Raw genomic sequence first — 115343 nt, 5'->3', positions numbered from 1 at the left:
GTTATCACAAGTAATGATAGTGTCAATGCCATCTTCGTAAGCCTCATCAATAAGTCTCTCATTAATTCCGTAACCATCATGAATTCTATGAGGCACTACGTAATCCACAATCGCCCCCGCTCTTTTAAGACCCTTATAAAGAATAGTTATAGAGCAGATGCCGTCGATATCGTAGTCGCCAATGATTCGAATAGATTTTTTATTATCAATTTTATCTAAAAGGATGTCGCAAGCTTTAGTTATATCCTTCATGGAAAATGGATCGTGTAATCTAGATAAATCAGGACGTAGATACATGTTAAAATCCTCGTCACTAATCATGTTTCGATTCCTGATAATTCTAGCAGTAACCTGATCTATGCTATATTTATTAGCTATTTCATTAAAGTTGGCTTTCTTTCCAAAAACCCTCCAAATGCTCATATTTTAACCTCGATTTCTGAAGTTTGTTCATCTTAATACAACATAACTTAATTCGACATAATTTAATTCAACATAACTTAATTTAGTTAGTGTGTATTCTTATTTACAAACTCAGTTTTATACTTTGAATACATAATCTTCTGTGTGCTATAAAGACTGTAATAGCCTGAAAGCAAGTAGCTAAGTGCAATACAAAGAATACAATACTTCATAGAACCAGCACCAAACATCTCGATTGCAAGAATAAGAGATGTAATAGGGCAGTTAGTTACACCACAGAATACTGAAACCATGCCGCAAGCTGCGCAAAGTGCCACTGGAAGCCCAAAGATTGGAGCTAGGAAACTACCAAGAGTAGCACCAACAAATAAAGTAGGCACGATTTCGCCACCCTTAAAGCCACCGCCAAGAGTTACGGCTGTGAAAAGGATTTTCAAAAGGAAAACGTACCAAGCGGCCGAATCTACAAAGCTGTTAGCAATAACGTCTGCGCCAGCGCCAAGAAAGCTAGTTGTATTGAAAATGTATCTAAGGGCGATTACAAGTAAACCTGCCACAAAGACACGAATATACTGGTTTGGAATGTATTTGCTATAAAGCTTATTAGCTCCGTGTAAGCACAGGCATAAAAGAATACTTGCTAGAGCAAAGCATATAGCTAAAATAACGAATTTAGTGCCGTTTAAGGCATTAAAAGAAACAAACTCATCTACTGTAAAGGCAGTACCTGCAATCTTAAATAGTGAGGCAATTTTTTGAGCAATAAGTGCTGCAACTACGCATGGCACAAGGGCTGCGTAGTACATAATACCTACACTAATAACTTCCATGGAAAATATTGCAGCGGCAATAGGCGTACCAAAAAGAGCCGAGAAACATGCGCTCATGCCACACATAATCATGATACGTCTATCTTTATCATCAAATTTAAAAGCCTTTCCAAGGAAATTTCCAAGAGAAGCGCCGACCTGAAGGGCAGCACCCTCTCTACCTGCAGAACCACCAAATAGGTGAGTGATTAAAGTTGAAATAATAATTAGGGGAGCAACCTTTGCAGGCACCTCCTCACTTGACTGAATGGCAGTAATAACAAGGTTTGTACCCTTATTTCCGCCCTCGCCAACGATTCTATATAAGAAAATGATAACTAAACCACCAATTGGTAGCAAAAATAAAAGATTAGGATTTGCTATTCTAATATTAGTGACCTTTCCTAAAAGAAGGTTGAAAACCGATCCAATAAAACCTATGGTTATACCGCTAAAGCTGGCACAAAGTAGCCATTTAATAAGCGTAAGTGTTGCATTTTTAAACCTTTGCATGGTCTCTTGAATTGATTCTCGTGATAAGTCCATTTTACTCTCCCTTATAAACTAACATTAATTAATTCCTTAATATCTTCTTCTGTCATAACACTCATGCGGCTGTTATGATAGTTCTTATCATTAGTGACGTCTTTAATAAACCAATCCGGAGCAGTATAGGAGTTGCATTCCTCTAAATTAGGGAATTCCACTTCTGCTAAAACTACGCCGTCAAATTTACCCTCAAATATATCAAGCTCAACAGTATAACCCTTTCCATCAGGAATTTCATAGCGCTTCTTAGTAATAATATTACCGTCAGCCTTCTTAATTAGATTCTTATAAGCTTCTTCATTTAAGGGAAGGTTATATTCTTCTCTATTCATCTTACCCTTGCCCTTGTAGGTTAGGTAAAATTCATCATTATCCTGTCGTACACGAACAACGGGGTTAGTATTTAAATAGCCCTGTTCAATCTGTCGACACTTGTATTTAGTTAGATCCTCAGGAATTCCTGATACTAAAAATTTACGTTCAATTTCTACACCCATATTACACCTCGAATTTTTGTATACAATACATCTTAATTTAACATATATACAGGGATTTTTCAAATTTAGGGCAAAAAAAGAAGAACCCGTCGGGGTTCTACTTTTTACATTTATAAAAAAATTTAATGAGGGAGGGGATCACACATTAGGGAAATGTAATCCGCTAGACTAACCTCGTAGGGGGAGGAAGGTTAGTCGTTAATTTATGAAAAAGATTTTGAGTTAAGTTATGTATAAGAAGTTAATATATTAGGGAGAGTTATTAACTTCTCCCTTAACTCTGAAAATATAATATCGTGATTTTGTGAACGTGATTTGACAAAGAGCTGAAGAAAGTATGAAAGAGTATAAACTAAATATAAATTCTAGAAAGAAAACGGAAACTAAAAAGTAGGATAAAATTAAAAAAAAGACTACATTCGCAATGAATGTAGTCTTTTCCTTACATTGTTCGTAAACAATTAGTGTCTGCAAAAGGTGAATTACTTCTTCTTCTTGCCAGCGTTAACTGTTTCCTTTAAGCCCTTACCAGCCTTGAACTTAGGTGCCTTAGAAGCAGGAATCTTAATAGACTTACCTGTCTGAGGATTCTTACCTGTTCTAGCAGCTCTTTCAACAACTTCGAAAGTACCGAAACCAACTAACTGGATCTTCTCACCCTTCTTAAGTTCTTCAGATACTGTTTCTACAAAAGCCTTAAGAGCCTTCTCTGAATCCTTCTTTGAAAGTTCAGCCTTTTCTGCGATAGCAGCAACTAATTCTGTCTTGTTCATAAAAACTATTTCCTCCTTAAGATTATTAAGTTTTAATAATTATAAATCATTTATACTACGATTTTTTTATCTTGTCAACATTTTTAACTTGAAAAATGCCGATTTTATGGGATTTATCGAGAATTATATACTCTCAGAAAGAGTTTCCCATTTTTCATAGAGGTCGTTCAAATCCGCTTCAACACTGGATTTCTCCTTATGTATCTCCATCAATCTACCAGTGTTACTTGCAATGCTAGGATCTGCGTACTCTTCGTCTAATTTTTTTATTTTTTCCTCTAATTCTTCGATTTTTGCCTCCACTTTTTTGAGTTCATTCTTAGCCTTTTTAAGACGATTTTGCTCTTCTCTTGAAAGTTTCCATTCTTCCTTAGAATTAGTGTTTGAATTACTAGTGGATGCAGTAGCTGTCGCTTGTTTAGGGCTATCTAGAAGACTAGGGTCATTTTTTAAGGCCTCATCCACTGCGGCAGCTGTTAAAATGTCCTTCTTTTCTAGGTAATAATCGTAATTACCAATGTAATTAACGGTAGTTTTATTAGTAAGTTCCACGATTCTTGTAGCAGTAGTATTAATAAAATATCTATCATGAGAAACGTAGAGAACTGTTCCAGTGTAGCTATTTAGGGCATTTTCAAGAATCTCCTTAGATACAATGTCCAAATGGTTAGTAGGTTCATCAAGAATAAGTAGGTTAGCATTTGAAAGCATAAGCTTTGCAAGGGAAACTCGTCCTCTCTCTCCACCAGATAAGTCACGAATATACTTAAATACGTCGTCTCCTGTAAAGAGGAAAGCAGCAAGGGTGTTACGAATCTTAGTGTTATTAAGGTCCGGATAAGCATCACTAATTTCCTCAAATAAAGTCTTATCAGGGTCAAGGACGTGGTGTTCCTGATCGTAATAACCAATTTCCACTTTTGAGCCAAGCATGATTGTGCCTGAATCTGCCGGTATAAGGCCATTTATAAGACGAAGAATAGTAGTCTTACCAGTACCGTTGTTACCAATAAGTGCCACGCGCTCGCCTCTCTTAATTTCTAAATCTAAATTCTTAAATAAAGTCACGTTATCAAAAGACTTAGTTAGACCTTCAATTGTAAGTACGTCATTACCGCTTATAACCTGAGGCTCTAGCTTAATCTTCATCTTGTCATCGATTTCTGTGGGTTTTTCTATAACCTCGATTTTATCAAGCATTTTCTCACGAGATTCCGCTCTCTTAATGGATTTCTCACGGTTAAACTGCTTAAGTTTAGTAATAACCGCCTCCTGATGCTTGATGTCACGCTGCTGATTTAGGTATTCCTTTAACTTCATGTTACGAAGGACCGCCTTCTTTGCTGCGTAATCTGTATAGTTTCCTGAAAATGTAGTCACAACTCCTTGGTCTATCTCAATAACCTTAGATACAATCTTATCAAGGAAATATCTATCATGAGAAACTAAAACTACAGCGCCGTTGTAGTTAAGTAAGTAGTTTTCAAGCCATGCAATAGACTCCATATCCAAGTGGTTAGTAGGCTCATCAAGTAAGATAATATCTGGACTTGAAAGAAGAATTTTACCAAGGGCAACTCTAGTTTTTTGACCACCGGATAGAGTATTTACATTAAGACTAAAGTCTTCTTCACTAAAACCTAAACCCTTTAAAACACCCACGATTTCTGACTTGTAGGCATAACCGTTGGCCATTTCAAACTTCTGATTTAAGCTGTTATATTTATTAAGTAGGGCGTCAAGTTCCTCGCCCTTAGTGCTTCCCATCCTTGATTCAATGTCACGAAGCTCAGTTTCCATATCAATGACATACTGCTTAACCTCAAGCAATTCATCATAAATACTTTTACCCGAATTAAGTTCCTGCTGCTGAGCAAGGTAAGCAAGTGTCTTGCCCTTTGATAGTGTAACTAAACCACTATCAAGAGGCTCCTCGCCAACGATCATCTTAAGTAAAGTAGACTTACCAGCACCATTAATGCCAATGATGGCAGCCTTCTCATGATCCTCTATATTAAAAGTACAGTCCTTTATAATCACATCTGTAGCAAAAGACTTGCTTAGATTGTTCACTGAAAGTATCATCAAAACCTCCAAAATATCCTAATAAAAAATTCTTATAATCGTTTATATTTACTTGACGATTATAAATAGAAAAAAGTAAAATTGCAATGTGTGCGCAATCTATGATTGCGTGCTAAGTATCGCCGAAGGCGATACAGAATAGATTTCGAATGAGTAAATCATTTGAAATGCAGCCGCGCGCTGATTCGCGAAGCGAATTCTAATGCGCGACGGTTCCCCTAATTGGTGTTGTAATTGCGTAGCGATTGCAATGCAGCCGCGCGCTGATTCGCGAAGCGAATTCTAATGCGCGACGGTTCCCCCTAAACACGCAATCGGAGATTGCGTTTCAACTTTAAACATATTCGCGAAGCGAATACTACTTACAATTTCGTAAAGAAATTATCTAAACAAATTATGAGGATAAACTATGAAAAACATAATCTTAGATAAAATCGACAAATCCGAAGCCCTCCGCTACCTTGGTTATCGTAATACCAAGATAGACGACAACCTTCTTTCATTAATTGATGAAAGCGAGGAAGAGGTTAGAAAGCTAGCAAGTCCTAGATATATCTACAAAGTCTTTGACTTTAGTGAAACTAGCGAGGGCATTACATTTTCAAATACAAACCTTACCCTAAAGGGTAATTCTATAAAAAATCACCTTGCAAACTGCGAAAAAGCTGTAGCTATGGCGGTTACCATAGGTGAGGGCATTGATAGAAACATAAGAATTCTATCCCACACAAATCTGGCTAAATCAGTGGTTTTTGATGCATTTTCAAGCGCCGCCATTGAGCAGGTTTGTAATAAAGTTGAGGATATTATTAGGGAAGAATTTAAGGAATACAAGATGACCTTTAGATTTGGCATAGGTTATGGCGACTTGCCTCTAAGTCATCAAAAAGATTTCGTGAAGGTTCTTGATGCCACAAAAAAGATAGGAATAACCGTTGGGAATTCCCACATGATGATTCCTACAAAGTCAGTAACCGCAATTATTGGCCTTAGCAAAGAGGAAATTAAAAAGGCCAATAGAAACTGCGCAGATTGCAATTTGATGGGAAATTGTAACATTTTAAAATCAGGAAATCACTGCTATTAAGCGGTATTCTTAAAACAAGTAATAAAGTAAATGTGTATTGTAATAAATGAGGAGTAAAAAATGACTAAGAAGGAAAAATTTAATGAACTATTAAAAAAGGACTATGTAATACTTGATGGCGGCATGGGCACAATGCTTCAGGCAGCAGGCATGAAGGTGGGGGAAACACCGGAAATGCTTAATATCACTAATCCTGAATTAATAGAGTCAATTCATGAAAAATATTTTTTGGCCGGTTCAGATATTGTCTATGCCAATACATTTGGTGGAAATGAATATAAGCTCGAGGAGTGCGGCCATTCCGTGGAAGAGCTTGTAACTGCAGGTATTAAGCTTGCAATTAAGGCAAGAGATAAGGTAAAGCCAGAGGGTTTAGTAGCCCTTGATTTAGGCCCAATTGGAATCCTACTTGAGCCCACAGGGGTGCTTTCCTTTGAGGCAGCTTACGACATGTATGCTAGATGCGTAAAGGCTGGTGCTGCAGCAGGGGCAGATTTGGTGGTGTTTGAGACTATGACAGATTTGCTTGACCTTAAGGCAGCGGTGCTTGCAGCAAGGGAAAATTCAGATTTGCCAATTCTTACAACCATGACTTTTGAACAAAATTTACGTACCTTTACAGGTTGTAGCATTTCCGCTTTTGGCCTTACAATTTCAGGCCTTGATGTTGATGCCCTTGGAATTAACTGCTCTCTTGGTCCAAAGGAATTAGAGCCAGTTATTAAGGAACTTAGAAAATGGACTAACACTCCGCTAGTTTTAAAGCCTAATGCAGGTCTTCCAGACCCAAAGACAAACCTTTATAATGTCACAGCCAAGGATTTTGCCCTTCTTATGAAGGATTTAAGAAAGTATGGCATTAAGATTTATGGAGGTTGTTGCGGAACTAATCCTGAATTTATAGAAGAACTTAGTAAGATGCTTAAGGAAAATGGCAATATTAAGGCAGAGCCTGTTGAGGTTCCTGCAGCTATTTGTTCAGCCACTAAGACTTGCGTGGTAAATGAGCCAAGAGCCGTAGGTGAGCGAATTAACCCTACAGGTAAGAAGAAGTTCCAGCAGGCTCTTAAAGATAGAGATATGGATTACATTTTAGGTCAGGCTCTAGAGCAAACTAGCGCCGGTGCTGACATTTTAGATGTAAATGTTGGCGTGCCAGGTATTGATGAAGTGGAGATGATGGTGGACACAATTAAAGCCCTACAGTCAGTGGTTGATGTGCCTCTCCAGATTGATTCCACAGATCCTTTAGTTTTAGAGGCTGCCCTTCGAGTTTACAATGGTAGAGCCCTAGTAAACTCTGTTAATGGTGAAGAGGAGTCCTTAAAAAATATATTGCCAATCTGTAAGAAATACGGTGCAGCAGTAATTGGTCTAGCCCTTGATGAAGATGGAATTCCAAAGAAGGGCGAGGATAGAGTAAAGATTGCAAAAAAGATTTTAGATAGAGCCACAAGCATTGGAATTGATAAGAAAGATATTTACATTGATTGCCTTACCTTAACAGTTTCAGCTGAACAGGAAGGGGCAAGAGAAACTCTTAAAGCCCTACAAACAGTTAAGAATGAGTTAGGACTTAAGACAATTCTTGGCGTTTCTAATATTTCCTTTGGTTTGCCAAATCGTGTATTAGTTAATCACATTTTCTTAACCATGGCTCTTCAGGCAGGTCTAGATTTATGTATTATTAATCCAAACCTTCCTGAGATGATGGGAGCAATTAGAGCCTTTAAGGTACTTGCTTGCTTTGATGAGAACTCAGTAGATTATGTGGCAGCCTATGCAAATATGCCTCAAACTAAGATAGTTCCTGTATCAGAAGCAAAGACAGCAGGAAATAATCCAAGCGCAAACACTAATATTAACCTTCAGGAAAAGAAGGGAAATTACGAGCTTTCAGATTTAGCTTATGCTGTAAAGAAGGGCCTTAAAAGTGAAGGTGCCGCAGTAACAAGAGAGTTACTAACTAAGATGGATTCCATGGACATTGTAAATAAGTCCTTAATTCCAGCCCTTGATGAGATTGGTGTGGAATTTGAAAAAGGAACTCTTTTCCTACCTCAGCTAATTATGGCAGCTTCAGTAGCATCAGAGGCCTTTGATGTAATTAAGGAAACCCTTAATAAAGATAGTGATGAGACAGTTTCAAAGGGAAAGATTGTCATTGCTACAGTTAAGGGCGATGTTCATGATATTGGAAAAAATATTGTTAAGGTCTTACTTGAAAACTATGGCTATGAGGTTATTGATTTAGGTAAGGATGTGCCATACGAGGATGTTGTTAACGCCATTAGAGATAATGATGTTCACCTTTGCGGTCTATCAGCGCTTATGACTACAACTCTTGTTTCTATGAAGGAAACAATTCAGCTTATTCGTGAAAATAATCTTGATTGTAAGGTCATGGTTGGTGGTGCTGTATTGACCCCAGAATATGCAAAAGAAATTGATGCAGATTTTTATGCAGCCGATGCTAAGGAGTCTGTGGATATTGCTAAAAGAGTGCTCGGTTAAATTGTGATAAATGTATTTTGACATTTTTTTAACATTAGTATATAATGCAAGAAGCACAAATACATCGCAAGTTTAGCACTTGATGATTTATATAGAAGTAAGAATGGAGTAAGGATATGGAAGAGAAAGAAGAAAAGAAGATATCGGCGGTTGTTATTAGAAGACTGCCAAGGTATTATAGATATCTTGGTGAGCTAGTTGAGAATGATGTACAGCGCATTTCTTCTAAAGAATTAAGTGAGAAGATGAAGGTAACAGCTTCTCAGATTCGACAAGATCTTAATAATTTTGGTGGCTTTGGCCAGCAGGGATACGGTTATAATGTTAAGTATCTTTATGACAAGATTGGTAAGATTTTAGGCGTAGACGAACCACATAACATGATTGTAGTTGGTGCTGGTAATATTGGTCGCGCTATTTGTAATTATTCAGACTTTTCTAAGCGTGGATTTGTAATCAAGGGCTTATTTGATAATAACCCTGAAGTTGCTGGAAAAGAAGTTGCAGGAGTTAAGGTTTATAACTCTGAGGGAATTGCCCAGTTTATTAAGGACAACAATATTGAAATCGTAGCTCTTACACTACCTAAGGTAGCTGCTAAGGAAGTTGCTAATATCGTTGTTGAGGCGGGAATTAAGGCAATTTGGAACTTTGCACCAGTAGATTTAAATCTTCCAAAGGACGTTATTGTTGAGAACGTTCATTTATCAGAAAGTTTAATGAGACTTTCTTATGCAATAGCTAATCAAGAGAAACACTAAGAGCTATTAATTAAAGAGAAATTATTAAGAACCTAGAGCTAGGATAGGCTTTTAAAAGCCAAACCTATAATCTAGGTTCTTTTTATTTTATATTAATTTTCTTGTTTTCTTTTTTAGAATGTAAGATAATTAAAATATAAATAATCTTAGTTATTTTTGGGGGATATGAATGACAAATTTTTCGTATGAGAAGATCAAGGATTTAGAGGGAATTGCAGGAGTTCCCATCCTTACTTTAGATGAGAGATGGTACAAATTAATACCTGCAAAATATAAAACAGACGAGATTAATTACTGGGAAAAACAAGTCAATGAATTATTAAAGCAACAAGGACAAGCTCACAATGATATAAAAGAGGTCAAAAAGATTAAAAATCAGCTAATCCAAGAAGTGGTTGAGGCTATGGAGGATGATGATAATAGTGAGGCCAAGAAAAAGAAGATGGAGCAAAATCAGCGTCTAATTCAAGAGGCAAAGGATAAGATTGCTAAACTTGAAGATGAGACTCTAGATTTTCCAAAGGAGCTTGCCAATGCTAACAAGCACTTAATTGCGGAAACGCTAAAGGTGGTCTATGAAAGGCTTAATAACAACGCAGAGGATATTGAGCTTTTGTCTAAACTAATAGATCAAACAAGAATCAAGTTAAAGAAGAACATCGTTATAAGACAGGATAAGGAAGAGGCTAATGAGAAAATGTATACCTATATGCACGATATCTTTGGTCCGGACTTTAGTAACGAACTAGATAAGTTAAATGGCGACTTTAAAATAATGGGAGACAGGAAAAAATGAAGATTGAACTAATTGATAGTAATCAGGCAGCAGCTATCGATAAATATACGATAGATATTTTAAAGGTCCCTTCTCTTTTGCTTATGGAAGAGGCAGCAAAAACAGCCTTTAATGAAATAATAAAGGACTTTAAGGAAAAGGATGAATTCTTTATTACTGCCGCTGCAGGAAATAACGGGGCAGATGCCCTAGCAGTAGCTAGAATGCTTTATTTGGCAGGTTACACGAATTTAGATATCCTTTTGCTTGGCAGTAATTTTACTAAGCAAAATGAGACACAGCAGGAAATGTTAAAGGCCCTAGGCCTTACAATCTATAAAGATTTAGAGGAAATCAAGAACTTAAATAAGGATTATGACTGCATTATTGATGGCCTCTTTGGAGTGGGCTTAAAAAGAGATATTGAGGGCAAATATAAGGAATTAATTGACTATATCAATTCATTATCTGAGCCTAAGCCATATGTCATAGCTCTTGACCTTCCATCTGGCCTTGATGCCTCAACTTCCAAAATTTATGGAACTTGCATAAAAGCAGATAAGACCATTTGCTTTGGCTATGAGAAAATCGGCCTTTATTGTGGCAAGGGTCCAAGTTATGCAGGAGAGATAGTCTCTACACCTATTGGCCTTAATGATAGCCAGAAACTAAAGAGAATTGCTGGGGCAAAAGAAGGTCAAAGTCCGAAAGATGCCAAAACTCCGGCAGTAGATGCCAAAAGTCTGGAAGATGTTAAAACTCCGGCAGTAGATGCCCACACACTGGCAATCAACGAATTTAGCTGCCTTCAGACAATCGGCAATATCAAAGCGGTTTTTGGAAATATCCTTAAAGATAGGGATTCTGAATCAGAGGAAATTAGAAAGACACTAGATAGCAGAGTGAAAGCTGGCAATAAGGGCAGTTATGGCAAGGCTACAATTATTGCAGGCTCTAGTGGAATTGGCGGGGCGGTTATTCTTTCTGCTAAGACAGCGGCTAGAATGGGCCTTGGTATGGTAAAGGCTTTGACACATTTTTCTAATCGCGAAGCCCTACTTACAAGCCTTCCAGAGTGCCTAATTGATGTTTATGAAAATGAATGCCCTATAGATACTTTAAAAGCTGCCCTAGACTTTGCAGATATAGTGGTTTTAGGACCAGGTTTATCTATGAATGAGACAGCAACAAAGCTTTGCAAGGACACCCTAGAACTAATTAATAAGCCAATAATAATTGATGCAGATGCCCTAAATATTATTGCTAGGGATAATTTATTTGATTGCTTAAGGGCAGCAGCTGACAGGCTAGAGGGCAGAATAGTTCTAACTCCACATTTAAAGGAGATGGAGAGACTAACAGAAATAGCTGTTAAAGACATTAAGGCTGACCCTGTTGGAGTGGCTATGGAATTTAGTAGCAAATATCATGTGATTTGTTGCCTAAAGGATGCAAAAACTGTAGTAACTGATGCTAAAAGAGCCTATATTAATCAGGCAGGTAATGATGGCATGGCAACAGCAGGTTCAGGAGATGTGTTAACAGGCGTTCTTGCTGGCATTTTCTCTTATAAATTTAGTGACCCCCTACTTGCTGCAATTACAGGGGTAAATATTCACGCTGTGGCAGGAGATATGGCAGCTAAAAATTTATCTGAAGAAATGATGCTATCTGGTGATATAATTAAATATGTAGACGAGGCCTTAAAGGAAAGATAGCTAGAGTTTGCTTTACATTGGATTGGAATGTATGGTATATTTTAATTTATATATATAATATATAAAATTTTAGCTATATGCTAAGCACAATGAAAGGAATATGAGAATATGAACGATGTACACCCCTCGGATGTAAACGAAGGTTTTTTGATGGGTTTATTAAGAAAAATTACTAGAAAAGACAGACAAGAAGATATTTCAGAAGAAATTATGGATATGGTTAATGAAAGCCATGAACAAGGTGTAATTAAGGAAAGCGAAGCTGAGATGATTGGTAACATCTTCGAATTTGGGGAAAAAGAAGCGGAAGATGTAATGATCCACAGAAAGAATATAGTTGCAATTGATGGCAGCTTTACAGTGGAGCAAGCTTTCAACTTTGTTATGGAGGAAAATTTTTCAAGATATCCAGTTTATGATGAAGATATAGATAATGTAATTGGTATTCTGCATATTAGAGATTTATTAAAAGCGTATGTCTTAGAAAAAAATAAGGGGAAGACATTACATGAACTTGGAGATGACTTAATGTTTGAAGCTTATTGTATCCCTGAGACTCGTAATATTAGCGCACTTTTTAAAGAGATGAAAGCTAAGAAGTCACACATGGCTATAGTCGTTGATGAGTATGGCCAGACAACAGGTATTATCACAATGGAGGATATACTAGAGGAAATCGTTGGTAATATTTTTGATGAATATGACGACGAAGAAGAACAGATAGTCCTTAAGGAAGATGGCTCCTTTATAATGGATGGTCAGACAACCTTAGAGGATGTAGAAGACAAACTTGAAATTGAGTTTTTATGTGAAGATGTAGATACACTAAACGGCTTTTTAATTCTTGAACTTGGTAAGATTCCAACTAAGGAAGATGAAGGCTTTAGTGCAAAATGCGGGAATTACAATTTCACAATACACAATGTCAATAATAAAATGGTTGACAAGGTGCTAGTAACTCAAGTAAAAGACGAGGAAGATTAAACAAGAAACTAGAAAAAGAAGCTAAATTTAAGTTTAATTGCCGCAATATAAACTCGAGTTAGTTCTTCGGGGAAATTAGGGATTTTTGGTTGGGAGTTTTATTATGAGACCAGAGGAAGAGAATATTGTAGAGAAAAGTGATTACGATGTGGTCGCAGAGGCAGATTTTACTCTAGATGGATTGAATTATATCATTACTGGAGATGAAAGATTTTATCGAATGATAGGAGAATTTTCATTCTTTAGCTTTGATAAGATAGTTCATGACGATGATAGGGCAAATTTTCTAGAATTTGTTAAGCATGATAATGAAGAGAAAGACATTTTTATAAGATGTAAGATAAGAGATAGGGGTTTTCGTTTACTCCATCTAATCAAGTTGGAAACTAGAAGAGTTGGCGATGACACCCTTAGCTGCTTTAGATTACAAGACGTTGTATTAGTATGTCAGAAATATAGAAAGTACTTCGATATTGTAAAGAAATATAGAACCTTTATGGATATACTACCTAATAAGTTCTTTGATTTAAATCTAAAGACAGGAATTTTTACACTTTATTATTATAATAACCATAAGGCTTGGCCCATTGTTAGAACACATTTTGATGAATGGAAGAAGTATGTTGTGGAGAAGAAACAGATAGATGAGAAGAGTATGAAGAATTTCAATATGCTTTGTGAGTGTATTGAAAATGAAATGGAGAATTTCAGTATTACTCTTAACTGCTCTATTTTGACTAATGGAGTTAGAATGGAGCATTTATCTATTAAGGGCCAGACTTTAAAGGAATCTGTAGAAGATCCTTTAGTGCTTGGAGTTATAACACAGGAAAGAGCTAATAATAACAATAGCTTTATTATTAGTCAGACGGATAATCCAGAGGCAGGAAGAGATTCAGGCACAGGCTTGCTTAATAAGAAAACTGTTACAGATAAGATTATAGAAAAATTAAACCAGCTAAAGGAAGAGAAGATAAGACAGGGAAGAAATGTTTACTTGCTTGTTTTAGATATTGATAACTTTAAGCAAGTCAATGATAATTACGGTCACTATTTTGGAGACGAGGTTATTAAGTATTTTGCAAAGCGCCTTAGTTATATGGCAGAGGGCAAGGGCTTAGTAGGTCGTATTGGTGGCGATGAATTTATAGTATATCTTGATAATGTTAAGGATGAAGAAGAACTTCGAATCATGTTAAAGAGCATGAGACTTAGATTAAAACTAGAGTTAAAGGAAAAGAATCCTGATTACCTTTTTTCAACATCTATTGGTATTTCAAGATATGGCGTAGATGGCACAGATTTTGAGACATTATTTAAGATAAGTGATGCCTGTCTTTATATTGCTAAGGATAAGGGTAAGGATAGATTTATTATTTATGATCTTGCAAAACATGGCAATTTACTTAAAAATGACACAATAAAGGTGGCAAGAGGCAATGACTTCTTAAAGCCAATTGATAAATACGAATTAGCTACAAAGCTTATTATGAAGGCCTGCAAAGAAGGCCCAAGTTGCATGGTGGATATTATAAAGGAGTTAGGAGATAAGCTTAATTTACACGGAATTAGAGTCTTTGTAGGAGATGACTTAAAGAGGGCTTATTCGTCAGGTCACTATATTAAAGATTTAGATGAAGCAAGCTATATTAACAGCCCTGAGTATAGTGTACATTTTGATGAGCACGATATGTATGTGGTTAATAATGTAGCAGCTATTTATATGATTCATCCAGAATTAGCAAGCAAGTTTAAAGATGATAACATTTGCTCCTTTATTCAAGCTAGGGTAAGAGATGATAAGGGAAAATTTGTTGCCATGATGCAGTTTGATATCTTTGGCGAGAATAGAAGAAAATGGAGTAATGCAGATATTTGCACATTACGAATGTTAGTCCTTGGACTAACTAATATTGCAGGGGAATATGACTGCAAGAAATAAGCATGTAATTGACAACAATTATTGTGATTGTTACAATTATTTATAAAATTTAATAATAGGAGATGTTCGTTATGAGGAAAGCGGTAATTTCTATTTTAGTAGGTAACTCTGCAGGTGTACTTAGTCGTGTGGCTGGATTATTTAGCCGTAGAGGATACAATATTGATAGCTTAACAGTAGGAGAAACTCTCAATCCTGAGATTTCAAGAATGACTATTGTTGCAACTGGTGATGACGATGTGCTTGAGCAGATTGAAAAGCAGTTGACTAAGATAGTAGATGTAAAGAAGATCACAGTTTTACCACTAGATGATTCAGTATGTAGAGAACTTGTTTTAATTAAGGTTTTAGTATCCCCTGAAAAAAGACAGGAAATTGCAACAATAGCTGATATCTATAGAGCTAATATTGTTGATGTATCTAAGGAATCTGTAATTGTTTCACTTACAGGTAGCCAAAGTAAGATTAATGCATTCATAGAATTGTTAGATGGCTTTACAATTGTTGAAATTGCAAGAACTGGTATAACAGGTTTAGAGAGAGGACCAAAAGGCTTATAATTAGTATGTTTAAGGAGAAGGAGAAATCCTTCTCTTTTTTTATTCTATATTGATATTTTATAAGAAATAATATATAATTATCCATATACGAAACGTGAAAACTAAATAAGAACATGAAAGTGAGGAAATATCTTATGGCTAATGTTAGTGAGAGAAAGGATTCAAAAATTCCTTTTCTAAAGACGGTTACTGGTATGAGTTTGATTAGTTATGTAATACTCTTATGTGTATTTGTATTTACTATTACGTCTGTAGTTAGTAAAACTCAGCAAATTTCGAATGCAGCAGAATCAGTAACTGAGGATTTAGAGTCTATGTTAACAAATTTAAGAGTATTTGAGGTTGATATGAGAATCCTTGATAATGATGGATTTGCACTTGCAGCAATGTATGATACTCTTTTATATTTAAAGGATGATAGTGGACAAAGTCAGGTAGAATTTAAAATAGATGAAATGAATACTTGCATTACAGAAATGTCTGATGCAGTTTCAAGTTTGGAAACTTTATTTAATAATTATAAAGGTACTGCTGAAACAGTTGCAACGGCTAAAGAAACAACGAAAGTATTAAAGGATGCTTATACAGATTATAAAAAAGAATATGAAAGCGTAATATCTGCTGCTAAGACAGGAGATACATTAACTATTGCAGGTGTTGTATATGGAGATGCTGCTACATTACTTGCAACTATGAAAGAACAGCTTGATATTTTAAATGTAGAAAGCGGTAAGCTTGCAGATCAGATGAAAAGTTATATTGATATAACTTCTGATTCTGCCTTTGTTATTATAAATACTATGATGGTTGTTTATCTTATTGTAATTATTCTTTGCTTAATTGTTAATAATAATATGATTGGTAAGAAAGTTAAAGAAATAAGTAATGAGATTAGTAGTATTATTCAGGATATTAAGAATAATAAAGGTGATCTTACTGCAAGAGTTCAGACTAAGACAAGCTCTGAATTAGTATATATTAAAGATGGCTTTAATGAATTTATTGTTACACTTCAGGATATTCTTGGAGAAGTTAAGAATGGCACAGAATCTTTAAAGACATCTTCAGGGAATATGACTAGCCAGATTGCCCTTGCTAGAGATAACATTACTAATACTAGTGCTGCTCTTGAAGAGTTATCAGCTAGTATGGAAACAGTATCATCTACAGCTTCAATAATTGATAGTAGTCTTTCTGATGTAAATATTGCTACAGAAAGTATTAATACAAAGGTTGAAGATGGTGCAACTAAGACTAAAGAAATTCAGACAGAAGCTAATAAAATTAAGAATGATGCTCAGCAAAAGAAGAATAATACTGGTAATAAGATGAAGACCTTATCAGGTGTTCTTGAACAGTCAGTTAAGGATAGTGAAAAGGTTAAACAGATTAACGAGTTAACAAATGTAATTTTAGATATTGCTAGTCAGACTAACTTACTTGCCCTTAATGCGTCTATTGAAGCTGCTAGAGCAGGTGAAGCAGGACGAGGTTTTGCTGTAGTTGCTGAAGAAATCAGTACTCTTGCTGATAATTCTAGAGAGACAGCAGGTAATATCCAAAATATCAGTAATGAAGTTACAACAGCAGTTAATTCACTTGCAGATAATGCTATGCAGGTATTAGATTTTATTAACAAGACAGTACTTGCTGATTACGATGAATATGTAGGCATTGGTGAGAAGTACGAAGAGACAGCTATTTACATTAATGAGATGCTAGAGGGAATTGATGGACAGGTACAGAGTTTAAATAGCGCTATGAATGAAATGTCAAGTTCGGTTGAAAATATTACAAGATCTGTGCAGGAATCTTCAGAGGCAATTTCTCAATCTGCTGAAAATTCACAGGATATTGTATATGAAATCAACGATATTAGTGTAGCAATGGATACTAATAATGATGTAACTAGGAAACTGGATGAAGCAACTCATAAGTTTGAGAAGTATTAAAATGTGCTACTAAGGTAAAATTTAAATATAAATACCGAAGAATTGAAAATACCAAGGAAAAGAGGGCAGGATGAAAATCCTGCCCTTAGTTTTATTCTTATTTTTATTCTATATCGTTTTCTTTTTTATATTTTAAAACTCTTCTATCATATTCTTTCTTATGTCTTTTTGCCTGTCCTATAATAACAAGTAAAATGATTATAAGAGCCACTAATGTAACAACTAACTGCTTTACTGAAATGCTAGGACTAGTTTTATATTCCTTTAATTCCTCTTTAAAGCTCTTAACACTTTCTACAATAGAGTTTGAGTATTCATTTGCATTATTAATAGCCGCCTCGTCTGCAGCTACCTTCTCTTCGTAGGCAATAGTTTCATAGGTCTTTACATTTTCTAAAATATCATTGCCAGTATCTGTACCCACTAAAGTTCTGTAAAGTCCAAATCTTGATGGGCTATATTCATATTCATCATCCACATAAAACCACCAGCCTTGCTGGGAAACATGTCTTGTATAGGCAGTCTTTAAGGCATCTAGGGCAGTTCTATTATTAAGAGTTTCAAGCTCTTCCCTTAAATTAAGAGTAATAGTGTTCTCACCATACAAATGAATATAGGTCTTAGGAACATCATAGCTGCCATATTCACTAGCAGATTCCGGATGGTAGTTGGCATCGTTTGAGTTATTAACTGAGTCTGCCACTGCATTTGCCAAAAGAATATGGGCGCCGTGGCCGTATTCTCCATTAAAATCCTGTGTTACCACAATTAGTGGCTGGAAACGTCTGATGCATTCAGTGGTGTAGGCGCAAACAGTGTCGTAGTCGTAGTTTTGAAGGGCAGCATCATAGTCACCACAGTAGTAGTCGTAAAAATCTCCCTTTACAGGATAGATATTAAGACCAAGTTCCCACAAACCATCTAATTCTTCGTGCTCTCTATAAGGTTCTGACTTGTAAAAGTCACACATATAGGCAACTTGAACAGATACGTCATCTCTTGAACCGTAAAGGGCAAGTACTCCACCAAGGAAGAGAATCTCATCATCTGCATGTGTTGAAAATACAAGGATGTCAGGTCTAGTAGCTGTTGGATTCCAAACTTGAACGCTATCTGGTAAATCACCTTTAGATAGAACTGCTATTTCACAGATTCTCATATCTTCAGTTAAGTTGATATTTAGTGACTTTGTAGCTATATCAAATGGAATATATTCATGTAAAAATCCATCTTCACCGCAAGTTAGTGTCACATCCCCATAGCTAATAGTGTAGCTAGTTTGTGGATTGTGATACCATTTTATATAAAGACCATACATGTCCTCTTCACAGTCTATGGAAACACTAGTGTTAGCACTATATTTTACGGAACTTTTGTAGGAATCATCTCGTACAAGAGAAGTGTCCGCCAAAGATTTATTAAGTGTGAAATCTAGGAAACTAGCAGTTTGGGATTCTGCATTTGTTTCTTCTGCCTTGCAAGGCTTTGAATTAAAGATAAGTAAGCCACTTATTATAAGAATTAGGCTTAGAAAAAATTTAGAAAATTTAAGTCGCATTTTATAAGTCCTCCCCCTTAAATCGTGTATTATAAAAATAACATTTTTATATTTTAAGCACAAGTGATATGATATAAATATAGACAGAAATATAAGAGCAGAAGTTAGAAAAGTAAAAGAGTAGAAATTAGAGAAGAAAAAGAGTAGGGAAAAAGAGGGATTTATTATGAGGAGAGATTTTGCTTACATTAGGGTAGGAGTGTATGCAAGTACACTTTCTATCAGACTTGGAGAACAGGTAGTTAAAAAGCTACAAAGAGTGAATAGGGATAAATATATTGAACTTGTTAGAATCAAGCCGGTGACTCGTAAAAAAGGCGAGGAATTTGAGCTTTTAGTAAATGCCCTACAGGGCGATAAAATTGATATGGCAGCCATTTTCTTAGACAAGCTCTATCAATGTGAGAACGACAAAATAGAGAGGATTCTTAAAAAAAGAGGCTTAAGTTTAGCTACTGTAATGCCTAGAGAATCTGAGGAGACAGTGCTTGTAAAGAAGAGGTTTCAAAGCCAGAAGGAAGACAAATTAAGCATTTGCACTGATAGCAGCGAGCGATTAATCCAAATTGAAGATAGATTTCCTGAAAGCAGTACAGAAGTTTTTGAAGGAGTTAATAGCTGCCTTAAAGAGCTTTCAAGAGGAAATGTATCTTGTGCTATACTTCCAATGTATGCCATAAAGGTTATGAGCAAGGATAAGTATAGAGGCTTTGAATATTTAAATTACGATAGAAAAAGATTTATACCAAGTATGGGCCAGGGAATTCCTTTGCTAATAGAGCGAGACGGGGAAGGCCTTGAATTATCTAGTAAGAGATTACTTGATGGGGACACGGCTTATGAAGTATTTATGGAAAGAGAAATTTATGATAAAATAAAGGAGCTTGATAAGGAAAACAGGCTAGATTATTTAACTATTAATGCAAAGGCTAGTTTGAATAAGCTAGACATTAATGTATTTTTAGATATCGAAGGATGTGCCTTTAGAATAAACAAGAAGGGCGATAAATTAGACAAGAATGTAATTACATCTAAGATTTTAGAGGAAGTTAATGACATGCTTATAGGTTTGTAATAAATGGAAGTTAGGAAGGAATATTTATGGAGTTTAGAAAAATTGATGATACTAAGTTTCAGTGCAGATTGTTAGAGGAAGATTTAGAGAATAACAACATCTCACTAGACGATTTTTTTAGAAATGACACAGTTAAGATTCACGGCTTACTTGATGCTGTAATGGAAGAAGCTAAGGAAAGTATTGGAGTAGATTTAGATGGTGGAGTTATGTCACTACAGCTTGCACCACAGCCAGATCACTCAATCTTACTTACAATTTCAACAGGTAAGGAAGATTTTAACTCAATGCTTAAGCAGGCCGGTTCTGATTTATCTCAGACCTTTGCTAAGGATTTGCAAAAAAATGTTTTCAAGAACGTAACGGATGCAAAAAACCCAGACTTTAAGAGTTTTGATAAGATTGCAGAAATCTTTAAGAACATGGAAGATGACTCAGAAGAAAAGGAAGATGAGGCTTCTAAGATAGAAAAGCTTGAGGGTGAAATAGGAAAGCCAGATCAGACAACAGCAAGTAAGGAAGATGCCCTTACAGAAGAGAAGGCTAAGAAGACAAGAAAGCCTAAGGATAATACTAGATTCCTTGTAGGGGTATTTGTATTTAATAGCTTAGAGGAATTTGAAGAGATGTGTAGTAAGGCTGTTAAGACATGGCGCGTTACTAACAGCTTATGGAAGAATGATGATAAATACTATCTTGTAATTAATAGAGGTAGTTGCAGTAAGGAGAAATATATCCAGTTACTTAATACTGTAGTTGAGTACGGTAAGTTTGACTGGGCAGGTGAAGAGAGAGTTTCTTATGTTAAGGAACACTTCACACCAGTAATTAAGAATAATGCAATTAATACTGTAAAGAGGTACTTATAATGCGCTATCCACAATTTTTAAAAAATAACGGGACTATAGGTTTTGTTGCACCATCCTTTGGATGTGCAACAGAGCCTTATTTTACTGCCTTTAAAATGGCACAGGATAAATTTAAAGACATGGGCTACAAGCTAGACCTAGGCCTTAATGTATATAAGGCAGAAGGTATTGGAATAAGCAATAAACCTGAACTTTGTGCCAAGGAATTAATGGATATGTATCAGTCAAAGGATAATGATGTTTTAATTTCTTGTGGTGGTGGTGAGCTTATGTGTGAAATCCTAGATTTTATAGATTGGGACTTATTAAAAGGGTCAGATCCTAAGTTTTATCTAGGATATTCTGATAATACTAATTTTACCTTCCTTTCAAATATCCTAATGGATACAGCAAGTATTTATGGCCCCTGTGCTGCAAGCTTTGCTATGCCAAAATGGCACAAGGCCCTAGAGGATACGTTTGAGGTCTTAACAGGAAAAGACTATGAAAAGGAGGGCCAATACATTTTCAAAAAGATTAGTTCTTACGATAGCTTTGAAATAGAGTCTTTAAAGACAGAAACTAATCCAGCACCAGAATATAACCTTACTATGAAAAAGGAGCTTAAACTCTTTAAGGGTGATAAGTTAGTAAGTGATGGCGCTACCATTGAGGGTGTAGCTGCTAACGGGGCGGGCCTTGAGTTTGAGGGACGTTTAATTGGTGGTTGCCTTGACTGCCTTGCCAATGTTCTTGGCACTAAGTTTGATAAGGTAGAGGAATTTGTTGAGAAATATAAGGACGATAAGATCGTCTGGTTTTTGGAGAGCTGCGACTTAAATGTATTTGACATAAGAAGGGCTCTTTGGAGAATGGATAATGCCGGTTGGTTTAAGAATGCCGCTGGTTTTATCATAGGTAGACCAATGCATTATAATGAGCCAATTATGAATTTGGACCAGTATAGTGCGGTTACGGGGATAGTTGGAAAGTATAATCTACCAATAATTATGGATGCTGATTTTGGACATCTTCCACCTAGCATGCCAATAATTTCCGGTAGTTATGCAAGGCTTAAAGCTAAAGAGAATAATATTGATATTTTCTATTATTTACGATAGAATAAGACAATACATGTCAGACAAATTTATGGCATTGTCTGACATATGGATTTCGTAGTGGCTTTCGAAATTAGATTCTATTTAGCTTAATGAGGATTAAGCCTAGATAAAGAAAATTGGAGGAATGATTTTATGGGAATGACTATGACACAAAAAATTCTTGCCGCTCATGCAGGACTTCCTGAAGTTAAGGCAGGACAGTTAATTGAAGCTGATCTTGACTTAGTTCTTGGTAATGATATTACATCTCCTGTAGCTATTCATGAGATGGATAAGATGAAGTTAAAGAGCGTGTTTAATAAGGATAAGATTGCACTTGTACCTGACCACTTTGTTCCTAATAAGGATATTAAGTCAGCAGAACATTGCAAATGTGTTCGCGAGTTTGCAGCTAGACATGAGATTACAAACTATTTCGAAGTAGGTGAGATGGGTATTGAACATGCACTTCTTCCTGAATCAGGTTTAACTGTAGCAGGTGATGTTATTATTGGTGCAGATTCACATACATGTACTTACGGAGCCCTAGGTGCTTTTTCAACAGGTGTTGGCTCAACAGATATGGCAGCAGGTATGGCAACTGGTAAGGCATGGTTTAAGGTGCCATCAGCAATTAAGTTTAACTTAACAGGACAGCTTAAGCCTTGGGTATCAGGTAAGGATGTTATCTTACATATCATTGGTATGATTGGTGTTGATGGAGCTCTTTATAGATCTATGGAATTTAGCGGAGAAGGCGTTTCTTCTTTAACTATGGATGATAGATTTACAATCGCTAATATGGCTATTGAAGCAGGTGGAAAGAATGGTATCTTCCCTGTGGATGATTTAGCTAGAGCATATATGAAGGAGCATTCAAAGAGAGATTTTGTGGAATATAGCGCAGACCCTGATGCTGAGTATGATGAGGTTATTGATATTGACCTTTCAAGCTTAGAGTCAACTGTAAGTTTCCCACATCTTCCTGAGAATACTCACGTAGTTGGTACATTTGATGATATTGCAATTGACCAGGTTGTAATTGGCTCATGTACTAATGGTAGAATTGATGACCTTAGATGTGCTGCTAAGATTTTAGAAGGCAGACATGTTAAGAAGGGAATTAGAGTTATTATTATTCCAGCTACTCAAAAGATTTACATGCAGGCTATTAAGGAAGGTTTAATTGAGACCTTTATTAAGGCTGGTGCAGTTGTATCTACACCAACTTGTGGCCCATGTCTTGGTGGTTATATGGGAATTTTAGCATCTGGTGAAAAATGTGTCTCAACAACAAACCGTAACTTCGTTGGACGTATGGGTGCTATTGATTCAGAGATTTATCTTGCAAGTCCTGCAGTTGCTGCAAGTTCAGCAATCACAGGTAAGATAAGCAAGCCAAGTGATTTAGGATTATAAGAAAGGGAGTGGCAGTGATATGAAGGCAGAAGGAAAAGTTTTTAAATTTGGTGATAATGTAGATACAGACGTAATTATTCCAGCAAGATACTTAAACTCATCTGATCCAGCTGAGCTTGCTAAGCATTGTATGGAAGATATTGATAAGGAATTTGTTTCAAAGGTTTCAAAGGGAGATATTATTGTGGCTAATAAAAACTTTGGTTGTGGTTCTTCAAGAGAACATGCACCTATAGCTATTAAGGCAGCAGGTGTATCTTGTGTTATTGCAGAAACCTTTGCAAGAATTTTTTATAGAAATTCTATTAATATTGGTTTACCAATCATTGAGTGTCCAGCTGCTGCAAAGGAAATTAATGCAGGAGATGACATTGAAGTAGACTTTAATACAGGTATTATCTTCGATAAGACAACAGGTAAATCCTATGAAGGACAGGCCTTTCCAGAGTTTATGCAGAAGCTTATAAACGCTGGTGGACTTATCAATTACATAAATGAAAAGTAAAGATTTCGTAATATTTGTATTGCATTTGTAACAAAATTATAGTATGATTGGAAGCATCTGATAAGTTAGGCACAAATTTCAACTCAGTCGGAGTACAAGCTCCGACTGAGTTAAACGCTCCGCGAGGATGCGCACGGATTCGGACAGGAATTTGTCTGCTGTGCAGACCCGAATCCGGCGCGCAAGACTCGCGAGCGATTCTTGACTATTTAGTTTAGGAGAATTTAAAATGAAAACAATTTTAAAGTCTCTTGCAGGCTTCATGGCTTTTGTGTTTATCTTTAGTTTACTTTCAGTTAAAAGTTTTGCTTCTACTAAGGAAGTGGATTTGTATTCCGAATACTATAATTCCGGCAATATATTTGCACAGATAGGCTATTATGGTCAGTGTACTTGGTATGCCTATGGTAGAGCTTGTGAAGTAAACGGATGCTATTATCCTTTTAAGTGGGATGCAGCAAAGTGGTACTATTACGCAAAAGACAGTGGCGAATTTGAAGTCGGTGACGAAGCAAGAGCAAACTCAATCGCTGTATGGTCTTACTATGGTAGCGGCCATGTGGCATATGTGGAAAGCGTTAGTGGTGACGAGGTAACTATAACTGAGGCTAACAATGATCACTCAATTAGTTATAAAAGCTATAGTCTTTCTACAGGAATTAAGCAGTATGATGGTTACAAGACTTATTCAAGCCAAGGGATGAAGACAAGATATTCTAAGGGCGTTTTACTTGGATATATCTATTTATCATCTGAATCAGAGCTTGAATTATCTGATTCCTCAGAAGTTCTAACAGACATTACTGGAGCGAATGCTGGCATAGAGGCAGCTAGTGAAGCTCTAGAACAGCAAAAGAATGCTAATTCCAATTCTCTAGTGCTTTATAATAACAACGGTTATTATAGTAACTATAAGCTAGAGGAAGAATTAATTGATTATGACAAGGCAGTCATAATGAGAAATGAAAACTAGATATTTAACTACATTCCAATTTAGAGACTACAGTTTTTCAACGTAGTCTCTAAAATTTTTTTTCAGACGTATTGAATTATAAATCGCAGCGTATTCTACATTTGAAAGCCCCTCGATATAATTCTTACAGTAATTTTTATCCAATTTATTTTCTAATAAACTAACGGCCTTATTATAGGCAAGGGCAGCCTCCGCCTCAGTATTATATACACCTACAATAAAATCCCCATTAATATGAATCTTAGTTTTATAAAAAATACGTCCATTTTTTTCAAACTGACTTACTCCATTATATTTATTAATCACCTGAAGATTTTCATATCTAAAGTCTAGTTCGTCTCCATTTTTGAAAATGTAGTCTTTACCTTTAATGGAGTGCCCCTTAACCCCATATCTTGAAAGTATGCTAGTTTGAAGGCCGTAATCCGCTACAAAATAGTAGCCCCCTCTTGCCTGAATAGTGTGATTGCTATAGTAAAATAGGTCATCAATGGAAAAGGTTAGAATTACATTTTCAGATAAAAAATAAATAAAGGAGTTCTTGGCTAGATAAATTGGGGTTTTTATATAGATGCCATTATCTCTAAAATTCACCAAACTAATATACTTTGCAAGAGAAATGTGCATAAGCTTATAACCAGATGTTTTCTTATCTGGGTTTACAAAATATTTCTTTGGATATCTTAGAATTCTTGTGGCTTCTTTATAGATGGCTTTTGCAGTCTCTAAATCCTCAGAGCTACCAAGACTTATATGCTTATTTTTGTAAGTAATGGACACTCTGTAGTAGGGACTTTTATCCTTCTTAAAAGCCTTATAAATTCCCGTTGCCATAGGACCTCCTATTATTTTTACATTTTTTAATTGTCACGTCATATATTAATAATATTGTATCATTTTTAATACAAGTTATCAAATATTTATATATTATGTCCATGAGCTAGAAACAAATGTGCACCACAGAAAAACTTTTTGTTGTAATTACTATATTAGATGTTGTATAATATTACCTAACTTATCTTGATTTATGAAGGAAGGAAAAAGATAAGAGCTTTAGGAAAATGGTAGACTAAGAGGTCTACAATGGAGGTAGTTATGAGTATTTTATACAGCAGCACAAGAGATGCTTCAGTTAAGGTTAAAGCATCCGAGGCAATTTTAAAGGGATTAGCAGCAGATGGTGGCTTATTTGTTCCTGATTCTCTTCCAAAGTTTGATAAGACATTAGAAGAATTCTCTAAGATGTCTTACAGAGAAGTTGCTTACGAAGTAATGAAGTTATTATTAGATGATTTTACTGAGGATGAGTTAAAGCATTGTATTAACAGCGCTTACGATTCTAAGTTTGATACAGACAAGATGGCTCCACTTGTTAAGGCAGATGGCGCATATTTCCTTGAGTTATTCCATGGTAAGACAATCGCATTTAAGGATATGGCCCTTTCAATCTTACCTCACCTTTTAACAACTGCAGCAAAGAAGAACAATGTTAAGAATGATATCGTAATCCTTACAGCTACATCAGGTGATACAGGTAAGGCTGCTCTTGCAGGTTTTGCTGATGTTCCAGGTACTAAGATTATTGTATTCTATCCTAAGGATGGTGTTTCACCAATTCAGGAAAAGCAGATGGTTACACAAAAGGGTAACAACACATATGTAGTTGCTATTAAGGGTAACTTCGATGATGCACAGACTGGTGTTAAGAAGATTTTTGCAGATAAGGAATTAGAAAAAAGAATGGATGCAGCTGGTTTCCAATTCTCATCAGCTAACTCAATTAATATTGGTAGATTAGTTCCACAGATCGTTTACTATGTATATGCTTACGCTCAGCTATTAGCTAATGGAGAAATTAAGGCTGGAGATAAGATTAATGCCGTTGTTCCAACTGGTAACTTTGGTAACATTTTAGCAGCTTATTATGCTAAGAACATGGGTCTTCCAATTAATAAGCTTATTTGTGCTTCTAATGAGAACAAGGTATTATTCGACTTCTTTAAGACAGGCGAATATGATAAGAATAGAGATTTCATTCTTACAACATCACCATCTATGGATATCTTAATTTCAAGTAACCTTGAAAGACTTATCTATAGAATCGCTGGTAATGATGCAGCTAAGAATGCTAACTTAATGAAGGAATTAAGAGAGACTGGTAAGTATACAATTACTGAAGATATGAAGAATGAGCTTAAGGACTTCTATGGTAACTATGCTTCTGAGAATGAAGATGCAGCTACTATTAAAAAGATTTATGAAGAAACTGGATATGTAATTGATACTCATACAGCAGTTGCAGCAACAGTTTATGAGAAGTATAAGAAGGAAACAGGGGATGAAACTAAGTCTGTTATTGCTTCAACAGCTTCTCCATATAAGTTCACAAGATCAGTAATGAACGCTATTGATAAGAAGTATGATGCTTTATCAGATTTCGAATTAGTAGATGAATTAGAGAAGATTAGTAAGGTAAAGGTTCCGCAGGCTATTGAAGAAATTAGAACTGCACCAGTAGTTCATGACACAGTATGTGAAGTTAATGAAATGAGTGCTACTGTTCAGAATATCCTTTCTTTAAACTAATTTTTTAAAGAGAAAATTTTAGGAATTCTTTTAGAAAAAAATGGACACCTTTTTGCCTAAGAACTATTTGTTTATTTATATAGTTTTATAATAATTTGCTATTGCATTGGTATAATTGTCGTGTTACAATATTTTTAGATATTTCAGTAACAATTAAACCGTGCAGTAGCAATTTTGTATTCTGGGGTGAAATATGGGCGTAGATTCAATAACAGGGTTATATGATTTTAATGAGTTTTTAAACAGAGCGAAAGCTCATATATCAAAATATGCTAGCCAATACGCTATTATTATTAATGATGTCAGCAACTTTAAATACATCAATAAGTTTTACAGCAAGCAAACAGGTGATGTCTTCATTGATGATATGGCTAGATATTATTTAGTGGGAAATCCAAGAAGCGTTTGTGCTTGTAGAATAGATGCAGAACAATTTGCAACAGTTTTAGATTTAGGGGATATTCATATTGATAATGAATTAAAGCGAATTGTTTGGATGAATGAAGAATTTGAGAAGGTAATGAACAATAAGTTCCCAGATATTTATATTCATGTATATACAGGAATTTATTTCTTCTCAGATACTAATGTAGATTTAAGAGAAGCCTTTGATAAAGCTAAGATGGCAAAGGCAAGTATTAAGGGTAAGCTAGATATTCCTTATAAGGTTTATGACCCTAATGAATTTATTAATAAAGAAAATGAGATGGAGGCCTCTAATTTATTTAGAAAGGCACATCAAGAAGATAGAGTCGTTGCATTTTTACAGCCACAGTTTTCTTTTAAGGATAAGAAGGTAGTGGGTGCAGAATTACTTTCTCGAATCATTGATGAAGAGGGAGATATAGTGGAGCCAAGATATTATATTTCTACTCTTGAACAGACAGGTATTATAAGTACTCTTGATAAGTTAATGACAGAGAAAGCCTTTGCAATACTTAGAAGATGGGAAGATGAGGGCAGAGACCTTATGCCTATCTCAGTAAATGTAGCAAGACAAGAATATGTTAAACCTGACTTTGTAAAGCGAATGAAGGACTTACAGAGAATGTTTAATGTAGCACCAAAATATATTGAGTTTGAAATTTTAGAATCAAGCTTTTTAGAGAATAGTGATTTGATTTTAAAGACTACAAATGAATTAAGAGAATTTGGTTTCCAGGTCAGCGTAGATGATTTTGGCTCTGGTTATTCTTCTTTAAATCAGATTGCTACAATTCCAGCAGATACAATTAAGCTTGATAAGAAGTTTGCTAGCAAGTCCCTAAAGACAGAGAAGGGCAAGGTAGTTGTAAAGTCTCTTATCAGAATGCTTAAGGATATCGACTATAAGATTGTATTTGAGGGTATTGAAACTGAGTTGCAATATGAACTTGCAAAAGATTATGAATGTGATTTAATTCAAGGATATATTATAGACAAACCTATTCCAGTTAGTAAGTTTGAGGAACGCTATAATAAACAACATAGACAAAGAGATTAGATATAATTTTCCTTTTTAATATATTCCTTTCTTATAAGAGAAGGACTATGCGATTGCATAGTCCTTCTTTTATTTGTATTTGCATGTTAATTTGTAGGCTTTGTTTTACATAGACTTCATAAGGCTTTTCTTTTTATAGTAGATCACACAGATTATAAGTAGAGCCCCTATAAAAAGTATTAAAGAAACAACAAGGTAAATGTTAAGACTAGCCCTTAAATATCTAGCAAGCATTTTACTAAAATACACAGGCCTTACATTTAATTGCTGATATTTTTTTGAAATTAAAAGACCTAGTGGCAGGATGCTTGTCATAATAGTTGCAGCTAGTAGTGAGTAAGAAACAAATCTTAAACTCCTATGTAACCATTTATTAGATCTTAGAATTACAAGTAGGCAGGCAATGGATAAAAGTGCTAGGGCAGGTAGCCCATAAACAATTAACTGCCTAAATATGGCCTTAAGAGAGTTGTAATAATAAAGAAAAGACACTGAAAGATTTTTTGAATAAATCAGACATATATGATCTATTAAATTATTAATGCCTCCCCTATCAATACTCTCCTCAGGAATGTTATTAGACTGAATATAAGCTTCTATATTACTTGTTAGAGTATCTCTTACATAGTCTGTGTTAATGTTATAGCTATCACCATTTAAAACTGCAAGGAGGTAATTCTTTCCCTGATTGTAGGTATTTTTAATAGTGAATACATTTTCTAAAACAGATTCATCTAAATTAGAAGGGTAGAGATAATCAAGGGCTTCTGTGTAACAGTACTTATTAACCGATTCATAATAAGTAGACTTATTCATGGCATCAATTACCAAGGCTTTATTAAAAAGGCCAAAGTAGGTGCCAATTAAATATCCCATAACCGTAAGAAGAATAGACAGTATAAAAGAAGCTATTCCTGGAACTATATATTCTTTTATTTTCTTTTTCCTAGTTGCCTCCATAAAATCTCCCCTTTAGTGCTTAACTTAAGCCTCTTTCAAATCCCCAATTAATAAATAATATCTGCGCCAGAAATCTTGTTGGCATAGATAAATAATCTGTTGACCTTATGACCAATTAGATTAAAAGGATAACAGGTGTAAAGGATTAGCTGCTCTTCATCTTTGGATAAATCAAAAGCCGAACAATCTGTCATATGATGGACCTCCACGGCGCTAACCTGATATTCATAAAGGCCATAGTTTGTACTTATGCTAATTATGTCCCCCTCAGTAATATACTGTAATGGCAGACAGTAGGTGGTGTTGTGTCCACAAGCAAGGATAGGCTTTCCAAAACCCGGCATACTACTACCTAGGTATTGTCCAATGCCTTTGCGTAAAATGTTGGCATCATCACCAAGATAGAGTGGAGCAGAAAGGCCTATGCGCTCACAGCTTATATAACCATATTGTGTTGAGTTTGCAGGCACTGTAACATCCGCTAGTGGAATTTCTTCTATATTATCGGCTTCAAGTACAGCCTCCGCTTCACTTGCAACATTTTCATCATAAATAACAGAACTAATCTCTGTAGCATTATTATTGGGGCTTGTGACAACGCTTCCTATAGTAAAGATAGTTCTTAGAACTGGAAAGCTAATTAAAATGATTAAGCCCACACCAAGTAAACTAAAAAATAATGGCATAGTTACATATGCCATTATTATCTTAAATGATTTTGATTTCATATTTATTGCCTTTCAGTTGGGTCTTTTTTAAAGGTAAAGTAAGAACAAACAGCAAGGACAATAACTAAAACAAATATGACTGAATATGTAATAGTAAGATCTATACCGGTTTGTTTAATAACTCCTGATTGACTTGTGCTTCCTGAAGAAGAGGAGCTAGAGCCTGTAGTTGTGTAGTTGTTAGTAGTGTTACCTGAGTTGTCGCTTGAGTTGTTGTAATTATTTGTGGTGTAATAATTATTAACATTAGTAGTTGCTAGTGTGCCATCTGAATAATCAGCAACTGCAACTGTGTTTCCACTGCTATCTGTAATAACGATAATATCGCTTGTGGAATCTACTGAAACGCTAAGGCCTAAAACACTACAAGCAGCAGTTAAATCATCAAGTAATGCAGATTTTTGTGTGCTTGTTAGTTCTGAAACCTTTGTGGCACTGCCAGCTACCGAAACCGCGTTATTGATATAATTAATTACGGTAGTTGCATCACTTGAACTTACATCCACATCATCTCTTAGAAAATAATTTGTTACCTGAGTTGTATAACCTGCCGAAATGCTATTATTTGCAAGGGCACTAATAATGGCCTGTTCATCTGCTGTTAAGCTTGCTGCCTTTACGCTTACTATTAAACTTAAGCTAAATATGGCAGTGGCCAAAATAGCTCCTAATTTCTTTAGAAACATAGTATATCCTCCTTAAGATATTTGGTTGTTAATTCACGAATTATTTAACTTAATAATATCATATTATTAGAAAATGTCAATAATTTAAGTATCATTAAAGCCACACAGTGAGCAATTTCTTTTATATTTAGTTTATAAATTGTTTATGGAAAAAAACGGTAGAAATGTTGACATTAAGTTTCTAGAGTGATATTTTAATTATGATGATATTAGCACTCCAATCAAATGAGTGCTAACAAGTAGAATAGACTAGTAGAAAGGGGTGTGGCCATGGATTTAGATGAACGTAAGGTAAAGATACTTAAGGCTATTATTAAGAATTATCTTGAGACTGGTGAGCCAGTTGGTTCAAGAACAATTTCTAAGCTTGAAGGTGTTAATTTAAGTTCAGCAACAATTCGTAATGAAATGGCTGACCTTGAAGAATTAGGCTATATAGTTCAGCCTCATACATCAGCTGGTAGAATTCCTTCAGATAAGGGATACAGATTCTATGTTGATGACATGATGAAGCAGAGAGAATCAAGCGTTTCAAAGAGAGAAGCAAAAGTTTCTATTAAAGAAGCAGAGCTTGATAACATGAAGGAAAGCCTAGACGAACAGGTTGATAAAGTGGAAGAGCTTTTACAGAATGTTGCTAAGGTATTAGCAAATCAAACTAATTACGCAACAATGGTTTCAACACCAAAGTTTAAGGGCAATAAGTTAAAGTTCATTCAGCTATCAAGTCTTGAGTCTAACAAGATTTTAGCAGTCTTAGTAATGGAAGGTAACCTAATTAGAAATAAGGTTATTAAGATAAGCGAAGATATCTCACAAGAGAATCTATTAAAGCTTAACATTTTACTAAATACTAGCTTAACAGGCTTAACCTTAGAAGAGATGAATCTTAGTATTATCTCTAAGATGGAATCTCAAGCAGGTGAACATTATAACCTGATTAAGGAAGTGCTTGCAGCAATCGTAGAGACAATTAGTAAAGCAGACAGTCTTAAGATTTACACTTCTGGTGCGACTAACATTTTCAAATATCCAGAGTTAAGCGATTCAGAGAAGGCAAGCGAACTAATATATGCCCTTGAAGAGAAGAATGATTTATCAAGTTTAGTACTTGATTCGGTAGAGGTTGTCGGAGATGAGAATCATGAAGATACAGGAATTCAGGTATATATTGGTGATGAAACCCCAGTACAATCTATGAAGGATTGCAGCGTTGTTACAGCAACCTACGAACTTTCAGATGGTTTAAAGGGTACCATAGGAATTATTGGTCCAAAGCGAATGGATTATGAGAAGGTGGTTGAGAATCTTCAGAACATAAGAAGTCAGCTGGACAATGTATTTAAAAAGACGTGATGAAAGGTTGGTTAATAAATGTCTAAGAAGGAAACAAAGTCTAAGGCAGAAGAGGTAAAGAAGACAGAAGAAACTAGTGAGGCTAGCACAGATACAGCAGCTAAGACAGAGGAAACAGTCGAGGAAACAAAGGAAGCTAGTAAGGCTGAGGAAACAAAGACTAGTGAGGCTAGTGATTCTAAGGAAGCTAAGAAAGATCCTAAGGATTTAAAGATTGCTGAGCTTACAGATAGAGTTCAAAGACAGATGGCTGAATTTGATAATTTCAGAAAGCGTACTGAGAAAGAAAAGTCAGCAATGTTTGAGATGGGAGCTTCAGATATTATTAAGAAGTTACTTCCTGTTATAGATAATTTTGAAAGAGGTTTTAAGTCAGTTTCTGATGAGGAACTTGAAACACCATTCGCTAAGGGAATGGACATGGTTTACAAGCAGTTTTTAAAGCTACTTGAAGATGCAGATGTTAAGCCAATTGAAGCTGTTGGTAATGAATTCAATCCTGATTTACACAACGCAGTAATGCATGTAGATGATGAATCAGTAGGTGAGAACATTATCATAGAGGAGTTTGAAAAGGGCTATACATATAGAGATTCAGTAATTAGACACAGCATGGTTAAGGTGGCTAACTAAGAGTCTTAAGATATAAGTTTATAAGTAATATTTGAATATGAAATTTTTAGGCTAAGGCCGGAAAGGAATTATATCATGGGTAAAATTATTGGTATTGATTTAGGAACAACTAATTCATGTGTTGCAGTTATGGAAGGTGGTAAGCCAGTTGTTATCACAAATCAGGAAGGTGTTAGAACAACTCCATCTATCGTTGCATTCACAAAGACAGGTGAAAGATTAGTAGGTGATCCTGCTAAGCGTCAGGCAGTAACTAATGCTGACAAGACAATTTCATCTATTAAGAGACATATGGGTACAGACTATAAGGCTACAATTGATGATAAGAAGTATACACCACAGGAAATTTCAGCAATGATCTTACAGAAGTTAAAGGCAGATGCTGAAAACTACTTAGGTGAGAAGGTTACAGAAGCTGTTATTACAGTTCCTGCTTACTTCAACGATGCTCAGCGTCAGGCTACAAAGGATGCTGGTAAGATTGCTGGTCTTGATGTTAAGAGAATCATCAACGAACCAACAGCTGCTGCATTAGCTTACGGTCTTGATAACGAGAACGAGCAGAAGATCATGGTTTACGATTTAGGTGGTGGTACATTTGATGTATCTATTATCGAAATCGGTGATGGTGTTATTGAAGTACTTGCTACAGCTGGTAACAACAGACTTGGTGGTGATGATTTCGATAACGCAATTACACAGTATATGTTAAATGAATTTAAGGCTAAGGAAGGCGTTGATTTATCTTCTGATACAATGGCTCTTCAGAGATTAAAGGTTGCTGCTGAGCAGGCTAAGAAGGAATTATCTTCAGCTACAACAACTAACATCAACCTTCCATATATTACAGCTACAGCTGAAGGCCCTAAGCATTTCGATATGACTCTTACAAGAGCTAAGTTTGATGAATTAACACATGACTTAGTTGAGAAGACAGCAGAGCCAGTTAGAAACGCATTATCAGATGCTGGTTTAACAGCTTCTGAATTATCAAAGGTATTATTAGTTGGTGGTTCTACAAGAATCCCAGCTGTTCAGGAAAAGGTAAAGCAGTTAACAGGTCATGAACCAAACAAGTCACTTAACCCAGATGAATGTGTTGCTATTGGTGCTTCAATTCAGGGTGGTAAGCTTGCTGGTGATGCAGGTGCTGGTGAAATCCTTCTTCTTGATGTAACTCCACTTTCACTTTCAATTGAAACAATGGGTGGTATTGCTACAAGACTTATCGAGAGAAATACAACTATTCCTACAAAGAAGAGTCAGGTATTCTCTACAGCTGCTGATAATCAGACAGCCGTTGATATTAACGTAGTACAGGGTGAAAGACAGTTTGCTAGAGATAACAAGTCTCTTGGTCAGTTCCGTCTTGATGGTATCCCTCCAGCAAAGAGAGGTGTTCCACAGATCGAAGTTACATTTGATATCGATGCTAATGGTATTGTAAATGTATCTGCTAAGGACTTAGGCACTGGTAAGGAACAGCACATCACAATCACAGCTGGTTCAAATATGTCTGATGAAGATATCGATAAGGCTGTTAAGGAAGCTGCTGAATTCGAAGCTCAGGATAAGAAGAGAAAGGAAGCTATCGATACAAGAAACGAAGCTGACTCAATCGTATTCCAGACACAGAAGGCTATTGATGAAGCTGGTGACAAGGTTGATGCTAATGAGAAGGCTACAGTTCAGGCTGACTTAGATGCATTAAAGAAGCTTGTTGAAGAATCAGATCCAGAGAACATGACAGATGCTCAGGTTGATGAAATTAAGGCTGCTAAGGAAAAGTTAATGACAAGTGCTCAGAACCTTTTCGCTAAGCTTTATGAATCACAGCAGGCAGCTGCAGGTGCAGGTGCAGGAGCTCAGGGCTTCGCAGGTGATGCTAATGCTAACGCAGGTGCTTCTTCAAGCTATGGTGACGACGTTGTTGATGGAGATTACAAGGAAGTCTAGGAAAATTAATCTAGGAACTGCATGGCAGTTGTTACACTAGATAGCATAAATTATTTTGGGAGCCGATTTATCGGCTCCCTTAAGTGCTAAATAACATGTGCACAATAAACGAGTATAGATTATAAGTTTGAGGAAATTTTAAATGGCAGATAAACGAGATTATTATGAAGTCCTTGGCGTTTCTAGAGACGCTAGTGAGGCAGAATTAAAAAAAGCATATAGACAGCTTGCTAAGAAATATCATCCAGATATGCATCCAGGTGATGCCGAAGCAGAAGCTAAATTTAAAGAAGCCTCAGAGGCTTACGGCGTATTATCTGATGCTGACAAGAGAAGACAATATGATCAGTTTGGTCATGCTGCCTTTGAAAATGGCGGCGCTGGTGCAGCAGGCGGATTTGACTTCGACTTTAGCGACTTCGGTGACATTTTCGGAGATATCTTTGGCGGCATGTTTGGCGGCGGCGGTGGAAGCAGACGTAACAGCAATGGTCCACGTCGTGGCGCAGATGTAAGAATTGGAACAAGAATTACATTTGCAGAAGCAGTTAAAGGAACTAAGAAGCAGATTGAAGTTAATATTAAAGAGACATGTAGCTCATGTAACGGAACTGGTGCTAAGAAGGGTACAAGTCCTGAGACATGTAAGAAGTGTAACGGCCGTGGTCAGGTAACATACCAGCAGCAGTCACTCTTTGGTATGGTTCAGTCAGTAAGACCTTGTCCAGATTGTGGTGGAACAGGTAAGATTATTAAGGAAAAGTGTCCAGACTGTAAGGGTACTGGTTACATTAACACTAAGAAGACTATCGAAGTTACAATTCCAGCAGGTATTGATGACGGACAGGCTATTAGAATTTCTGGAAAGGGTGAGCCGGGTGTTAACGGCGGTCCAAGAGGAGATTTATTAGTTGTTGTTTCAGTATCTAAAGATCCTAACTTCATTAGAGATGGTTACGATGTTTTATCAGAAGTTAAGATTAGCTATCCTACAGCTGTTCTTGGTGGTGAAATCAAGGTTAAGACAGTTGATGGTGAAGTTTTATATGAGGTTAAGCCAGGAACTGCATCAGGTACTAGAGTTAGACTTCGTGGTAAGGGTATGCCAACTCTTCGTAATGAAAATGTACGTGGTGACGCATATATCGACCTAGTAGTTAATATCCCTACTCATTTAACTAAGGAGCAAAAAGATGCCCTTCTTGAATATGACAAGGCATTAACTGGCGAAGAACGTCCAACAAAGAAGAAAGGCTTATTTAAGTAAGCTTTATAATTTATATATGAAATCTATTAATCTCTCTAGCTAAATTTAGCTAGAGAGATTTTTTGTGTGAATTTTATTTGTATAGTAAGAGAAAAAATTATATAATAATTTTAGATGAAAATATAATTGTTTGAGTTTTTGTGAGGACTTAAACTTAAATAAAATATTAGGGGGTTACTAACTATGTGGGCTTATGAAAGCGTATTTTATCAGATTTTCCCCATAGGAATGCTTGGTGCACCCAGGGAAAATGATGATGTAGAAGCAGATTTTAAGGTAACTAATAGATTAGCAAAGATCGATGAGGATTGGCTTGATCATTTTGAGAAACTAGGGATCAATGCTATTTATTTTTCACCAATTTTTGAATCTGATTCACATGGCTATAATACAAGGGATTATCGCCTTATAGACAGAAGACTAGGTACTAATAAGGATTTTACCGATTTAGTTAAAAGACTTCATGATAGAGGAATTAAGGTGGTTATAGACGGGGTTTTTAATCATGTAGGCAGAGGTTTCTTTGCTTTCCGTGATGTCATAAAAAATAGGGAAAATTCTAAATACAAGGATTGGTTTAACATAAACTTTGGAGGAAATTCAGAGTTTAACGATGGTTTGTGGTATGAAGGCTGGGAAGGTTGTTATGACTTGGTAAAGCTAAATCTTTCAAATGAAGAGGTTGTAAACTATCTTCTAGAATCAGTAAAGATCTGGGTGGAGGATTTTGATATTGATGGAATTAGACTTGATGTAGCTTATTTACTTGATAGGAATTTTTTAAAGAGACTTAGAAGTTACACAGATGGTTTAAAGGCTGATTTCTTCTTGTTAGGAGAGATTTTAGGCGGAGACTATAAAACTATAATGGCAGATGATATGTGCCACTCTGCAACTAATTATGAGTGTTATAAGGGTATTCATTCAAGTTTAAATAGCATGAATCTCTTTGAAATCATGCATTCCCTAAAAAGACAGTTTGGTCCGGAGGATTGGACACTTTATAAGGGAAAACATTTGCTAAGCTTTATAGACAATCACGATGTTACAAGGGCGGCCTCAATTATTCAAAGACCAGAGCATTTAAAGCTTATGTTTGCCTTTATCTTTACAATGCCTGGCATTCCTTGCATCTACTATGGAAGCGAGTGGGGCGCTAAGGGAGAGAAAAACTACGGGGATTACGAATTAAGAGCGGCCTTTGATAAGCCAGAATTTAATGAGCTTACAGAATATATAGCAGAACTTGCTAAGTTTAAAACTAAGAGCAAAGCCCTAAACTACGGGGATTTCACCGATTTAATGATTACAAATAGGCAGTGTGCCTTTAAGAGAAGCTATGAAGGTGAGAGCGTTTTCATTTTCATAAATGCAGATGAAAATCCATACGAGTTTAACGTGGCGGGTGAGCACTTTACCCTAGAGCCTTTTGGCCTAAGGATACTTATATAATTTACTTAAAAGAAAGTTGAAATAGATTGGGGGGATTTATGTGAAGGAGAAGAAGAATAACAATAAGAAAAGTAATAAGAAATTTTTATATCTACGAACTGCCACAATATCTATTGGGCTTGTGGCATTACTAGCCCTAATTTTAACTATTGGAGCCTTTGCTATTGAAGAGTCTAATACAAGTAAGCATTTAAAGGCTGGGGTTGTGGAAAATGTAGAGCTTGAGACGGAGCAGGCTGTACCTCGCCTATTTTCATTAAAGGGGGAGGCTAGCCTAAACATTTCCCTGGGAGAAACATATATAGACCCAGGAGTTAAGGCATGGGACGAGTATTTAGGGGATATTTCTGAAAATGTATTTATTAGCTCTAATGTAGACAGCAGCCAGCTGGGTAGCTATGAGGTAAGCTATAGCCTTGAAGATGTAGACGGAAACACTTTAGAGCTTATCCGCGTGGTAAATGTGGTGGATTTAGATGCTCCCGTAATTAGTCTTGTGGGAGATAATACGATTTATTTAAAACTTGGTGAGAACTACACAGATCCTGGCTTTAGTGCAAGTGATAATTATGATGGTGATTTAACTGCAAATGTGACTAGTACTAACAACTTAGATACAAGTAAAATAGGCGTCTATAACATCAATTATTCTGTTACAGATTCCTCAAATAATACAGGAACTGCCACAAGAAAGATATATGTTTATCAACAACAAACTCTAGAACAAACAAGAAATCCAGGGAATAAGGTAGTTTATTTAACCTTTGATGATGGACCATATAAGTATACATCTAGTCTTTTAGATGTTTTAGATAAGTATAATGTAAAGGCAACATTTTTTGTAACAAATCAATATCCGGCTTATCAATACTTAATTGCTGAGGAAGCTAGAAGAGGCCATACAGTAGCAATACATTCTTATTCTCATAAGTATTCAGAAATATACTCAAGTGAGGAAGCTTATTTTAATGACTTAAATGCTATGCGAGAGATTATTATTAATCAAACAGGTAAGGCGCCTTCAATAGTTCGTTTTCCTGGCGGCACAGATAATACTGTAAGTAGGCATTACAACATAGGCATCATGTCTAGACTTACAAGTGCGCTTAGCAATATGGGCTATAGGTATTGCGATTGGAATGTTTCATCAGGAGATGCAGGTGGAGTACAGACAAGGGATTCAGTTTATAATAATGTTACAACAGGAATTGCCAATAGAAATGTGTCAGTGGTTTTACAGCATGACATTAAAGGCTTTAGTGTAGATGCTGTGGAAGATATAATTGTTTGGGGATTGGCAAATGGTTATACATTCCTTCCACTAGATACAAGTTCACCTATGGTACATTCAACACCAGCAAATTAAGGCGACTATGGCCAATAGTTTTAAACTTCTTTAAAAGATTGATTTAATGTTAAAAAAATTATAAAATGTTTTTGTATATCTTAGGCGGGATTTGTTAAAGTTAGTAAAACTGAGATAAATCCTACGTTTAGTCTAACGATTATGATTTAAATTAATTTTTAAAGAGGGAGTTACAAATGTTAATTAAAAGATTATTAAAACAAGTAACTGCCATTAGTTTAATGGCAGTTTTACTTTGCTTATCACTAGTTGCTTGTTCTAGTAAAAAAGAGGAAGTCACTAATGAAACAAATTCTGAAAGCGAAGTATTAACAGAAGAAACTACAGAGGCAGAGCCTAGTGAAATCAGTTTAATCATGGTGGGGGATATTTTACTTCATGATAGAATTGAAGAATATAGCCTTCAGGAGAACGGCGAATATGATTATTCTGCTATTTTTGAAAATGAAAAAGAATCCATTGAAAAGGCCGATCTTAGTCTAGTTAATCAAGAGGTTATTATTGGCGGAGAAGATCTTGGGATTTCTGGCTATCCAGCCTTTAACTGTTCCTATAATTTGGCAACTAATTTAGTAAATACAGGCTTCAATGTTATTTTACATGCCACAAATCACGCCCTTGATAAGGGTAAAACAGGCCTTTTAAATTGTATAGATAACTGGAAGAAAAACTATCCGGATGTGGCAGTTTTAGGAGTTAATGAAACTAGAGAAGATAGAGATATTATCTACGTTTATGAGAAGGATGGCATGAAGATTGCTATTCTTAACTATACTTACGGAACTAATGGAATTTCTCTTCCATCGGATATGCCTTATGCAGTCAATTTACTTGATGAGGATCAGGTGGTTAGTGATATAAAGAGAGCCAAGGAGATAGCTGATTTCGTTATTGTTTGCCCTCACTGGGGAACAGAATATTTACTTGAAACTGATAGCCTACAAAAAAAGTGGACTAATATTTTTCTTGAAAATGATGTAGATCTTGTGATTGGCACACATCCACACGTTATAGAGCCAATTGAAATGCTTACGAATGAGACTACAGGTCATCAAATGTTGGTTTATTATTCTCTTGGTAACTTTGTAAACTGGACTTCTTCAAGCGGAACAGGCATTGCTAATAGAATGCTTGGCGGCATGGCAGAGGTTACTCTTGCAAGAGATGATAATGGTGATGTAGTAATTAAGGATTATGGAGTTAAAGCAGTGGTATCCCACGTTACAAGTAAGCTAAATGGAATTACGGTTTATGACCTAGCAGATTACACAGAGGAACTTGCTAGTGAAAATGAGATTGTAAAACAGGATGCAACATTTTCAAAGGAATATCTTGTAAATTTAGCTAATAAGGTTTGGGGAGATTTGTGGCATTAAAAAAATCTTTTTTAAGGAGCATTTAATGGCAGGTTTAATTAATGATAATTTTGAAGAAGAATTGTTAACAGAGCTATCTTGGATAAAATCTGTAGTAGTAGATATTGGAGAAAAATTAGGTATAAATTCTTTTGAAATGGAATTATTAAAAAATTCAATAGAGCCTGAAGAAGAAAAAGCTATTAATAAACTAATTGTACTTAATTATAAAAAAATAAAATCTCTGGATATAGCAGAACGTAGAAAACTACTTGAAAAATATTTTTTTAATGAAACGGGAAAAAGTTGGAATGTTCCAGATGAGATATCAGAAAAACTCATACAATTACGTTTAGAAGAATTATCTACAAAGGATAAGTAATTGATTTAAAAAACGAATAGTAAAAGAAGATAAAAAATCTCTTCTAACTGGATTATCCAGTAGAAGAGATTTTTTCTTTATAAGTTTTATGTCAAATGCTCTTTAAAATAAGGCTTTCCATTCATATCAAAGCTTGATTTATGGCTGTTAATTATCGATTCAGATTTAAAGTAAAGCTTCTTATAACAGTAAACAAAGTAGGCAATTTCAGCAACACCTGTAATTATAAAGGAGAATGGATATAGTAAATAGAGGGATGGGATAGTGCCTATAAAGGCAAATACAGTCTTTACCCATAAAACTCTAAATACACAAGATCCCATAATTACAATGAATGTAGGAACTCCTGTTTTATGAATTGCTCTTGAGGCAGCAATAGTACAGTCCATAAGGGCTGATAAAAAATAACAAAGGGCCATGATGTTTAGTCTCTTTAGACCTGCATCGATTACAGCTGGTTCTGAAGAGAATAAAGATAGGAATTCTCTATCAAATACTAGTAAAAGGCTACCAAGTAGTAGACCAAGTCCCATGGACAAAAATAGACTTGTTAAATAACTAGTTCGCATTCTTTTTTTATCTCTTGCGCCGTAATTTTGTCCTATAAAGGTTGCACCTGCAGTATTAAAGGCAGCCATACTTTCAAAAATAATGCTATCAGCGTTAGTGGCAGCAGAATTTCCTGAAACCAATATAGCATCAAAACTATTAACACCAGCTTGAACAAAGAGATTTGCAAAATGGAAAACCGCACTTTGAAAACCTGATAAAATTCCTAGTTTTGTAATAGTTGGAACCTTTGATTTAGTGATTCTTATTTTCTTAAGCTCAAGTCTAAAGTCTTGCTTTTCTTTAAGCATAGTAACAATAATCATAACTGCTAGTGCGTATTGGGAAATCACACTTGCAAGGGCAACTCCTGCCACACTAAGATGGCAAATAATTACAAAAAATAAATTTAGAATAATATTTATCACACCACTAATTGATAAAAAATAAAGTGGCTTTTTAGTGTTACCTGCTGCGGATAAGATGGCATTTCCCCAATTATAAATACCAAGGGCTGGCATACCAATGGAACATATTCTTGCATAAATAATTGCACCTTCAATTAACTCATTCTTAGTTCCTAAAAGTCTTAATATAATTGGTGAAAAGAAAACTCCTATTAATAGGATAATAACGCCTTCAACAAAACTAATAATAATACTTGTATGTACTGTTTCTGATAATTCTTTTTTATTCTTGGCTCCGATATGTAGGGCGGTAAGTACATTTATACTACCACTCATTCCGATTATAAAGGCAAGAAAGAGTTGGACTAAAATTACTGATGAGCCAACGCTTCCTAGGGCATTAGAGCCTGCAAATCTTCCAACTACTGCCACATCACATAGGTTAAATAGTACCTGTAACAAATTAGTAAACACAAGAGGTAAACTAAAGAGTAACATTTGCGGCAAAATTGGACCTTTCGTAAAATTTTTCATTTTCTCATTCCTTAAACTATATTCTTTCTAAGACGGACATTTGTAGTTCGTTCATTGAATCGTTTGATACTATATCATTGGAAACATAGCTATATCAAGCCAACGCTTTAACGCAAAAAAGATTGGGAAATATTAGATTTTTAACAATTTTTTTATGCACTAGAACTTGTTAAAGTCTGCTTTACAAATAGCCAAGAATTTATTATTATAAAGGTTGTGTTTTATGACTTATATTAGATGAGTTAAATAGGTAGAAAGAGGTAACTAATCATGGCAGAGTCAATGGTAGGTTTGAAAAGAACTCATAGATGTACTGAAGTATCTAGCGCTAATGTTGGAGAAAAAGTTACAGTTATGGGTTGGGTACAAAAAAGAAGAAATTTAGGTGCTTTAATTTTCGTAGATTTAAGAGATAGAAGTGGTCTTTTACAGATCCTTTTCGATGAAAATGTAATTGGTAAGGAAGGCTTTGATAAAGCTTATACACTTCGTAACGAATTCGTTATTGCTGTAGAGGGTACAGTTAATAAGCGTTCAGGTGCCGTAAATGAGAATTTAAAGACTGGTGATATTGAAGTTATCGCGGAGTCTCTTAGAATTCTTTCAGAATCTGAGACACCTCCTTTCCCAATTGAAGAGAATATTCCAACTAAGGAAGATATTAGACTTAAGTATAGATGTCTTGACTTAAGAAGACCTGATATTCAGTCTAACATTATTATGAGAAGCCAGGTTGCTACATTAACAAGAGCATTCCTTGCAAATGAAGGCTTCCTTGAGATTGAAACTCCAATGCTTACTAAGTCTACACCAGAAGGTGCTAGAGATTATTTAGTTCCATCAAGAGTTCATCCAGGTAAATTCTATGCTCTTCCTCAGTCACCTCAGTTATTTAAGCAGATGCTTATGTGCTCTGGTTATGATAGATATATGCAGATTGCAAGATGTTTCAGAGATGAAGATTTAAGAGCTGATAGACAGCCTGAATTTACTCAGATCGATATGGAATTATCATTTGTTGATGTTGATGATGTAATCGATGTTAACGAAAGATTACTTGCACATCTTTTCAAGGAAGTGCTTAATGTTGATGTACAGCTTCCAATTCAGAGAATGACATGGCAGGAAGCTATGGATAGATTTGGTTCTGATAAGCCAGACCTTCGTTTTGGTATGGAACTTCATGACGTATCTGAAATCGTTAAGAATTGTGGCTTTAGTGTATTTACATCAGCTCTTGAAAATGGCGGTTCAGTTCGTGGTATTAATGCAAAGGGTCAGGGCAGCATGCCTCGTAAGAAGATTGACGCTTTAGTTGATTTTGCTAAGGGTTATGGAGCTAAGGGTTTAGCTTATATTTGCATTAATGAAGATGGTACATATAAGTCTTCATTTGCTAAGTTTATGACTGATGAAGAAATGGATGCCTTAGTTAAGTCTCTTGACGGTGAGAAGGGTGATTTATTACTCTTTGCAGCTGATAGAAATAAGATCGTTTGGAATGTACTTGGTGCATTAAGAGTTGAGCTTGCTGATAAGATGGGCTTACTTGATAAGAACGATTATAAATTCTTATGGGTAACAGAATTCCCTCAGTTTGAATGGTCAGATGAGGAAGAAAGATGGGTAGCAATGCACCATCCATTCACAATGCCTATGGATGAAGATTTAGATAAGCTTGAATCTGATCCAGGTGCAGTACGTGCTAAGGCTTACGATATCGTACTTAACGGTACAGAAATCGGTGGTGGTTCAGTAAGAATTCACCAGGCTGATATTCAGTCACGTATGTTTAAGGCTCTTGGCCTTACAGAAGAAACAGCTAATGAGAAGTTCGGATTCTTACTTGATGCCTTCAAGTATGGTGTTCCACCACACGCTGGTTTAGCATATGGTCTTGATAGACTTGTAATGCTTATGGCTAAGCGCGATTCAATCCGTGACGTTATTGCCTTCCCTAAGGTTAAGGATGCAAGCTGTCTCCTTACTAACGCACCAGATGTTGTTGATGAAAAGCAGCTCAAGGAATTAAGTATTGATATTGCTAAGGAAGAGACAGAAGAAAAGTCTGAAGAAAACTAATAAATATTAAGTTTATGTTACTGTTAAATTTTGCATTTGATAAGTGGCATGAGACGTTTAGGAAAGGAGCCCCACAAGGCTCCTTTTTGATTGCTTAGATTTGTTAGATATTAATTAGAGATTTAAAAAATGAGATTATCAATCCTTATATACTTTTAAAATTAATTGACTTATGAACTCTAGTTATTATAATATAAATAATCGTAAGGACTTTTAAACCTAGAAAGTCTTTACGAATCACAATTTGGGAGGATTTGTATGTATTCATTTAATGAAGTGTCAAGTTTTGATCCAGATTTAGCTAAGGCTATGGATGATGAACTTGCAAGACAGAGAAGTCATATTGAGCTTATTGCTTCTGAGAATTTAGTAAGCAAGGCTGTTATGGCTGCTATGGGAAGCCCACTTACTAACAAGTATGCTGAAGGTTACCCAGCTAAGAGATATTACGGTGGATGTGAATATGTTGACGTAGTTGAAAACTTAGCAATTGAAAGAGCTAAGAAGCTTTTTGGTTGTACATACGTTAACGTTCAGCCTCATTCAGGTGCACAGGCTAATATGGCAGTGTTCTATGCACTTGTTAAGCCAGGTGAAACAGTTATGGGTATGAGCCTTGACTGTGGTGGACATTTATCACACGGTTCAGCAGCTAATATTTCTGGTAGCTACTTTAACATCGTTCCTTACGGTGTTACAGCTGATGGATTTATTGATTATGATGAAGTTGAAAGAATTGCTAAGGAATGCAAGCCTAAGATGATTATCGCAGGTGCTTCTGCTTATGCAAGAACAATTGACTTTAAGAGATTTAGAGAAATTGCAGATGAAGTTGGTGCTTACCTCTTTGTAGATATGGCACATATTGCTGGCCTTGTAGCTGGTGGTGCTCATCCAAGCCCAATTCCATATGCTCATGTTGTAACAACTACAACACATAAGACACTTCGTGGACCAAGAGGTGGTATGATTTTATCATCACAGGAATTTGCTGAAGAGCACAAGCTTAATAAGTCAGTATTCCCAGGTACACAGGGTGGACCTTTAATGCACGTTATCGCAGCTAAGGCTGTCTGCTTAAAGGAAGCACTTGATCCAAGTTTCAAGGTATATGCTGAAAATATTGTTAAGAACGCTAAGGCACTTGCTAACGGTCTTACAAGCAGAGGCTTTGATCTTGTTTCAGGTGGTACAGATAACCATCTTATGTTAGTTAACTTACTTTCTAAGAATAAGACTGGTAAGGAAGTTGAAAAGCTTCTTGATGCAGCTAACATTACATGTAACAAGAACACAATTCCTAACGATCCAGCTTCTCCATTTGTAACAAGTGGTATCAGACTTGGTACAGCAGCAGTTACAACTAGAGGCTTCAACGAAGCTGATATGGATGTAGTAGCAGAAGCTATTGCTCTCCTTGTTGACGATGTTGATGCTAATAAGGCTAAGGCTATGGAACTTGTTAAGGGTCTTACAGATAAGTACCCACTTTACGAATAAGATAAGAATGCGATTTGCATTTTAAGTATATGGAAGAGATTCCTTAAATCTAAGTTTTAATAATTCTGTTTTGTTTATTTTTAAATATCACCGCAGGGCTTGTCCCTGCGGTTTTTTTATTATTAAGTAAAAAACACTAGGAAAGCTTGATTTCTCAAAATTTCCTAGTGCTTTATTTACGTACATTTTTCTATAAATCTATTTCCCTATTAGACACATTTTCCTAAAATCGGATAATTACTTATTGTTCTCAGCTTCCTTCATAGCACGAACCTTAAGTGATAAACCAAAGAGGTTGATAAAACCTTCTGCATCGTGATGATCGTAAAGGTCACCTGTTGTAAATGATGCGATAGATTCGTTATAAAGTGAATATGGTGAAGTTGTACCAGCCTTGATGATGTTACCCTTGTAGAGCTTGAATTTAACCTGACCTGTTACATTCTTCTGAGTTGACTCAATGAAAGCCTGGCAAGCTTCACGAAGAGGAGTTTCCCACTTTCCTTCGTAAACGATCTGAGCAAACTTGTTACCCATATCAAGCTTCATTGTTGTTGTATCTCTATCAAGAACTAACTCTTCAAGCTGCTGATGTGCTTCGTAAAGAATTGTTCCACCAGGAGTTTCATAAACACCACGAGACTTCATACCAACAACACGGTTTTCAACGATATCGATGATACCAATACCATGCTTACCACCAAGCTTATTAAGAGTTCTAATAATATCAGAAACCTTCATAGCCTGACCGTTAACCTTCTTTGGAACACCTGCTTCAAAGTCGATTGTTACATATTCACCTTCATCTGGAGCCTTCTCAGGTGTCTGAGATAATACAAGTAAATGATCGTAGTTTGGCTCATTTGCTGGATCTTCAAGTTCAAGACCTTCATGGCTGATATGCCAAATGTTTCTATCACGGCTATAGCTTGTGTCAGCTGAGAATGGAAGGTTGATTCCATGCTGCTTACAATATTCAATCTCATCCTCACGAGACTGCATTGTCCACTTTTCATTTCTCCAAGCTGCAATAATCTTGATATCTGGTGCAAGAGCCTTAATTGTAAGTTCAAATCTAATCTGATCGTTACCCTTACCTGTAGCACCATGACAAATTGCTGTAGCGCCTTCCTTACGAGCGATTTCTACTAATCTCTTAGCAATAAGAGGTCTTGCCATTGAAGTACCAAGTAAATATTTATTTTCATATACTGCATGTGCCTGAACACATGGAACAATATAATCATCACAGAATTCATCAGTTAAATCTTCGATGTAGAGCTTGCTAGCACCACATGAAATAGCTCTTTCCTCTAAGCCATCTAACTCTTCTTCCTGACCACAGTCAGCACAAACACAAATTACTTCATAATCGAAATTTTCCTTTAACCAAGGAATGATGGCAGTTGTATCAAGTCCGCCTGAATAAGCTAAAATAACTTTCTCTTTCATGATTTTCTTTCCTCCAAAAAATACAGGTTAGGTTTCCCTGTCTATTCTAAAAGTTAATTATTATCGGCAATAACTAACTTCTTGTTCATTATGATATACCACATTATTTCAAAATGCAATAGAAAAAATGTATATTTTGTATTTTTATGCATTATTTTTGAATATTTATGCATAATATTAATTTTAGCCAAAACCCCTTTACATCTGAAAAAAACTTGCTATAATGAAACTTATCGAATGAATATTTATTCATTCACAATGAATATTATGCATGGGAGGTCGACAAACTATGGTAAAAGTAGGAATTATAGGCGCGACTGGTTATGCTGGCAATGAACTTGTCAGATTATTATTAGGACATAAGGATGTGGAAATTGTTTGGTTAGGCTCAAGAAGTTACATTGATCAAAAATATTCTGATGTATATAGAAACATGTTTAGACTTGTTGATGCTAAGTGTTTAGATGACAACATGGATGCTTTAGCAAAGGAAGTTGATGTTATATTTACAGCAACACCACAGGGCTTATGTGCTTCTTTAGTTAATGAAGACATTTTATCAAGAACAAAGATCATTGATTTATCAGCAGACTTTAGATTAAAGGATGTAAAGATTTATGAAGAGTGGTACAAGATTGAACATAAGGCACCACAGTTCATTAATGAAGCAGTTTATGGTCTTTGTGAAATTAATAGACATAAGGTAAATAAGAATACAAGAATTATTGCTAATCCTGGTTGTTATACAACTACATCAATTCTTACATTATATCCAATGGTTAAGGAAGGAATCATTGATCCAGATACAATTATTATTGATGCTAAGAGTGGTACTTCAGGTGCTGGTCGTGGAGCTAAGGTTAATAACCTTTTCTGCGAGGTCAATGAAAGCATGAAGGCTTATGGCGTTGGAACACATAGACATACACCAGAAATCGAAGAACAGTTAGGTTATGCGGTTAATAGAGATGATATTAAACTTATTTTCACACCTCATCTTGTACCTATGAATAGAGGTATTTTGGTAACTGCTTATGCAAATCTTACAAAGGAAGTTAGTTACGAAGAGGTTAAGGCAGTTTACGATAAGTATTATGGTAAGGAATTCTTTATAAGAGTTCTTGAAAAGGATGTTTGCCCAGAGACTCGTTGGGTTGAGGGTAGCAACTTTGTAGATATTGGATTTAAGATTGAGCCAAGAACTAAGAGACTTATTATGATGGGTGCTCTTGATAATTTGGTGAAGGGAGCTGCAGGACAGGCAGTTCAGAATATGAATTTGATGTTTGGGTTTGAAGAGAACGAGGGGCTAAAGATGGCTCCGTTATTTCCGTAATCTCCGGGAGAGTGTGTGGGGTGGTGGACGCAGGGGTTGCGCAGAGTCTGATTTTTTGGGAGCAGGCTTGCGCGCTCTAAGGCTCGTAGCGGTACTTAGTTTTCCCTTGCTCTTCCCCAAGTGGAAGTTTTCGCTTCCTTGGTGAAGAAGGGAAAACTAGTGCCGACGGCCTTAGAAGGCTCCAAAAAATCATCTCTGCTTCACCCCTGCTACCGCCACACAACACCCCCGGCGATGAGGAACTCCCGTCGGAGGTGGGAGCCAATCCGGGAATGAGGAATAGCCGGGAGGAGATAAACATACGGCAAAGCGCTACGCTGTTGCCTACCGGGAATGAGGAATAGCCGGGAGGAGATAAACATACGGCAAAGCGCTACGCTGTTGCCTACCGGATAAATAAAAAAGAGTAATTATATAGGAGGAAATATGGTTAAGATTATTGATGGTGGTGTTACTGCAGCTAATGGCTTTGCTGCTGCTAGCACTCATGCTGGGATAAAGAAGAATTCTACTAAAGATGATATGGCTTTCATCTTTTCAAAAGTTGGCTGTGTTACAGCTGGTACATTTACCTTAAACAAGGTTTTTGCAGCGCCTGTTAAATGGGATAAGGCAAGAGTTTATAGTGAGGATTTAGCTAGAGCTGTAGTTATTAATTCTGGTGTTGCTAATGCTTGTACTGGTAAAGAGGGCGACGATGCTTGTCTTATGGAGGCTGAGGCTATTAGTGAGGCACTTTCAGTGCCTGTTAATTCTTGTTTAGTGGCTTCTACAGGTGTTATTGGTGCACAGCTTCCTATGACAGAGATTTGCAATGGTATTAAGGCTATGGCCCCTAGTTTAGAGGAGACTAGAGAGGCTGCTAACAAAGCTGCTGTTGCTATTATGACTACTGATACTAAGCCTAAGGAAGTGGCAGTTGAAGTGGAACTTTCTGGAAAGAAAGTTACTATTGGTGGTATGTGTAAGGGTGCTGGTATGATTCATCCAAACATGGCTACAATGCTTTGCTTTATTACTACTGATGCTGCAATTGATAAGAAGTTACTTCAGGAAGCTACATCAGCTATTGTAGATGATTCCTTTAACATGATTTCTGTTGATGGGGATACATCTACTAACGATACAGTTTTAGTTTTGGCTAATGGCTTGGCTAATAATGAGAAAATTGTATCTAAAAATGAGGATTACAAGAATTTCTATGAAGGCTTATCCTATGTTTTAACTGAGCTTTCAAAGAAAATCGCAGGAGATGGCGAGGGTGCTACTTGTCTTTTTGAATGTCAGCTTAAAAATGCAAAGACAAAGCAGGATGCGAAGATTTTAGCAAAGTCTGTTATTACTTCTAATTTAACTAAGGCAGCAATCTTTGGACATGATGCTAACTGGGGTAGAATCCTTTGTGCTCTTGGTTATTCAGGGGCTGAGTTTGATCCTGAGAAGGTGGACATTTTCTTTGAAAGTGCTGCAGGTAAGCTACAGATTGTAAAGGATGGGGTTGCTACAGATTATAGTGAGGATGAGGCAACTAAGATTCTTTCACAAAATCCAGTTGTTGCAATTTGTGATGTTAAAGATGGGGAATATGACGCAACTGCATGGGGCTGTGATTTAACTTTTGACTATGTAAAGATTAACGCAGATTATAGAAGTTAATTTAGTCTTTGTAAGTTAACGAAGACCGTTAGCTAGCTAAGTTAGAGGAAAACTTAAAGACCTAGTTACATTGTAAAGCGGACATTCGGAATCCGCTTCGCTATTTCCTCATGAACGCAGTGGCACTTTGTGCCACCTGTCAGAAGGGGCTTTAACCCCTTCTGACACTAGTAAGCTTTATACCCCCGCTTAAAGCTTACGCTTTTGAAGCGGGGGATTGCTTACACTGCGTTCAAAAGAATCAAATATGGGAAAAGGAAGGAAAAGAAAATGACTACAATAGACATGAAGGAAGAGTTATATAAGGCTCAGATTTTAGTTGAGGCTTTGCCTTATATTCAGAAGTTTAATCGTAAAATCATTGTTGTAAAATATGGCGGTTCAGCAATGGTAGATGAGGATTTAAAAAGAAAGGTAATTCAAGATGTTGCACTACTTAAGCTTGTAGGTTTTAAGCCTATTATCGTGCATGGTGGTGGTAAGGAAATTAGCTCATGGGTTAAGAAATCAGGCATGGAGCCAAAGTTTATTAACGGCCTTAGAGTTACAGATGAGCCAACTATGGAAATCGCAGAAATGGTTCTAAATAAGGTAAATAAAAGCCTGGTATCCTTACTTGAAGAGCTTGGTATTAAGGCTTGTGGTATTAGTGGTAAAGATGGTGGTATGTTAAGAGTTGACAAGAAGTTATCCGGCGGTGAAGATATTGGTTTCGTTGGTGACATTAAAAGCGTTGATACAACTCTTATTCACTCACTTTTGAAGGATGATTTCCTACCAGTAATTTGCCCAATCGGTTTTGGTGATGATCACCATGCTTATAATATCAATGCTGATGATGCAGCATGCGCTATTGCTAGAGCAGTAGGGGCTGAAAAGTTAGCTTTCTTAACAGATATTGAAGGGGTTTATAGAGATTTTAATGATAAGGATTCCCTTATTTCTGAGCTTTCAACAACAGAAGCTAAGGATTTACTTGCTTCTGGCACAATTGGTGGTGGCATGCTTCCTAAGCTTAATAACTGTATTGATGCTGTGGAAAATGGCGTATCAAGAGTCCATATCTTAGATGGCCGTATTCCACACTGCTTACTTCTTGAAATCTTTACTAATAAAGGTATTGGTACAGCCATTCTTTCAGAAGAGGCAGAGAAATTCTATAATGCAGACATTGTTTGCTAAATAAAGGAGATTTTTATGGAGACTAAAGAACTTTTAAAGCTTGGAGATGAGAAGCTTTTTCATACATACAATCGTTATCAGATTTGCCTTGAAAAGGGCGATGGAGTTTATCTCTACGATAGAGAAGGTAAGAAGTATTTAGACTTTGGTGCAGGTATTGCTGTATTTGCCCTAGGCTACAATAATAAAAAATATAACGATGCTATTAAAACTCAGGTGGATAATTTAATTCATACTTCGAATTATTTTTATAACGAGCCTGCCATTAAGGCAGCTAAAGTAATTACTGAGGCTTCAGGCATGGATAGAGTTTTCTTTACAAACTCAGGAACTGAGGCAATCGAGGGAGCTATAAAGCTTGCTAAGAAGTATTACTATCTTAAGCACAATAATAGTACAGATGGTGAAATTATTGCTATGGAACATTCTTTCCACGGTAGAAGTATGGGAGCCCTTGCTGTTACTGGTAATAAGCACTATCAGGAGGCCTTTGGCCCTATGATTCCTGGCATTAAGTTTGCTAAGTTTAATGATATCGAAAGCGTTAAGGCCTTAGTAAATGATAAGACTGCCGCAATTCTTTTTGAAACAGTTCAGGGTGAGGGCGGTGTTTATCCTGCTAAGGAGAGCTTTATTAAGGAAGTTCGCAAGCTTTGTGATGAGAAGGGTATTTTACTTATCCTTGATGAAATCCAGTGTGGTATGGGTAGAACAGGTACTATGTTTGCTTATCAGCAATATGGTGTTTGCCCAGATATTCTTACTTCTGCTAAGGCTCTTGGCTGCGGTATTCCAGTGGGTGCCTTCCTTGCTAAGGAAGAAGTGGCTAATGCCCTAGTTCCAGGAGATCACGGAACTACTTATGGTGGTAACCCTCTTGCAACTGCAGCAACTAACGTGGTGCTAGACATTTTCAAAGAGGATAATGTCTTAGAAAATGTAAAAACAGTGGGAGCTTATCTTGAAAAACGCCTAGAGGAATTAGTAGGTGAGTTTGACTGCGTAGTAGAGAGACGTGGAATGGGCTTAATGCAGGGCTTACAGCTATCAATCAATCCTAAGGATGTAATCTCAAAGGCTCTTGATAATGGACTTATTCTTTTCTCAGCTGGAACTAACGTAATCAGATTTGTTCCACCACTTGTGATTACTAAGGAAAATGTTGACGAAATGATTGAAAAATTAAAAAAGTGTTTTTAGTTAGAACTTATTAAGGGCGAAATAGTAAGAAATCTTAACAACCTTGTAAAAATAGCTAAGAATAGAGTATAATACCTAAGGTGCAAAAATTTGTGCCTTAGGTTTTTGATTTTGTGAACTGCGGAAAAGTTTCCGTTTTATAGATACTAGAATTTACAACTTAAATATGGAGGGATTTATGAAAATTTTAAAGAGATTTGCAGCGCTTGCCCTAAGTGTTGTGACTATATTTTCAACAGTAGGATGCTCAGATTCACAGACAGGCCTTGCGGCTAAGAGCTTAGAGCTTGAAAAGGAAGTAACAGTAAAGGTTTGGTATAACGACGATGCTTATACTAAGTACTTAGACTATGTGGCTAAGCAGTTTAATGTTACTAATGAATTGGTTACTATTGAGCCTGAGTTGATTTCAGAATCTAACTATATCCAGTACATTTACGACCAGTCAATTAGAAATGACAATGCTTGTGATGTTTATCTTTGTTCTTCAGATAGCGTGGAAGAGGCTTATTTACTAGGTCTTATGCTTGAGAACAACGAATATGACAAGATTTATACTGAGGACATTTATGGAAAGGCAGGTCTTGAGGCTTCTTCTTATAATAATGTTTTATATGGTTATCCAGTGACTTATGAAACTTCAGCCCTTGTTTATAATAAGATTTATGCAGATGCAGTTACTAGCTTTGATGAGATTCCAGCTTCTGACCTATCAGGCCTTAAGACAACAGATAATTTAGCTATGACATTTGCTTATGACGCTTCAAGATTATTGACAAATTATCCATTTGCAAGTAAGTATATTAGTTTTGAAGGCGATAGCATGGACACAGCTAATATCTATATTAATAACGAAGAGGCTCTAAAGAAGGCCTTAACAGAGTATCAGGGACTAAAGGCAGAGTACGGTCTTTCAACTGATGAAGATAAGTTAAATGAGTATCAGTCTTTATTTACAGAAGGTAGAGTGGCTTACTCAATTATGACAGCTTCTCAGATTGAGAATCTAGATACATCAGTTAAGTACGGAGTTTGTGCAATTCCAAGTTTAGGCGACGGCCTTGAAAGTCAGGCTTTATCTACAACAACAATGGCTGTTGTAAATCCTTATTCTAAGGAATACGATGTAGCCCGTGCAGTTGCTAAGGCAATTTCTTATGATTATGCGTCAAATGTAACACTCCTTTCAAACCTTGCTTGTGCAAGAGGAGATGTTTCAAAGGATTCTGTTATTAAGAGCTTACACAAGATTTATTCAGAATCTATAGTCAAGCCTAAGTATGCAGGCATTGATGAGATTTATGCTCAATATGAAATAATGCTTCACAAGATTTGGAACGGTGAAAGCGTAGATACTGCCTATGATACATTTGCAAAGGTAGTAGAGAAATATACTAAGTAGGTGATTTTATGTTTACAATTACAGGTTATGTTAAGTTAAAAAAGGGAGAGGGAAGAACTATTAAGTCAGGTGGCGCCTGGGTTTATGATAATGAAATCGATGAGATTTCTGAAGGCGTAGTTGACGGAAAGTTAGTTGAAGTCCATGACTTTGACGACTTCTTTATGGGAATTGGTTTTATTAACAGAAAGTCTAAGATTACAGTAAGAATGTTATCTAGATTTGAGAGAAATGTTGATGAGGCCTTCATTGAGAAAAGAGTTAATGCAGCTATTGATTACAGAACAAAGACAGTAGATATGTCTAGCTGCAGACTTATTTTTGGAGAAGCAGATTTCCTTCCAGGTATTGTTATTGATAAGTTTAGTGATGTTTTAGTTGTAGAGTCACTAGCACTTGGTATTGATAACTTGAAGCCTGTAATTATTGAAAAGGTAAAAGAGGCTTTGAAAAAATTAGACATGCCAATTCGTGGTGTCTATGAAAGAAGTGACGCTAAGGTTAGGGAATTAGAGGGCATGAAGCGTACAAAGGGCTTTATTGGTGAAGAGTTTGACACTAAAGTCTTAATTGAAGAAAATGGCGTTAAGTATTACGTGGATGTTAAGGATGGTCAAAAGACGGGCTTCTTCCTTGATCAGAAATACAATAGACTTGCTATGCAGAAGTTCTGTAAGGATGCAAGAGTCCTAGATTGCTTTACTCATACAGGTTCCTTTGCACTTAATGCAGGTATTGCAGGAGCTAAGGAAGTAATTGGTGTTGATGCTTCAGAGCTTGGTTGTAATCAGGCAAGAGAAAATGCTAAGCTAAACGGCCTTGAAAACACTGTAACTTTTAAGTGCGCAGATGTATTTGAATTATTACCAGAATTAGTAGAAGAGGGTGAGAGCTTTGATGTAGTAATCCTTGATCCACCTGCCTTTACAAAGTCTAGAAGCACAATTAAGAAGGCCATTAAGGGTTATAGAGAAATCAATATGAAGGGCCTTAAGTTAGTTAAGGATGGCGGCTATTTTGCCACATGTTCTTGCTCACACTTCATGGACCCAGATACATTTACAAAGACAATCCACGAAGCTGCTAGATCAGTACACAAGAGACTTCGTCAGATAGAATACAGAACTCAGTCACCAGACCATCCAATTCTTTGGTCAGCTGATGAGAGTTTATATCTTAAGTTCTATATCTTCCAGGTTGTAGAAGAATTATAGTCTTAAGGTCATTTTAATAGTTTTTATAGTAAACAATTTGTGGTAAAATCATATATAGTATATTCATAATTATTCGAAAAGGAGTAGATTATGAAGATGAGAAAGTATATGATTTTATCACTTTTTTTATTGCTTAGTTTTTCTTTATGGGGCTGTTCTTCAAGCGCATCAGAAGAGGAGACAGAATCTGAAACTGAGTCAACACAAGAAGAGACAACTACTAAGGCAAGTCCCATTGAGGTTTTGCAATTTGTTGGTGAATATAGAGATTTCGGGGATTATTCCTGTATGTATATGGAACCGGATGGTGATTATCTAAAGATTAAGATTATATTTTCAAATGAAGATAAGTCCTACTTTAATCTTTGGGAGATGACCGCCACTGTGGATGCTTCCGCCACACACATTAGTTATGCAAATGCAAAAAAGACCAATTATAACCAGCAAGATGACGGAACTTATAAAAAGACCGTGATTTATACTAATGGTAGCGGCAGCTTTACTAACGAGGTGGTAGATGATGTAAGGGTTTGCACCTGGCATGGCAACATGGATGCGGATAAGTCCTACAATGTAAAATATGTCTATGCCTTTACAAGTGCTTCTTCCAAGTTGCAGGAATTTTTAACTATAATTTCTGCTAATGATGAAAATGCTAGCACTGAAAGTGGGGAGACCACAAGTGAATAAGGATAAAAAAGGCGTGGTAATTAAGCTTAAACTTAGTTACCGCGCCTTGACTTTTAAATTAGATTCTTTGATTTTTATAGGCTTTTAAATTCTCTAAAATCTCCTCTGGAATAAATAACTTACCCATACCAACCCCTAAGTCAATATGTGGCTTATTACTCCCGTGATAATCAGAACCACCAGATAGCATTAAATCATACTTAGCTGCAATTTCTTTGATTTGTCTTTCATCTGCAGGCTTATAAGTTGAATAAAGTGCTTCTATGCCATCAAGACCGGCCTCCTTAAGCTCTAAAACCAACTTATTTAAAGCAACATCTCCTAGATGATAAAGAATAGGATGGGCAAGAATTGCAATGCCACCAGCTCCGTGAATATATTTAATAGCTTCTTTAGGGTCCACCTTTTGTCTTGAGACATAGGCAGGCTTTCCAGGATTTAGATATCTATCAAAAGCTTCGTTTCTATCTCCTACATGTCCGTTTTTTACAAGATAGTCTGCAAAATGTGCTCTTGTAATAACAGCATCAGGATAGAGCTCTAACATAGTTTCGTATGTAAGTGGAATACCGATATCGGTAAAATTTTTACAAACTTGAATATTTCTATTTACTCTAGAGTTTCTTTGAATCGCTAGAAAGTCTAAAAACTCTTTATTGTGCTGGTCAACAAATAAACCAACAATATGCACCTCGCACTTATCCCAGTGAGTGCTAACTTCAACTCCTGGAATTAACTCAATAGGATGAGATTCATTTGTTAAAGAATCAATAGATTCATGCTCCTTTGATTCGTTTAATTTCTTGCAGGCTAAAAGTGCTTCATCAATACCATCTAGGGTGTCGTGATCTGTTAGGGCAATGGCTGCAAGATTTTTCTCTATAGCAATTTCAAGAAGTTCCTTTGGACTTTTAGTACCATCAGAAAAAGTTGAATGTGTATGTAAATCTACTGCTCTCATATTTACTACCTCCGATTATCTTTAACCTATTCTATCATAAAACAGCCTTAAAAATTCAGACTTAATAAGATTTTTACTTTATTGCATTAATTAGGTTCAAGTGCTATATTAGACCATGGTGCAAAATTTTTAGAAAAGTAAAATTTGACCTTAGGAGGCAATTATGAAGATAGTAGTATTAGCAGGTGGTACAAGTACAGAAAGAGATATTTCATTGGTAACAAGCCACTATGTATGTGAAAGTTTAAGAAGAAATGGACATGAGGCTAACGTCCTTGATGTTTTTTATGGTATAGATGATGCAGAAGCGATTAGATTCTTTTTAGAGAAGAACGATTTAGCTAAGCTAGAAGAAGAGTTAAAGGCTAAGACAGCAGGTGTTGAGGCTGAACTTGAAAGAAGAAAGGAAACTAGAGAAGGTTTCTTTGGCCCTAATGTATTAAAGCTTTGTAAGGAAGCAGACGTAGTATTTATGGGACTTCACGGTGCTAATGGTGAAGATGGTAAGATTCAGGGTACTTTTGAATTACTTGATATTAAGTATACAGGTACAGATTCCCTTAGTAGCGCAATTTCTATGGATAAGGACTTAACTAAGAAGGTATTAGTTCCAAATGGCATCCCAATGCCTAAGGGAATTGTTCTTCATAAGGGTGAAGAATTTGCTAATCCTTTCTATCCATGTGTTGTTAAGCCAGCTAACGGTGGTTCATCAGTAGGTGTATCTATCGTTAATTCTGAAGCTGAATTATCTAAGGCTCTTGATTATGCCTTTGAATCAGATGATACAGTTTTAGTTGAGGAATATGTAAAGGGTAGAGAGTTCTCTGCAGGTGTATTAAATGGCGAGCCTCTTCCTGTAATCGAAATTGTTCCTTTAAAGGGCTGGTATGATTATGAGAATAAGTATGCAGATGGCGCAACTAAGCATGTTTGCCCAGCAGAGCTTTCAGATGAGATTACAAAGCAGATGCAGCACTGGGCTGTTGAGTGCTTAAAGGTAGCTGGAGTTACTATTTATGGTAGAGTTGATATGTTACTTGATGAGAATAATAACATTTTCTGCCTTGAAATTAATACACTTCCAGGTATGACACCTACAAGCTTACTTCCACATGAGGCAAGCGAGGCTGGAATTAGCTTTGATGAGTTAACTCAGAAGGTGGTTGAGCTTTCAATTAATAGATAATTAAACTTTAATGGCTTTTAATAAGCTTAATAAGGAGAAGTAGTATGAAGGGCATGACAGTTAAGGAGATGGCTAAGGCTGTAAATGGTGTAGTTTACGCCCCTGAGTCATTTGAAGATAGAGAAGTTAGCTCTATTACAATAGATAGTAGAAAAGTTGAAGAAGATGGACTTTTTATCGCCATTAAGGGCGAGAGAAGTGATGGTCATGATTATATTGATTCTTGTTTTGATAAGGGCGCCCTTTGCGTAATTTCAGAAAAGGAATTAAATAATCCAAAGGGGGCATATATTAAGGTGGAATCTAGCCTTCAGGCCCTAAAGGATCTTGCCACACTTTATAGAGGCAATCTAACTAATCTTAAGGTAGTTGGAATCACAGGTTCAGTTGGTAAGACAAGTACAAAGGAGACAATCTATTCTGTACTTTCAACTAAGTATAATACTCTAAAAACTCTTGGTAATTTCAATAATGAGATTGGTTTACCACTTACAGTTTTTAGAATTGAAGATGATACAGAAATCGCTGTTCTTGAAATGGGAATTAGCGACTTTAATGAAATGACTAGACTTGCTAAGATTGCAAGACCAGACATTGCAGTAATTACTAACATTGGCTATTGCCACCTTGAGAATCTCGGGGACAGAGACGGTGTTTTAAAGGCTAAGACAGAAGTATTTGATTACGTTAAGGAAGGCGGAAAGGCTATTCTTAATGGTGATGATGATAAGTTAGCTACAGTAAAGGAAGTTAAGGGCAGTAAGCCAATTTTCTTTGGTGAATCTAAGACTAATGACATATACGCCGATGAGATTGAAAGTCTAGGTCTTGATGGCACTAGATTTAAGATGCACAATTTAAAGACAGCCGATGGCGTTGGCGAAATTGTTGTAACTTGCCCAGTTCCAGGAAGTCATATGGTGCTTAACTGCCTTGCAGCAGCGGCTGTTGCCTGCGAGTTTAACTTAAGCTCAACAGAAATTATTGAAGGTATCTCTAATTTAAAGACTATTGCTGGTAGAAACAACATCATTAAGACAGGAAAGCTTACAGTTATTGATGACTGTTATAATGCAAATCCAGTTTCTATGAAGGCTTCCATCGATGTACTAGCTATGGCTAATACAAGAAAGGTTGCACTTCTTGGTGATATGTTTGAGCTTGGCACTGAGGAGAAGGAACTTCACAGAGGCGTTGGCGAATATATTAAGGATAAGGACATTGATCTTGTTCTTACAATAGGTGATTTGGCTAAGAATATCTATGAAGGCTTAGAAGGCGATAAGGAAGCTCATCACTTTAATACAAAGGATGAATTTAGAGGCCAGATGACTAACTTAATTAATGAAAATGATAGCATCTTAGTTAAGGCATCTCATGGTATGCATTTTGAAGAGCTAGTGGAAGAGTTAAAGAATTTCTAAGTCTTTGATTTCTAGCGGTAAATTAATAATAAAATCATAGATTAGAATAAAGATAATGATTGAGAATCCTAGGAAAGTAAAATTCTTAGGATTCTTTTTTAAATTTATAACTGTTCGTTTGTAAATAGTTATAAAGTATAGTAAAATATATTTAGATTTGGTATGGAGGTAATTTAATAATGTCAAGAAAACTAGTTATAGGTGGCTTTTATAAGCATTTTAAAAATAAATTATACAAAGTAGATAATATAGTTTACCATTCAGAAACAAAGGAGGCCCTAGTTTTATATCAGGCTTTATATGGGGATTTTAAGCAGTATGTAAGACCTCTTGATATGTTTATGAGTGAAGTAGACCATGTGAAATACCCAGAGGTTAAGCAAAAGTACAGATTTAGCCAGGTTTCACTAGATGAATTTGGAAATGTAAGCCCAATAGATGAGGCAGAAACTGCGTTTTCAAAGGCAGAAGAAGTTTTTGCAACAGCAGGTCAGATAGAAGCTACAAGCCCAGAGACAGATTCTAGTTCAAAGGAAGATAGAATCGCTAGTTTAGTAGAAAAATTCCTTGATTCAAAGGAATATGAAGATAAATTAGATGCTCTATTATTGCTAAATAATAATATCAATGATGATTTGATAGATTTATTTGCAGAATCCCTTGATATTGTAGTAGAGAAGGGTAACTTAGCAGATAGAGTAAGGTCACTAAAGGCTGTCTTACAAGCTCATACTAAGTATGAGGGAGGAAGACTTAGACGATAAAATTAAAGAACCGGAGGACATGAATGGAGATTACAGAAAAGAACTTTTCCTTTGTTACACAGGATATTAAAGAGTTAGCCAACAAAGCACGTTCAAATAACAAGATTAGCGAACCCTTATATGAGAAATACCAGGTAAAAAGAGGATTGCGTGATTTAAATGGTAAAGGTGTTTTAACCGGACTTACAGAAATTAGTGAGATTGTTTCTAGCTATACTGATGAAAGCGGAAAGTCTCATCCTTGCGATGGAAAGCTATATTATAGGGGCATAGATGTTGAAAATTTTATAGCAGGATTTACACAGGAGAAAAGATTTGGTTTTGAGGAAGCGACATATTTGCTTATGTTTGGAGAACTTCCATCAAAGCCACAGCTAGACAGATTTAAAGAGATGTTAGGGGAGTACAGACAGATTCCACCTAACTTCGTAAGAGATATTATTATGAAGAAGCCAAGTAAGGACATTATGAATGCTTTAGCTAGAAGTGTGCTTATGCTTTATTCTTATGATAATAAGGCGGATGACATTTCCCTTCCTAACGTAGTTAGACAGTGCATGCAGTTGATTTCAGAATTTCCTTTACTTGCAGTTTATAGCTACATTGCCTATAGACAGTCAACGTTTGGCGGTAGCCTTATAATTCATGAGCCAAGACCGGACCTTTCTACTGCTGAAAATATATTGTGGCTCCTTAGAGCGGACAGCAAATACACTAAGCTAGAGGCCCAGTTACTAGATGTGTCTTTGGTTTTGCATGCAGAACATGGCGGTGGTAATAATTCTACCTTCACAACTCATGTAGTAACTTCTTCAGGCACAGATACTTATTCGGCAGTAGTTTCTTCCCTTGGCTCTTTAAAGGGACCAAAGCATGGTGGCGCCAATATTAAGGTGGTTAAGATGTTTGAGGACATTAAAGAACATGTAGAGGATTGGAATGATGAAGAGGAAATAGCAGAGTATCTTGATCTCATTTTACATAAAAAAGCTTTTGATAAAACTGGACTTATTTATGGAATGGGTCATGCGGTTTACTCTCTATCAGATCCAAGAGCTAGAGCTTTTAAGGGTTATGTAGAGAAACTTTCAAAGCAAAAAGGTATGGAAGAAGAGTATCATTTAATGACAAATGTAGAAAGAATTGCCGCAGAACTTATAGCTAAGGAAAGAAAAATCTATAAGGGTGTTTCTGCAAATGTGGATTTCTACTCAGGTTTTGCTTATAGAATGTTGGGGCTTCCTATGGAGCTTTATACTCCAATTTTTGCCATTGCTAGAATTTCAGGTTGGTCAGCCCATAGAATTGAAGAGTTAATCAACTGTGGTAAGATTATTAGACCGGCTTACATGAATGTGCAGGAGAGAAGAGACTATATACCACTAGAAGATAGATAACACTTGAACGCAGTGTAAGCAATCCCCCGCTTCAAAAGCGTAAGCTTTAAGCGGGGTATAAAGCTTACTAGTGTCAGAAGGGGTTAAAGCCCCTTCTGACAGGTGGCACAAAGTGCCACTGCGTTCATGAGGAAGTAGCGAAGCGGATTCCGAATGTCCGCTTTACAAATATTTAATGTTGTAGTAATCTTTGTTTAAGGGATTTAACAATTTAACATCTAGCGAGAATGAGGTGGATTTATGAAAATTGTTGTTTTAACTGGGGGTGTAAGCAGCGAACGTAACATGTCTTTATATTCGGCATATAACATTTGCTCAAGCTTACGTAGATTAGGTCATGAAGCTAATATTTTGGACTTGTTCTTTGGTATTGATAGCGAAAGAGTGGATGGATTTTTTAAGGAGGACAATAACCTTGAAAAGGAGATTAAGCTTTTAAAGAACAGGACCTCAGAAGTTAATGACGAAGTAATAAGACGACAAGAAGGTAAACTTGGTATTTTTGGTGAAAATGTAATCGATATATGTAGAAAAGCCGACTTAGTCTTTATGTCTGTAAACGGTAAGGTTGGTGAAGATGGACATATTCAGGCAGTCTTTGACTTATTAGATGTAAAATATACAGGTTCAAGTCAGATGAGTTGCCTACTATCTCTTGATAAATATCTTACAAAAAAGGTATTAGTACCAGAAGGTATTCTAATGCCAAAGGGCTTTATGTTAAAGAAGGGCCACAAGGCAGAATATGTTCCTTATCCATGTGTTGTAAAACCATGTAGTACAGGTTCAAGTATTGGCGTTTCTTTGGTAAATAACGACGAAGAGTTAACAAGAGCGATTCAAGATGCATTTTCCTTCGACAATAGGATTATCGTTGAAGAGTACATAGAGGGTAGAGAGTTCTCTGTAGGTATTCTTGATGGCAAGGCACTTCCTGTTATGGAGATTCGACCAAAGGATGGCTTTAATAATTATAAGAGCAAGTGGGATCCAGACATGGAAAGCGAGAAGATTTGTCCAGCTAATCTTGATAAGGATACAGCTAGGAAAATGCAACGCTTAGTGGAAAAGGCTTGCGACATCCTTGATATGGATATCTATGCAAAGGCTGACTTGATTATGAGTGATGAGGGAGAAATTTACTTACTTGAAATCAATAGTCTTCCAAATATGTTAGATACAAGCGTATATCCAAATATGACGGCAGCAGATGACATTTATTATGATCAGTTAATTGATATAATTATTAAAAAAGCTAGATATTATATAGGTCATAATAATGGACAAAACTAGCTAAATTAGGTATATTAGTATTCTATTGAATATTAATTTGGAGGAAATAATATGAAGACTTTTAAGAAAATGACAACTGTTATTTTTGCTTCAGTTTTACTTTTCACATTAGTTGCATGTGGTGGAAGCAAGTCAGTTGTTGGTACATGGACATCGGTTGAGGATGATATTGCTTATACTTTTGTTTTTGAAAAGGATGGAACAGGTTCTCTTGATTTAAGTGGCGTTTCAGTACCATTTGAATATAAGGTTGAAGATGATACAATTACACTTACTATGACTCTTCTTGGTACAACAGAAGAAGATGAGTATACTTATGAATTGTCAGATAAGACATTAAAGTTAACAGATGATGCTAACGTTACTATTGAGTTAACTAAGCAGTAAAATTAACTTGTGTTGGGCAATTTAGTTTGATTTTATAAGAGAACAATTGATATTTAAGGAGCTGATAAAGTTTTACTTTGTTAGCTCCTTTTGCTATTTTGCACTAATACAAATCTTTTTTAAAAAGAAAAATGGTAAATTTCCCTAAGTGAACTATTTTGTATAAATACCCCCATTTTAGAGGGTGTTACTTTTTATGTGCAATATGTATAATAATACCTACCGAGAATTTAAATTCTTGGTAAATATATCTAGCTGGTTGATTTATTGGTGAACAAGGTATTTCGCGGGGTGGCTTTACACATATTTTGCACCAATTATCACCACTAGATTAAAAAATGCTAAGGGACGGAGCATTTTTTAGTATAAATTAGGGAGGTATTTATGATTAAGAACTTTAAGAAGTATAAGGCTATGAGAATTGCCGCATCAGTTATGTCTGCTCTCATGGTCACAAGTCTAGTTCCAACATATCTTTACGTTGGAAATCAGTCAAGTATCGTTGCTTACGCTGCAACTGCAAGTAGCGAAAGCTCTTTAGTTACATGGTCTGCTGCTGATCTTCTTGCTACAGTTGGCGCTGATGCAGACTCAAATCTTAGATTAGTAGGTTCGTGGAGTACATTAACTGAAGATGCTTCAGATGAAGGTTATTTCCCAGATGGATTAGCAAAGGCTAATTCAACTGCAAAAGCTACAGAAAATGGTAGTGGAGCAGGCACAATTCCTTCATCAGGTGCGTATTTAGAATATACTGCAACTACTAATGGTGTTTTCACAATGGATGCAAAGGTAAGTAAAAATAAGACACTTTACGTTGTTGATAGTGATGGAAATATTATTGTATCAAAAACAGCAGGAGCAGATGCATCTTTATATGACACAATCACATTTGAAGTTACAGGTGGTAAGACATATTACGCTTATGTAGCTGGATCAAAGGCTCAGATCTGGCAGGCTACATTTAAGGCTAGTGAAGTTACAGTAGATGCAGAAAGTCTTCTTAATACTACTACTTCTGCTACTGCAACTCAGGGCTTTATTTTAAGAGGCGATGGTTGGTCAAAGAATGATGCAACTGATTCAGGTACATTTACAGATGGTTTAGCAATTGCCGGTGCAAATGCTAAGGCAGGTTCTGTAAAGGCTAGTCCATCAAATGGTGCAGTTCCAACAGCTGGCTGCTATTTAGAATACACAGCAACTACTAATGGTTCAGTTTCAGTTGATGCAAAGATTAATAAGAATAAGACACTTTATGTTGTTGCTTCAGATGGTACGGTAGTTTATACAAAGGCTGCAGGTGCTGATTCATTATATGAAACAGTTACATTTGATGTAAAAGCAGGTTTAACATATTATGCTTATGTAGCTGGTTCTACAGCTCAGTTCTGGCAGGCAAAGTTTAGCCCAATTAGTGAAGCAAAACAGACTCCTTGGGATGAGGTAGAGGCTCCAAAGGTAACTTCAATTGAAGAATCAGGAATGAATCTTGTAGTTAACTTTGAAGGAAATGTTGATTCTATAACAGGTGCTGATGACTTACAGGTAACTTTATACTACGAGAAAGATGGCACATATTATGAAGTAAATACAGTAACAATAAAGAATAATACAACTAAGTCAGCTACATTTACTCCACTTTGGAGTGGTAACTACAAGGCTGTAGTAGCAGCTGAAAGAGCTGGTGAGGCAGTTAAGTATTCTGATGAAGCTTTTAAGACAGGTTATGTATTAGCTGTTAAGGAACCAGTTATTGAATCTATCATTACTAATGATGATGGAACAGTTTATCTTGATTGGTTAAATCTTGAAGATGCAGATAAGTATGATGTATATGCTAAGAGTTCAGGCTCAGAAAATTACGAATTACTTACATCTACAGAAGATGCTAATGCAACAGTAACACTTGCAGAAGGCACATACGACTTTAAGATTAACGCAACAAGAAATTCTGATGGCTATGTTGCAACAACAACTAAGACAGGCGTTGAAATCAATAAAGAAGATGATAGAGTTTGGAATATTGCAACAGTTGGTTCTGCTCAGGAAACAAATGCAGTAATTACAACAGAAGCAGGAACAGAATCTATTAACATTTCATCTAAGGATTCAGCTACAGAAAAGGTTGGCTTAGTTGAGGATGTTACAAATGTAGCTAATACATCAGGTTCAATTGAAATCGCTGGTGCTTCAAATGGTAAGATTTCAGATGGTGAGGAAGGCTTCCAGTACTACTACACAACAGTAAATCCTAACACTGAAAACTTTAAGTTATCAGCTACATTTACTATTACAGACACATCACTTACACCTGATAACCAGACAGGTTTTGGTATCATTGCTTGTGATATGTTAGGTTATAATTTCTGGGGAACACCAGATTATGTTCATAAGTATTTTAACTCTGTATCAACACAGATGTTCTCAGCTAAGGCTGGTTTCATCGGACAGAGAATTATTACAGGTTACTCATCAGTTGATACAACAGATTATACAGGTGTAACTCGTACAACAAATCAGCAGAAAGCTAATGGTCAGACAGCTAACTTTACTACAGGCGCTTCATATGAATTTACACTTGAAAAGACTAATGATGCTTGGGTATCAACAGTTAATGGAGTAGAAGTTTCTAGCTCAGATCTTTCTTGCCTTACAGTACAGGAAGATGGCTCAATTACAATTGGTGTATTTGTAGCTAGAAAGGTATCTGTTAATATTTCTGATATTAAGTTTGAAACATCTGATTCAACAGGTGTTGGTGAATCTTCAGACTCTAGTGTTAGCACAGCAAGCGGTAGAGTTTACTCAACAAATATTTCATCTGTTAAGGATTATGAATTCATTTATTCTCCAACAGCTTCAGGAAATATTGTTGTTTACAATGTTGATGGTTCAGTAGCTTACGAAGGACATTTAGATGCTAATGAAGTATTAAGAACAACAGTTGAACTTACATCTGCAACTAATACAATTAAGTATGATTTTACACCGGATGGACCAGAGGTTCAGGAACTTACATCTTATCAGACATTACAGGGTTCAATCACTGTATCTTATAAGACAGTAGGAAATGTTAACGAGATTTTATATGTATCAGCAGACGGTAGTACAACAGCAGCTGGTACTAAGGAAGATCCAATGGATTTACAGACAGCTGTAAATTATGCACAGCCTGGTCAGTACATTTTAATGCTTAATGGTACTTACAAGGGTAATTCATTAAAGATTTCAAGATCTATGTCAGGTACAGCTGATAAGCACATTAAGTTAGTAGCAGAAACAGCTGGAGAGGTAATCTTTGATGGCATGGGTATCAGCTTAACAGGTAGCTACTGGGATATTTACGGAATTCATGTTTATTATCCAAATGCAGTAGGTATCCAGGTTGGTGGTAACTATAACACAATTGAAATGTGTACAGTAGAAGGCTCTGCAAATACTGGTATTCAGATTAGTAGAGTAGATGGTGCAGAAAGAGAAGCTGGTTTAAGCGGATTATTATGGCCATCATATAACGTAATTAAGAACTGTGAATCATTTGATAACTGCGATAGCGGTAGAAATGATGCTGATGGTTTTGCTGCAAAGCTTACATCAGGTGTTGGAAATGTATTCTATGGCTGTATTGGTCATAACAATATCGATGATGGTTGGGATTTATTTGCTAAGACAATTTCTGGTGAAATTGGCGAAGTACAGATCATCAACTGTGTAGCTTATAACAATGGTTGGTTAACAACAGATGATATTACAGCAGCTGGATATGAATTCGGTGAAGGTAATGGATTCAAGCTTGGTGGTTCATACATGAAGGGTGGCCACGTATTAAAGAACTCAGTAACATTTGGTAATATTGGTAAGGGTATTACTTCTAACAGCTGCCCAGACTGTAAGATTTATAACTGTACATCTTATGGTAATGCAGTAGGTGATGAAGGCGTTTATAATGTAGGTCTTAACACTAAGGATAGCTTAGTTAAGGAGTGGATTGTTTCAGGTCTTATTTCTGTAACATCTACTGAGAACTCAACAACAGCTGATTTAGTACCTTACTCACTCTTAACAGAGAATAACTACCTCTACAATGGTAATGAATCAAGAAATAATCAGGGCGTTGTAGTTACTGATGATTGGTTTGAAAATGTAGACCTTACAAATCTTCCTACAAGAAACGAAGATGGAACAATCAACATGCATGGCTTACTTGTTCTTACAAGTGCAGCTCCATCAAATTCAGGTGCAAGACTTGATGTAACATCAGATGCAGCTAAGTCATTACAGCCAACATTTGAAGCAACATCAGTTGTTTATGAAATGTTAGATGGTGCAGATCAGACACTTGAAAGAGGTCAGGACTTAGTTCTTAGAAGCTCTGCAGATCTTGATAAATTTGATATGCTTATGATTGATGGCGTAATTGTTGATGAAGAAAATTACACACTTGCATCAGGTTCTACAATTGTAACTGTAAAGTCTGCATACCTTGATACATTAATTGATGGTAGACACAGCGTTGAAATTGTTTCAACAGATGGAAATGCAACTACAAGCTTTACATTACTTGCAGCAAAAGCTGAGGATACAGAGCTTGTAAATGATAAAAATGAAGCTACAGAAGTTGCAGCAGATTCAGCAGTAGTTTCAAAAACAGATGTTGCAGTAGTTTCAAATGATGCAGCTACATCTGAGACAGCTACAACAGATAAGAAGACAGCTGATACAAATCCAGTGCTTCCATTAGCAATTATGTTAACATTAAGCATGGGTGCAGTTGTTTTAGTAAAAAAGAGAAGAATTGAGGAGTAATTTGCTAACAAGAGTATAACTTATAATCATAGACTTCCAAATTTAGAAAGGCGCCAATTGGCGCCTTTCTTCTTTTTGTAGTTAATCGCAAAGCGATTCACTACTTGTGTGCGAGCGCTTCCCCTACAAGCACTTCCTAGATTGTAAAAAAACGACACAATTCATTTCCCTAGTTTACATATCCAAAATCCTATGTTAATATTTCACCCGTAATCATTTTCTTTAGTTGCAAGTCGCAACAATTTTCATTTTTATTTAAATTAATATTTTACAAAAGTTAAATCAAGGAGGAAATAATATGCATGATATTATTGAACATTACGGAAAGGTAATTATTGCCCTAGCAGGAGTTTTAGCAGCTACACTTTTAACAGCCGCTGTAGTAACAATCGTTTCAACAAAGACAAAGGGAGCTGTTGATAGCATCTCTTATGAGAATCAGATTTATAATGCAATTGATGCAGAATCTAACTAAAGAGGGTTTGTTTAATGATTAATGAAGAATTAAATAGAGCCCTAAGTTATAGAAAAGAAGAGCTCTTTAGCGAGCTTATTGAAGAAATTAATGATGATAATATAACGGATATTGAATGGGATGGATATAACCTTTGGATTACAGAACTTGGCAGAGGATGTCGCATTTCTTCAAAAGAGATTTCAGATAAATTCTTAGATAACTTATCGATTAAGTTAGCAAATATTATGGAAGTTGCCTTTAATAGAATTCATCCAATTTTGGAGGCTAACACTGAAAGTCTTAGAATTTCTATTTGGCACGAGTCAAGAACCGGCAAGAAAAGTGTTGCCATCAGAAAAATCCCTGAGAAATTAAGATTTGATCATGAGACTTTAATAAAGTCTAATTATTGCAGTGAGGAGATTTTAGCCCTTATTGAAAATAGTACCATAGCCCACTTAACTACTGTAATCGGTGGTCAACCACATGCGGGAAAGACAGAGCTTTTAAAGTATATGTCCACATTTATACCGGCAAGGGAAAAGGTAGGCGTATACGAGGATAATCAGGAAATTCACTATAGAAAACTTAACCCTCACAAAAAATGTGTGGAGTTTTATGTGGATTCTAAGCTTGGTTATGCAGACATTATTAGGGCTGGCCTTAGACACAATGTGGATTGGATTTTACTTTCAGAATCAAGAGGCGAGGAGGTTTTAGACCTTTTAAATAGCTTATCTACAGGAGCTATCTGTATGACTACAATGCATCTTGATGATGTTCGTGATATGCCAGATAGAATGTTTAATATGCTTAGAGACTCGGGAGTTTCAGATAGATTTATCAATAACATTTATCAGTATATCGACCTAGTTTGCCTAGTGGAATGTGATAAATTTGAACAAAGAAGAATTAGCCAGCTAGGCTTTTTAGTAAGAGAGAATAACGAGAATAAATGTTATCTAATTTATGATAATGGTAAATTAATTACAAAAGAGCTTCCAGAAGAAATCAAAGAAAAATTTTTAAAATACGGCATCGTTGATCCATTTGTTAGCCAAAAGGGAGGAGATTTGTTCTATGAAGAGAATAATTAATTATTTCTCCTACAAGCAGATAAAAAAGGATATTTATAAAGATACAGAGAGTCAAGGAAGAACTAAAGGCTTTAATTTAAAGCTTTATTTACTATTAATGCTTTTAAGCTTTATATTAGTCTTTTCCTTTTGTCTTTTATTTAAAATTGGTCTATTTTTTAATTGCCTTGTGGCAGTTTTCTTTTTAACACAAGTTCCAATAATTATTAGAAGAAAATATTTAGCAGCCAGTAATGAGAATAAGTTTAAGGACGTGGATATTTATTTACACCAGATGCTTTATTCCTTTAGACGTAGCTCTAAAATCGACAGGGCACTTAAGGATAGCTATAAGATTAGCGAGGGCAAGTTAAAGACTTGTATAAAGAAAGCTCTTGATGAACTTTCCTTTGGTGTAGGTGAAAATGTGTACAAAGACGCCTTTGATATCATTGAAGCCGAATATGGTTGCGATAGAATGAGGGCTTTACATAAATTTTTAATGGCGGTAGAAAAGAAGGGTGGTAATACAAGAAATTCCATAGAAGTTTTAAATTATGACTTTGATAACTGGGTAAGTAGTGTCTATAAATTTCAAAAAGAAATTAAAAAAATACGAAGAGATACAACAATCGGTTTATTTATAAGTATAGGACTTGCCTTAATTACTTCTTATCTTTGCCTTAGTCTAAATCGTTTTTCACAAAATCCAATTGATATTACAAAAGATCTTTCATATAACATTTCAACAAGCGTTTTCCTAATTTTATCCATAGCTTTTCTTAGCTGGAATTTATCTAGCTATAAAGGGGATTATTTAAAGAGCCTAAGGTCTGATAAAAAGATAATGGATAATTATAACTTAGCCTTTAAAAAGAGCACAAAAAGCCTATATCTAATAAGCATTCCCTTAATTGTAATAATTTTACTTGCAGCAATAATTTGCTTTATTTTAAAACTAGAGATAATTTCTATCTATCTATTAATTTCACTTGTTTTTATTCTTATACATCCAGTAACGGCTAAGAGAAGAGCTAAAAAGATTGCGGTAAATGATTTAAGAGAAGGCTTTACTAGCTGGCTTCGTGACCTAAGTCTTGGGCTTTCAAAGGCACCTTTATATGTAGCACTAGAACAAAGTTTAAGAAATTGCCCCATTATTATTAAAGAAGAGCTAGAAAAGTTTTTGGAAAAAATCGACATAAATCCCTTAGATGTAAATCCTTATTATGAGTTTTTATCAGAGTTTAACTGTCTTGATGTTTCATCTGCTGTAAGAACCCTATATTCCATTGGTGAAATGGAAAATGAAAGCGCAGACGAGACTATAAATGTATTGGTTAAAAGAAACAATGAGATTTCTCAGAAATTTGATGAGGAAAGATATAGCGATATTACTAGCGGTTTGAAATTCTTAGAGTATTTGCCAACATTTTTTGCAGCCTTTAAGATTTCAGCAGATATGCTACTTATTATCACAAGATATCTATAGATGACAGATAAAGGAAAAGAAGATTATGGAAAATATATTAGAAGAGTATGCAGGACTTATAATGGCTATCATAATGGTTTTTGTAATAAATGGACTTTTTTTAAAAGTATTAATAGGAGTTTAATATGGGAGAATATGTAAAATTATACGGAGAAGTAATTGTAGCAATGCTTTCTATGATTGCCGTATTTACTTTAGCTTCTAGCCTCTTTGTAACATTTTTAAAATTCGTAGAAAACACATTGATAGCTTGTTTAGGTTAGGAGAGAGATGAAATCAGTAATAGAAAGTTATATATACCTGATAATTCTAGTATTAATTGTCTACTTTAGTTTGGACTTTATTATGATTAATGCTAGGGTTTCAAAAGTAAATACAGTGGCTAGATATGTGGAGAACACAATTGAGGTAAATAAAGAAGAAGGAAAGGCTAAGGCAATTTCAATGGCTAGGTCTAATGGTATGGATTTGGTATTTAAAAATGCAGAAAGCACCACAGATTTTTGCTATTACGAATATGACCTTAGCTATAAGATTCTTTCAGCAAGTTTTAGAATAAATAAGACAAATACTTATCACGGTCTAGCCAGGTATAAAAGGAATAATGGAGGATAAATATGAGAGCATTAATCACAGGTTCAGGCCTATTATCACTAATATTTATCCTAGTGGTTACACATGGTTTTTTAATAGAGAAAAATGCAAGAAATGAAGAACTTATAAGGGCTGTGGATAGTTCTTTAAATTACAGCTTTGATAAGCTAAATGAAAAGTACGAAACTATAAATGTCCATGGCCTTAGCTTTAGCCAGAAAAAGGATCTAGAAGAGGAAATTAAGCTAGCCTTTTGTAATTGTCTAAGTAAAGAGATAAGTTCAGATGCAAATTATGAGATAAATTTTAAAGAGATAAACCTTGAAAAGGGTTACTTAGATGTGGAGGTAGTTATGAGCTTTAAGCACAGTTTAAAGGGAAGGGAGTATTGTTATTATGAAAAGTTTATGGGCTTACATTAGTAAAATAATTCTTTTTCTTTATGGCTTATTATTTATTTCCAGTCTTATATCAGTAAATTCTTATGCTTCAAATTCACCCCTTTATAAAAGCATGAATTTTAGAATTAATGGCGCTCCAGTAGGCTCTGTTATTGAGTTTTATTTAATTGATGATGATGATAAAAACAATCAGGTTAGGATTTTAAGTCTTAATGTAAGAGAAGATTATCAGTCCTTAAGAGAGGTGGGAGTGCCCTCGCTATATGACGGCTTTGATGGTGGTAGCATATCTATTGAAGGTAGTGCAAGTACTGGCTTTTACGTAAGCTTTCATGAAGTAAGCATTTACCGTCAAACCCCTTGGCTAAGGATTACAGGTACTGTCCTTAAAGGATATGATGTGTCCTCAGCCCTTGAAATAGGTGAGGCTAATAGTGTAATTGAGGGCCGTAATAAAAGCCTTGCTGAGCCAAATTACGAAGGCTCTATTCCTGTTAATGAAAATGGCGAGTTAAATAAATACGTGGGCCTAACCTTTAATGGTGCCGAGATTAATTATATTTGTAGCCCCCATAAATATAGGGTGATTTATGATTCAAACGGGGCAGGAGAGTCAAAAGAGCAGCAAGTAACTTATGGTGAAAACTTTAATTTGCAGGCGAATAGCTTTATTAGAGATGGCTTTAATTTTCTGGGATGGAGTAGAGAAAGGAATTCAAAGAATAATATTTATAGAGAGGGGGAATGCCTAAAGAATTTAGATGAAAATAATGGCGCAGTGGTTTATTTTTATGCTGTTTGGGAAAAGAAGGACTGGGACGTATTCTTAATTAATTCAAGTCAAAATAATGGTATTTTAGTAAGTAAAGAAGCTGCAGCAATTTCTGATTCTTATTTTAAAAAAGACTATTTAAATAGGAGCTTTATTTTGAAAAATAAGGACATGGGTAAAGATACTTATAAAGGCGAATATAGTGTTACAAAGTCTGGTGTAACTAAAAACTAGATAGTAAAAAATTGACCTAGTAGAAAATTGACATGAACTAGTATTTAGCTTAAGATTGAGAAGCGTTAAAAATTAAAAAAATAAGTGGAGGTTAACATGGATCAATTTTTTAATAGCTTAAATGCTGGCGAAATTCCAATATTAAAATGGTTTGCTACATTACACAATCCAATTACTGACCCAATCATGTTTGTAATTACAAAACTTGGAGATAAGGGAATTATCTGGATTTTACTTGGATTATTAATGCTTTTTGTTCTACCTAAGAAATATAGAAAGGTAGGCTTAACTGTTGCAGTTGCTTTAATTTTCTCAGTAATCATGTGTAATGGTGTTATGAAAAATGTATCACATAGAGTAAGACCTTTTAATTTTGATAGTTCACTTTTTGAGACACAGATATTTAATGTATTTGCCTCAATTGATGACTGGTCATTCCCATCAGGACATACATCAGCATCCTTTGCAGCAGCAATTGCTATTATTTTGTGGAGAAAGAGAGAGGGTATATGTGCCCTTTGTCTTGCAGTACTAATTGCATTTTCAAGATTGTACCTAACAGTTCACTATCCAACAGATGTACTAGTAAGCTTAGTACTAGGATCTCTTTATGGTCTTCTTGCTTACTTGCTTGTAAAGTGGGCTTTAAAGAAGTTTGACAGACTTAGAGCTGTCTTTTGTGATGGAGAGAGTTATAAATATCTCTTCGTAAAAAAAGAAGCTAATTAGTAGGCGATAATTATTCATAGGATATATCAAAAAGATATAACAGAATTAATTTGGGAAAGTTTTATAGAAATATAAAACTTTCCTTTTTTAATTTTACAAAATATTTTTTTAAAACTCATTGAAGGGACTTTAGATAAGTGTTACAATGAAATAAGCTTTTAGAAAGTGTTTTACTAAAAGTGAATTAACAATGATTTGTATCAAAGGGAGGTAGTATGAATTATATAGGTGTTGATTTGGGGACATCTTCTGTAAAGCTTCTTTTAATGGAGCATACAGGTAAAATTCTAAACTCAGTGTCTAGAGAATATCCAATTTATTTTCCAAAGCCAGCCTGGTCTGAGCAGAATCCAGAAGACTGGTATAAAGAGACTATTCTTGGAATTAAAGAGCTTATAAAGGATTTTGATAAGACAAGTATTAAGGGCCTTAGTTTTGGCGGACAGATGCATGGCCTCGTAATTTTAGATGAGAAGGATGAGGTTATTAGACCTGCAATTCTTTGGAATGATGCTAGAACTGGCAAGGAGTGTGATTATTTAAATAACGAAATCGGTAAGGATAAGCTAAGTAAATACACAGCTAACATTGCCTTTGCTGGTTTTACAGCTCCTAAGCTTTTATGGCTAAGAAACAATGAGCCTGAAAATTTTAATAAAATCAAGAAGATTATGCTACCTAAGGATTATTTAGCATATAAGTTAACAGGCACATTTTCAACAGATGTATCTGACGCTTCGGGAACATTACTTTTCGATGTTAAGAATAGAACTTGGTCTAAAGAGATGCTTGATATCTGCGGCATTAAACTAGAACAGATGCCAAAGATTTTTGAAAGCTATGAGGCAATTGGTTGCTTAAAGGCTGAGCTTGCAAGTGAACTTGGTCTATCTTCTGATTTAGTAGTGGCAGCAGGAGCTGGTGATAATGCAGCAGCAGCTATTGGTACGGGCACTATTGGAGAGGGAAAATGTAACATTTCCATAGGTACAAGCGGAACCGTGTTTATTTCAAGCAAGAGCTTTAAAGTAGACCCTAATAACGCTCTACATTCCTTTGACCATGCAGATGGAGCCTATCATCTAATGGGCTGCATGCTTAGTGCAGCTTCTTGTAATATGTGGTGGATGGACAATGTCCTAAATACTAAGGAATATAGTAAAGAGCAGGAGGATATAGATGATTCTAAATTGGCTAAGAATCATGTATATTTCCTACCATATTTAATGGGTGAGCGATCACCACATAATGACCCAAAGGCAAGAGCTTGCTTTATTGGAATGACTATGGATACTACAAGAGCAGACATGACTCAGGCAGTTTTAGAAGGAGTTGCCTTTGGCCTTAGAGATTCTCTTGAAATTGCAAGAAAAGAAGGACTTGTAATTCCAGAGACAAAGCTTTGTGGAGGCGGTGCTAAGTCTGAATTATGGTGTAAGATTTTAGCAAATGTACTTAATATCAGAGTAGCAAAACTTGAAAGTGAAGAAGGCCCATCTATGGGAGCATGCATTTTAGCAATGATTGCATGTAAGGAATACGAAAGCCTAGAGGAAGCAGTAAGTAAGATTGTTAAGCTATCTAAGACAATTGAACCAGATGAAGATATTGCCAAGGCTTACGAGCTTCGTTATAAGGAATTTAAGGAGCTATACCCAGCCCTTAAAGATAGCTTTAATTCAATTGGTGCATAAGCTCTGATTGATTCAACTCAGTCGGAGTACAAGCTCCGACTGAGTTAAACGCTCCGCGAGGATGCGCACGGATTCGGACAGGAATTTGTCTGCAGTAGCAGACCCGAATCCGGCGCGCAAGACTCGCGAGCGAGTCTTGATATGGATAGATTAAAAGATGGAGGAAGTTATAATGAGATTTTTTATTGACACAGCAAATGTTGAGGACATTAAGAAGGCTAATGATATGGGAGTTATTTGTGGCGTAACAACAAACCCATCATTAATCGCAAAAGAAGGTAGAGATTTTAAGGAAGTAATTAAGGAAATCACAAGCATTGTAGATGGCCCTATTAGTGGCGAGGTTAAGGCTACAACTACTAAGGCTGAAGATATGATTAAGGAAGGTAGAGAAATTGCTAAGATCCATCCAAACATGGTAGTTAAGATACCTATGACAGTTGACGGACTTAAGGCAACTAAGGTATTATCTAGTGAAGGAATTAAGGTAAATGTGACATTGATTTTCTCAGCTAATCAGGCTTTACTTGCAGCTAGAGCTGGTGCAGCTTATGTTTCACCATTCCTTGGTAGATTAGATGATATTTCTCAGCCAGGTATTAACTTAATTGAAGATATTGTGGCAATTTTTTCTAATTACGATATTCAGACTGAAATCATTGCAGCAAGCGTTCGTAATCCAATTCATGTAACTGACTGTGCTATTGCAGGCGCAGACATTGCAACTGTTCCATATAAGGTAATTGAACAAATGGTAAATCATCCACTTACAACAGCTGGAATTGAAAAATTCAAGAAGGATTATATTGCTGTATTTGGTGAATAAAATATAAGAATAGAGGTGTAGAATGTTAACTACAGAAAAGCTTACAACAACTGACGTAAAAAAGATTAATAAGAACAGGGTTTTTAGACTTATCCATTTTTCTGGAAAAGTAGCAAGACAGGAAATTTCAGATGCCCTAAGATTATCCTTACCAACGGTTAATCAGAATTTAAAGTACTTATTTAACGAAGACTTAATTGAATATGCAGGAAATTTTGAATCTACAGGTGGTCGTAAAGCCCAGGTTATTATGGTTAAGGGAAGTTCAAAATTAGCTATTAGCGTTAACATTACAGCTAATGAAATAGTAGCCTATTTAGTAGATTTAAGAGGCGTGGTAATCGATGAAATTAAGCTTTCAGTTAATATTGTTAATAACGATTTTGAGGCTGATATAGCTTCTCTAGTTAATAATTTAATTAGTAAGAACAATATTAATAAGGAAAATGTACTTGGCGTCGGAATTACAGTGCCTGGTATTTTTGATAACGATAATAAGATTATTTTATCAGCACCAACTATGGGTCTTAAAAACTACGAGGTTAAGAATCTTACAAAGAATATTGACTTTAAGACTATTGTTGTAAATGATGCAAAGGCCTATGCTTTTGCTAATTACTGGAAGAATAAGCAAAGAGAGGCAGCAGGTTTAATCACTGTAAGAAACTTTGATGAGAAAAAGCTTATGGATAATGATTTTTCAAGCGTTTATCTTATGCTTAATGAAGGTGTTGGTGGTGCCTTTATTGATGGAGAAACAATAAGAAAGGGTATTCATAATAGAGCCGGTGAGTTTGGTCATATGACAATTTATCCTGGTGGAGAAAAATGTTATTGCGGTAAGCGAGGTTGCTATGAATCCTATGTTTCAGCAAGAGTATTATCAACTAAATTAGGGGTAAGTCTCGATACTTTCTTTAGAAAACTAAAGGAACACGACAGAGAGTATTCAAAGGTATTTGATAAGTATCTAGATGATCTCGCAGTGGGAATCAACAACATTTTCCTTATGAATGATAGTAACATCTGTCTATGCGGCGAAGTTGCAACATATCTTAAGGATTATGAAGAGGATTTAAAGAGAAGACTTATTGATTACTGTGCCTTTGATACAGATGCAAGTTATTTACAGTTTACAACTTGCTCTGAAAGTGAGGCTAAGGTTGGCGCAGCCTTTATGTTTTTAATAGATTTTATTGCATCTATCTAAATAATTAGCTTATAATATCAGACAGGAGATTTTAGTTCTCCTGTCTTTTTTTATCTTGATGAAGGCTAGAATCACGCCTAAAGTTAGATTAATTATTTATTAGATTCAGAAAAGACATAATGATATGTAGTATTTTAAAATTTGGGAGGAAGATAAATGATAGCAGATTCAATGGTATCTTTAGTTAAGGGTAGCTCTGTAATTAGAGCAATGTTTGAGGAAGGCAATAGATTGGCAAAGATCTATGGTAGAGAGAATGTTTACGATTTTTCTCTTGGTAATCCTAATGTGCCAGCCCCTAAGGAAGTTAATGAAGCAATCAAAGAGATTGTTGACAATGAAGAGTCTACATTTGTCCATGGATATATGAGCAATGCAGGTTACGAAGATGTAAGAGAAGGAATTGCTAGCTCAATTAATAAGAAGTACGATACACATTTTAATGCTTCTAATATAATTATGACAGTTGGTGCAGCAGGGGGTCTTAATTCAATTTTAAAGACTTTACTTAATCCTGAGGATGAGGTACTATGCTTTGCTCCATTCTTTAGTGAATATAGAAATTACGTGTCAAACTTTGGAGGAAAACTTGTAGTTGTTCCTGCTAATACAGTGGATTTTAATCCTAATTTTGAAGAATTTGAAAAGCTAATTAATGCTAAGACTAAGGCTGTAATTATTAATAATCCTAACAATCCAACAGGGGTTATTTATAGTGAGGCTATAATTAAGAAACTAGCAGAGATTTTAGAAAATAAGCAAAAGGAACTTGCTACTAGCATTTACCTTATTTCTGACGAACCATATAGGGAACTTGCCTATGATGGTATAGAAGTTCCTTACTTAACTAAGTATTATAAGAATACTATTGTTGGTTATTCTTACAGTAAGTCTCTTTCTCTTCCAGGTGAGAGAATTGGTTATCTTGTTTTACCAGATGAACTTGATGATGCAAATGATATTAAGACAGCCGCAGCAGTTGCCACAAGAATCTTAGGTTTTGTTAATGCACCATCTCTACTTCAAAGAGTAATTTTAAAGACTTTAGATGTAGATATTTCTGAGAATATTGCAGTTTATGATAAGAATAGAAAGACACTTTATGAGGCCTTAACAAAGTATGGTTTTGACTGTGTTAAGCCAGAAGGCGCTTTTTATCTTTTTGTAAAATCCCCAACAGAGGATGAGATGGAATTCTGCAATGCAGCTAAGAAGCATAACATTTTAATGGTGCCAGCTACAAGCTTTGGCTGTAAGGGTTATGTAAGAATTGCCTACTGCGTAAGCTATGAAACAATAGTTAATTCTCTTAGCCATTTTGAAGAATTAGCTAAGGAGTTCAATTTATAATTTTTGTAAAAAATTTACTCATAAAGGAGAATTAAATGAAAGTTTGGGAATCATATATTAGAAAAGTGGAGCCTTATGTTCCAGGCGAACAGCCAAAGATTAAGGATGTAATTAAGCTTAATACTAATGAGAATCCTTACCCACCTTCAAAGGCGGTAATGGATGCCTTAACTAAGGTAGATCTTGATAGTTTAAAATTATATCCAGACCCAGAGGTTACAAAGCTAAATGAAGCTATTGCAAACTTCTATGGTGTTAATAAAAATCAGGTATTTACAGGGGTTGGTTCAGATGATGTTATTTCAATGATCTTTATGACATTTTTTAACTCAGATAAGCCAGTCTTATTTCCTGAAATATCTTATTCTTTCTACAGTGTATGGGCCGATTTACACAAAGTCCCATATGAAACTGTAAGACTTGATGAGGATTTTAACATCTTAGTGGAGGATTTTAATAGAGAGAATGGCGGTATCATTTTCCCAAACCCTAATGCTCCAACTTCTAAGTATTTAGAGCTTTCTAGTGTTGAAGAAATCATTAAGAATAATCAGGATTCAGTAGTAGTTGTTGATGAAGCCTACATCGATTTTGGTGGGGAATCGGCAATTAAATTTGTGAATAAATACGACAACTTAATTGTTGTGCAGACATTTTCAAAATCCAGATCTATGGCTGGAATGCGTATAGGTTATGCTATTGCTAATGAGAAGTTAATTAAGGCTCTTAATGACGTGAAGTTCTCATTTAATTCCTACACAATGAATAGAACAGCTATTGAACTAGGAACTGCGGCTATTAATGATAAGGCTTACTTTGAAGAGTGCTGTAAAAAGATTGTGGCAACTAGAGAAAGAACTATGAAGGCCTTAAAGGAGCTTGGTTTTAGCTTCCCAGAGTCAAAGGCTAATTTCATTTTTGCTAAGCATAAAGATGTTCCTGCAAGTCTTATTTTTACAAAACTAAAAGAGAAGAACATTTTCGTAAGATATTTTAATAAGCCAAGAATTGATAACTACTTAAGAATTACAATAGGTACAGATGAGCAGATGGATGCTCTAATAAAGGCGTTGAAGGAGATTTTATAATGGCTATTCCTTTTAATCAAAGAAATTTTCAAAAGGAACTAGATAAGTTTGTCTTAAAATTACAAGAAGAAAAAAAGGTGCCAACAATTTTGTTACACAGTTGTTGTGCGCCCTGTTCAAGTCATTGCATTGAGTATTTATCTCAGTATTTTAGAGTGACAGTTTTTTACTATAATCCTAATATTTCCTATGAAGAGGAATATAGAAAGAGAGTAGAGGAAGAGAAGCGTTTTATTAAGGAATTCCCTACTAAGTATCCGGTGGAGTTTATAGAAGGAGACTATGATACCTCTAAGTTTTACGATATGGCTAAGGGATTAGAAAAATGTCCTGAAGGCGGGGAAAGATGCTTTAAGTGTTATGAACTTAGACTACGAGAAACAGCTAAATTAGCTAAGGAAAAGGGCTTTGACTACTTTACAACTACACTTAGTATAAGTCCTTTAAAATCAAGCCTTAAGCTTAATGAGATTGGTTTAAAGCTTGAAGAAGAATACGGTATGAAGTATTTATTGTCAGATTTTAAAAAGAAAAATGGTTACAAAAGATCCATTGAATTATCTAAGGAGTATAATCTATATAGACAGAATTTCTGTGGTTGTGTCTATTCTAGGGTATAAAAAAAGGATAGTTCAAGACTCGCTCGCGAGTCTTGCGCGCCGGATTCGGGTCTGCTTCAGCAGACAAATTCCTGTCCGAATCCGTGCGCATCCTCGCGGAGCGTTTAACTCAGTCGGAGCTTGTACCCCGACTAAGTATAGTTTGCCATAACCCCCACCTACGCTAATGCTTAGGGGTGGGGGATTTCTCCGACTGAGTTAAACTTGAAAAAAAGACGACAAAATGCTAATATTTATTATATCAAAATATGGAGGTAATGGTTATGGCTAAGAAGAATGGCTTATTAAAATTTATTGCTGTTACAGGTGCTTGTGTTGCAACTGCAAAGCTAGTATATGACAAATATAAAGAGACAAAGGACAAGTTTGTAAAGGAAGAAAACGACAGTATTGATGCTGAAATTAGAAAGTACAATGCTATTGCTGAAAAGAAGATCGTTGAGATTGAGGATGAGGAATTTGTAGGTTGCGAATTAAAGTCAGTTTGCGCTAATACAACTCTTGATTTAGGCTTAGCAGTATTTGAAAAGGATGTTTACATTAACTTCTCAAGCTATGCAAGTAATGTAACAATCATTTTACCAGAGGGCGTTAATGTTGTTTGTGACGTTGACAGAGTAGCAGCTGGTGTTAGAAACCTAGTTGAGAATGTTAAGGAAGAGGGTATTCATACAGTTTATATCATTGGTAAAGCTGTAGCTACAAGTCTTGAGGTTATCCCAGTTAACTTCTATGTAGATGAAGAAGACGAAGATGAATTTGAAGATTTTGATGAGGATGCTATCTTTGCAGATGACGAAGATGTTTTAGTTAAGGTTATTAATAAGGCAGAGCCTGAAAAGTCAGAGGAAAAGTCTGATGAGAAGAAGGATGAGGATAACCTTATTAACTTAGAAGAGGTAAGATAAATAATGATAAAGAATAGGGATAGAATAATTAATTATTTTGATAGCCTACCTGGTTCTAGTGTTGTAGCAGTTAATTCTCTTTACGAGGATAAGTTTACTAAGATGAGCCAAGATGCATTTTTCCGCGCAGTAGAACGTATTGCAAGCGAAGGCATTATAACTCGTCTAAGCAAAGGTCTTTATGTAAAGAAGATTGAAGAGGGTGTTACAAAGGAAGATGTATTACTAAATTACTTTTTTGGTGATGAGAATGATAGTGGTATGTTCATTGGTATGCGACTTTATAACAAATATTCTTTAACAACAATAAAAAGCGATATTATTGAACTCTATTCAAATAAAATTAAAAGTAATATTAGTAAAATCGACAATCTAATCATAAAGAGACCTTTAGTAGAATTAGATTTTGATAATACTAGGGTTATTGAGGCTTTAGAGATTTTACAAAATTATTATGATATACCAGAATTAAATAAGCTTAAATTTGCAAGATATGCTAAGAGTTTTGCAAGAGGATATAATGACGAGGCAGCAGTTTTAGTGCTCTCTAATATGAAGTACAAAAAGTCTACCATCGCCTTCCTTAAAAAGATCTTAGACATGTATAAGGTGAAGAATTCTCTGCAGCAATATTTAAGCTACGCTAGCGATTATAAAGTACCAACAGTACAAAAACTAGCAAGATAAATTAAAGGCAGGCTTAAGTCCTGCCTTTTAGTTTAGCTAAATTAGACTAGATAAATAATAATAAAGGAGTGTATTTATGGAAAAGATAATGATAGTTTCAGATATCCATGGTTCTGCTTACTATTGTAAGAAGATGTTAGATAGATACAAGGAAGAGGGCGCAAAGAGATTAGTATTACTTGGGGACATATTATATCATGGTCCAAGAAATGATTTGCCAAAGGACTATGCACCAAAGGAAGTTATAAGTATGCTCAATCCCTTAAGAAATGAGATTATTTGTATTAGAGGTAACTGTGATACAGAAGTTGACCAGATGGTACTTGATTTTAATGTCCTTTGTGAACAGGCATTTTTAAGTGTAAATGGACAGGATTTTGTTATGGTTCATGGCCATAAGTTAGATGAAAAGAATATGCCAGCCCTAAAGGATGGGGATATATTACTTTGCGGTCACACTCATGTGCCAAAGTTTGAAAAAAGAGGCAACTATACTTATGTTAATCCAGGCTCAGTTTCAATTCCAAAGGAAAATTCAACCCACAGCTATATCATTTTTGAAGACAAGTTCTACTTTAAGGACTTAGATGGAAATGTATATATGGAGGGCAACTAAATATATAAGGAATTTTTTATTTTTATTTTATTGTATTTATAAAGCTATATGATAGAGTATTATTAGCAAATGAATTTGTGATGATTATTATTAGCTAATGGATTTGGAGGTACTCTTTTGTATGAATAATTTTAGAAATAAATTTGCAAGCTTTATGTATGGAAGATATGGAATGGATCAATTTTCTAGATTTACTTCTATTGTATGCATGGTATTGCTTGTATTAACCTTATTTATTCATAATAGTGCAGTTTACTTTATCGCAATATTATTATTGATATATACATATTTTAGAGTTTTCTCAAGAAATATTTCAAAGAGGTCTAAAGAGAACCAAAGATATCTAAATATATATTATAAGTGTCAGGGTAAATTAAACTACCTAAAGGCTAGAATTAAGGATGGAAAGACCCATAAGATTTTTAAATGTCCTAACTGTAATCAGAAGATTAGAGTTCCAAAGGGCAAGGGAAAGATTAGTATTAAATGTCCTAAATGTAGAATTGAATTTATAAAAAGAACTTAATTTGAACGCAGTGTAAGCAATCCCCCGCTTCAAAAGCGTAAGCTTTAAGCGGGGGTATAAAGCTTACTAGTGTCAGAAGGGGTTAAAGCCCCTTCTGACAGGTGGCACAAAGTGCCACTGCGTTCATGAGGAAGTAGCGAAGCGGATTCCGAATGTCCGCTTTACAAATAAAACCCCCATATAAGAGGGTTTTATTTTTTTTAATATTTATCTATGATATTAAATAGAAATTTTTACAGAGGACAGTCATGGGGAAAGTTTTTGAAATTATAGATAAGATAAAAATTTTACAAATTATTAGACAAGCCTTAGTAATGATTATACCAATTTTATTGGTGGGTTCTTTTGCACTTATATTAGAAACATTGCCAATTTATAGCTATCAAATATTTATAGATGCTTTGCTAGATGGCTTTTTTAGGGAATTATTACAGACCGTTTATAATGCAACCTTTGGTATGCTAGCCATATATATGACAATTACACTAGCCTTAAGTATTTCTAATACTGAGAAGGCAGATGGGGTTAAGAATTATAGCCTAGTATTTATAAGCTTAATAGTGTTTGCCATATTTAGTGGTGGTCTTAACTTTAGAGAATTTGATATAAGTAACTTAGGTGAAGATGGGGTTTTTACAGCAATCTTTTTGACGATTATTACGTCATATTTTTACATTTTAATTAATGATAATCTAAAGCATGGTTTTAGATTCTATTCTAGTGGGGCAGATGATACATATACTCAGATGCTTTATTCAATGCCGGCTACTATTATAGTATTTATTATTGCTGTACTAATTTATATGATCCTAGTTAAAACAACAGGTATGGAGTCAATTCAGGAAGTTAATAGAAAAGTATTCCTAAGTCTATTCTTCTTTAGAGGTGGTTCTGTTATTACAAGCTTAGCCTTTTTAATGATTCAATCTATACTTTGGTTTTTAGGAATTCATGGCTCAAGTGTTATGACTCCTGGAGATTTAAATTTTGATAAGATAAAGAATGTTGACACTTCAGTTATGCTAAGCAATCAGCATTCCTTTACAACCGTTGAGGTATTTGCAGTAATGGGCGGCTGCGGCTCCACTTTATGTTTAGCCCTTGCCATACTAATTTTTGGTAAAAAGAATACATCAAAGAAATTAGTTACTTTATCAAGTGTTCCACTAATTTTTAATGTTAATGAATTATTATTATTTGGTTTGCCAATTGTACTAAATCCTGTATATTTCATACCATTTATTTTAGTGCCAGTGATTAGTTATTTAAATGCAAGTTTAGCCATGGCCCTTGGCATTGTGCCAAGACTAATAAGCAATGTTAAGTGGACTACTCCAATTTTTATAAATGGATTTATGGCCACAGGCTCCATTGCTGGTAGCCTTTTGCAGCTCTTTAACCTTTTTATAGGGGTGGCAATTTATGCACCTTTTGTGGTTTATTCAGAGAAGAGAGCGCTAGATCAGGAAGCTAAAAAGATTAATGAGCTTATAAGGCTAGTTAAGGAATCAGAGGAAGAAGGAGTTGAACTTAGTATCCTTGGGATTAAAGGGGGATACGGAGTTTTAGCTCGTTCCATCGCTGATGAAATTCAATATAAGATTGAAAATAATGATGTTCATTTAAGATATCAGCCTCAGTTTAACAGTAAGGATAAATGTATTGGCGTAGAGTGCCTTTTAAATTGGGAATACTCTAATAATGGTAAGATTTACACTCCTTTAGTTATGGGCTTAACTAAGGAAATGGGTATGGCAGCTAAATTAGAGAAGGCCATTTTTAAAAGCGCAATTAAGGACATGCCAAAGTTAATAAAGATACTTGGAAAAGATTGCAAGGTTTCAATTAACCTAACAGGTCAGGCAATCCAAATGGAGGAATTTGAGAGATTTTTAGCTCTAATAGCTAGAGAACATAAGGAATATATTCCTAACATTTTAATTGAAATCACTGAGCAGGATAGCCTAAAGATTGACTATGATTTAATCTCAAGATTAGATAGGTTAAAGAAGCTTGGTTACCGCTTTGGTATTGATGATTTCTCTATGGGCAGTACCTCTCTTAAATATCTAAGATACAATGTTTTTGACCTAGTAAAGATAGACGGGAATTTAAGTCTGGATGTAGTAAATAATGAAAGAAGTAGAGAAATAGTAAGTTTTCTTACTAATCTAACAAATCAGTTTAATATTGATATATTAGCCGAATATGTAGAAAATGAAGAGCAGAAATTAATACTTGAAAGCATCGGTTGCTTAGAATATCAAGGCTATTACTATAGCGAAGCAGTTGATATTGATAGATTAGAAGCAGTTTTAATAAATATAAAAGAAAAAATGGGAAGTGCAAGTTAGGGCACTTCCCTTATTTTTGTAATTAATTTACCATTTAGATATCTAAATTTCACTCTAATCTACTTTAAGAAATCCTGTCTCATTGGATTAAATACGTCTACTAAGATACCTTCTTCAAGACATGTAACACCATGAAGAGAATTACTTGGCATATAAACACTATCACCCTTATTTACAACCTTAGTCTCGCCATCGATAGTAAACTCAAAACTACCCTCAGCAATATAAGTAATCTGTAAATGCTCATGTGAGTGGAAATTTCCCTTAGAACCCTTCTCAAAGTGAATCTCGCACATCATAAGTTCGTCTGAGTAACATAAAATCTTTCTTGTAACGCCTGGTTCGCAATCAGTTGCAATAACATCCTTATTATACTTAAACATAAAAATAATCTCCTTTAAAATAAGCTTTTATCTAATTTTAGCAAACTTAACTTCTCTGATATCTAGGAAAATAGTACTAGTGTCCGATTTCTTTTTAAAGCTATAAATCCCGCCTATTCTTTGTTATACTAGGAATTACGGAATGAGAGGTTTTTATGGAAAATGTATTTTTAATTGTAGGCCTTCTATCGGCCCTTTACTATATAATCTGCGTTAGTTACGCAGGCTTCAAACTTAGTTTTGTCTTTATGTGGATTATAATTTCGGCTTTTTTCATTGTCCTATATTTACTAAAAAGATTAGAAAAGTCCGGCAGAATTAAAATTCATAAAATTATAAAAAGAATCTTCTGGTCAGTCTTTACCATAGGTCTAGCCTTATTTATAGTCCTTGAAGGCCTTATTGTATCAGGCTTTGCAAAGAAGGATAAGGAGAATAATTACGACTACATTATAGTTTTAGGTTGCCTAGTTAAGGAGGCGGGTCCTTCAAAGGCTCTTAAATTACGCCTAGACGCAGCCCTTGAACTAGCAAATATTTACGACTGTCCAATTATAGTATCTGGTGGACAAGGCCCCAATGAGCCTATGACAGAAGCAGATGCTATGGCAGAATATCTAATTGATAAGGGAGTAAGTGAGGATAGAATCATAAAAGAAGATAAGTCCATTAACACAGATGAGAACCTAGCAAATTCCTATGAGATAATTAAGGATAGTAAGGCTAAGGTCTTAATTGTATCTACTAACTTCCACATATTTAGAGCTTGCCTAATTGCTAAAAAGACTGGCTTTGAAAATGTATATAGCTATCCAGCTAAATCAGATATGATAATACTTCCTAACTTTATGTTAAGGGAAGCTATTGGAATTACTAAGGATTTTATATTGGGTAATTTATAAGATTGATATTATTTATAAAAAAAGCTCTTGCTACTTTTAAAGTAACTTGAGCTTTTTGTTTTTATGTCCCTTAGCAATACATTTTCAAAGCTAGTATTAAGCCTTAAAGAAATCTCTGATTGCTTCAATCTGGTTATAAGTCTGATTATAACCATCATTATAAAGAGATAAAATCTTTGTCTTATCTTTCTCTGTTCTTTTAAAGCCCTTTGTAGAAACAGGTCTCATAACATAAGCTTTACCTTCTCTTTCAAGACGGTCAAGTCTTTCAAGCTGGCGGTTATATTTATCCGCTCTTGTAAGTAAGTCTCTTGCAAGCTCAGGCTTATTCTTATAAATCTTTGCAGCCTGCTTTGTAACACTTGATGTAGTCTTTGTATAACCCGGTTCTCTTGTAAGAACTACTAATAGCTTGTCACAGCCATCTGCTAGGGCTCTCTCTACAGGGATAGAATCAGATAAACCACCATCCATATAGTTTGTGCCATTGATATTGATATATGGGAAAAATACAGGAAGGGCACAAGTTGCCTTAAGTACTGTATTAGTCTTATCAAGACCTGTATATGGAAGATACTCTGGTTTACCAGTTTCTACATTTGTTACTACGCAGTAGAATTCTCCCTTATATTGTCTAAATGTATCATAATCAAAAGGTACAAGTTCATTAGGAATAGTCTCGTAAGCAAAATCAAGACCGTATAATGAACGGTTACCAGGATCTAACATATTAAGAAGTCCCATGTATCTCTTATCATCACGATAATCCATGATAATTTTTAAATTTCTACCAACCTGCTTAGATGCATAACTTGCTGCATAAGCTGCACCTGCAGATACACCGATTATATAATCAGGCATAAAATCAAGTTCGAGTAAGGCGTCCATTACGCCGCATGAATAGATAGATCTAAAAGCTCCACCTTCAAAAACTATGCCAGTTTTCATATTTACCTCCTAATAGTACAATTAATATAATTGTCTGACAAATAACAGACAATGTCAAGTAAAAACAAGTGTTTAGATAGCTTGATATTTTATATTCTATGGAGTAAAATTAGAGCATTGAGTGTTAAATTTGATACTCAAATTAAGGGAATTTAAGGAGATACAAATGGACATCATAGTACAGTATATCGATGGTTTAATGGAGAGAAGTACACTTGATACTCCAGCATGGAACATCGAAAAGCTTAAGGCAGGCATTAAGTCAAAGTGGAATTACATTGACGGCGTTATGATTAAGGCTATTTTAGAAATGTATGCAATTTCAGGAGACAAGAAGTATTTAGACTTCGCCGACAAATTTATTGATCACAGAGTTTTTGAGGATGGAAGCATTGACGGCTACAGCATTGGTGAGAAGAATATAGATAATGTTAATGCAGGTAAGACTTTATTTGAACTCTATGAATTAACAGGCAAAGAAAAGTACAAGAAGGCAATTGATTTAGTTTATTCTCAGATTGAAATCATGCCAAGAACTAAGACAGGCAATTTCTGGCATAAGGACATTTATCCAAACCAGGTATGGCTTGATGGTATGTATATGGGACAGCCATTCTATATGGAATATGAAACTAAGTTCAATAACAGAGCCAACTATGATGACATTTTCAGCCAGTTTAAGTTTGTAATTGAGAATTTAAGAAATCCTCTTAACGGACTTTACTATCATGCTATTGATACAAGCAAGGAAGCTTTCTGGTGTGATAAGGTTACAGGACTTTCTCAGAATGTTTGGTTACGAGCTATTGGTTGGTATGCTATGGCACTTTTAGATACTCTAGATAAGGTAGATAACGAAGACCATAAGTATGATAAGGAATGCAAGATGATGAAAGACGCATTTGTTGACCTTATGAATGCAATGCTTAAGTATCAGGATGAATCAGGTATGTGGTACCAGGTTGTAAACTTTGGTGGCATGGAGAAGAATTATCTTGAGACATCAGGTAGCGCAATTATGGCTTATGCTCTCTTAAAGGGTGTAAGACTTGGTTTCTTACCAGAAAGTTATAGAGAATACGGCTTTAAGGCATTAAAGGGTATCGAAGATAGATACTTAAAGGCTGGAGAAGACGGAACAATTTCTCTTGACGGTATCTGTTTAGTTGCCGGTTTAGGTGGTAGCAACAATCGTCCAGGTACTTATGACTACTATATGTCAGAGCCTATCGTAAAGGACGATGCTAAGGGTGTTGGACCATTCCTATTAGCTTACACAGAGCGCCTTAGATGCTCAAACTAGTTTTAATTGAATAACTTTATTTTGCATTATTAGAGAGACTTTTTTGATTTTTTTGAAAATGTCTCTCTTTTTTATACTAGTAGAATAGTTTGACTTATTTTAGTTGACTAAATAGTAAATTAGTTTTAACATAAAGTTAGGATATTGAACGTGTAAAAAACGGAGTGAACTATGCAGGAAAATTTTAAGACTAATTATTTTGCTAATTCTAATGTAGAGAATTATGCCAAGAGTGTTGCAGTCAAAATTGCTAAAGCTTCAGGGGTAAAAGGGTTTGAAAGTGAAGGTCTTGAAGATAATTTAAAGAAGAAGAATATAGCCCAGATTAATTGGGCAAACTCAAAGCCTTTAAAAGAAGAGACCAAACAGGAAGAATTAGATAAGAAGGTTATACTAGATAATTCCTCTAATTTAGAGGACTATTCACAGGCAGCGTCTAATAACAGCTCTTTAAAGGAGGACGTTAAGTTAGTTGAAGATGATGCTAATACTATAATGACAGCAGATAAGCATAAAGAATTTCAGCAGCTTAGTGAAAAGGAGCAGAAAAAGTGGCTTTTTAAGGAACATATGAGATTACAGGAACTAGATAAGACGCTTGAAGATGAACGAAATCTCATAGACATACAAAAGCACATGTTAGCAAGACAGCAGAATAAGAACATGATTTTAAAGCAGCAACTTGAGAATCAAAAGAGTCTCTATGATCAAAAGTGGCAGATGCTTGAAAAGCAGAATCGCCAGTTAACTATTGATAAGGAGAGATTTGAAAGAGAAAAGCTTGTCTATAAGGACAGAGTCTATAGAGAGGCAAGAAAGAATGCTACTAATTCTGACGGTGTAAAGATATTTTTTAAGGGGGTACATGATCAGGACACTTTAAAAAAGAGATATAAATCACTAGCTAAGATATATCATCCAGATAATATGAGCGGTGATAAAGATATACTGTTGGCAATTAATACAGAGTACGAGAGATTATTAAGATTTTATCTTGATGTATAATGCTTAACTAAAAGCAAGACTTAATATTATTAGGTCTTGCTTTATTTAGTTGTATCTAACTTTTTGGGGTTGTATAATTACATCATTGTACGTAAATGTTAGGAGGAAGAACATGTTTAAAATTAACGAAAACTATTTAAAGCTCCCAGGAAGTTACCTTTTTTCAACTATTGCTAAGAAGGTTAATGCATATCAGAATGCTAATCCAGACAAAGAAATTATTAGACTTGGTATTGGTGATGTAACATTACCATTATCACCAGTTGTTATTGATACTCTTCATTCGGCGGTTGATGAGATGGCTCATAAGGAGACATTTAAGGGTTATGCTCCAGATTTAGGATATGAATTCTTAAGAAATGCAATTGCAGATTTTGATTATAAGAGACGTGGTGCAGATATTAATGCAGATGAAATCTTTGTATCTGATGGTGCTAAGTCAGACTCAGGTAATATTGGTGACATTTTCTCTGTAGATAATAAGATTGCAGTTTGTGATCCAGTTTATCCAGTATATGTTGATACTAATGCTATGGCAGGTAGAACAGGTGATTATCTTCCAGATCTTGGTAAGTGGTCTAACGTTATTTATATGCCATGTACAGCCGAGACTAATTTCGCCCCTGATTTACCAAAGGAAACACCTGATATTATCTATCTTTGCTTCCCTAATAACCCTACAGGTTCTACAATTACTAAGTCAGAGCTTCAAAGATGGGTTGACTATGCTAATAAGGTTGGAGCAGTAATTATCTATGATGCAGCTTATGAGGCATATATTTCAGAAGAGGATGTACCACATACAATTTATGAATGTGAAGGTGCAAGAACATGTGCAATCGAGCTTAGATCTTTCTCTAAGAATGCAGGCTTTACAGGTACAAGACTTGGCTTTACAGTAATTCCTAAGGATTTAAAGAGCGGAGACGTTATGCTTCATAGCCTTTGGGCAAGAAGACATGGAACTAAGTTTAATGGTGCTCCATACATTATTCAGAAGGCTGGTGCTGCTATTTATACAGAAGAAGGCCAGAAGCAGACTAAGGAACAGATTGCTTACTACATGAATAATGCTAAGACAATCCTTACAGGCTTAAAGGAAGCTGGTTACACAGTTTCAGGAGGTGTTAATGCGCCATATATCTGGCTTAAGACTCCTGATAAGATGACAAGCTGGGAATTCTTTGATTACTTACTTGAGAATGCTAACGTTGTTGGTACTCCAGGTTCAGGCTTTGGTCCAAGTGGTGAAGGTTATTTTAGACTTACAGCATTTGGTTCTTATGAGAATACAGTTAGAGCTCTTGATAGAATTAAGGCTTTATAATAAAACTATATATGGATTTACAATGTGAATCTTTTGTGAAAAAAGCGCAAGATAAGGTGGATTTCCTTGTCTTGCCTTTTTCTTTTTCTTATAATCAAATTGTGAGAAATAAAAAATTAAATGGGAGATTTTTTCATGAAGGTTAAAAATTTTAAATCCACTACTTATGAAAAAACAGTAGCTTATTTGCTAACTGGGGTTTTATTTTTCACTAGCCTCGTATCATTAATTTTTCTTAATTTAACTAATATTTATGCAGCAGAAGAAACTGATTTAGAGGCAGATATTTATGTTAATCTATCAGATTTTACAATGACGGTAGATGGGAATACTAATGAAATTAAAACATATACACTAGAAGATTATGACACATTTTTAGAAGATTATAATAACAATAACTTAGCAGATATTTATATTACTGAATTTCTCTTTGATGGAGTCTCAACAGTTTGTAAAATGTCTCTAAGTGACGATTTAACAGCGATTGAGGACAATGATCTGATAGAAGCAAATGTCATAAATATTAATACGATAGCTAATATAGAATTCTCAGGAACAGCCAAAAAGACAACAATAGCTGTAAACACCAACGACAAAGAGGGCGATATTAACTTAATGCTTAATAATGTTACTCTTACATCAAAAAACACACTTCCAGCAATTTTTGCCTATAATAAGGACTCAAGTTATGACGCATGCAAGGTCACAATTTATTCTATGGCAGGAACAACTAATACAATTACAGGTGGTAGATTAAAGAAGGTAAGTCTTATGGATAAGGACAATTTAGACCAGTATGCAAGCTATTCAAGCAACTACACTAACTCAGACCTTTCCGCTTACTATGGCGTTTATTCTGCCAGTGAGATTGAAAATATATTGTTTGCCACAGAAACAGCGGATAGTGAAGGTATTTCAGAAGGAGATCCACTTTACTATTATAAATATGCAGGTGCTATAAGTTCTGATATAGCTCTTTATTTTGCAGGCTCTGGAAGTTTAAGCATTACAAGTACTAAAAATGAAGGTATTGAGACAAAGGGAGATATTTATTTTGAAGGAGGAGAAGGAGATTATACAATTACAGCTTATGATGATTGTATAAATGCTTCCTCTAACGGTTCGCTTATTTCAATTTCAGTTAATAGTCTTGTTTGTGATTGTGCAATTGAATATGAGACAAATGATAATGGAGAAACAGTAGCAGCTTCAGATGCAGAAGGGGATGGTATTGATTCAAACGGTAGCATTTACATTTACAATGGACTAATTATTACAAAGGGTTGCGAGCAAAGCCAAGATTCAGGTCTAGATTCTAATTCAGGAATCTATATAAATGGAGGTACAGTTTGTTCAACGGGTAATATGTTAGATGCTATAAGTGAGGAATCTAGCCAGGTTTATTTAACTCTTACTTTTAGTCAGAAGGTTGAGGCAGGTACAAGCATTGTAATTACAGATGATAATGAAAATGTAGTCATGGCCTATACAACAGATAGAGCCTACCAGTCTATAGTCTTATCTTCTAGTGATTTAGCTCTTGATACTAGTTATCATCTATATAAAGGTGGAGAGTTAGAAGGAACAATTTTTAATGGCTACTACACTAGCGTAAGTTCATATATAACTGGCACAATGCAACAATACACTTCTACATCTAGTGATTCTTTTGCAGCTGGAATGCCAAATAGGGAAGAAACAACTGGAGAAACTGTAATTGACAAAACACCAACAGGCGAAGTGCCAACAGGTGAAATGCCAACAGGTGAAGTGCCAACAGGCGAAATGCCAATAGGTGAAATGCCAAACCTTGACTTTGGTCAAAGTGCAAATGAGATAACTACACAGCAAGCAGGCTCTACAGATTTTGTAATTACAAGCTCAAGTCATTCCTTTTCAGGTATTTCAGATGCAGTTTTAGTAACAGTAGCAGATTCAGAAACGACTGAACTAGCAGCAGATGAGAATGAACTTATGGAATCTACAGATGAAACTACAAGTGAGACTTCTAAGGAGGCTACAGAAAGAACATCAGTAGATTCCTCAGAGCTGGCAGCAGATACAGATGATGTTGAGACTAGCGATAATGCTCAAATTATTACTTATATTGTAATTATTGCTTTCTCTTTAGTGTTAATAATTAGTATGTTTTCGATTAACGTACTATTCAAAAAATTGGATAAGGAATAAAAGCTATATAACAATGAAATAATATAATTTCTCACAAAATAAGGCTATGAATAAGGGAATTCCTAATTCATAGCCTTTAACTCAGTCGGAGCTTGTTTGGTTTCTTATTTAGTTTGAGAAGCCTTATCTGTATCTAATATCTTAAGTATTATTGATTCTGCTCTCTTAGTTGAAGCTTTTTCAATAAATAACCATACATTTCCAATAGTTAGCTTATCTCCTGCAACAGGAATTCTATCAAGCTTTTCAAGAATAAGTCCGCCAATGGAATCATTATCCTCAGATTCAAGGTTAAGCCCAAGATAATCATTTAAATCATCAAGCTTAAAGGAAGCCTCTACTCTATAAGTCTTATTGCGTATCTTATGGATGCCTTCCCTTTCCTCGGTATCATATTCATCTCTAATTTCACCAACGATTTCCTCAAGTAAGTCCTCTGTTGTAATCATACCAGCAGTTGAGCCGTATTCATCAAGGACAATTGCAATACTTGTGGAATTAAGCTGCATCTCTCTAAATAATTCGGAAGTATTCTTCTGTTCAAATGTAAAATGAACGCTTCGCATTATATTTTCAATACTAAAATCTCCATCCATAGGAGTAAGGACTAAATCCTTTATGTTTAAAATACCTACGATATTATCAGTGTCTACCTTGTAAACTGGAAGTCTAGTATATTGAGTCTCTCTAAAGAGGGCTAAAACCTCGTCATAGCTGGCCTCAATATTAACTAAAACCATGTCGATTCTTGGAATCATAACGTCCTTTGCATTAGTATCACCAAAATCGAAAAGATTATTTATAATTTTACGCTCGTCAGATTCAATAACGCCCTCTTCGTGGCTTACCTTAACGATAGTTCGTAATTCATCTTCTGTAATAGTTGTGTCTTTATCATTTTCATTGACGCCAAGTAATCTTAAAAAGACCTTAGAAATCGAATCAATGATTATAATAATTGGTGTGAAAATGTGAATCAATGCATTAATAACTGGCGCATAAATTAAAGCTAACTGCATACAATACTTGGTTGCTGCATTCTTAGGTGTAATCTCGCCAAAGATTAATACAAAAATTGTTAGAACACCAGTAGCAATACCTGTGGCATAATTACCCCACATTCTAATCGTAAATGTTGTTACTAGGGCAGAGCAGGAAATATTAACAATATTATTACCTACTAAAATTGCACTAAGCATCTTGCTTTGATTGTCTAGAATTTTACTTACTAGAATTGCTCGTTTGTTATTCTCATCCACTAGTTGTCTTAATTTGATTTTACTTACCGTTATAAATGCGGTTTCTGCCGATGAAAAGAAAGCAGATAAAATAAGTAAGATAATAATTACAATTAGCTGGATCGTACTGTGAGAATCCAAGATCAAATCCTCCTAAAAAATATTTTTAATTAATTGTACTTGATATGTCAGTGCTAGTCAAGGTTTCCACCGATTTCGAAAAAATTTTCAAAAATAAAAAAGGAAATAAATAAATTGCGTTGAATAATATAACTGTAAGGTTTTTTTGCAATATTAATTTAAGATGTTATCTAATCTTTTTTAGAAGGTGAAGGTGCTAACTATGAATATTCGTGAAAGACAAGAACTAACTGAACATGAAATTTTAAGTCCTTATGCTTCCTTTTCAGATGGATCAAGAGGCAGAGACAAGGCTGAAGAGCCTTGCGATATAAGGACTATCTACCAAAGGGACAGAGACAGGATTATCCATTGTAAGGCTTTTAGGCGACTTAAGCACAAGACACAGGTCTTTTTAGCCCCGGAGGGAGATCACTACAGAACTAGACTTACCCATACCCTCGAGGTGGCACAGATCGCTAGAACCATTGCACGCGCCCTTAGGCTTAATGAAGATTTAACAGAGGCAATCGCTCTAGGACATGATCTTGGTCATACTCCTTTTGGACATGCCGGCGAAAGAGTACTAAATTCTATTTGTCCATTAGGTTTTGCTCATTACAGACAAAGCGTAAGAGTGGTGGAATTTCTTGAAAAGGACGGAAAGGGCCTTAATCTTACCTGGGAGGTAAGAGATGGAATACTTAATCACAGAACAGCAGGCAATCCCTCCACCCTTGAAGGTAAAGTAGTTCGTCTTTCAGATAAGATTGCCTATATCAATCACGATATAGACGATGGTATAAGAGCTGGAATTATTACTGAAGATGATATACCTAAGGAATATACAGATTTACTTGGAACTTCAACTAAGGAACGTCTTAATACCTTAATTAATGACATCGTTATTAACAGTAACAATAGGGATGATATATATATGTCTGACAGAATAGGTGGGGCTATGAAGGAGTTAAGAGAGCATATGTTTACTCATTTGTATCTTAATCCTGCGGCTAAATCAGAGGAAGAGAAGGCAGACAAGTTAATCACCGAATTATATCGATATTACATTGCGAATATAGATAAGTTACCAGATAACTATAAGATGTTTATAACAGAATATAATCAAGCTAAAGAACAGGTGGTTTGCGACTATATCGCAGGAATGTCGGATCAATATTCCATTATGAAATTCCAAGAGATATTTGTTCCAAAGGCTTGGAAGAAGTAACCTTATAATTAGTATAATGAAAGGTCGACTAGATAAATGTACTCACGTGAAGTTATAGAGGAAGTGCTTAGTAAGACCGATATCGTTGATCTAGTCTCTAATTATGTTAAGTTAAAAAGAAGTGGTAGCTCATATATGGGGCTTTGTCCTTTCCATAATGAAAAATCCCCTTCTTTTAGCGTGTCAGGTCCAAAGCAGCTATTTCACTGTTTTGGCTGTGGCAAAGGTGGAAATGCCATAACTTTTGTTATGGAATATGAGAATTATACCTTTATTGAGGCTCTTGAGATGTTAGCTCAAAGAGCAGGCGTTGCCTTGCCTGAGCAGAAATTTTCAAGAGAAGATCAAATGGATAAGGATATAAAAACTAAGTTATTAGAAATTAATAAATTTGCAGCAACATATTATTATCATTGCTTGAAATCAGAGAAGGGCACTACAGGCATGGATTACCTTGCCAATAAGCGTCAATTATCTGATAAGACTATTACAAGTTACGGATTAGGCTTTGCTCCTATATCTTCTGGTGGTCTTTATAAGGAATTAAAAGCTAAAGGCTACACAGACGATATTTTAAAGGAATCTGGTTTATTTACTTACGATAGTAAAGTTCACGAAAAGTTTTGGAATCGAGTTATTTTCCCAATCATGGATGTGAATAATAAAGTAATTGGCTTTGGTGGCAGAGTTATGGGTGATGCTAAACCTAAATACCTAAATTCCCCGGAAACTAAGCTATTTGATAAAAGCCGTAATTTGTATGGCCTTAATGTGGCTAGAAGTGCTAGAAAAGGTAATATGATTATCTGTGAGGGTTATATGGATGTTATTTCACTACATCAGGCAGGCTTTAATCAGGCAGTAGCATCCCTAGGAACTGCCCTTACACCAGGACATGCAAGACTACTTAAAAGATATACAGACACAGTGCTAATTACCTACGATTCTGATGAGGCAGGTACTAAGGCGGCTCTAAGAGCTATTCCGCTTTTAACGGAAGTGGGCCTTAATACTAAGGTTATTAACATGAAGCCTTATAAGGACCCAGATGAATTTATAAAGGCATTAGGTGCCGAAGCCTTTCAGGAGCGAATCGACAAGGCCATCAACAGCTTCATCTTTGAGGTTGGAGTTGTAGAAAAGAGACATAACAGGTCAGACCCAGCAGATGAAACTGCTTTTGAGAAAGAACTTGCGGAAATGTTTCTACGCTTTGGAGAGAAGCTTGAAAGGGACAATTACATAAAAGCGGTTTGCAATACATTTGTAATACCACTAGATGGAATGATGCAGATGGTAGCAAATCTTGGCAACAAAAAGGGCCTAGTTAATGGACAGGCTATAAAGAATGACTACGAAAGCCCTAAGCCAAAAAAGAAGAAGCAGGAGTCAGGAATTAGACAGGCAGAGAAATTACTTCTTACATGGCTTATTAATGATGTGAATATTATTAATAAGATTTCAGATGTAATTAAGCCAAGCGATTTCATTGACCCATTACTTAACTCAGTGGCTAGTAAACTTTATGTTCAAATAGAAAATGGTAATCCAAATCCAGCACTAATTGTTGGGGATTACACAGATGAAACTGAGGCAGCAGATGTGGCTTCCCTATTCTCCTCTGACTTAGATGAAAATTTAAGTAAGCAGGAAAGGGAAAGAGCTATTAATGACATTGTCAAAAAGGTTAAGAAAAACAGCCTAGATAATGAATTTAATACAACAACTGATGCTAAGCGAATGCAGGAAATTATGCAGGAACAGATGAATTTAAATAAGATTAATATTAAATTATAATAAGCGAAAGGGGTATTTAATACCATGGCAACTAAGAAAAAGGAAGAAATTTTAGAAGAAGAAGTAAAGACAACAAAGAAGAAGGCTAAGGCAGAAGAAGGCGAAAAGCCAGCAAAGAAGACAACTACAAAGAAGACTACAGCTAAGACAACAACTAAGAAGGCTGCAAAGGAAGAGGACACTACAGATAAGAAGACTACAAAGAAGTCTAAGAAGGCTGAAGAGACTAAGGAAGAGCCAGCTAAGAAGCTTTCAGCTGAAGAGCAGCAGGCTAAGTTTATTGAAAAGCTTGATGAGATCGTTGCACTTGCAAAGAAGAGAAAGAATGTCTTAGACTATCAGGATATTATCGCTCATTTCCAGGATATCGAGCTTGAAGCTGAAGGAATGGAAAAGGTATTTGAATACCTTGAAAAGAAGAACATCGACGTTAAGATGAACGAAGATGAAGATGATGATGACGATATCATGCTTGAAGATGAAGATGATATTGATATCGAGAAGATCGACCTTTCTGTACCAGATGGTATTGGACTTGATGATCCTGTAAGAATGTATCTTAAGGAAATCGGTAAGGTATCACTTTTATCTGCTGATGAAGAAATTGAATATGCTAAGAGAATGGAAGAAGGAGATGAGGAAGCTAAGAAAAGACTTGCAGAAGCTAACCTTCGTCTTGTGGTTTCTATTGCTAAGAGATATGTTGGGCGTGGAATGCAGTTCCTTGACTTAATTCAGGAAGGTAACTTAGGTCTTATTAAGGCGGTTGAAAAATTTGATTATACTAAGGGGTATAAGTTCTCAACTTATGCTACATGGTGGATTAGACAGGCTATAACAAGAGCTATTGCTGATCAGGCTAGAACAATCAGAATTCCTGTTCATATGGTTGAAACAATCAACAAGCTTGTAAGAGTTCAAAGACAGTTACTTCAGGAACTTGGTAGAGAACCAAGCCCAGAAGAAATCGCTGAGGTTATGGACTTACCAGTTGAGAGAGTTCGTGAAATCCAGAAGATTAGTCAGGAGCCAGTTTCTCTTGAAACACCTATCGGTGAAGAGGAAGATAGCCACTTAGGTGACTTCATTCAGGATGATAATGTTCCAGTTCCATCTGAGGCAGCAGCTTCAACACTTCTTAAGGAACAGCTTGTAGAAGTACTTGGAACATTAACAGAAAGAGAGCAGAAGGTATTAAGACTTCGTTTCGGTATGGATGATGGTAGAGCTAGAACTCTTGAAGAAGTTGGTAAGGAATTCAACGTAACAAGAGAGCGTATTAGACAGATTGAAGCTAAGGCTTTAAGAAAGCTTAGACATCCAAGTAGAAGTAGAAAGTTAAAGGATTACCTTGACTAATTTTAAGTTATAAATTTTTATTGGAGTTTTATGAAGGTTAATATTTCTGAAAGATTAAGAAATGTAGCAGAAGCAGTGGAAAAATGTAATACAGTAGCAGACATTGGTTGCGACCACGGATTTTTACCAATTTATCTAGTTTTAACTAATAGAGCTAGTAGAGCTATTGCTATGGATCTTAGAAAAGAACCTGTTAGAAGAGCTGGCGAGCACATCGCCAGCTTTAATTTATCTGATAAGATCACTACAAGAATTTCTAATGGCCTAGAGGCCTTATCTAGAGGTGAAGCAGATACTATAACCATAACAGGTATGGGCGGAATGCTAATGAGAGATATTCTTATAGCAGGTAATGATAAATTAATGGACGGCAATAAATTTGTATTTAGTCCACAATCAGATATAGATACATTTAGAAAATATCTAGATGACAACGGATTTGTAATCACAAAGGAAAAGGTTATTTTTGAGGCCCCAAGATTTTACTTTATTATTAATGCAACTCTTAAAAGAGGAGAGAAAATGAATCTAAGCGATTTAGAACTTCGCTTTGGTAAGGACTTTCATCTTGGAGATACTAAAGTTTTACAAGACTTTTTAACTAAGGAGTTGTATAATAATGGTATATTGTGCGGACAACTTGAAGATGAAGAAAGAAAGGGTAATTTAAGTGTTAAGCCAAAACTTGATTACTTAAAGAAAGAGCAAGAGTATAGGGAGAGTGCCCTTAAAATGATTAGTAAATAAGGACTTCAGCTTCAAAATACGACTAACGTGGAGGTGTTTTATTTATGAGTACATTGGTAGAACTTGTAAACGAGAAACAAAAGGAATTAAAAGACACTATTATCCTAGTGAAGGTTAATGGTAAGTTAAAGGAAATTTACGATAAAGAAATTACTGACGAGAAAATTGAATATATAACAACTAATTCATCCATCGGAATTGATACCTACAAAAGAAGTGTTTTAATGCTTATGCTTGCTGCATTTCACAATATCGATAAGGACAATAAGTTTGGTGGCGTAAAGGTTGAATATTCAGTATCTAAGGGATTTTTCTGCGATACTAATAAGAATTTAGAAATCACAGAGAAGTTTATTAACGACTTAAAAAAGGAGATGAATAGGCTAGTAGAAGCTGATCTTGTAATTAATAAGGACACACTAAGCACTACTAATGCTATTAAACTCTTTAAGGAACGCGGCATGCTTGATAAGGTTCGTCTATTTAACTATCGTAGAAGTTCTGTAATTAATACATATGAACTTGATGGCTATATTGATTATTTCTATGGCTATATGGCTCATTCTACAGGTATCCTAAAGTATTTTGATATCTATAGATTTGCTCATGGCTTTGTTTTACAGCTTCCAACTAAGGAAGAGCCAACTAAAGTGCCTGAATTCCTACCTCAGATTAAGCTTGCCAATGTATTAGATGAATCTACAAAGTGGGCTCATATGCTAGATCTTGATACAGTAGGTGCCCTTAATGATCATATAAGAGATGGTGATATTTCTTCCCTTATGTTAGTGCAGGAAGCACTTCAGGAGCAAAAAATTGTAGAAATTGTCAATATGATTAAGAAAAGACCTGATGTTAAGTTTGTTATGATCGCTGGTCCAAGTTCTTCCGGTAAGACTACATTTTCACACAGATTATCCATCCAGTTAATGGCAAATGGCTATAAGCCGCATGCTATTGGCGTGGACGATTACTTTGTTGAAAGAGAAGAGACACCTGTGGATGAAAATGGCGAATATGACTTTGAATGTCTTGAAGCCATTGACATTAAGCTCTTTAACGACCACATGACTAAGCTTCTTAATGGCGAGGAAATTGAAAGACCAAGATTTAACTTTAAGACTGGTAAAAAGGAATACAATGGAGAAATGTTAAAGCTTGGAAAGGATGATATCCTTGTAATTGAGGGTATTCACTGCCTTAATGATAAGTTATCTTATACACTTCCTTTGGAAAGTAAGTTTAAGATTTACATAAGTGCTCTTACTCAGCTAAATGTTGATGAACACAACAGAGTTTCCACAACAGATGGACGTTTAGTTAGACGTATGGTTAGAGATTATAGAACTAGAGGAGCTAATGCCAAGAGAACTCTATCTATGTGGGAGTCTGTTAGACGTGGTGAGGAGAAGAATATTTTCCCATTCCAGGAGGAAGCCGATGTAATGTTTAATTCAGCAATGCCTTATGAGCTTTGCGTATTAAAATCTATTGCAGAGCCACTACTTTTCTCTATTACAGAAGATGACCCAGAATACCAGGAAGCAAAGAGAATGCTTAAGTTCTTAGAATACTTCCTTCCATGTAACGCTGACCTGGTGCCAATTAATTCCATCTTAAGAGAATTTGTTGGTGGCGGTTGTTTTAGAGTTTAGTTTTTGTATAAGCCTTAAAAGAGAGTAATTAGAAAATCTAAAAATCTTCTAGTTACTCTCTTATTTTGTCTTATTTTTACATTAATTAAATTCTAAAATTAATCTACCTTTTTATCTAGCTTATAATGTCTAGAATCTTCAAAAAGTGATGCCACATATCCTGGTGTCTTATTATCAAGATTAGTCTTTATCTCATTTAAGATATCAATGTATTGGCCAAGTAAACCTGAAATAGCATCGGAGTTACTAATGCAAATCTGCTCCCACATTTCAGGAGAAGATGCGGCAACTCTTGACATATCCCTAAAACTTCCAGCGGCTAGGCAATGCATATGCCCCTCAGGGTCATCATTTTCAGAAACCACCTTAACAAGGGCAGTTGAAATTAAATGAGGTAGGTGACTAATGCCAGCTACGGTTCTATCATGAGTTTCATAATCCATAATAAGAGGCTTTGCAGTAGTATCTCTTACAAAATCCTGGAAAAAATTTAGCTGCTCCATAGTTGTTAGTGGAGTAGGTGTAATTATATATTTTGCATTATTTAGAATCGCAGATGAGGAATTCTCATAGCCTGTCTTTTCGGAACCTGCCATAGGGTGTCCACCAATAAAACAATTATCAAGACCTAGCTTTGATACTTCCTTGTGAATTATAGTCTTAACGCTACCTACATCAGTAATAATGCAGCCCGGCTTAATTATGGACTTTAATTTACATAGATAGCTTGTAATTGTAACTACAGGAGTACAAAGTATGATGATATCGCAGTCCTTAAAATTATCATCAATGCACTCACAGGCAGTATCTACAACGCCATCTTCCTTAGCCTTTAAAATAGGGTCAATTCTTCTACTTGTAGCAATTATTGTATAAGGCTTTTTTGTTTCTTTTAAAGCATGGGCAATTGAGCCTGCAATTAAACCAAAGCCTATAAAACCAACTTTTACATCTTCCATTAAATCTCATTCTCCATTTTGGGTTAATCCCGTTTTTACTACAACATTTTAACACTTTAAAGCATTAATTGTAAACAGTATATTGGCTAAAAACCTTTTGAAAATATGTGAAATATACTAACTTGTATTGCAAATGGTTATAAATTATTATATCATTTTAAAGTGTATTTATATAAGTGCATACTTTTAAATTTGGGATAGAGATAGATAGGTAAGAGGTGTAAAAAGTGAAGATTTCAGTAATAGTTCCATCGCTTAATCCAGATGAGAAACTATTAGAAGTTGTTAAAAGCCTTAAGGAAAAAGGCTTTAATGACATTATTTTGGTAGATGATGGAAGCGATGATAGTCATAAGATGGCTTTTAACGAGGCTGCCAAGTATGACGGTGTCAGTGTCTTAGTACATGAAGTGAATAAAGGAAAGGGAAGAGCCTTAAAGACGGCTTTTGAATATTTCCTTAAAGAAAGACCAGAGTACGATGGCGTGGTAACAGTTGATGGAGACAACCAGCATAAAGCAGAAGATGTTTTAAAATGTTGTGAAGCCATGATATCTAACAAGTCCCTAATACTTGGTGTTAGAGATTTTTCAAGAGATGATATTCCAGCAAGAAGTAAGTTCGGAAACAATTTAACAAGTGGTATTTTTAAGACTTTTTGTAAGCTTAATATTACAGATACTCAAACTGGCCTTCGTGCAATTCCGAGGGAATTTATTAAGGATATGCTAGAGGTAAAGGGCGAGAGATATGAGTATGAAACTAATATGTTGCTTGCACTTAAAAGCCGCAATATTCCTTTTATGGAGGTGGGGATTCAAACCGTCTACATAGATGATAATGAGTCGTCACATTTTAATCCAATTAAGGATTCCATTAAGATTTATAAGGTAATATTTGCCTATTTTTTTACAACAACTGCTTTTAAATATACCCTGTGTTCTATAAGTTCATGGATGATTGATAATTTGTTATTTAACATTTTTTCATTCATATTTGTGGCAGCAGTTTCAAGGGATATAAGAATTTTACTTGCTACAGTAATAGCAAGAATTATGTCTTCTTTTTACAATTATTTGATGAATGCAAAGTTGGTTTTCAAAAGTCAAAGGTCTATGAAGACCACTTTTATAAAATATTACATTTTATGGATAGGAATAATGCTTTGTTCCTTCCTACTAGTAGATTTATTTACATGGCTACTAGGTCTAAATTTACAATTAACAGCCCTTTGCAAAATTATTGTTGACTTATGTCTCTTTTTTGCAAGTTACAATATACAAAAGAAATGGGTATTTAAATAGGATTTAAGGGGAGTGTTTAAATGACTAAAAAGGTTTTAAAAAATGTATCTAGAGTATTAATTACTCTTTTGGTTACTATTGCAATTTTTGTTTGTTTTTTATATGGGGTAATGGCTATGTTAGTCTTTGGCCCATCAAAGACAGCTAAGACACAGTTTGTCTTATCTGTTAGAGAAACTTCAGCTATTGGCTTTTTAGCAAATCTTTTTGTATCCAATGAGGAGATTAATAGAATTGAAGCTGAAAATAGTATTAAAGACACAACTGAGGTTACTAACACAAGTCTTGTATCTACTGATACAGCAACAAGTTCAGACAATATCGAAGTTATCGATATTAAGGGTAGCTCTTTTAAGGGTAAGCTTATGATTATTGATGATCCAAGCAGATTATTTGTAGGAACTGTTGAGAGCTTTCATGAGGGTGAAGGCGAAGTAGTTGCAAGCATGGCCGAAAGATATGGCGCAGTTGCAGGAATCAACGGTGGCGAATTTGTAGATGGCGTTACAACTTATACAGCTATGCCAGTAGGCCTTGTTATGGTAAATGGCGAGGTCTTAAATGGCAATGAAGATGAAACATATCATGTAACTGGAATTTCTAATGACAACAAGTTAGTTATTGGAAATATGACTATGGCAAGAGCTAAGGAACTAGGAATTAGAGACTGCGTAAGTGTTTCTAATCTTATTGGACCTTTCTTAATTGTAAATGGCGAGATGCAGGATGTTTCAGGAACTGGTGGCGGACTTAATCCTAGAACTGCCATTGGTCAAACAGCAGATGGAAAAATATTACTTCTTGTTTGCGATGGAAGACAAATTACAGGTATGGGTGCATCCTTTGCAGACCTTCAGGATATTATGGCAGAGTATGGCGCAGTCAATGCTTCTGTTATGGATGGAGGAACTTCAACTCAGATGTACTATAACGGTGAAGTTATTAATAACCCATATTCACCAACAGGACCAAGAACTTGTCCAACAGCATTTTTGATTAAATAGGACATTTGAACAAATAAGACATTTTGTACAAAACAGACATTTAATGAGGAGTAATCTATGGATAACGTTTTAGATAATAAGAAAGAAAAAACAGTGGTTAAAAAAAAGAAAATCGTTAGAAAGAAGAAAACTAAGGGAATTAGCTTTAAGAAGTTTTTAGCTATTTATTCAATAGTCCTTGGAGCAATTGGCGTATTTTTGCTTATCCTTTTATTCTTCTTTTTAAAGGACTATGAAAGCAGCATTCCAGCTAATAAGATGGACAAAATTCTAGCAGATATGAAGACTTCAAAGCTAGAATCCATTATAGAGGATGCCAATATTGAATATAATGAATTTGAAGATAGCGCCTACATTTCCACAAAGCTTAAGGAAAAGATTGGTGAAAATGAACTTAGCTATTCAAAGAAACTAGGAGAATATAGTGCCTCAAATCCTGTATATACAGTATCTGCAGGAGATGAGGATCTATGCACAATTAGCCTAAAAAAGGAAAGCAAGAAATCAGGCTTTTTTAGAGATTGGAAATTAGAGGATGTAACATTTGCAGCAGTTGCAGGCTCAGATGAATTAAACATCACAGTTCCAACTAATAGTACAGTTTACCTTAATGGTATTGAAGTGTCTGATTCTTACAAAACTTCTACAGGAGTCGAGTTTGAACCATGCCTTAATGTGTCAAAATATGTGACAACTCCTACAGAGGAAGTTTATACAGTTACAGGCCTTAACTTAATGCCAGAACTTACAGTAAATTATGAAGGCTACGAGCTTAAATACGAGGCTAATGACAACAACTTAACAGCCCTTTATCCTTCAGTAGATTCTATGTATGAAACAGCTTCTGCTAATGCTATGGAAGTTTTAGAGTGCTATGGAAAATATATCATCAACCGCGGCAGCCTTGAGACACTTTCAAGTCACATGCTAGGAAAGGCAAAGACTTATGTTGCAAATATCCCTGCAGTTTGGGCCTTCTTGGTTGGTAAAAAGTTTAGCTATGAATTTAGAGATATGGCTACAAGTAACTTTAGAGTATATTCTAGCGATTGCTATTCTATTGATGTTTCCTGCGTTTTATATGTTAATTGGGGAGACGGAGAGAAGAGCTACGACACTAACTACAGATATACATTTGTAAATGTTAATGGAAGCTGGAAGGTAGCAGATCTTTCCGTTTTATAATACATTTGTCAAAGCTAAGCTTTATTATATTAAAATTTTGTGAAACGTATTAATTAATTACCTTAAATGTGTTATTCTATAGGGCAGGCGTCTGAAATTGGGATAGTTTCAGATGTGTTTAGATAAGAAAATTAAGGAAGTAATATACGAGTTATGGAAAAAAAGAAAAATAATTTTTTGATCCATGGCGGAATTTTAGCCATGGCAGGTATTATAGTTAGAATAATCGGAATGCTTTATAGAATTCCAGTAGTTAATATTATAGGCAGCGAAGGTAATGGCATTTATGGCATTGCCTTTAATGTCTATAATATTATGCTAGTTTTATCCTCTTATGGATTGCCAATGGCAGTATCTAAGTTAGTTTCTCAAAGATTTGCAGAAGGTAAGTATAAGAATGCCAAAAGAATATTTAAATATTCCCTCACAATTGGAATTGTAACAGGTGGCATTGCAGCTGCCTTAGTATTCTTTGGAGCAGATTTTATTGAAAATGTAATCTATTCCGGAAACACACCAGGTCTTGCAATTCCTCTAAGAATTTTAGCACCAACAATTTTCCTTGTAGCAGTGCTTGGCGTAATTAGAGGTTTCTTCCAGGGTCAGGGAACAATGATTCCAACAGCAGTTTCACAGATTATTGAGCAGATTGTTAATGCAATCGTAAGTATTGGCGCAGGCTATATTCTTATGCAGTCTTTTAAAGAGTCTGCTAATCAATCTGCTTATGGTGCAGCAGGTTCAACTCTAGGTACAGCCTTAGGTGCCCTTTCAGCGCTTATTTTTATGATTTTCCTTTATTTTGTTTATAAACCACAGTTTAAGAAACTGCTAAGAAAGGATACAAAAGCTGATAGAGTACCGGCTTCAAATATGTATAAAATTATTATTACAACAATGATTCCAATTATTTTAGGCCAGACTTTCTATCAGATAAGTTCCGTTTTTGATGACATTTTATTTAGTAATTTATCAAGTACAGTAATTGATAGCGTAACTATAGATTTAGGAACTTATAGTTCATGCTTTATTTTACTTATCGGAATTCCACAGGGTGTAGCTTCAGCTATGTCAGCTTCTATGCTACCTGCAATGGTTACATCTTTCACAGAAAAAGATATAGATGGAGTTAGAACAAAGTTAACTAAGACAATTAAGACTAATCTATTTATTGCAATCCCTTCATTTATTGGTTTAGCAGTATTAGGTCAGGGAATTATTAAGATTTTATTCTCTTCTTACAATAGTGCAGAAGGTGCAACAATGTTAAAGATTGGTGCTGTATCTGTAGTTTTCTTTACTCTATCAACAGTAACAAGTTCAGCACTTCAGGCAATTGATAAGATGAAAATGCCAGTTTATCACTCAGCTATTTCACTTGTAATTCACATAGTGCTAGTTTATTTCATGCTTAGATTCACATCTCTTGGAATTTACGGACTTGTAATAGGAAGTACTCTATTCCCATTAGTAGTATTTATCTTTAACCTAAAGACTTTATATCAGGAGATAAATTATAGATTTTCAATTAAGAAAATAGTTCTAAAACCACTAATTAGTGCAATTATTATGGGAGTTTGTATAGCAGTAGTTTATAATGGCTTACTTATTCTTACAGAGTCTAACATTGTTTCAATGTTCTTTGCATTAGTGGTGGCTGCAATTACTTACTTTGGACCTTATTATTTATTAACAAAGCATAGCAATTTATAATCTGATTTAATGATTATTTAATTTATTCTATGTTGGGATTTAGTCCTTGACGTGATATAATAACTTTAGTTGTTTTAAACATAAAATAGACAATTTATTTGTTTAAAAATATACGACAAATAAATATTAGGGAAAGGAACGAATATGCAGAGCAGATATACTGAAAAAGCTAAAGAAACATTACAATATGCTTCAGAAATGGCAGCAATTTTAGGTCATGGCTATGTTGGTTCAGAACACCTTCTTATTGGTCTTTTAAAGGCTGAGGGTGGTGTTGCCTCATCTGTATTAGCTAATAATGATGTTACAGAAGAAAAAATCATTAACTTAGTTAATCAATTGATCGCTCCTGACAGTATAGTAAATGTTAAAGAGCCTGCAGGGCATACACCTAGAGTTAGAAGAATTTTAGAAAATGCTAGCAAAGAAGCAAGTAAATTTAGAGCAGATTTAATAGGAACTGAGCACATTTTAATAGCTCTTTTAAAAGAGTCAGATTGTGTTGCAGCTAGACTTATTAATACAATTGGAGCTTCTATTAAGAAGATTTATGCAGAAACACTTTCATCTATGGGAATTGATGTTAATAGATACAAGGATGAGTTACCAGGTCAGAGATCAAAGGCTTCTAATAAGAAGAGCCAGACAGCAACTCTTGATCAGTACTCAAGAGATTTAACAAGACTTGCCCAGGATGGAAAGCTAGATCCAGTAATTGGACGTAATGATGAAATTCAAAGAGTTATTCAGATTCTTTCAAGAAGAACTAAGAATAATCCTTGTTTAATAGGTGAGCCAGGTGTTGGTAAGACAGCTATCGTTGAAGGCTTAGCGGCTAGAATTGTTGAAGGTAATGTACCTGAGACAATTAAGGATAAGCGACTTTTAACTCTTGATTTATCAGGAATGGTAGCTGGTTCTAAGTATAGAGGTGAATTTGAAGAAAGAATTAAGAGAGTAATTGCTGAGGTTAAGGCTGATGGTAATGTACTTTTATTCCTTGATGAGCTTCATACAATTATTGGCGCAGGTGGTGCAGAGGGAGCTATCGATGCTTCTAACATTTTAAAACCATCCCTTGCCCGTGGAGAAATTCAGCTAATTGGTGCTACAACTCTTGAAGAGTATAGAAAGCACATTGAAAAAGATGCAGCCCTAGAGAGAAGATTCCAGCCTGTAAAGGTCGAGGAACCATCTGAAGAAGAGGCTTGTAAGATTCTAGAAGGTTTAAGACCTAAGTATGAAGAGCATCACAAGGTAACAATTACAGATGCAGCAGTTACAGCAGCTGTTAAGTTATCAAGCAGATACTTAAATGATAGATTCTTACCAGATAAGGCTATTGATTTAATAGATGAGGCTAGTTCAAAGACAAGACTTGATGCCTATGTAATGCCAAAGGATATTAAGAAGCTTGAAACTGAAATTAAAGAATTATCTATTAAGAAGGAAGAGGCTATTAAGAGCGAAGCTTATGAAGAAGCTAGCCAGATAAAGAAGTCTCAAAAGAGAAAGAAAGATAAGCTAGAAAAATTAACTAAGCAGTGGCAAGAAGATTTAAAGGCCAACGAGTTAGTAGTTGATGAGGAAGAAATTGCTCAGGTAGTAGCAAGTCAGACAAAGATTCCTGTATCTAAGATTGCAGAAGCTGAATCTGAAAAGCTTATGAAACTTGAGGAAACACTTCACAATAGAGTAATAGGTCAGGATGAAGCTGTTAAGGCAATATCTAAGGCTATTAGAAGAGGTAGAGTAGGACTTAAAGATCCTAACAGACCAATTGGTTCCTTCCTTTTCCTTGGTCCAACTGGTGTTGGTAAGACAGAGCTTTCAAAGGCCCTTGCAGAGACAATGTTTGGAACAGAGAATTCTTTAATTAGAGTTGATATGTCTGAATACATGGAAAAGCATACAGTCTCTAAGCTTATTGGCTCACCTCCAGGATACGTAGGATACGATGAAGGCGGTCAGTTAAGTGAGAAGGTTAGAAGAAATCCTTATTCAGTAATTCTTTTTGATGAAATTGAAAAGGCTCATCCAGATGTATTTAACGTCTTATTACAGGTTTTAGATGATGGACATATTACAGATTCTACCGGACGTATGGTAGATTTTAAGAATACAATCATTATCATGACAAGTAATGCTGGTGCTGAGAATATTGTTGAACCTAAGAACTTAGGCTTTAATTCTGGCACAACTAAGGAAGAAGACCACGATAGAATGAAGGGCAAGGTAATGGACGAAGTTAAGCGTCTATTCAGACCTGAATTCTTAAACAGAATAGATGACATTATCGTATTCCATATGTTACAAAAGGAACAGATTGGTGAGATTGTTGACATTTTAATTAATAGTCTTAACAAGCGAATTATGGAACAGATGAAATTATCTATTGAATTAGATGATGAAGCTAGAAAGTGGCTTGCTAATAAGGGCTACGACCAGAAATATGGTGCACGTCCACTTCGTCGTACAATTCAAAATGAAATTGAAGATGAATTAGCAGAAAGAATACTTGAAGGAAAGATTTCTTATGGCAATAAAGTTAAGGTTACAGTTAAAGAAGATAAGCTTAACTTTAGCTTAAAGAGGGGAAAGAATAAATAATCGATATTTTTGCTTAATATTAAATATAATTATATAGAATTAAGCTATTGATTATTGTATAATTATCATATAAAGAAATATAGGAGGACAATTAAATGTCAGTTGTTAATGAATTACTTCGTTCAGAGAGTGATGGTTCTCTAAGTTTTGGTAACTATAAGTTAGATACTAAATCTAAACTATCAGATTTTGAGCATTTAGGCGATACTTATAAGGTTAAGACATTTAATGAGATAACTAAGTTAGAACGTAATGGCTCATTTGTGTTTGAGTCAGTACCAGGAACTGCTGTTAACAATTTTAAGGTTACAGAAGGTGGTGTTGAGTTTAAGGTAGAAGGAGCAGAGAATGCACAGATTACACTTGAACTTGAAGAAGGTTCTTCCTACGATATTAAAGTAAATGGCAAAGACGCAGGATGCATGAAGACTAATATGGGCGGAAAGCTCGTTTTATCAGTGGAGTTTGTAGATGAAGCTCCTGTGTTAGTAGAGATTGCTAAGGCTTAATTCAATTTAATATTTGAGATTCAATTTTCATTAATTGAATAGGTATAATTAAATAATGTAATTTAAGGCAGTTTTAATTAGCTAGTCCATCTAGCTTTAAGACTGCCTTTAAAAAATGGAGGTAAGATGGCAAAAGCAAAAACCACTGCATTTTTCTGCAAGGAATGCGGTAATGAATTTTCTAAATGGTACGGACAGTGTCCTTCCTGCAAATCCTGGAACACACTTGTCGAGGAACCAATTGCAACAAAAACTAAGACTAAAGGCGTAACAAAGACGCTTAGTCTATCAAATCAAGAGGCAAAGCCTGTCAATTTAAATGATATTTCCCTAGAAGAAAAAGATAGAATAAAAACTGATATAAAGGAACTAGATAGAGTTCTTGGTGGCGGAATCGTACAGGGTTCTTTATGCCTTGTAGGTGGTGATCCTGGTATCGGTAAGTCTACCCTTCTTTTGCAAATGTGTTTTAAGCTGGCAAACAAGGGCGAAGATGTTTTATATATCTCAGGCGAAGAGTCTCTAAAGCAGATTAAACTTAGAGCAGATAGAATTGGCACAGTAAACGAGAAGTTATCTCTTCTTTGCGAAACTAATCTTGAGATTATTGAAAATGTACTAAACGAGGTTAAGCCCAAAATCGTAGTCATAGATTCCATTCAGACTATGTTTAAAGAAGACGTTTCGGCAGCACCTGGTAGCGTTTCACAGGTAAGAGAGTCCACAGCTACATTTTTACAAATTGCTAAGGGCCTAAATATTACAATCTTTATTGTTGGTCATGTTACAAAGGAAGGCGTAGTTGCTGGTCCTAGAATGCTTGAACACATGGTGGATACAGTGCTTTACTTTGAAGGCGATAGATTTGCATCCTATAGAATTTTACGAGGAGTAAAGAATAGATTTGGTTCCACAAACGAAATCGGCGTCTTTGAAATGCAGGAAAAAGGCCTAGTAGAAGTAGCTGACCCTTCGGAATATATGCTAGATGGCAGACCTAAGGATTCTTCAGGATCTGTTGTTGTATGTTTGGTTGAGGGAACTCGCCCGCTTATGGTGGAAATTCAGGCCCTAGTTTGTGATTCTAATTTTGGAATGGCAAGAAGAACTGCCGCAGGTATGGACTACAACAGAGTTAATCTTCTTATGGCAGTGCTTGAAAAGCGAGCAGGAATTCACCTTGCAGCTAGTGATGCCTATGTAAATATCGCTGGTGGCATTAAGGTAAACGAGCCGGCCCTTGACCTAGGTCTTGTACTAGCTTTGGTAAGTTCCTTTAAGAATAAGGTGGTAGACTCTAAAACCGTGATATTTGGTGAGGTTGGACTATCTGGTGAAGTTCGCGCCGTGTCTCAGGTTCAGCAAAGAATCAATGAGGCAATTAAGCTTGGCTTTGAAAATGTGATTCTTCCACAAGTATGCTTGAAAAATATTAAAAATAGTGATAGAATAAATTTAATAGGAGTACGAAACGTGAACGAAGCTATTAAGTTATTGTAGCTAATAATAAAATATATGGAGGGCTCACATGGATAATGAATTACTTGTAAGTAGTTTATCAGAGATACTAACAGGCTTAGATGATTCCCAGGAGCGACTTGAAAAACATGCCTTTGATGTTATTAATTCTTCTGATACATCTTTGAATCTTGTGAAAGAAAGTATTGCAAGTGTAGAAGAAATTTTAAAACTTATCGAAACTTTAAATGCAGTAGTAGAGGAATCTTCAGCAAAGATTAAAGAGCTAGAGGAACTTTCAAAGAAAATCGAAGAATTTGCTGCAGTAATTGGATCAATTTCTAAAAAGACAAATATCCTTTCACTAAATGCCTCAATTGAGGCTGCAAGAGCAGGTGAACAAGGTAAAGGCTTTGCAGTTGTAGCTGGACAAGTACGTGATCTTGCAGCACAATCAGCTAAATCTTCAAAGGAAATTACTGATACCATTGCACAGGTACAGTTATCTGTTTCTGAAACAGTAACATCAATGACAACCATATATGATAATTCAACTGTACAAAAAGATAAGGCAGACCAGATTGGTCAAGTCTTAAATAAAGTAGTAGACGCAGCATATGTTGCTAATAATGAAGCAAGAAATATTGAAAATGAAATCGCCTACCAGAGAGAAATCACTGATAAGGCAAAGAATGCGTTAATGTAGTTAAATATGCTTGTTACAATTTAAATGATCATACTTATAAAAATAGAGAAGGCTTAGTTGCCTTCTCTATTTTTGCATTTAGTATAAAATGCTGTCATATATGGTTTTTATATGATTAGATCTGGTTAATAATCCAGTTCTGAGTGCCGATGCATTCAATTAATTCTAACTGCTGCTCAGCCCAGTACATATCTTCTTCTTCGTCTTTATAATAATCCTTTAAAATATCATATGTAGTATAGTCACCCTTAGTTGCCTCTAATACTTCCTCTAAGAACTTAAGGCCATCAATTGATACCTGTAAGTCATACTTAATCCAGTCAATAGGATTAGTGCAAACCTTAGCTTCTGGCTTAGCTTCATTCTTAACTTCGCCGCCTAAGTCAAGGATTCTATCAATACACTGATCTACATATCCTCTTTCTTCTACAGCGTGCTCAGCGTACTTTTCAGCTAATTTTTTAAAGCCCTTGCTATTAAAAATCTTAGACTGAATATCATGTCCTAGAGCCTGCTGTGATAAACCTGTTACGATTGCCTGTAAATACTTAATTGTTTGTTCCTTATTTGCCATAATTTACCTCCTAAGTGTCAAATAATTATTAACTAGTATTGTTTTATATTTATTTAGTTTTTCGAAAAATGTATCTATATTATAATATAAAAAATTACCTATATCTATATTATGAGCATAATTTTTATATATTTGTTAGAGTTAGATAATAAGTTTAGAAAAAATACATAATTAATTGCACACAATTTATAGCGTGTTAAAGTGAGCATTTAAGCCTATATTTGAAAATATAACTTATTAATTTTGCTATAATAATTACGAAAGTTTACGATTTATGTATAAAGATCTACAAGAATACAAAGAATACTATGAGTAAGTATAGAATAAACATTAAAAAAATACAGAAAAAATGCGTATTTACTGTTGACAAAAAGAATTCTAAATGATAATATATACAAGTCGCTGCGATACAGCAACGACAACAAAACATCAACAAAGCTAGTAAACACAAGGCTTTGGAGATAAGAACCTTGACAACTGAACAGAATGACAACCTTGAAAATTCTTTGAAATATTCAAGCGAGTAATCAATCGTAAAACAAATTTTGTTTTGAAATGATTATCCTTAATAACAGTAATGTTAAACGGAAACGAAATTATTAAGCTAGTTCGTTCAGAACTAAGCTAAGGTAAAACTTTTTATGAGAGTTTGATCCTGGCTCAGGATGAACGCTGGCGGCGTGCTTAACACATGCAAGTCGAACGAAGCAACTTATCACGATTCCTTCGGGATGACGATTTGTTGACTGAGTGGCGGACGGGTGAGTAACGCGTGGGTAACCTGCCTTATACAGGGGGATAGCAGCTGGAAACGGCTGATAATACCGCATAAGCGCACGGCATCGCATGATGCAGTGTGAAAAACTCCGGTGGTATAAGATGGACCCGCGTCTGATTAGCTAGTTGGTGAGGTAACGGCCCACCAAGGCAACGATCA

At 35.4% G+C, this 115343-nt stretch carries 96 protein-coding genes and 1 rRNA gene (1 of these 97 running past the window's edge); 79 read left to right on the top strand and 18 right to left on the bottom strand.

The annotated features are described in order from the left end of the window. The 5 genes from recJ to G600_RS0106405 all read right to left on the bottom strand — a co-directional run. Window positions 1-423: the 5' portion of a single-stranded-DNA-specific exonuclease RecJ gene (recJ, locus tag G600_RS0106425; RefSeq protein WP_027431207.1), read on the bottom strand. The gene continues 1314 nt to the left of window position 1, outside the view; only the first 423 of its 1737 coding nucleotides appear in the window; it begins with the start codon at window positions 421-423; the stop codon falls past the left edge of the window. 86 nt (window positions 424-509) lie between these two features. Continuing rightward, a complete protein-coding gene (locus G600_RS0106420; RefSeq protein WP_027431206.1) occupies window positions 510-1778 on the bottom strand; it encodes a chloride channel protein in 1269 nt (422 codons plus the stop codon). An 11-nt stretch (window positions 1779-1789) separates the two neighbouring features. Further along, on the bottom strand, window positions 1790-2278 hold the full coding sequence (locus G600_RS0106415; RefSeq protein ID WP_034245787.1) for a CYTH domain-containing protein: 489 nt from the start codon (window positions 2276-2278) through the stop codon (window positions 1790-1792). Between the two features lie 482 nt (window positions 2279-2760). Further along, complete coding sequence (locus G600_RS0106410; RefSeq protein WP_027431204.1) at window positions 2761-3051, bottom strand: HU family DNA-binding protein; 291 nt, start codon at window positions 3049-3051, stop codon at window positions 2761-2763. 123 nt (window positions 3052-3174) lie between these two features. After that, on the bottom strand, window positions 3175-5136 hold the full coding sequence (locus G600_RS0106405) for an ABC-F family ATP-binding cassette domain-containing protein (protein ID WP_027431203.1): 1962 nt from the start codon (window positions 5134-5136) through the stop codon (window positions 3175-3177). Between the two features lie 409 nt (window positions 5137-5545). Here G600_RS0106405 and G600_RS0106400 point away from each other — a divergent pair, with 409 nt between their 5' ends. The 9 genes from G600_RS0106400 to G600_RS0106360 all read left to right on the top strand — a co-directional run bounded on the left by G600_RS0106400 (window position 5546) and on the right by G600_RS0106360 (window position 17429). Next, window positions 5546-6223 (top strand): vitamin B12 dependent-methionine synthase activation domain-containing protein, encoded by a 678-nt coding sequence (locus tag G600_RS0106400; RefSeq protein ID WP_027431202.1) that lies wholly within the window; start codon window positions 5546-5548, stop codon window positions 6221-6223. Between the two features lie 60 nt (window positions 6224-6283). Continuing rightward, window positions 6284-8737, top strand: a complete 2454-nt coding sequence (locus G600_RS0106395) for a homocysteine S-methyltransferase family protein (RefSeq protein ID WP_027431201.1) — start codon at window positions 6284-6286, stop codon at window positions 8735-8737. A 116-nt stretch (window positions 8738-8853) separates the two neighbouring features. Further along, complete coding sequence (locus G600_RS0106390) at window positions 8854-9498, top strand: redox-sensing transcriptional repressor Rex (protein ID WP_027431200.1); 645 nt, start codon at window positions 8854-8856, stop codon at window positions 9496-9498. A gap of 169 nt (window positions 9499-9667) precedes the next feature. Next, a complete protein-coding gene (locus G600_RS0106385; RefSeq protein WP_034245784.1) occupies window positions 9668-10294 on the top strand; it encodes a hypothetical protein in 627 nt (208 codons plus the stop codon). Then, window positions 10291-11991: a bifunctional ADP-dependent NAD(P)H-hydrate dehydratase/NAD(P)H-hydrate epimerase gene (locus G600_RS0106380; RefSeq protein ID WP_027431198.1), complete on the top strand. Its 1701-nt coding sequence runs from the start codon at window positions 10291-10293 to the stop codon at window positions 11989-11991. The genes G600_RS0106385 and G600_RS0106380 overlap by 4 nt, the downstream gene beginning before the upstream one ends. 108 nt (window positions 11992-12099) lie before the next feature. Next, window positions 12100-12975 carry a hemolysin family protein gene (locus G600_RS13960; RefSeq protein ID WP_034245780.1) on the top strand — a complete coding sequence of 292 codons (876 nt, stop codon included), beginning with the start codon at window positions 12100-12102 and terminating at the stop codon, window positions 12973-12975. A 103-nt stretch (window positions 12976-13078) separates the two neighbouring features. After that, window positions 13079-14917 (top strand): GGDEF domain-containing protein, encoded by a 1839-nt coding sequence (locus G600_RS0106370; protein WP_027431197.1) that lies wholly within the window; start codon window positions 13079-13081, stop codon window positions 14915-14917. Window positions 14918-14988: 71 nt separating this feature from the next. After that, window positions 14989-15477 (top strand): acetolactate synthase small subunit, encoded by a 489-nt coding sequence (gene ilvN, locus G600_RS0106365; RefSeq protein WP_027431196.1) that lies wholly within the window; start codon window positions 14989-14991, stop codon window positions 15475-15477. A 134-nt stretch (window positions 15478-15611) separates the two neighbouring features. Next, window positions 15612-17429 carry a methyl-accepting chemotaxis protein gene (locus tag G600_RS0106360; protein ID WP_027431195.1) on the top strand — a complete coding sequence of 606 codons (1818 nt, stop codon included), beginning with the start codon at window positions 15612-15614 and terminating at the stop codon, window positions 17427-17429. Between the two features lie 103 nt (window positions 17430-17532). On the opposite strand, the gene G600_RS0106355 is transcribed toward G600_RS0106360, so the two are convergent. Continuing rightward, entirely contained in the window at window positions 17533-18987 is a 1455-nt protein-coding gene (locus G600_RS0106355; protein WP_034245777.1) for a PIG-L deacetylase family protein, read from the bottom strand. Between the two features lie 166 nt (window positions 18988-19153). Here G600_RS0106355 and G600_RS0106350 point away from each other — a divergent pair, with 166 nt between their 5' ends. The 6 genes from G600_RS0106350 (at window position 19154) to G600_RS15015 (ending at window position 24907) form a co-directional block, all read left to right on the top strand. Then, window positions 19154-20062 (top strand): hypothetical protein, encoded by a 909-nt coding sequence (locus G600_RS0106350; RefSeq protein ID WP_027431193.1) that lies wholly within the window; start codon window positions 19154-19156, stop codon window positions 20060-20062. 26 nt (window positions 20063-20088) lie between these two features. Further along, complete coding sequence (locus tag G600_RS0106345; protein WP_027431192.1) at window positions 20089-20931, top strand: adaptor protein MecA; 843 nt, start codon at window positions 20089-20091, stop codon at window positions 20929-20931. Further along, window positions 20931-22031 carry a S66 family peptidase gene (locus G600_RS0106340; protein ID WP_027431191.1) on the top strand — a complete coding sequence of 367 codons (1101 nt, stop codon included), beginning with the start codon at window positions 20931-20933 and terminating at the stop codon, window positions 22029-22031. The genes G600_RS0106345 and G600_RS0106340 overlap by 1 nt, the downstream gene beginning before the upstream one ends. 132 nt (window positions 22032-22163) lie before the next feature. Continuing rightward, window positions 22164-23429, top strand: coding sequence for a 3-isopropylmalate dehydratase large subunit (gene leuC / locus G600_RS0106335; protein WP_027431190.1), 1266 nt, complete (start codon window positions 22164-22166; stop codon window positions 23427-23429). A 19-nt stretch (window positions 23430-23448) separates the two neighbouring features. Further along, window positions 23449-23934 carry a 3-isopropylmalate dehydratase small subunit gene (leuD, locus tag G600_RS0106330; protein WP_027431189.1) on the top strand — a complete coding sequence of 162 codons (486 nt, stop codon included), beginning with the start codon at window positions 23449-23451 and terminating at the stop codon, window positions 23932-23934. Between the two features lie 229 nt (window positions 23935-24163). Continuing rightward, on the top strand, window positions 24164-24907 hold the full coding sequence (locus tag G600_RS15015; RefSeq protein WP_027431188.1) for a CHAP domain-containing protein: 744 nt from the start codon (window positions 24164-24166) through the stop codon (window positions 24905-24907). A gap of 27 nt (window positions 24908-24934) precedes the next feature. Here the strand turns inward: G600_RS15015 and G600_RS0106320 are convergent, their stop codons facing one another. After that, a complete protein-coding gene (locus G600_RS0106320; protein WP_027431187.1) occupies window positions 24935-25741 on the bottom strand; it encodes a hypothetical protein in 807 nt (268 codons plus the stop codon). 261 nt (window positions 25742-26002) lie between these two features. Between G600_RS0106320 and thrC the strand changes: the two genes are divergently transcribed. After that, window positions 26003-27493, top strand: coding sequence for a threonine synthase (gene thrC / locus G600_RS0106315; RefSeq protein WP_027431186.1), 1491 nt, complete (start codon window positions 26003-26005; stop codon window positions 27491-27493). A gap of 193 nt (window positions 27494-27686) precedes the next feature. Further along, a complete protein-coding gene (locus G600_RS0106310) occupies window positions 27687-28976 on the top strand; it encodes an EAL domain-containing protein (protein WP_027431185.1) in 1290 nt (429 codons plus the stop codon). A 105-nt stretch (window positions 28977-29081) separates the two neighbouring features. Here the strand turns inward: G600_RS0106310 and G600_RS0106305 are convergent, their stop codons facing one another. From G600_RS0106305 to G600_RS0106295, 3 genes are read right to left on the bottom strand one after another with little or no spacing between them, the layout of a single operon-like run. Beyond that, window positions 29082-29936 carry a hypothetical protein gene (locus tag G600_RS0106305; protein ID WP_027431184.1) on the bottom strand — a complete coding sequence of 285 codons (855 nt, stop codon included), beginning with the start codon at window positions 29934-29936 and terminating at the stop codon, window positions 29082-29084. A 47-nt stretch (window positions 29937-29983) separates the two neighbouring features. Further along, entirely contained in the window at window positions 29984-30664 is a 681-nt protein-coding gene (locus G600_RS0106300) for a class D sortase (RefSeq protein ID WP_027431183.1), read from the bottom strand. Between the two features lie 2 nt (window positions 30665-30666). Continuing rightward, window positions 30667-31350, bottom strand: a complete 684-nt coding sequence (locus G600_RS0106295; protein ID WP_027431182.1) for a hypothetical protein — start codon at window positions 31348-31350, stop codon at window positions 30667-30669. Window positions 31351-31620: 270 nt separating this feature from the next. Between G600_RS0106295 and hrcA the strand changes: the two genes are divergently transcribed. From hrcA to G600_RS0106255, 8 genes are all read left to right on the top strand, one after another. Continuing rightward, complete coding sequence (gene hrcA / locus G600_RS0106290) at window positions 31621-32706, top strand: heat-inducible transcriptional repressor HrcA (RefSeq protein ID WP_027431181.1); 1086 nt, start codon at window positions 31621-31623, stop codon at window positions 32704-32706. 18 nt (window positions 32707-32724) lie between these two features. Then, window positions 32725-33339 (top strand): nucleotide exchange factor GrpE, encoded by a 615-nt coding sequence (gene grpE, locus G600_RS0106285; RefSeq protein WP_027431180.1) that lies wholly within the window; start codon window positions 32725-32727, stop codon window positions 33337-33339. A gap of 75 nt (window positions 33340-33414) precedes the next feature. Continuing rightward, a complete protein-coding gene (gene dnaK / locus G600_RS0106280; protein ID WP_027431179.1) occupies window positions 33415-35295 on the top strand; it encodes a molecular chaperone DnaK in 1881 nt (626 codons plus the stop codon). A 142-nt stretch (window positions 35296-35437) separates the two neighbouring features. Further along, window positions 35438-36562 carry a molecular chaperone DnaJ gene (dnaJ, locus tag G600_RS0106275; RefSeq protein ID WP_027431178.1) on the top strand — a complete coding sequence of 375 codons (1125 nt, stop codon included), beginning with the start codon at window positions 35438-35440 and terminating at the stop codon, window positions 36560-36562. A gap of 183 nt (window positions 36563-36745) precedes the next feature. After that, on the top strand, window positions 36746-38014 hold the full coding sequence (locus tag G600_RS13950) for an alpha-amylase family glycosyl hydrolase (protein WP_051195399.1): 1269 nt from the start codon (window positions 36746-36748) through the stop codon (window positions 38012-38014). Between the two features lie 40 nt (window positions 38015-38054). Then, a complete protein-coding gene (locus G600_RS13945; protein ID WP_051195398.1) occupies window positions 38055-39380 on the top strand; it encodes a polysaccharide deacetylase family protein in 1326 nt (441 codons plus the stop codon). A gap of 176 nt (window positions 39381-39556) precedes the next feature. Continuing rightward, complete coding sequence (locus G600_RS13940) at window positions 39557-40756, top strand: CapA family protein (protein WP_051195397.1); 1200 nt, start codon at window positions 39557-39559, stop codon at window positions 40754-40756. A gap of 25 nt (window positions 40757-40781) precedes the next feature. Then, window positions 40782-41117, top strand: a complete 336-nt coding sequence (locus G600_RS0106255) for a hypothetical protein (protein WP_027431177.1) — start codon at window positions 40782-40784, stop codon at window positions 41115-41117. Between the two features lie 86 nt (window positions 41118-41203). On the opposite strand, the gene G600_RS13935 is transcribed toward G600_RS0106255, so the two are convergent. After that, window positions 41204-42607 (bottom strand): MATE family efflux transporter, encoded by a 1404-nt coding sequence (locus G600_RS13935; RefSeq protein ID WP_051195396.1) that lies wholly within the window; start codon window positions 42605-42607, stop codon window positions 41204-41206. A 270-nt stretch (window positions 42608-42877) separates the two neighbouring features. Between G600_RS13935 and aspS the strand changes: the two genes are divergently transcribed. Continuing rightward, window positions 42878-44689, top strand: a complete 1812-nt coding sequence (gene aspS / locus G600_RS0106245; protein ID WP_027431176.1) for an aspartate--tRNA ligase — start codon at window positions 42878-42880, stop codon at window positions 44687-44689. A 258-nt stretch (window positions 44690-44947) separates the two neighbouring features. Then, entirely contained in the window at window positions 44948-46189 is a 1242-nt protein-coding gene (glyA, locus tag G600_RS0106240) for a serine hydroxymethyltransferase (RefSeq protein WP_027431175.1), read from the top strand. A gap of 237 nt (window positions 46190-46426) precedes the next feature. On the opposite strand, the gene G600_RS0106235 is transcribed toward glyA, so the two are convergent. Further along, window positions 46427-47641, bottom strand: coding sequence for an argininosuccinate synthase (locus tag G600_RS0106235; RefSeq protein ID WP_027431174.1), 1215 nt, complete (start codon window positions 47639-47641; stop codon window positions 46427-46429). Window positions 47642-47930: 289 nt separating this feature from the next. Between G600_RS0106235 and argC the strand changes: the two genes are divergently transcribed. From argC to G600_RS0106200, 7 genes are all read left to right on the top strand, one after another. After that, on the top strand, window positions 47931-48977 hold the full coding sequence (gene argC, locus G600_RS0106230; RefSeq protein WP_027431173.1) for an N-acetyl-gamma-glutamyl-phosphate reductase: 1047 nt from the start codon (window positions 47931-47933) through the stop codon (window positions 48975-48977). A gap of 426 nt (window positions 48978-49403) precedes the next feature. After that, window positions 49404-50633 carry a bifunctional glutamate N-acetyltransferase/amino-acid acetyltransferase ArgJ gene (gene argJ, locus G600_RS0106225; RefSeq protein WP_034245774.1) on the top strand — a complete coding sequence of 410 codons (1230 nt, stop codon included), beginning with the start codon at window positions 49404-49406 and terminating at the stop codon, window positions 50631-50633. 270 nt (window positions 50634-50903) lie between these two features. Beyond that, on the top strand, window positions 50904-51815 hold the full coding sequence (argB, locus tag G600_RS0106220) for an acetylglutamate kinase (protein WP_027431171.1): 912 nt from the start codon (window positions 50904-50906) through the stop codon (window positions 51813-51815). Between the two features lie 15 nt (window positions 51816-51830). Then, window positions 51831-53015 (top strand): aspartate aminotransferase family protein, encoded by a 1185-nt coding sequence (locus G600_RS0106215; protein WP_027431170.1) that lies wholly within the window; start codon window positions 51831-51833, stop codon window positions 53013-53015. 178 nt (window positions 53016-53193) lie between these two features. Further along, entirely contained in the window at window positions 53194-54417 is a 1224-nt protein-coding gene (locus G600_RS0106210; protein ID WP_027431169.1) for a sugar ABC transporter substrate-binding protein, read from the top strand. Window positions 54418-54425: 8 nt separating this feature from the next. Next, complete coding sequence (locus tag G600_RS0106205; protein WP_027431168.1) at window positions 54426-55631, top strand: class I SAM-dependent rRNA methyltransferase; 1206 nt, start codon at window positions 54426-54428, stop codon at window positions 55629-55631. A 90-nt stretch (window positions 55632-55721) separates the two neighbouring features. After that, window positions 55722-56321 (top strand): hypothetical protein, encoded by a 600-nt coding sequence (locus G600_RS0106200; RefSeq protein ID WP_027431167.1) that lies wholly within the window; start codon window positions 55722-55724, stop codon window positions 56319-56321. 58 nt (window positions 56322-56379) lie between these two features. On the opposite strand, the gene G600_RS0106195 is transcribed toward G600_RS0106200, so the two are convergent. Further along, complete coding sequence (locus tag G600_RS0106195) at window positions 56380-57282, bottom strand: PHP domain-containing protein (RefSeq protein ID WP_027431166.1); 903 nt, start codon at window positions 57280-57282, stop codon at window positions 56380-56382. Window positions 57283-57445: 163 nt separating this feature from the next. Here G600_RS0106195 and G600_RS0106190 point away from each other — a divergent pair, with 163 nt between their 5' ends. From G600_RS0106190 to G600_RS0106060, 26 genes are all read left to right on the top strand, one after another. Next, a complete protein-coding gene (locus G600_RS0106190; protein WP_027431165.1) occupies window positions 57446-58471 on the top strand; it encodes a D-alanine--D-alanine ligase in 1026 nt (341 codons plus the stop codon). A 44-nt stretch (window positions 58472-58515) separates the two neighbouring features. Then, window positions 58516-59895 carry a UDP-N-acetylmuramoyl-tripeptide--D-alanyl-D-alanine ligase gene (locus tag G600_RS0106185; protein WP_027431164.1) on the top strand — a complete coding sequence of 460 codons (1380 nt, stop codon included), beginning with the start codon at window positions 58516-58518 and terminating at the stop codon, window positions 59893-59895. 179 nt (window positions 59896-60074) lie between these two features. Beyond that, window positions 60075-60659: a DUF1653 domain-containing protein gene (locus G600_RS0106180; RefSeq protein WP_027431163.1), complete on the top strand. Its 585-nt coding sequence runs from the start codon at window positions 60075-60077 to the stop codon at window positions 60657-60659. A gap of 23 nt (window positions 60660-60682) precedes the next feature. Further along, window positions 60683-62056: a citrate/2-methylcitrate synthase gene (locus tag G600_RS0106175; protein ID WP_034245770.1), complete on the top strand. Its 1374-nt coding sequence runs from the start codon at window positions 60683-60685 to the stop codon at window positions 62054-62056. A 240-nt stretch (window positions 62057-62296) separates the two neighbouring features. Next, on the top strand, window positions 62297-63349 hold the full coding sequence (locus G600_RS0106170; RefSeq protein ID WP_027431161.1) for a D-alanine--D-alanine ligase family protein: 1053 nt from the start codon (window positions 62297-62299) through the stop codon (window positions 63347-63349). Window positions 63350-63400: 51 nt separating this feature from the next. Beyond that, complete coding sequence (locus tag G600_RS13930; protein ID WP_034245767.1) at window positions 63401-63736, top strand: DUF5640 domain-containing protein; 336 nt, start codon at window positions 63401-63403, stop codon at window positions 63734-63736. A 384-nt stretch (window positions 63737-64120) separates the two neighbouring features. Beyond that, window positions 64121-68545, top strand: coding sequence for a polysaccharide lyase domain-containing protein (locus tag G600_RS0106160; RefSeq protein ID WP_027431160.1), 4425 nt, complete (start codon window positions 64121-64123; stop codon window positions 68543-68545). A 298-nt stretch (window positions 68546-68843) separates the two neighbouring features. Then, window positions 68844-69020: a hypothetical protein gene (locus tag G600_RS15665; RefSeq protein ID WP_155885947.1), complete on the top strand. Its 177-nt coding sequence runs from the start codon at window positions 68844-68846 to the stop codon at window positions 69018-69020. A gap of 14 nt (window positions 69021-69034) precedes the next feature. Beyond that, window positions 69035-70099 (top strand): ATPase, T2SS/T4P/T4SS family, encoded by a 1065-nt coding sequence (locus G600_RS13925; RefSeq protein WP_051195395.1) that lies wholly within the window; start codon window positions 69035-69037, stop codon window positions 70097-70099. Next, window positions 70083-71570 carry a hypothetical protein gene (locus G600_RS0106145; protein WP_027431159.1) on the top strand — a complete coding sequence of 496 codons (1488 nt, stop codon included), beginning with the start codon at window positions 70083-70085 and terminating at the stop codon, window positions 71568-71570. Before G600_RS13925 ends, G600_RS0106145 begins: the two co-directional genes overlap by 17 nt. Window positions 71571-71695: 125 nt before the next feature. Continuing rightward, window positions 71696-71833 (top strand): hypothetical protein, encoded by a 138-nt coding sequence (locus G600_RS15660; RefSeq protein WP_155885946.1) that lies wholly within the window; start codon window positions 71696-71698, stop codon window positions 71831-71833. 7 nt (window positions 71834-71840) lie between these two features. Then, the gene (locus G600_RS0106130; protein WP_027431158.1) at window positions 71841-72185 is read left to right on the top strand and encodes a hypothetical protein; all 345 of its coding nucleotides are present in this window, start codon (window positions 71841-71843) and stop codon (window positions 72183-72185) included. Window positions 72186-72187: 2 nt separating this feature from the next. Beyond that, a complete protein-coding gene (locus G600_RS0106125) occupies window positions 72188-72586 on the top strand; it encodes a hypothetical protein (protein WP_027431157.1) in 399 nt (132 codons plus the stop codon). Further along, window positions 72561-73571, top strand: a complete 1011-nt coding sequence (locus tag G600_RS0106120) for an InlB B-repeat-containing protein (RefSeq protein ID WP_027431156.1) — start codon at window positions 72561-72563, stop codon at window positions 73569-73571. Before G600_RS0106125 ends, G600_RS0106120 begins: the two co-directional genes overlap by 26 nt. Window positions 73572-73667: 96 nt before the next feature. Further along, window positions 73668-74300: a phosphatase PAP2 family protein gene (locus tag G600_RS13920; RefSeq protein WP_027431155.1), complete on the top strand. Its 633-nt coding sequence runs from the start codon at window positions 73668-73670 to the stop codon at window positions 74298-74300. Window positions 74301-74515: 215 nt separating this feature from the next. Further along, on the top strand, window positions 74516-75994 hold the full coding sequence (gene xylB / locus G600_RS0106110; protein ID WP_027431154.1) for a xylulokinase: 1479 nt from the start codon (window positions 74516-74518) through the stop codon (window positions 75992-75994). A 172-nt stretch (window positions 75995-76166) separates the two neighbouring features. Continuing rightward, on the top strand, window positions 76167-76820 hold the full coding sequence (fsa, locus tag G600_RS0106105; protein WP_027431153.1) for a fructose-6-phosphate aldolase: 654 nt from the start codon (window positions 76167-76169) through the stop codon (window positions 76818-76820). Between the two features lie 22 nt (window positions 76821-76842). Then, the gene (locus G600_RS0106100) at window positions 76843-78030 is read left to right on the top strand and encodes an ROK family protein (RefSeq protein ID WP_027431152.1); all 1188 of its coding nucleotides are present in this window, start codon (window positions 76843-76845) and stop codon (window positions 78028-78030) included. A 156-nt stretch (window positions 78031-78186) separates the two neighbouring features. Then, window positions 78187-79380, top strand: coding sequence for a pyridoxal phosphate-dependent aminotransferase (locus G600_RS0106095; RefSeq protein ID WP_027431151.1), 1194 nt, complete (start codon window positions 78187-78189; stop codon window positions 79378-79380). Window positions 79381-79415: 35 nt separating this feature from the next. Then, window positions 79416-80468 (top strand): histidinol-phosphate transaminase, encoded by a 1053-nt coding sequence (hisC, locus tag G600_RS0106090; RefSeq protein WP_027431150.1) that lies wholly within the window; start codon window positions 79416-79418, stop codon window positions 80466-80468. Then, on the top strand, window positions 80468-81088 hold the full coding sequence (locus tag G600_RS0106085; RefSeq protein WP_027431149.1) for an epoxyqueuosine reductase QueH: 621 nt from the start codon (window positions 80468-80470) through the stop codon (window positions 81086-81088). Before hisC ends, G600_RS0106085 begins: the two co-directional genes overlap by 1 nt. Before the next feature lie 263 nt (window positions 81089-81351). Then, window positions 81352-81996 carry a hypothetical protein gene (locus G600_RS13915; protein WP_242826359.1) on the top strand — a complete coding sequence of 215 codons (645 nt, stop codon included), beginning with the start codon at window positions 81352-81354 and terminating at the stop codon, window positions 81994-81996. Window positions 81997-81999: 3 nt separating this feature from the next. Continuing rightward, the gene (locus tag G600_RS0106075; protein ID WP_027431148.1) at window positions 82000-82683 is read left to right on the top strand and encodes a hypothetical protein; all 684 of its coding nucleotides are present in this window, start codon (window positions 82000-82002) and stop codon (window positions 82681-82683) included. Window positions 82684-82759: 76 nt separating this feature from the next. After that, the gene (gene yfcE, locus G600_RS0106070) at window positions 82760-83299 is read left to right on the top strand and encodes a phosphodiesterase (protein WP_027431147.1); all 540 of its coding nucleotides are present in this window, start codon (window positions 82760-82762) and stop codon (window positions 83297-83299) included. A 121-nt stretch (window positions 83300-83420) separates the two neighbouring features. Next, window positions 83421-83825 (top strand): hypothetical protein, encoded by a 405-nt coding sequence (locus G600_RS0106065; RefSeq protein WP_027431146.1) that lies wholly within the window; start codon window positions 83421-83423, stop codon window positions 83823-83825. A 248-nt stretch (window positions 83826-84073) separates the two neighbouring features. Beyond that, window positions 84074-86179: an EAL domain-containing protein gene (locus G600_RS0106060; RefSeq protein ID WP_027431145.1), complete on the top strand. Its 2106-nt coding sequence runs from the start codon at window positions 84074-84076 to the stop codon at window positions 86177-86179. 59 nt (window positions 86180-86238) lie between these two features. Here the strand turns inward: G600_RS0106060 and G600_RS0106055 are convergent, their stop codons facing one another. After that, entirely contained in the window at window positions 86239-86562 is a 324-nt protein-coding gene (locus G600_RS0106055) for a cupin domain-containing protein (protein ID WP_027431144.1), read from the bottom strand. 155 nt (window positions 86563-86717) lie between these two features. Between G600_RS0106055 and G600_RS13910 the strand changes: the two genes are divergently transcribed. Then, on the top strand, window positions 86718-87464 hold the full coding sequence (locus G600_RS13910; protein WP_051195393.1) for a YdcF family protein: 747 nt from the start codon (window positions 86718-86720) through the stop codon (window positions 87462-87464). Between the two features lie 96 nt (window positions 87465-87560). Here G600_RS13910 and G600_RS0106045 read toward each other — a convergent pair whose 3' ends face one another. Next, window positions 87561-88412, bottom strand: coding sequence for a patatin-like phospholipase family protein (locus G600_RS0106045; RefSeq protein WP_027431143.1), 852 nt, complete (start codon window positions 88410-88412; stop codon window positions 87561-87563). A gap of 166 nt (window positions 88413-88578) precedes the next feature. On the opposite strand from G600_RS0106045, the gene G600_RS0106040 reads away from it, so the two are divergent. From G600_RS0106040 to G600_RS0106025, 4 genes are all read left to right on the top strand, one after another. Then, entirely contained in the window at window positions 88579-89715 is a 1137-nt protein-coding gene (locus G600_RS0106040; protein ID WP_027431142.1) for a glycoside hydrolase family 88/105 protein, read from the top strand. Between the two features lie 171 nt (window positions 89716-89886). Next, window positions 89887-90720, top strand: a complete 834-nt coding sequence (locus tag G600_RS15975; RefSeq protein WP_242826358.1) for a hypothetical protein — start codon at window positions 89887-89889, stop codon at window positions 90718-90720. A gap of 112 nt (window positions 90721-90832) precedes the next feature. Continuing rightward, window positions 90833-92047, top strand: coding sequence for an LL-diaminopimelate aminotransferase (locus G600_RS0106030; RefSeq protein WP_027431140.1), 1215 nt, complete (start codon window positions 90833-90835; stop codon window positions 92045-92047). Between the two features lie 135 nt (window positions 92048-92182). Then, the gene (locus G600_RS0106025) at window positions 92183-94237 is read left to right on the top strand and encodes a carbohydrate-binding domain-containing protein (RefSeq protein ID WP_027431139.1); all 2055 of its coding nucleotides are present in this window, start codon (window positions 92183-92185) and stop codon (window positions 94235-94237) included. Window positions 94238-94341: 104 nt separating this feature from the next. Here the strand turns inward: G600_RS0106025 and G600_RS0106020 are convergent, their stop codons facing one another. Next, window positions 94342-95616, bottom strand: a complete 1275-nt coding sequence (locus tag G600_RS0106020; RefSeq protein ID WP_027431138.1) for an HlyC/CorC family transporter — start codon at window positions 95614-95616, stop codon at window positions 94342-94344. Window positions 95617-95818: 202 nt separating this feature from the next. Here G600_RS0106020 and G600_RS0106015 point away from each other — a divergent pair, with 202 nt between their 5' ends. The 5 genes from G600_RS0106015 to G600_RS0105995 are packed head-to-tail and all read left to right on the top strand — an operon-like array spanning window position 95819 to window position 102384. Next, complete coding sequence (locus tag G600_RS0106015) at window positions 95819-96826, top strand: deoxyguanosinetriphosphate triphosphohydrolase (RefSeq protein WP_027431137.1); 1008 nt, start codon at window positions 95819-95821, stop codon at window positions 96824-96826. A 36-nt stretch (window positions 96827-96862) separates the two neighbouring features. After that, window positions 96863-98623 (top strand): DNA primase, encoded by a 1761-nt coding sequence (gene dnaG, locus G600_RS0106010; protein WP_027431136.1) that lies wholly within the window; start codon window positions 96863-96865, stop codon window positions 98621-98623. Between the two features lie 24 nt (window positions 98624-98647). Then, window positions 98648-99982 carry an RNA polymerase sigma factor RpoD gene (gene rpoD, locus G600_RS0106005; RefSeq protein WP_081669425.1) on the top strand — a complete coding sequence of 445 codons (1335 nt, stop codon included), beginning with the start codon at window positions 98648-98650 and terminating at the stop codon, window positions 99980-99982. 30 nt (window positions 99983-100012) lie between these two features. Next, complete coding sequence (locus G600_RS13905; RefSeq protein ID WP_051195392.1) at window positions 100013-100729, top strand: class I SAM-dependent methyltransferase; 717 nt, start codon at window positions 100013-100015, stop codon at window positions 100727-100729. Window positions 100730-100773: 44 nt separating this feature from the next. Further along, the gene (locus G600_RS0105995; protein WP_027431134.1) at window positions 100774-102384 is read left to right on the top strand and encodes a nucleoside kinase; all 1611 of its coding nucleotides are present in this window, start codon (window positions 100774-100776) and stop codon (window positions 102382-102384) included. 98 nt (window positions 102385-102482) lie between these two features. Here G600_RS0105995 and G600_RS13900 read toward each other — a convergent pair whose 3' ends face one another. Continuing rightward, window positions 102483-103343 carry a prephenate dehydrogenase gene (locus tag G600_RS13900; protein ID WP_051195391.1) on the bottom strand — a complete coding sequence of 287 codons (861 nt, stop codon included), beginning with the start codon at window positions 103341-103343 and terminating at the stop codon, window positions 102483-102485. Window positions 103344-103570: 227 nt separating this feature from the next. Here G600_RS13900 and G600_RS0105985 point away from each other — a divergent pair, with 227 nt between their 5' ends. The 8 genes from G600_RS0105985 (at window position 103571) to G600_RS0105950 (ending at window position 113832) form a co-directional block, all read left to right on the top strand. Then, complete coding sequence (locus G600_RS0105985) at window positions 103571-104647, top strand: bifunctional glycosyltransferase family 2/GtrA family protein (RefSeq protein WP_027431133.1); 1077 nt, start codon at window positions 103571-103573, stop codon at window positions 104645-104647. Window positions 104648-104667: 20 nt separating this feature from the next. After that, entirely contained in the window at window positions 104668-105651 is a 984-nt protein-coding gene (locus tag G600_RS13895; RefSeq protein WP_074521872.1) for a phosphodiester glycosidase family protein, read from the top strand. A 57-nt stretch (window positions 105652-105708) separates the two neighbouring features. After that, window positions 105709-106836 carry a hypothetical protein gene (locus tag G600_RS0105975; RefSeq protein ID WP_027431132.1) on the top strand — a complete coding sequence of 376 codons (1128 nt, stop codon included), beginning with the start codon at window positions 105709-105711 and terminating at the stop codon, window positions 106834-106836. A 153-nt stretch (window positions 106837-106989) separates the two neighbouring features. Next, entirely contained in the window at window positions 106990-108549 is a 1560-nt protein-coding gene (locus G600_RS0105970; protein WP_034245759.1) for a putative polysaccharide biosynthesis protein, read from the top strand. A 144-nt stretch (window positions 108550-108693) separates the two neighbouring features. Continuing rightward, window positions 108694-111159, top strand: coding sequence for an ATP-dependent Clp protease ATP-binding subunit (locus tag G600_RS0105965; RefSeq protein ID WP_027431130.1), 2466 nt, complete (start codon window positions 108694-108696; stop codon window positions 111157-111159). A gap of 95 nt (window positions 111160-111254) precedes the next feature. Then, a complete protein-coding gene (locus G600_RS0105960; protein ID WP_027431129.1) occupies window positions 111255-111668 on the top strand; it encodes a hypothetical protein in 414 nt (137 codons plus the stop codon). Between the two features lie 126 nt (window positions 111669-111794). Further along, window positions 111795-113168: a DNA repair protein RadA gene (gene radA, locus G600_RS0105955; protein WP_027431128.1), complete on the top strand. Its 1374-nt coding sequence runs from the start codon at window positions 111795-111797 to the stop codon at window positions 113166-113168. Between the two features lie 28 nt (window positions 113169-113196). After that, window positions 113197-113832 carry a methyl-accepting chemotaxis protein gene (locus tag G600_RS0105950; RefSeq protein ID WP_027431127.1) on the top strand — a complete coding sequence of 212 codons (636 nt, stop codon included), beginning with the start codon at window positions 113197-113199 and terminating at the stop codon, window positions 113830-113832. Window positions 113833-113947: 115 nt separating this feature from the next. Here G600_RS0105950 and G600_RS0105945 read toward each other — a convergent pair whose 3' ends face one another. Beyond that, window positions 113948-114406, bottom strand: a complete 459-nt coding sequence (locus G600_RS0105945) for a ferritin-like domain-containing protein (protein WP_027431126.1) — start codon at window positions 114404-114406, stop codon at window positions 113948-113950. 637 nt (window positions 114407-115043) lie between these two features. Between G600_RS0105945 and G600_RS0105940 the strand changes: the two genes are divergently transcribed. Continuing rightward, window positions 115044-115343: ribosomal RNA gene (locus G600_RS0105940) — 16S ribosomal RNA — on the top strand; the annotation flags it as partial.

The organism is Lachnospira multipara ATCC 19207 (assembly GCF_000424105.1).
Classification (GTDB): domain Bacteria; phylum Bacillota; class Clostridia; order Lachnospirales; family Lachnospiraceae; genus Lachnospira; species Lachnospira multipara.
This window is presented reverse-complemented; position numbering and strand designations above follow the sequence as displayed.

Excerpts from the sequence above, each read along its gene's own strand:
- G600_RS13930 (WP_034245767.1), top strand. The coding sequence starts at position 63,401 with ATGAAGACTTTTAAGAAAATGACAACTGTTATTTTTGCTTCAGTTTTA.
- G600_RS0106085 (WP_027431149.1), top strand. The coding sequence starts at position 80,468 with ATGGCTATTCCTTTTAATCAAAGAAATTTTCAAAAGGAACTAGATAAG.
- leuC (WP_027431190.1), top strand. The coding sequence starts at position 22,164 with ATGGGAATGACTATGACACAAAAAATTCTTGCCGCTCATGCAGGACTT.
- G600_RS0106255 (WP_027431177.1), top strand. The coding sequence starts at position 40,782 with ATGGCAGGTTTAATTAATGATAATTTTGAAGAAGAATTGTTAACAGAG.
- G600_RS0106130 (WP_027431158.1), top strand. The coding sequence starts at position 71,841 with ATGAAATCAGTAATAGAAAGTTATATATACCTGATAATTCTAGTATTA.
- G600_RS0105975 (WP_027431132.1), top strand. The coding sequence starts at position 105,709 with ATGGATAACGTTTTAGATAATAAGAAAGAAAAAACAGTGGTTAAAAAA.
- G600_RS13920 (WP_027431155.1), top strand. The coding sequence starts at position 73,668 with ATGGATCAATTTTTTAATAGCTTAAATGCTGGCGAAATTCCAATATTA.
- G600_RS0106075 (WP_027431148.1), top strand. The coding sequence starts at position 82,000 with ATGATAAAGAATAGGGATAGAATAATTAATTATTTTGATAGCCTACCT.
- G600_RS15015 (WP_027431188.1), top strand. The coding sequence starts at position 24,164 with ATGAAAACAATTTTAAAGTCTCTTGCAGGCTTCATGGCTTTTGTGTTT.
- G600_RS0106045 (WP_027431143.1), bottom strand. The coding sequence starts at position 88,412 with ATGAAAACTGGCATAGTTTTTGAAGGTGGAGCTTTTAGATCTATCTAT.
- G600_RS13910 (WP_051195393.1), top strand. The coding sequence starts at position 86,718 with ATGGAAAATGTATTTTTAATTGTAGGCCTTCTATCGGCCCTTTACTAT.
- G600_RS0106095 (WP_027431151.1), top strand. The coding sequence starts at position 78,187 with ATGATAGCAGATTCAATGGTATCTTTAGTTAAGGGTAGCTCTGTAATT.
- G600_RS0106295 (WP_027431182.1), bottom strand. The coding sequence starts at position 31,350 with ATGTTTCTAAAGAAATTAGGAGCTATTTTGGCCACTGCCATATTTAGC.
- G600_RS0106210 (WP_027431169.1), top strand. The coding sequence starts at position 53,194 with ATGAAAATTTTAAAGAGATTTGCAGCGCTTGCCCTAAGTGTTGTGACT.
- G600_RS15665 (WP_155885947.1), top strand. The coding sequence starts at position 68,844 with ATGCATGATATTATTGAACATTACGGAAAGGTAATTATTGCCCTAGCA.
- G600_RS0106415 (WP_034245787.1), bottom strand. The coding sequence starts at position 2,278 with ATGGGTGTAGAAATTGAACGTAAATTTTTAGTATCAGGAATTCCTGAG.
- G600_RS0106395 (WP_027431201.1), top strand. The coding sequence starts at position 6,284 with ATGACTAAGAAGGAAAAATTTAATGAACTATTAAAAAAGGACTATGTA.
- G600_RS0106205 (WP_027431168.1), top strand. The coding sequence starts at position 54,426 with ATGTTTACAATTACAGGTTATGTTAAGTTAAAAAAGGGAGAGGGAAGA.
- G600_RS0106025 (WP_027431139.1), top strand. The coding sequence starts at position 92,183 with ATGAAGGTTAAAAATTTTAAATCCACTACTTATGAAAAAACAGTAGCT.
- G600_RS0106055 (WP_027431144.1), bottom strand. The coding sequence starts at position 86,562 with ATGTTTAAGTATAATAAGGATGTTATTGCAACTGATTGCGAACCAGGC.
- G600_RS0106120 (WP_027431156.1), top strand. The coding sequence starts at position 72,561 with ATGAAAAGTTTATGGGCTTACATTAGTAAAATAATTCTTTTTCTTTAT.
- G600_RS0106030 (WP_027431140.1), top strand. The coding sequence starts at position 90,833 with ATGTTTAAAATTAACGAAAACTATTTAAAGCTCCCAGGAAGTTACCTT.
- G600_RS0106305 (WP_027431184.1), bottom strand. The coding sequence starts at position 29,936 with ATGGAGGCAACTAGGAAAAAGAAAATAAAAGAATATATAGTTCCAGGA.
- G600_RS0106380 (WP_027431198.1), top strand. The coding sequence starts at position 10,291 with ATGAAGATTGAACTAATTGATAGTAATCAGGCAGCAGCTATCGATAAA.
- G600_RS0106145 (WP_027431159.1), top strand. The coding sequence starts at position 70,083 with ATGAAGAGAATAATTAATTATTTCTCCTACAAGCAGATAAAAAAGGAT.
- G600_RS0106390 (WP_027431200.1), top strand. The coding sequence starts at position 8,854 with ATGGAAGAGAAAGAAGAAAAGAAGATATCGGCGGTTGTTATTAGAAGA.
- G600_RS0106420 (WP_027431206.1), bottom strand. The coding sequence starts at position 1,778 with ATGGACTTATCACGAGAATCAATTCAAGAGACCATGCAAAGGTTTAAA.
- fsa (WP_027431153.1), top strand. The coding sequence starts at position 76,167 with ATGAGATTTTTTATTGACACAGCAAATGTTGAGGACATTAAGAAGGCT.
- hrcA (WP_027431181.1), top strand. The coding sequence starts at position 31,621 with ATGGATTTAGATGAACGTAAGGTAAAGATACTTAAGGCTATTATTAAG.
- G600_RS13905 (WP_051195392.1), top strand. The coding sequence starts at position 100,013 with ATGAAGGTTAATATTTCTGAAAGATTAAGAAATGTAGCAGAAGCAGTG.
- G600_RS0106340 (WP_027431191.1), top strand. The coding sequence starts at position 20,931 with ATGCGCTATCCACAATTTTTAAAAAATAACGGGACTATAGGTTTTGTT.
- G600_RS13940 (WP_051195397.1), top strand. The coding sequence starts at position 39,557 with ATGTTAATTAAAAGATTATTAAAACAAGTAACTGCCATTAGTTTAATG.
- G600_RS0106100 (WP_027431152.1), top strand. The coding sequence starts at position 76,843 with ATGTTAACTACAGAAAAGCTTACAACAACTGACGTAAAAAAGATTAAT.
- ilvN (WP_027431196.1), top strand. The coding sequence starts at position 14,989 with ATGAGGAAAGCGGTAATTTCTATTTTAGTAGGTAACTCTGCAGGTGTA.
- G600_RS13935 (WP_051195396.1), bottom strand. The coding sequence starts at position 42,607 with ATGAAAAATTTTACGAAAGGTCCAATTTTGCCGCAAATGTTACTCTTT.
- grpE (WP_027431180.1), top strand. The coding sequence starts at position 32,725 with ATGTCTAAGAAGGAAACAAAGTCTAAGGCAGAAGAGGTAAAGAAGACA.
- G600_RS13915 (WP_242826359.1), top strand. The coding sequence starts at position 81,352 with ATGGCTAAGAAGAATGGCTTATTAAAATTTATTGCTGTTACAGGTGCT.
- G600_RS0106040 (WP_027431142.1), top strand. The coding sequence starts at position 88,579 with ATGGACATCATAGTACAGTATATCGATGGTTTAATGGAGAGAAGTACA.
- argC (WP_027431173.1), top strand. The coding sequence starts at position 47,931 with ATGGTAAAAGTAGGAATTATAGGCGCGACTGGTTATGCTGGCAATGAA.
- G600_RS13925 (WP_051195395.1), top strand. The coding sequence starts at position 69,035 with ATGATTAATGAAGAATTAAATAGAGCCCTAAGTTATAGAAAAGAAGAG.
- dnaK (WP_027431179.1), top strand. The coding sequence starts at position 33,415 with ATGGGTAAAATTATTGGTATTGATTTAGGAACAACTAATTCATGTGTT.
- G600_RS0106160 (WP_027431160.1), top strand. The coding sequence starts at position 64,121 with ATGATTAAGAACTTTAAGAAGTATAAGGCTATGAGAATTGCCGCATCA.
- G600_RS0105995 (WP_027431134.1), top strand. The coding sequence starts at position 100,774 with ATGAGTACATTGGTAGAACTTGTAAACGAGAAACAAAAGGAATTAAAA.
- G600_RS0106170 (WP_027431161.1), top strand. The coding sequence starts at position 62,297 with ATGAAAATTGTTGTTTTAACTGGGGGTGTAAGCAGCGAACGTAACATG.
- G600_RS0105945 (WP_027431126.1), bottom strand. The coding sequence starts at position 114,406 with ATGGCAAATAAGGAACAAACAATTAAGTATTTACAGGCAATCGTAACA.
- G600_RS0105965 (WP_027431130.1), top strand. The coding sequence starts at position 108,694 with ATGCAGAGCAGATATACTGAAAAAGCTAAAGAAACATTACAATATGCT.
- xylB (WP_027431154.1), top strand. The coding sequence starts at position 74,516 with ATGAATTATATAGGTGTTGATTTGGGGACATCTTCTGTAAAGCTTCTT.
- G600_RS0105970 (WP_034245759.1), top strand. The coding sequence starts at position 106,990 with ATGGAAAAAAAGAAAAATAATTTTTTGATCCATGGCGGAATTTTAGCC.
- argB (WP_027431171.1), top strand. The coding sequence starts at position 50,904 with ATGACTACAATAGACATGAAGGAAGAGTTATATAAGGCTCAGATTTTA.
- G600_RS13895 (WP_074521872.1), top strand. The coding sequence starts at position 104,668 with ATGACTAAAAAGGTTTTAAAAAATGTATCTAGAGTATTAATTACTCTT.
- thrC (WP_027431186.1), top strand. The coding sequence starts at position 26,003 with ATGAGTATTTTATACAGCAGCACAAGAGATGCTTCAGTTAAGGTTAAA.
- G600_RS0106065 (WP_027431146.1), top strand. The coding sequence starts at position 83,421 with ATGAATAATTTTAGAAATAAATTTGCAAGCTTTATGTATGGAAGATAT.
- G600_RS0106310 (WP_027431185.1), top strand. The coding sequence starts at position 27,687 with ATGGGCGTAGATTCAATAACAGGGTTATATGATTTTAATGAGTTTTTA.
- G600_RS0106215 (WP_027431170.1), top strand. The coding sequence starts at position 51,831 with ATGGAGACTAAAGAACTTTTAAAGCTTGGAGATGAGAAGCTTTTTCAT.
- G600_RS0106385 (WP_034245784.1), top strand. The coding sequence starts at position 9,668 with ATGACAAATTTTTCGTATGAGAAGATCAAGGATTTAGAGGGAATTGCA.
- G600_RS0106180 (WP_027431163.1), top strand. The coding sequence starts at position 60,075 with ATGTCAAGAAAACTAGTTATAGGTGGCTTTTATAAGCATTTTAAAAAT.
- G600_RS0106235 (WP_027431174.1), bottom strand. The coding sequence starts at position 47,641 with ATGAAAGAGAAAGTTATTTTAGCTTATTCAGGCGGACTTGATACAACT.
- leuD (WP_027431189.1), top strand. The coding sequence starts at position 23,449 with ATGAAGGCAGAAGGAAAAGTTTTTAAATTTGGTGATAATGTAGATACA.
- G600_RS0106405 (WP_027431203.1), bottom strand. The coding sequence starts at position 5,136 with ATGATACTTTCAGTGAACAATCTAAGCAAGTCTTTTGCTACAGATGTG.
- G600_RS0106015 (WP_027431137.1), top strand. The coding sequence starts at position 95,819 with ATGAATATTCGTGAAAGACAAGAACTAACTGAACATGAAATTTTAAGT.
- radA (WP_027431128.1), top strand. The coding sequence starts at position 111,795 with ATGGCAAAAGCAAAAACCACTGCATTTTTCTGCAAGGAATGCGGTAAT.
- aspS (WP_027431176.1), top strand. The coding sequence starts at position 42,878 with ATGGCAGAGTCAATGGTAGGTTTGAAAAGAACTCATAGATGTACTGAA.
- G600_RS0106060 (WP_027431145.1), top strand. The coding sequence starts at position 84,074 with ATGGGGAAAGTTTTTGAAATTATAGATAAGATAAAAATTTTACAAATT.
- G600_RS0106175 (WP_034245770.1), top strand. The coding sequence starts at position 60,683 with ATGGAGATTACAGAAAAGAACTTTTCCTTTGTTACACAGGATATTAAA.
- argJ (WP_034245774.1), top strand. The coding sequence starts at position 49,404 with ATGGTTAAGATTATTGATGGTGGTGTTACTGCAGCTAATGGCTTTGCT.
- G600_RS15975 (WP_242826358.1), top strand. The coding sequence starts at position 89,887 with ATGCAGGAAAATTTTAAGACTAATTATTTTGCTAATTCTAATGTAGAG.
- G600_RS0106185 (WP_027431164.1), top strand. The coding sequence starts at position 58,516 with ATGAAGGGCATGACAGTTAAGGAGATGGCTAAGGCTGTAAATGGTGTA.
- dnaG (WP_027431136.1), top strand. The coding sequence starts at position 96,863 with ATGTACTCACGTGAAGTTATAGAGGAAGTGCTTAGTAAGACCGATATC.
- G600_RS0106410 (WP_027431204.1), bottom strand. The coding sequence starts at position 3,051 with ATGAACAAGACAGAATTAGTTGCTGCTATCGCAGAAAAGGCTGAACTT.
- hisC (WP_027431150.1), top strand. The coding sequence starts at position 79,416 with ATGAAAGTTTGGGAATCATATATTAGAAAAGTGGAGCCTTATGTTCCA.
- G600_RS13900 (WP_051195391.1), bottom strand. The coding sequence starts at position 103,343 with ATGGAAGATGTAAAAGTTGGTTTTATAGGCTTTGGTTTAATTGCAGGC.
- G600_RS0105960 (WP_027431129.1), top strand. The coding sequence starts at position 111,255 with ATGTCAGTTGTTAATGAATTACTTCGTTCAGAGAGTGATGGTTCTCTA.
- glyA (WP_027431175.1), top strand. The coding sequence starts at position 44,948 with ATGTATTCATTTAATGAAGTGTCAAGTTTTGATCCAGATTTAGCTAAG.
- G600_RS0106125 (WP_027431157.1), top strand. The coding sequence starts at position 72,188 with ATGAGAGCATTAATCACAGGTTCAGGCCTATTATCACTAATATTTATC.
- G600_RS0106350 (WP_027431193.1), top strand. The coding sequence starts at position 19,154 with ATGAGGAGAGATTTTGCTTACATTAGGGTAGGAGTGTATGCAAGTACA.
- G600_RS0106360 (WP_027431195.1), top strand. The coding sequence starts at position 15,612 with ATGGCTAATGTTAGTGAGAGAAAGGATTCAAAAATTCCTTTTCTAAAG.
- G600_RS13960 (WP_034245780.1), top strand. The coding sequence starts at position 12,100 with ATGAACGATGTACACCCCTCGGATGTAAACGAAGGTTTTTTGATGGGT.
- rpoD (WP_081669425.1), top strand. The coding sequence starts at position 98,648 with ATGGCAACTAAGAAAAAGGAAGAAATTTTAGAAGAAGAAGTAAAGACA.
- G600_RS15660 (WP_155885946.1), top strand. The coding sequence starts at position 71,696 with ATGGGAGAATATGTAAAATTATACGGAGAAGTAATTGTAGCAATGCTT.
- G600_RS0106370 (WP_027431197.1), top strand. The coding sequence starts at position 13,079 with ATGAGACCAGAGGAAGAGAATATTGTAGAGAAAAGTGATTACGATGTG.
- G600_RS0106345 (WP_027431192.1), top strand. The coding sequence starts at position 20,089 with ATGGAGTTTAGAAAAATTGATGATACTAAGTTTCAGTGCAGATTGTTA.
- G600_RS0106355 (WP_034245777.1), bottom strand. The coding sequence starts at position 18,987 with ATGCGACTTAAATTTTCTAAATTTTTTCTAAGCCTAATTCTTATAATA.
- G600_RS0106195 (WP_027431166.1), bottom strand. The coding sequence starts at position 57,282 with ATGAGAGCAGTAGATTTACATACACATTCAACTTTTTCTGATGGTACT.
- dnaJ (WP_027431178.1), top strand. The coding sequence starts at position 35,438 with ATGGCAGATAAACGAGATTATTATGAAGTCCTTGGCGTTTCTAGAGAC.
- G600_RS0106320 (WP_027431187.1), bottom strand. The coding sequence starts at position 25,741 with ATGGCAACGGGAATTTATAAGGCTTTTAAGAAGGATAAAAGTCCCTAC.
- G600_RS0106200 (WP_027431167.1), top strand. The coding sequence starts at position 55,722 with ATGAAGATGAGAAAGTATATGATTTTATCACTTTTTTTATTGCTTAGT.
- G600_RS0106190 (WP_027431165.1), top strand. The coding sequence starts at position 57,446 with ATGAAGATAGTAGTATTAGCAGGTGGTACAAGTACAGAAAGAGATATT.
- G600_RS13950 (WP_051195399.1), top strand. The coding sequence starts at position 36,746 with ATGTGGGCTTATGAAAGCGTATTTTATCAGATTTTCCCCATAGGAATG.
- G600_RS0105950 (WP_027431127.1), top strand. The coding sequence starts at position 113,197 with ATGGATAATGAATTACTTGTAAGTAGTTTATCAGAGATACTAACAGGC.
- G600_RS0106400 (WP_027431202.1), top strand. The coding sequence starts at position 5,546 with ATGAAAAACATAATCTTAGATAAAATCGACAAATCCGAAGCCCTCCGC.
- G600_RS0106300 (WP_027431183.1), bottom strand. The coding sequence starts at position 30,664 with ATGAAATCAAAATCATTTAAGATAATAATGGCATATGTAACTATGCCA.
- yfcE (WP_027431147.1), top strand. The coding sequence starts at position 82,760 with ATGGAAAAGATAATGATAGTTTCAGATATCCATGGTTCTGCTTACTAT.